The sequence below is a fragment of the Streptosporangium longisporum genome, assembly GCF_039534895.1.
Taxonomy (GTDB): domain Bacteria; phylum Actinomycetota; class Actinomycetes; order Streptosporangiales; family Streptosporangiaceae; genus Streptosporangium; species Streptosporangium longisporum.
The window spans coordinates 1-115,343 of the sequence record NZ_BAAAWD010000008.1; the positions used below are offsets into that span (position 1 = coordinate 1).

A 115,343-nucleotide genomic window follows, 5' to 3' on the forward strand; every position below is an offset into this window, starting at 1 on the left:
GAACGAGTGATGGACCAGGGTGCTCCCCGGCTCGTCCCCCTCGCGCAGCTCGTAGCGCCACGTCGAGCTGATCCGGCCGGTGTCGTCGAGAACGGCCCACGCGAAGACGTCCGGCCGTTCCGCCTCGACGACCACGCAGGTCACCATGCTCTCATGCCCGCCGGGAAACCGGTTGCGGCCGATGAACCGGGCCCCCGCGACCGGTCCCCGGGCGCCGTCGCACCAGCCGCCGCCGATGACCTCCGGGCTCCACTCCGCGGTCCTGTCCACCGCGGTGACCGTGTCCCACATCCGTTCGCGCGGTATGGGGACGGGCAGGGTGACCGCCACCTGCGTACCGGTGACCGTGTCCATGGGTGCTCTCCTCTCCTTGACGTCCTCGTCGTCCTCGTCACCTGCATGACGAACGGGAAGGGCGCTCCACTACGGGCCGCGCCGGGATTTCTCCGGACGACCGGCCGGGGACGTCAGGAGCGGTGCAGCCACTCCAGGAGATCCGGTGGGGCCAGCCGGGCCGCCCGCTCGTGGTAGCGGCGCAGCTCGTCGCCGGTGAGGGTCTCGCGGCCCGCCCCGGACGTACCGCGGCGGAAGAAGGCGGCGGTGTCCTTGAGGATGCCGACGGGATCGGGGGCGAGCTCGGCGGCACGGGACCGCATGCTGGCGAAGGTCGCGGCCCTCACCAGCGCCGGCCAGTCCTCCGGGGGCACCTCGATGCCCAGTGACCGGGCGAGCCCGCGCATCTGACCGTCCAGATCACCCAGCAGGTCGTCGTAGTGCACCAGGAGGACGTTCGGCCGCCGGAGACGACGTGCCCAGGCGTCCGACAGATGCCACATCACCCCCGGCAGGGAGTCCATCTCCTCCATGGGCGAGACGTCCTGCTCCACCCAGCTCAGCAGCCATTCGCGCAACGGCGGCCTCGGCCGTGGCGGCGCGGACGGCTCCGGCCCGTTCGTGAGCACGCGGATACGTTCGCGGTCGAGGTTGTCGCTCTGGTGGTAGAGGGACACGGCCATGTCGAGCGGATGGCGGGCCACGACGATGTAGGTGGCCCGCTCGTCGATCGGGATCCCGTCCAGCGGTGTGTGCGTCTTGATGAACCTGCGGTGCCGCTGAGCCTCCAGCCGCGCGTACACCTCGTCCCTCGGGACGACCAGGTGGTCCAGCCACGGTGACGTCTCCGACAGCGGTCGCGGTGGCTCAGGGGTCCGGAAGACCAGGAGCGCGCAGATCATCTGCATCCACGTCGTACCGCTCTTCGAACGCGTGCTGATCACGATGTCGCCCCGCCGGAACGGGAACCCGTCCCACCGGGCACTGTCCTCCTCGGAGGAGGTGTACCGCACGGGCTTCTCCACCACTCGCCTTCTCCTTCCGGGCATTCGGCTCACCGCGCACGGCTCACCACATACGGCCTTACCGCGCACGGTCTTACGGCGCACGGCTCGCGGTCTCACCGCGCACCGCCTTACCGCGTACGGCTCACGGACCGGGCGTCCGGGAGCGACGCGGATCTTCACAGGGATCGGGAGCGCCGACGATACCGCGACCCGCCCCGGGCGCGCCGCCCGGCAGATGAGCGCCGCGCACGACCGCTCGGCCCGTCCCGTCGGACACCCTCCGCGGCTCCCGGCGAAGGACACCGACGTCCGGTGGACGAGGACGGTGGACCGCGGTCGCGGGAGAAAACTGCTCGCCCCGTACGGCCGGATCACCTATTGTGCCTGCCGTGCAGATCACCACGCTGGATCCCCAGCCGCGCTCCTACGGCCAGGGCACCCTGGTCACCGGCGCCACCAGGCTGCTGTTCATCAGCGGCCAGGTCCCCGAGGACGACGACGGGCACGTCCCGGACGACTTCGACGACCAGTGCCGGCTGGCCTGGCGCAACGTCCTGTCCGTCCTGCGAGCGGCGGACATGACCGTACGTGATCTGGTGAAGGTCACCGTCTTCCTGTCCGACCGGCGCCACCGGGAGGCCAACGCCCGGATCCGCCACGAGGTGCTCGGCGGCCACGCCCCCGCCCTGACCGTGATCATCACCGGCATCTACGACGAGGCCTGGTCCCTGGAGATCGAAGCCGTCGCGGCGGCCTGAGGTCCTTTCGCCTGTCCCCCCGGCGGACGCGATCCCGGGTCGCGTCACAGGGGAAGCCAGGACGGCCACCAGGGCGGGTCGCAGTCACCCGTGATCCCTTCGGTGGCGACGTCGTGGACGATCGTCGCCACCGGCCCGGTGATGGAGACGAGGATCGCGAAAGCCGTCATGACCGCCTTCCACCATCCGTGGTCAGCGAACCGTACCCGGTGGGCGATCAGGACGATCGGGAACGAGGCGAGCAGCGAGACCCCCGTGACGACGGGGAACACGATGAGCCTGCCCGCCATCCAGGTGAGGTCGAAGAAGTCCTCTCCCGTACCGGACTCGTCGAGGCAGTACCCGTGGGCCCGGGAGACCAGAAGGGCGTCGACGAAGGTCCCCAGCACCGCACACGCCGGCGCGACGGCCACCGAGACCCCGCACCCCATGGCCCAGAGCGCATCGCTCTCCCCTGACGTGTTCCGCTCGGCCACGGCGCAATCAAAACAGACGCCTATGAGCGTTGAGCGCAGACGATGTGAGGATACGATGCAGATCCTCCCGACCGTCTCTCACCTCATGGGGTGCCCGCAGTGGAGGGTTCGTCGGCCAGGCGGATCGCCAGCTCGATGCGCCAGCGGGTCTTCATCCGCTCGGACCTGGGGTCGGTGAGATAGGCCTCGTACCGGCAGCCGAACCGGTCACCCGCCGGGTTCTCCACGCAGTCGAACGTCAGGCCCTGCTCCCGTACCCACTCGATCAGGGCGCGGTTCGCCCGGCGGCCGTGGTTGACGTAGGTCAGCGTCGCGTACCGGCCCGCCGACAGCAGACCGGGGGTGACCCGGCCGTCGCCCTCGACGGGCTTGTCGGTGACGACGCCGACCTCGACGTCCATCGAGCCGGCCATGTCGACCACGTGCAGGCGGAAGAAGGTAGGTCCGAAATCGACGCCCCGATCGTCGAGCCATTCGTACAGCTCCCCCATGAGCTCGTCCCGGACGGCGAACATGCCGCGGAACGGCGTGACCACCCGGATGCCGGCACAGTGCCGATCCGGCCTGACACTGACCGAGGGACCCTCGACGATCTCCACCCGTACCTCCACGCGCCTTCGACCGCTCCCCGATGCTCACGGGCGGCATCACTATGCCCCATCGGGCGGTGCCGAGTCGATGTTCCGGACGGTCCCGAACGGGCCTTCTCGCCTACCTCGGTGAGAGGGATCGCTCGCTTTCGACGTCACGGCCACTTCGGCCAGAGGTGAGCACGGAATTTCCCGCTCATCGCGCATTTCGCCCCTGGCTCCCGACAAGCGGGACATGCTGCGAATTCCGGATTCCACCCATGGTCCGAGAGCGAAAAAGGGATCGGTTCAGAATCGTCCCCATTCCCGCTCTCACCCCTACGACCCACCGTTTCCAGGACGGTCGCCGTTCGGCACCGGCGCTCCCCGCGGATTCCCGCGGCTCTCCCGCCTCGGTCCTCGACCGGGAGCGCTCGTCGTCGATCTCCGAAGGGGGAAACGCACGCTCCGTGGTCACCCGGAGAGGCCATGGCGGGCCTGAGGAGGCGTCCGGGGCCGGAAACGGGTGGAATCTCAGTCCTCTAGCCCTGCTTGGGGCGGACCGCCTCTTTGCGGAGCTCGGCATGCAGGGACCGCTCGCGCTCCAGCCACGCCGGGTTCTCCGCCTTCAGCGCCTCGATCTCGGCGGTGGTGAGCGGCTCGGTGATCCCGCCCCTGAGCAGGCCGGCGATGGAGATCCTGAGCTTCGCGGCGATGACCTGCTTGGTGTGCGGGCCGTTGCGGCGCAGATCGGCGAGCCAGGCGGGAGGTGACGACTGCAGCTCGTTCAGCTCGTCCCGGGAGATGACACTCGCCTGGAACTCGGCGGGAGTGGCCGAGAGGGGGACACCCAGCTTCTTGGCCGCGGTCGCGGGCTTCATCGTCTGGACGCTCTTCGGTTTGGGCGAGGTCATGGCGTCAAGAATAGTCAGCCGGAACGGGTTCCCCTGACATCGGTACCCTGAGGAAGTGACCGATGAAGAGACCGGCAGGACGTTCCGACTGGCCTACGTGCCCGGGGTGACACCCGCGAAATGGGTCGGCGTCTGGACCGAGCGGATGCCCGACGTGCCGGTCACCCTGATCGCGGTTCCCGCCGCCGAGGCGGTGGAACTCCTGCGGAACGGCGGCGCCGACGCCGGATTCGTCAGGCCGCCGGCCGACCGGGACGGGCTCAGCGTGATCCCCCTCTACGAGGAGACCACGGTCGTCATGGTGCCCAAGGACCACGCAGTGACCGCCGCCGACGAGGTGCTCGTCGCCGACCTCGTCGACGACGAGGTGTTCCATCCCCTGGACGACGTCATCGAATGGGCGGTCAGGCCCGGGCTGCCCGCGTTCACCCGCCCGGACACGACGGCGGAGGCGGTCGAGCTGGTGGCGACCGGCACCGGGCTTCTCCTGGTCCCGCTGTCGCTGGCACGCCTCCACCACCGCAGGGATCTCACCTACCGGCCGGTGCCGGACGCGCCGCAGTCCCGGGTCGCGCTGGCCTGGCCCACGGACGCGACCACCGACCTGGTGGAGGATTTCATCGGCATCGTCCGCGGCCGGACGGTGAACAGCTCGCGAGGCCGTGGTACCCCCGCCGCTCCTGCCCCCGCCGCCGTGAAGAAACCGGCACAGCGGCAGGCCCAGAAACCCGCACAGAAGGGCTCCGCCCGCCGGACCGTGCCGACCGACCGCAAGAAGAAGGGCAACCGCCCCCGGTGACCTGTGGACAGGTGCGTCCGGGCGATGCCGCATTCGTCCGGGAAGCGGCGCACGCGGAGGCGACCAGGCCATGGTCTTTCTCCCCCGAGCCCGAGCTCTGACCGGCTGATCTACTCCACAGGCCCGATGAAGCGCTCCGGCTCGGATCCGCCCAGTACCGTCTCGCTTGTGCGGTGATCCGAGCCTGGGGCGACCGAGGCCGACACGACCACTGACCCAGACGTGCGGTCCACGATCGTCCACCGTCGTCCGCCCCGTCCGAGGTCGTTGTTACCAAGGACTCACGCTCTCTGAGCGACACGATCGTCGCAGAGTGCACCGGCAGGTCACCCGAGCTGCGACGTCACGCGGCCGAACGCAGGGTTCCCAGACCGGCCCTTCCAGGTGATCCGGCCATGGACCGCCGAGCTCGGCCCCCTTTTCACGCGGCCCGGGAACATCGCGTCAGCTCCGGTGAGGGCGAAGTGGCGGTGTCGTCCGGTTCCCAGATCTCCGGTCACCGTGCGCGCCTTCGCGGGCGGCGTCCCACACCCGGCCCGGCTCCAGGATCATGTGAAAGTTTCAGGTGCTTTTATCATCGGTCTCCTGCGCCGATACACCACAGGGCACGTACACGCCGGAGGGGGTCGTCGAAACTTTTACAAGAATCTTGACACGTTTCAGAGATGTTTTCACACTGAGTCCCCGGAGCGGTTTCCACTGCCGGGTGGTGATGCGGGGGCACCCGATCACGACGCCCTCGCGGTGTGTGTTCCGGTGCCGGGACCAGGAGGCGACCGGCGGGGAGCGGAGCCCCGCGCCGAAGACCACTCGGCGACGGCCGTCACGTGCCGATCCTGATGAGGGACTCATCGAAGAGAAGGAACGCCACAGTGCGACGACGTGTGAGTGAGACTCCGGCGCCTCGTGCCGCCAGGAGGGTCCGACCGGAGCCCGGGCCGCGGGGCGGGTGGGTGAGGCGTGCGATGGCCGCGGCGGTCGTCGTCCTCGGGCTGCTCGCGGTGACCGTCGCGACCCGGCCGGCATCGGCCGCCGACAATCCCTATCAGCGAGGTCCCGACCCCACCTTGGCCAGTGTGGCCGCCAGCAGGGGCAGCTTCGCCACCGCGCAGATCAGCGTGCCGTCCGGGAACGGCCTCGGCGGCGGGGTGATCTACTATCCGACGGACACCGGCCAGGGGACGTTCGGCGCGGTCGCGATCGTGCCCGGCTACTCCGCCCTGTTCGCCGACGAGGAGGCCTGGATGGGCCCCTGGCTCGCGTCCTTCGGCTTCGTCGTCATCGGGATCGAGACCAACAGCCGCACCGACGGGGCCGACGCCCGGGCGACCCAGCTGCTCGCCGCCCTGGACTATCTCACTCAGCGGAGTCCGGTACGCGACCGCGTCGACCCCGGCCGGTTGTCGGTGGTCGGCCACTCCGCGGGTGGCGCCGGCGCCCTCACCGCGGCGCTCCGGCGGCCCTCACTGAAGGCCGCGGTCGGGCTCGCACCCGGCTCGCCCACAGGGAACCTGAGCCTGGCCGACAACCGGGTGCCCACGATGTTCATCTCCGGGCAGAGGGACACGGTGGTCACGCCGTCCTACCTCAACCGGTTGTACGGCACTCTCCCCGCCGCGGCACAGAGTGCCTGGGTGGAGATAACCGGCGTGGACCACCTGTTCGCGACGAGGGCGAACACGACCGAGATGCGGACGCTGATCCCGTGGCTGAAGATCTTCGTTGACGACGACACCCGGTACACCCGGTTCCTGTGTCCGCTGATGGACTCCACCGGCATCTCGATGTACCGCAACACGTGCCCGTACGTGCCGCCGGTCACCCCGTCGCCCTCGCCTTCGGTCACCCCCTCCCCCTCGCCTTCGGTCACCCCGTCACCCTCCCCGTCCGCGGGCGCCTGCACCGCGAGCTACCGCACCACGAACTCGTGGCCGGGCGGCTATCAGGGTGAGGTCACGGTGACGGCGGGCGGCTCGGCGCTCAGAGGATGGACCGTCAGATGGACACCGGGCAACGGCCAGACGGTCAGCCAGGTGTGGAACGGCACGCTGGCCGCCGACGGCCCCGCGGTGACGGTGACGAACGTCTCCTACAACGGCTCGATCCCGGCGTCCGGCACGGCCACCTTCGGCTTCCTGGCGGGCGGTACGCCGTCACCCCCCGTCCTCACCTGCGCCGGCCGCCCGTGACACCCGTTCGGCACGCCGTGGCCGTCACCGGGTGACGCCACCGCCCCTCTCCTCCCGGCGTCGCCGAGTCGTCCTCCCACGCCGGGAGGCCCGCCCGCGTCATGACGGTGCCGATCGTCGGCGTGGCGCGGGCCGCGCCGTCGCCAGACGCGCCGATCATCCCGGCGGGGTGTCGTGAACGGCTTCGCGCGGGCCGAGCAGGGTGGCGAGCTGGTCCCGGCACAGTCGGCGATACTCCGCGGAGCCAGGGGCGACGCCCAGAATGCTCTGCACCATCTGCGGCATGGCGACCGGGGCGAAGGCGGCCATGTGCGCGAGCAGCACGATGAACTCGGCACTGACCGAGTCGGTGAGCTCGCCCGCGCGCTGACGATCACGGATGCGGCGCACACCGTCTTCGATTCGCCGTCCCTGTGTGTGATCGGACTCCTCGGCACCTTGGCCGGGGTCGTCGCCGAGGGCCTGCCACACGACCAGGCGGGCCCAGTCCAGGTGATCGAGGGTCACGTCGAGATATGCCTGTAGCGACTCGGCGAAGGTGGCCTCCGGAGGCACCAGTGTCTCCTGACGGGTGGACCAGCGCCGTCTGAGTTCGTCGAGCAGGCCCTGCTTCCCGCCGAAGTAGTAGGCGATCAACTGCTGGTTCACACCGGCCCGGGCCGCGATGCCCGCGGTTCGGGCTCCGGAGTAGCCCTTGGCCCCGAACTCGACCATGGCCGCGTCGAGGATCTTCTGCCGTGTTCGCTCGGCCATCCGTTCACGCTCTCCTGGAACGCGGTGCCGGCGGGACGCGCGTGGCTGTTCGTCGGATCCTTCGTGCGCGGTCACCGTCCCAGTACAGCAGTTAATCGTTTGATTGACAAATATCAATCAAACGATTGATACTTCCTCGACCACCTGGATCACATGGAGGGACAGGACATGGCGAGGATCGTGGTGTTCGCCGAGTACGGCGAACCGGAGGTACTGCGGGTGATCGAAACGGACGACCCGTACCCCGGGGAAGGAGAGATCCGGGTCCGGGTGAAGGCGGCCGGTGTACAGCCGTTCGACGCCGGCTACCGACGTGGCGCTTTCGCCCGGTACAACCCCGCCGTGTTCCCGGCGCGCCTCGGGAACGAGGTGGCGGGTGTCGTCGACATGGTCGGGACCGGTGTCACCGAGTTCACGGCGGGCGAGCCGATCATCGCCTTCGTCGACGCCGTCGGCTACGCCGACACCGTCGTGGCACCGGCGGCCAACGCCGTGCGCAAGCCGTCCACCATGCCGTGGCCGGAGGCCGGAGTCCTGTCGGCCAGCGGGCAGACGGCCGACACCGCGCTCGACGCGCTGAACGTCACCGCCGGCGACCGCCTGCTGATACACGCGGCGGCCGGTGGCGTCGGCTCGTTCGCGACACAGCTCGCGGTCGCACGTGGGGCCACGGTGATCGGCACCGCGAGCCGGCACAATCACGCTTACCTGGAGGGCCTCGGCGCCATACCGGTGACATACGGACCTGGACTCGCCGATCGGGTCCGGCGGCTGGCGCCGGAGGGCATCACCGCGGCGCTGGACTGCATCGGCGGCGAGGCCAACGACATCTCCGTGCGACTGCTCGGCACGGCCGAGCGTGCCGTCACCCTGGCCGACTGGCAGGCCGAGCAACGCTGTGGAGTACGCAGGGTCGGGACCGACCGCTCAGCCGCCCGGCTCGCCGATCTTGTCGTTCGTTACGAGAAAGGCGACCTGACGGTGCCGATATGGAAGCGGTTCGGCCTGGAGGAAGCGTCCCTTGCGCATCGAGAGATCGAGACCGGTCATGCCCGCGGGAAAATCGTACTGGTGACGACGTGAGCGGAATCGACACCACCGTCTTCACCGAGGGTGAGATCGCCTACCTCTCCACCCAGCGACTCGGCCGCCTGGCCACGATCGCACCGGACGACGGCCCGCAGGTCAATCCGGTCTCCTGTTACTACAATCCGTTGACCAACACGATCGACATCGGCGGTCACAACATGGCCGCCAGCCGTAAGTACCGTAACGTGCGGGCGAGGCCACGGGCCGCCGTCGTCGTCGACGACATGCCGGGCGGCATGGACAGCATTCGATGCCTGGAAATCCGCGGCACCGCGGAGGCCATCGACACCCCTTCCGACAGCGCCGCCCGTACGTTCGGCGCGATCATCCGTATCCATCCGCGACGCGTCATCAGCTGGGGCATCGACCCGCCTCATCGAGCCCGCGGCGCCCGATCCATCCCGCGGGGGTGAGGTCAGGCGCATCGACGGGGCGGTCCGCGAACCCCACGTCGGACAGGTGGGGGCATCCCATCGACGCCCCCACGTGATCCATCCTGAAGAAGGCAGGCAACCACCGCGCGACGAAGCCCTGACGTCCGCCCGAAGGCATATGAGGTTCCGGCCTCTCGACCCAGCTCGGAACCTCACGGCGGGCACCACCGGGTTCGAACCGGCGACATCTCGCTTGCAAGGCGATCCAAACGGGGGCACGACCAGGGCCGATACCGGCCCTGACCTGGGCGTACGGTCCACGACCGTCCACCGTCGTCCGCCCCCGTCCGGTGTCGTTGTCACCTAGTTGGTTACCCAGAACTGGCGCTCTCCGTCGGCCTGCGCGGCTCCTCCGCCCAGACGTCCCGGCCGTTGCTCCATAGCGCGGAGGCGTGGCACCCGATCCGATTGAACAGCCTGTCGTCCTGGTGGCTGCTCAGGCGCATCGTCGGCGAGTTCCCTCGGCGCCCGTAATGCAAACGGACCAGTCGACCTTGTGAACGAGGCTCTCCGGTCCGGCCGAAGCCCCGCCCTGGCTATGAGCCAGGGGTTATATTCTGAAGATGGCATGGGAGATCGTCCTACTGGAACCCGTGGAGTCCTGGTTCCTCAAACTCTGTGAGAGCGATCCGGGCTCGGCGGCTCTCGTCGAGAAGGCGATCGATCGGCTCGCCGAGGTCGGCCCCGTCCTTGGACGCCCCTTGGTGGACACGTTGGAGGACGACGACCTGAACAACCTGAAGGAGCTCCGTCCAGGCTCGCGGGGGCGGTCAGAGATTAGAATCATCTTCATCTTCGATCCCGACAGAGAAGCGGTCTTCCTCGTGGCCGGAGACAAGGCAGGCAAGTGGTCGCGCTGGTACGACGAGGCGATCCCGCTGGCCAAGTCTCGCTACGCGGAGTACCGGGCGGAGAAGAAGGCCGAGCAGACCAAGGAGGACAGGCGATGAGCCCTGCGCGCCGCTGGCAGGAGGTCAAGGCTGAGGCCCACCGGCTCCATCCCGAGCTGGCCACTCCCGAGCGACAGGCTGCCGCTGAAGCCGAACTGGATGCGTACGTGGCGGGGTATCACCTGAAAGAGCTGCGCAAGTCGCTGGGAAAAACCCAGGCCGAGGTCGCCGCCGCGCTCGGCATCTCCCAGTCTCGGGTCTCCCAGATCGAGAACGGTGACCCCGATGCCATGGAACTGGAAACCCTTCGAGCCTACGCGGCCGCGCTGGGTGGACACGTCGAGGTGACGATCAGTGTCGGCCCACACTCCGTCAAGGTTGCCTGAGATCAGGCGAGCCCATCCGAGACAGCTTCCCAGCGGGAACATCTCGCGCGTGAAGGCGACATCTGTCCAACCGGCGATGCGATGCGCGTAGCGGGTAAAAAGAAAAGCCCTTGCCCTGTTTTAGCAGGTCAGGGGCTGTTGGTGGGCACTACTGTGTTCGAACCAGTGACATCTCGCTTGTAAGGCGATCCGAGCGGGGGCACGACCAGGGCCGATACCGGCTCTGACCTGGGCGTACGGTCCACGCCCGTCCACCGTTGTCCGCCCCCGTCCGGGGTCGTTGTCACCCAGTTGGTCACTCAGGTGCGGCACCTCGGATCAATCAGGCAGCAGCCTGAACGCCGATATGTGGCGAGGTCGGACGACCCTGAAGTGCCGATGATCCACCGTGGCGATCTCCTTCAGCCCGAGGCGTTCAGCGATGGCGATCACCGCCGAGTCGACGAGCCCCAGCGGCAGATCGAGGTAGGTCTCGACGAGTTGCGCCATGCGCGGCAAGTCCTCGTCCTCCAACTCAGCCACATGAAAGCCGTTACCGCCGAACGACTTGAGGAACGTCACCTCAGCCTGCGGACCCACACGAGAGTCAAGCAGATAGCCCACCTCGCCCATCACCGGCGACGGAACGAGCAACGGCCCTTCGGCCTGGCGGAGGAGTTTCAGACACGCCTGGTGATGTTGGTCCTTCACGTTACCTGCGGCGAGAAGAACACCCGTGTCACACAGGAGCACGTCAGCGGCCCCACTCCGAGCGGAGGATCTCTTCGTGCCGCTCAGCAAGATCGGAGGGGGCCTCGAACGACGCGAAGAACGGAAGATCGCGCTCACTCGACTCAGGCTCACCCAAGCGACCGCGGATGAGCTCCAGAGCCGGACGCAGTTCCGCCTCCGGCAGCTGATCTACCAGGTGATGCAGTTCCTCACGCATGACGCTCATACCCACAAGTGTAGGTCGCCACTTCCCGAGCATCAGGCTCATCCTCTCAAAGCATGATCAGAAGAGATGACCGGATCCGGCCATGCGTGACCCGAGCAGATGTCTCAGACGTCACATACGAACCGTAGAAAACCGGAGACATCGTGAGCTACCCACCCCAAGGCCGGCAACCATACGACCGATACCCCCAGCAACATGGTCACGGCCAGCCTCAGCAGCCACTACCAGGGTATGGCTATGCCCAACACCCTTACCAGCCTCAATACGGCCAGCCCGGACACGGCTTTCCGCCTCCAACTCCGCCGCCTCAGGGCAAGGGAGCGGTGTTCTGGCTTCTCGTAGCCGGGGCTCCGCTCCTGCTGTTGTTCGGATGTGTCGCCGTGGTCGGATCCGTCGCCAAGACTGATCCAGCCCCCGAACGTACGACCCTCGCCCAGCCATCCGCACAAAACCCGGTCAAGGCGCGCCCATCCGAGACGGACAACCCGTCACAGCCCACCTCGGAGACGACCACGCCAGCCGTGCAGCAGCCACTTGAGACCATCGAGGACGGCACATGGGTCGTCGGTGAGGACATCGCCGCCGGCAACTACAAGGTGACTGCGCCAGTGTCGAGCAGCTGTTACTGGGAGATCACAAAGTCTGGCACCAATGGGGACGACATCGTTGAGAACGATCTTCCCGGTGGAGGTCTACCTCGCGTCACCCTTTCTGAAGGGCAGGATTTCCAGTCGCTGCGCTGTGGAACCTGGAGCAAGCGCTGATTGGTGGATTCTTGAACGACTCGATCTGAAAGCAGTCTCATCAAGGGGAGGAAGCGGCTCCAGGCAGCGTTACTCACTGATCTGGCGAGCGATCACCATGTGACGAAGCACCATATCTTCTGAAAACACAAGAGGCTCTGACCTGTTAACGCAGGTCAGAGCCTTGAAGTGGGCACTACTGGGTTCGAACCAGTGACATCTCGCTTGTAAGGCGAGCGCTCTACCGCTGAGCTAAGCGCCCCGGGGATCCCGCCGGATAGACGGGACAACCTTACGCCACCGGAGGGGATTTCAGCACATCGACCGACCACGTATCGCCCGCGTCGGTGACACCGGCCGCGTACCAGCCGAGGAGGGCGGCGCCGAGCATGCCCGCGGACATCCCGAGGGCGGACCGGCGCAGGGGCGGGGCGTCCCGGAAGGCGAGACGGGCACCGAGCCGTTCGGCCAGGGGGACGGTCAGGAGCGGTCCCGCCTCGGCGAGGCCACCACCGAGGACGATGGCCGAGGGGTCCAGCAGCAGCGTGTAGGTGGCCAGGGCCAGTGAGAGGGCCTCGACCGCGTCGCCCCAGATCTCGGTGGCGAGCGGGTCCCCCGCCGCGGTCAGGGCTGCGACCCTCTCGGCGGTGACGGGGCCCTGGCCCGCGGGCGTGACGGCCTCGGAAAGGGACGATGCGGGCGTGACGGTCTCGGAAAGGGAAGAGCCGGGGGTGATGGCCTCGGAAAAGGGCGAGGTGCCCAGCCGGGCGGAGTAGCGGCGGGCCACGGCCGAGGCGGAGGCGTAGGTCTCCAGGCAGCCGATCTGGCCGCACGCGCACCGCTCCCCCGACGGCAGCACCGGGATGTGGCCGATCTCGCCGGCCCAGCCCGCGCTCCCGCCGTACGGCTCGCCGCGCAGGATCGTGGTGCCCGCGATGCCGGTGCCGATCGGCAGGAACAGGAAGTCCGACAGTTCCCGGCCGGCGCCCAGGACGCTCTCGGCCAGGCCGCCGGTGCGCACGTCGTGGCCGAGCCGCACGGGGACGTCCAGCGGGACGAGGTCGGTGGCGGGGACGTCGCGCCAGCCGATGTTGGCCGAGTAGACGGCCGTCTCGGCGTTGACCAGGCCGGGAACCGCGAGTCCCACCCCGGCGGGGGTGCCGTCGCCGGAGGCGGCGAGGTCGGAGATGAAGGAGCGGATCTCCGCGATGACGGCGTCCGGGCCCCGGTCGCGCGGGGTCGCCCGGCGTCCGGTACGGACGATCTCGCCGGAGCGGGTGACGAGGCCGCCCTTCATCGACGTCCCACCGACGTCCAGGGCAACGACGAAGGAGCTCATGCACCCATCCAGCGGGTCGAAGGGGCGGGATCGAGCCCGACCCTAGCGCACCCCCGATGAGCCGCCACGGACCGGATGTCCTTTTCCCTGCCTGCCGGGACCGTCACCCTGCGGGACCGTCGCTCGCAGGACAGGACGGTCCGGGGGACAAGGGAAGAGCCGCGACCGCTCAGGACGCGACGTCCCGGTCGTGGATCAGGAGGAGCGGCGACCGCTCAGAGCACCGCGCCATGGTCATGCCCCACATCCCGGCCGATCGTCCCGGCCCATCGACGAGAGACGCCGGCCGCTCAGTGGACGCGGCGCAGGACCCGGGCCAGGGCGGCCTCGACCTCGTCGGCCAGGCCAGGGGCGCAGGAGACGACCGGCCGTCCGCCGCCGCGGGCGAGCCGTACCGCGCCGCAGGAGCGGCACTCGACCTCGCCGAGGCGGCAGATCAGCGCGGCCGAGCCGCACGAGGAGCACGTGTCGAGATCGACGTCGTGGGTGCGCCGGCAGTCCGGGCAGACGAGCACCTGTGTCTCGTCGCGTACCCCGCGTGTCCACGGGCTGGCGCCGCGTACGGGGTCGGTCTGCCTGGCCCCGCAGGAGAAGCAGGGCATGATCGCCTCCGAGAGGTCGGACCGGCGGGCGCCTCGCGGGCGGCCACCGGATCACCGCTTAGGGAAGTTCGGCGAGCACCTTGAGGTACTCGGTGACGTCGCGAGCCTGCGGGATCGGGTTCACGACACGCCAGCGGACCACGCCCTCGCCGTCGATGACGAAGGTCCCGCGCTTCGCGAAGCCGTTCTCCTCGTCGAAGACACCGTATGCCCGGGCGGCCTGTCCATGTGGCCAGAAATCGGAGAGAAGCCGGAAGGTGTAGCCCTGCCGGTCCGCCCAGGCGCGCTGGGCGAAGATCGAGTCGACCGAGACGGTGGCCACCGTGACGTCACCGGGCAGGGCGGGCAGGAACTCGTCCCTGAGGGCGTCGAGCTCGCTGCCGCAGACGCCGCTGAACGCGAGGGGGTAGAAGATCAGCACGATCCTTCCACCCCGGTGGGCGGAGAGCCTGAACGGGGCGCCGTGCTGGTCGCGCAGTTCGAGGTCCGGAGCCTGGGCGCCCACCTCGATCACCATGGCGGGTCCTCTCTCGGACGTCGGCGGGATGACGGCACGCGTCATCATCCTGCCGTACGGCTCGCGCGAGCCGTACGGCAGGGCGGACCCTTAGCGGCGCGCCTTGGGCGTCGCCAGACGCGTCCCCGACCAATCGGGGGCGGCACTGATGCTGCTGGTCTGCGAGAGACCCGCAGTGGTGGCGTCTTCCCCGATGTCGCTCGGCTCCACGTGCCCGTCCCGGCCGGCCTTGGGAGTGAGCAGCCAGATCTGGCCTCCGTCGGTGAGGTTGGTCACCACGCTGCTCAGGGCGTCGAAAAGATCACCGTCACCGTCGCGCCACCAGAGCAGCACGACGTCGACGACGTCCTCGAAGTCTTCGTCGACCAGTTCGTTGCCGGTCAGCTCCTCGATGGAGTCGCGCAGATCGTCGTCGGCGTCCTCATCCCATCCGACCTCCTGCACCACCTGACCCGGCTTGAGGCCGAGCCGTTCGGCCAGGCCGCGTTCGCCTTGCGCCTGACCCGCGGTCGCGCTCACGTTTGTCCCTCCTGCTTGGATGGCCCCGCATTCACACGGTGCTCAGAGTGCTTCGGCACAGTCCACACGCTGTGACCCTCAGTCGTCAACGGTCGCCACGGCAACGACTGGGCTACGTATGAATCAGTCCGACAAAAATGACAAACGGACCTGGCGTTCCGGGTTGTCGACGTTGAGGTCCACCACCGCGATGGACTGCCAGGTTCCCAGCGCGAGCCGTCCCGACAGCACGGGGACGGTGGCGTACGGCGGAATGAGGGCCGGCATGACATGCGACCGTCCATGCCCCCTGGATCCGTGCGCATGCCTGTATCTGTCGTCGGCCGGGAGCAGGACCCCCAGGGCCGCGAGCAGATCGTCGTCGCTGCCGGAGCCCAGCTCCAGCACGGCGACGCCGGCGGTCGCGTGGGGCACGAAGACGTTCAGCAGCCCGTCGCCCCCACATGACCGGACGAAGCTCTCGCACTCGGAGGTGATGTCGTGCACCCGTTCCCGGGAACCCGTTACCACCTCGATCGTCTGAGATCTCACATACCGATCCTACGATCCATCCTGAGCTGCGGTGACGGCCGAGGCCCGCTCCGGCCGCGCCGGGCCCCTCGTCCGGTGCGTGCCCGCCCGGACGGATCGCCCCACACAGGGACGTACCACCCCGCTCTCGCCCCCTACCGACCCCGGAAAGCGGTCCGGGCGGGCATCGCGGGCGTAGGTCGTTCGTTACATATATAAGGAAGGAACGAGACGGTGGACCGGCCCCGGCGAAGGCCGCCGGAGGGTCCCGGGAGGCGGGAGGGCAGGTGACCCGCGCCACCGTACGGGCCGCCGGGGCCGTCCCGCCGGGCCCGGTGCGGGGAGATCGAGCGGGGCCGGACGGATTCCCGGGAGATGAACCTGTAAAAAAGGGGGAACCACCATGTAACCTTTGGTGGCAATTCGTCCTACCATCGGTGGTCTAGGCCACTTTCCTACCTCTGCCAGCAGTGATCTCCTGGTTACCGGGAAGTAGAGATGCACTTTCCGGGGTAAGCGACCAGGATGGAAGACGACCCACACCAGACAAAAGTCCATCCTCGGAAGGCGAGACCCAGTGGCTTCCGGACGCCAGCGTTTCTCGATCATCAGTGACGGCCTACCCAGCCAGCTTCCTGATGTCGATCCCAGTGAGACCCAGGAGTGGCTCGAGTCGCTCGACAACGTCATCAGGACGGAAGGCCGCACTCGCGCCCGTTACCTGATGCTCCGGCTGCTGGAACGGGCCCGTGAGCACCAGGTCGGCGTGCCCGGCCTGCGCAGCACCGACTACATCAACACCATCCCGCCGGAGCGCGAGCCCTGGTTCCCCGGGGACGAGTACGTCGAGCGCCGGATCCGCGCCTACACGCGCTGGAACGCGGCCGTCATGGTGACCCGGGCCAACGCCCGCACCAACGTGGGCGGCCACATCGCCACCTACGCCTCGGCGGCCTCGCTCTACGAGGTGGGCTTCAACCACTTCTTCCGCGGCAAGGACCACGGCGAGTCCGGGGACCAGGTCTTCTTCCAGGGTCACGCGGCGCCGGGCATCTACGCCCGCGCCTTCCTGGAGGGCCGACTCAACGAGGGTCAGCTCGACGCCTTCCGCCAGGAGCTCTCGCACGGGTTCAAGGGCCTGCCCTCCTACCCGCACCCGCGCCTGATGCCCGACTTCTGGGAGTTCCCCACGGTCTCCATGGGCCTCGGCCCGATCGGGGCGATCTACCAGGCCCGGTTCAACCGCTACCTGCTGAACCGGAAGATCAAGGACACCAGCCGCAGCCACGTCTGGTGCTACCTCGGCGACGGCGAGATGGACGAGCCCGAGTCGCTCGGCGCGATCGGCGTGGCCGCCCGCGAGGAGCTCGACAACCTCACCTTCGTGATCAACTGCAACCTGCAGCGCCTGGACGGGCCGGTGCGGGGCAACGGAAAGATCATCCAGGAGCTGGAGTCGTACTTCCGGGGCGCCGGCTGGAACGTCATCAAGGTCGTCTGGGGCCGCGACTGGGACCCGCTGCTCGCGGCCGACGTCGACGGCGTGCTGGTCAACAAGATGAACACGGTCCCCGACGGGCAGTTCCAGACCTACTCGGTCGAGGACGGCGCGTACATCCGGGAGAACTTCTTCGGCGACGACCCGCGCCTGCGCAAGATGGTCGAGCACCTGTCCGACGAGGAGATCCGCAAGCTCTCGCGCGGCGGCCACGACTACCGCAAGGTGTACGCGGCCTACAAGGCGGCCCGTGAGCACGTCGGCCAGCCGACGGTCATCCTCGCCCAGACCATCAAGGGCTGGACGCTGGGCAAGGACTTCGAGGCGCGCAACGCGACGCACCAGATGAAGAAGATGTCCAAGGCCGACCTGAAGGAGTTCCGCGACCGGCTCTACCTGCCGATCCCCGACTCCGCGCTCGAGGCCGACCTGCCGCCCTACTTCCACCCGGGCGAGAACGACCCCGAGATCCAGTACATGAAGGAGCGCCGCGCCGCGCTGGGCGGCTTCCTGCCCAAGCGGGTGGTACGCGCCAAGCCGGTCACGCTGCCCGGCGACGCCGCGTACGCGCAGCTGAAGAAGGGCTCGGGCAAGCAGAACGTCGCCACCACGATGGCGTTCGTCCGCCTGCTCAAGGACCTCATGCGGGACAAGGAGATCGGCCACCGGTTCGTGCCGATCATCCCGGACGAGGCGCGCACCTTCGGCCTCGACGCGATCTTCCCGACGGCGAAGATCTACTCGCCGCACGGGCAGACCTACGACGCGGTCGACCGTGAGCTGCTGCTGTCGTACAAGGAGTCGACCGAGGGTCAGATCCTGCACGAGGGCATCAGCGAGGCCGGGTCGATGGCCTCGGCGATCGCGGTGGGCTCGTCGTACGCCACGCACGGCGAGCAGATGATCCCGATCTACATCTTCTACTCGATGTTCGGCTGGCAGCGCACCGGCGACCAGATGTGGCAGATGGCCGACCAGATGGGCCGGGGCTTCCTGCTCGGCGCCACGGCCGGCCGTACCACCCTGAACGGGGAGGGCCTGCAGCACGAGGACGGCCACACCCCGCTGATCGCCTCGACGAACCCGGCGGCGGTCTCCTACGACCCCTCCTGGGGCTTCGAGGTGGCCCACATCGTCAAGGACGGCCTGCGGAGGATGTACGGCGAGGAGCCGGAGAACGTCTTCTACTACATGACCGTCTACAACGAGCCCTACCTGCAGCCCGCCGAGCCCCAGGGCCTGGACGTGCAGGGGCTGCTCAGGGGGCTCTACCGGTTCGCCGCGGCCCCGGCCGTGACCGGTTCGGCGCCCAGGGCCAACATCCTGGCCTCCGGTGTGGCCGGGCCGTGGGCCATGGAGGCCCAGCGGATGCTGGCCGAGGACTGGGGTGTGGCGGCCGAGGTGTGGTCGGCCACCTCCTGGACGGAGCTGCGCCGCGACGCGCTCGCCGCCGAGGAGCACAACCTGCTCAACCCCGACGCCGAGAAGCGGGTGCCGTACGTCACCCAGGCGCTCTCGGCGGCCCAGGGGCCGTTCGTGGGCGTCAGCGACTACATGCGGGCGGTCCAGGACCAGATCGCCCAGTGGGTGCCCGGTGACTGGAGCTCGCTCGGCACCGACGGGTTCGGCCTGTCCGACACCCGGTCGGCGCTGCGCCGCCACTTCCACGTGGACGCCGCGTCGATCACGCTGGCCGTGCTCACCCAGCTCGTCGGGCGCGGCGAGCTCGACCCGGAGGTGCTGGGCGACGCCATCGCCATGTACCACCTGAAGAACGGCGTGACCGAGGCCGGGGGCGCCGAGAGCAACGACACCCAGTCCATGGGAGTGTGATCCTGTCCGGGCGGGTTCCCTTTTCCAGGGGGCCCGCCCGGTTAGGGTGGAATCGCTTCCCCCGGCAGACGACTCCAGGGGAGCTGTTCCATGGCAAGAATCCTCAGGGCGGCCGTGACGATCGCCGTCCTGTCCACCGCGCTCGCCGCCTGCAGCGGTGAGGGGGGCGGGAACGGAGCGGCCCCGGCCGGTTCGGGACCGGCCGTCGGCCCGGCCTCGTCCAGCCCCTCGGCTCCCGCCACCCCCGTGCCCGCGGGCGCGATCACCTGGGGACCGTGCACCGACGTCAAGCGGCCCGGCGAGCAGATCCCGGCCAAGCCCGACCCCGCCCAGGAGTGCGGCAACCTCAGGGTCCCGCTCGACTACGCCGCCCCGGCCGGCGAGGCCATCGACATCGCGGTCATCCGGATCAAGGCCCAGGGGCCGGGGGCGCGGATCGGCTCGCTGGTCTTCAACTTCGGCGGCCCCGGCGCCTCGGGCGTCGACACCCTGGCCCAGGCCGCCAAGGCCTTCACCGACCTGAACAAGCGCTACGACCTGGTCAGCTTCGACCCGCGCGGGGTGGACCGCAGCTCCGGCGTCAGGTGCGGCGACAGGGCGGTGATGGACGAGTACACCTCGATGGACACGCTGCCCGCCACCGCCGCCGAGCGGGCCGAGATCCAGCGGGTCACCGGGAGGTTCACCGCGGCCTGCGGGCGGACCTCGGGCCGGGTGCTCCCGCACGTCGGGACCGTGAACGCCGCCGCCGACATGGACCGCCTCCGGGCGGCCCTGGGCGAGCGGGAACTGCACTACTTCGGCATCTCCTACGGGACGCAGCTCGGCGCGGTGTACGCGACCAGGTTCCCGCGCAACGTGGGCCGGTTCGTGCTGGACGCCCCGCTGGACCCGCGGGTGTCCATGGCCGAGCGCTCCAGGGTCCAGACGCAGGGGTTCCAGCACGCCTACGAGTCCTTCCTCAGGGACTGCGTGAAGCGGCCCGGCGAGTGCGAGATCGGCGCGGACGTGACCGTCGCCGGCAAGAACGTCACCGCGCTGATGGACGAGCTGAACGACAGGCCCCTCAAGGTCGGCGACCGGCAGCTGACGCAGGGGCTGGCGGGCGTCGGCATCGCCGCGGCGCTGTACTCGGAGATGACCTGGCCGCTGCTGGACCAGGCGCTGGGCGAGGCGATCAAGGGCGACGGGCGGATCCTGCTGGTGATGGCCGACAGCTACAACGGCCGCCTGCCGGACGGGAAGTACACCACCCTGATGAGCAGTTTCCCGGCGATCAGCTGCGTGGACACCGCCGAACGGCCGAGCCCGGATCAGCTGGCCGCGATCGAGGCCGAGACGATGAAGATCTCCCCGCTCTTCGGTGGCGCCGGCATGGGACTGATCTGCTCGATGTGGCCGGTCCCCGGCAGTGACGCGGCCAGGCGGGTCGACGCCTCGGGCTCGGCGCCGATCCTGGTGATCGGCGGCACCGGCGACCCCGCCACCCCGTACGAGTGGGCGCCCAAGCTCACGGCCGAGCTGCGCACCGGCGTGCTGGTGACCTACAAGGGCGAGGGGCACGGCGCCTACCTGTCGGGCGACTCGTGCGTCAAGAAGGTCACCGAGGACTACCTGATCGGCGGGAAGGTCCCGGCGAAGGGCGTCACCTGCGTCGGTTCGTGAGCCCCTGCCGTCCCCCCGCGGGGCGGCGCCACGGCCGGGACGTGCCTTCGCGCACGTCCCGGTCGCGGGGCCGCGGGGTCCCCCGGTGCCTAGCAGGTCTCCAGGCGGGGCCGCGCGGTCTCGAAGCGGAAGCCGACCCTGCCCAGGTGTTTCCTGAGCAGGCGCTCCATGCTCTCGTCCGCGTACATGGCGGTGATGACCTCGTTGATCCTGCGGCAGGCCACCGGGTCGCCGCGCCTCATCGCCACGCCGTACCGCTCGGTGGTGAGCCTGAGGCCGGCGATCTGGAGCCTGATGCCGTGCAGGCGGGTCCCGAAGCCGGCGATCAGCAGGTCGTCCCCGGTCATGGCGTCGGCGCTGCCGTCGGCCACCTGGGACGCGCACTGCACGGGGTCGTCGGCCCGGACGTCGACGAAGGCGACGCCCCGTTCGCGGATCAGCGATCCGGTGGTCTGGCCCCGCGTCAGGCAGATCCTCCTGCCCCGCAGCTCCCCCAGCTTGTCGATCTTCGAGCTGGCCCGGACCAGCACGTCGCGGTGGGCGACGTAGTACGGCCCGGCGAAGGCGACCCGGCCGGGGTCGGCGTTCTCGATGGAGAAGTTGGAGATCACGAGATCGACCCTGCCCTTCTCGATCGCGTCCTCCCTGGGCATCGAGCCCAGCCGCACCAGCCTCAGGCCGCCGTCCGGCACGCCCAGACCCGTGGCCACGCGTCCGGCCACGTCGATCTCGAAGCCCCGGGGCGGGTCACCCAGCGAGATCCCGGGCAGGCCGTCGCGGTAGCCCACCCGGAGCGTGCCGGTGGTCCTGATCCGGTCGAGCAGGCGCGAGGAAGGGGTGGCCCGTACCGGGGTCTGCTGCGGGGGCGTCTGCGCCAGGGTCCGGGTGGGCGTGGCCTCCGCGGTGAGCAGGCCGGAGCGGGCGGCCAGGAAGGCGCCCGCCACCCCGAGGACCGCGAGGCCCCCGGCGACGCCGGTGATCACGGTACGGCGCCGTCGTGTCCCCGCCGCACCCGCCGCGCCGGCCGTGCCCGCCCGTTCCCCGGGTCCCGTCAGGTCGACCGTGGCGTTCTGCGCCCCCTCGGCCAGTTCCTCCTGCGACGCCTCCCCCTCGCCGGGCGGATGGCCGAGCAGGCGACGCAGCAGGGCGTCGGAGGCGGGCCGCAGGCGCTGCTCCTTGCTCAGGCAGGCCGCGACGATCTCGCGCAGCCCTTCGGGCAGGCCGCTCAGGTCGGCCTCGTGGTTGATGACCCGGTTGAGGGTCGCCACGATCGTCTCGCTCCCGAAGGGGGCCTTGCCGGTGGCGGTGAAGGCGATGGTCGAACCCCAGGCGAACACGTCGGCGGGGAAGCCCACCCGCTCTCCGGCGATCTGCTCGGGCGCCATGTAGGCGGGGGTGCCGACCGCGCGGGTGGTGATCGTGCCGCTCTCGTCGATGATCTTCGCGATGCCGAAGTCGACGACCCTGGGACCGTCACCGGCGAGCAGGACGTTGTCGGGCTTGAAGTCGCGGTGCGCGATGCCGGCGTGGTGGATCGCGGCCAGCGCGGTGGCGGTGCCGACGGCCAGTCGTTCGAGCGCCTCCCCCGACAGCGGCCCGTCGCGCTCGACGACCTCGCGCAGCGAGGGGCCCTCGATCAGCTCGCTGGCGATGTAGGGGGTCTCGCCGTCGAGGTCGGCGTCGAGCACCCTGGCGGTGCAGAAGGGCGCCACCCTGCGGGCCGCCGCCAGCTCCCGGGCGAAACGGGACCGCGCGTGCTCCTGCCCGGTGAAGCGCACGTGCAGCAGCTTGACGGCGGCACGCTCACCGCCGTCGGACTCCCCCAGGTAGACGACCCCCTGGCCGCCCTCCCCCAGCCTGCCCTTGAGCGAGTACTCCCCCAGCCGCGGCGGATCCCCCGGCCGCAACGGTCTGATCTCCGGCACCGCGGACCCCTCGTTCAGCGCGCTTTGCCAGAACATTACACATCCGGCCGATCGTCCAGGAGCGGCGTCGGCGTGCGGGGGCGGGCGCCGGGGCCCGGGGGAAGCGGGGGATCAGCGCACGGCCGCCGTCGCGAGCCCGGCGGTGCGGGCGAGGTGGGCGGCGGAGCGGGAGACGAGGTCGAGGGCCCCGGGCAGGCCGGCGTACAGCAGGCGGCCGGCGCGCTTCACGACGCGGCCCGCGACGATCACGGTGTCCACGTCGCCGGGGCCCGCTGCGGTCACCACCGCGCCGATCGGGTCGTGGACCGGCGCGAGGCTCAGGGAGCCGGTCCGCAGGATCACCAGGTCGGCCTGCGAGCCCGGCCGCAGCGATCCGATCCGGTCCGCCATGCCGAGGGCCTCGGCGCCGCCGAGCGTGGCCATCCTCAGCATGTCGGCGGCCGACGGCGAGCCGCCGCGCAGGCGCTCGGCGGCGAACGCGGCCCGCATCACGGTGAACATGTCGCCCGGCGCGTCGGTCACCGTGTCGACGCCCAGCCCGACCGGGACACCGGCGTCGCGGAACCTGCCGGACTCCGGGTATCCGTGTCCCATCTGCGCCTCCACGACCGGGGTGACCGAGGCGGTGGCGCCGCTGCCGGCCAGGAGTCCCATCGCCTCGTCGGAGAAACCGTTGCCGTGCACGACCATGACGTCGGGCCCGAGCAGGGCCTCGGCGTGCAGCCGCTCGACCGCGCCGGTCCCGGTCGCGTGCAGGCTGATCGGCAGGCCCAGCTCGCGGGCCAGTTCCCAGTCGGCCCGCGCGGCGCCGACGGAGCCGTAGACGGGTCCCCACGCGGCCAGGGCGGGGGTGATCAGGTCCGTGCCGGCGGTGAGCGCGGCGACCCGGCGTACCTCGTCCTCGCGGCGCGCGCCGTCGGCGGGCGCGGGGTGCGCGTAGCCGAACACGGCGCGGATCCCGGCCTCGCGCAGGGCGTCGAGGGCGGCGTCGGTGTGGGCCGGGGTGAGCTGGACGTGCGACCAGTCGTACAGCGTGGTGACGCCCGCGTCGAGCGCCTCCAGGGCGCCCCACAGGTTCGCCGCGTGGACGTCCTCGGGGCGGAACGCGGGGGCGAGCCTGCCCAGCACGAGGTCGAGATAGCCGCCGAGCGTGACGTCGGCCGCGACCGAGCGCAGCGCGCTCTGCCACACGTGCCGGTGGGTGTCGACGAAACCGGGCAGCAGGATCCCGCCGGCCGCGTCGACGACCTCGGCGCCCCCGGTGACCTTCGCGGCGAGGTCGCGCCCGACCGCGGCGATCACCCCCTCCTCCACCAGTACGTCGGCCCCCTCCAGGACGCGCGGCCGCGGTTCGGTGTCGATCACGGTCGCGCCGGTGACGATCATTCGCACGACAATCTCTCCGTTCAGAAAGCAACTAGAAAAGCTTTTAGGAAAGCTATCAGCACGAGGAGGTACCCTCAACCCCATGGGCACACGGGAGGCGGCGCGGCGTGACCGCGTCGACGAGATGATGGACGGCTGGCGGGCGGAGCTGCCCGAGGCCGCCACCGTGCAGCTGGAGATCGTCAAGCGCGCCGGCCGGCTGAAGTCCCTGGTCGAGGAGGTCACCCAGGCCGTGCTCGGCGGGTACGGCCTGACGTACGCCGAGTTCGACGTGCTGGCCACGCTGCGCCGGGCCGGGGCCCCCTACCGGCTGAAGCCCAGCAGGCTCGCCTCGCGCTCCTCCCTCACCACCGGGGGGACGAGCAACATCCTGCAGCGGCTCACCGCGGCCGGGCTGGTCGAGCGCGAGCCCGACCCCGACGACGGCCGGAGCTCGTGGGTGCGGCTGACGCCCCAGGGCGTGCGGCGGGCCGAGGAGCTGGCCCTGGCCACCGGCGAGGCGCACGCCGACCTGCTGGCCGGGGTCCCGGACGAGACCGCGCGGGCCCTGGCCGACCTGCTGCGCGAGGTGCTCCTCGCCCTGGGGGACCGGCCCGGCCCCGCCCGCCGCGCCTGATCCGGCCGCCCGTCACGCGGCACGCGGCCGGGACCGCACGACGCGCGACCGCCCGTGTCCCGCGCCGTCACGGGGAGCGTCCGCACGATGCGCGACCGGCCGCGCCACACCGTCCGGAAGAGGTCCCGCACGATGCGCGAGGGCTGCGCCACGCCGTCACGGAGAAGGTCCCGCACGATGCGCGACCGCCGTGCCGCGCGCCGTCACGGGGGATACGTACCATCAAAGATGGATAGCGCTGTTGAACAGACAAAACCCCATCGGTAGCCTATGGCGACACATCTCATTGGAGCTCGATGTCCGGACCACCGAAACACCCCTTGGCGGCAGGAGGCAATCCTCCGCCCAGACCACCCGCCAAGTCCTCCAAGGGCATGGCCTCCAAGGTGATCACCCTGACCGGGATCGGCGTCGTCTCGCTGCTGCTGATCGGCTACTGCTCGGCGCAGGACGACTACGAGGAGGTCGGCGCCGAGTGCGTCGACATGAACAGCCGCCTGCCCGACGGCACGTACGCGGTCGTGGACGAGGACTACTGCGACGACAATCGCACCTACTACGGGTCGCGGGGCGCCTACGGCTGGTACTACGGCGGCATCAGGAGCGGCGTGCGCATCCGGCAGGGCACCACCGTCCGCCCGTCGGACGTCAGGATCACCTCCCCCAAGGGCACCGTCATCCAGCGCGGCGGCTTCGGCGGCCGTAGCTCGGGCGGGAGCTGAGTCCGCGCGGTGAGCGGCAGATGAGACGCGAGACCTCGCTCCCCCGCGACGGCTGGGAGAGCATCATCGAGAGCCAGGGCCTGGCCTACCATCGCTCGGCCCACCCCGAGGGCCTGGACCGTCCCTACTGGGACGAGTCCGTCCAGTACGTCTTCTCCATGGACGAGGTCCTGGACCTGGAGAACCAGGTCGAGGAACTGCACCGGATGTGCCTGCACGCCGTGGAGCACGTCGTCGCCAAGGGCCGTTACGCCGACTTCGCGCTCCCGGAGTGGGTGGGGCCGGAGATCGCGGCCTCCTGGGAGCGCAACGACCCGCACCTGTTCGGCCGGTTCGACCTGCGCTACGACGGGACCGGTCCGGCCAAGCTGCTGGAGTACAACGCCGACACCCCCACCAGCCTGCTGGAGAGCTCGGTCGTGCAGTGGTTCTGGCTGCGCGACCGCTACCCCGACGACGACCAGTGGAACTCCGTCCACGAGCGTCTCATCGCCCGGTGGCAGCAGATCGCGGCCGGCCTGCCCACCGGGCCGGCGCACTTCGCCTGGACCAACATGGACACCTCCGGCGAGGAGGCGATGACGCTGGCCTACCTTCAGGAGACCGCCGACCAGGCCGGGCTGGCCACCGTCGCGGTCGCCATGGAGGACATCGGCTGGGACGGTCTCAACCTGCGCTTCGTCGACATGGAGCGCAGGGTGATCCGCACCCTGTGCAAGCTGTACCCGTGGGAGTGGGCGATCGCTGACCCGTTCGGCATGCAGGCGGTGCGCCAGCAGGTCTCGATGACCTGGATCGAGCCGCTGTGGAAGATGCTGCTGTCGAACAAGGCGCTGCTCGCGGTGCTCTGGGAGCTGTACCCGGGGCACCCGAACCTGCTGCCCGCCTACCTCGACGGTCCCCGCGGCATGTCCTCGTACATCTCCAAGCCGTTGCTGGGCCGGGAGGGCGCGAACATGCGGATCGTCACCCCCGCCGAGCACCTGGAGACCCGGGGCGGCTACGGCGCCGAGGGTCACGTCCACCAGGAGTTCCAGGCACTTCCCGTCTTCGACGGGTGGCGCCCGGTACTCGGCGCCTGGGTCGTCCATGACGAGGCCGCGGGTCTCGGCATCCGCGAGACCTCGGGGTTCATCACCGACGACACGTCGTCATTCGTCCCGCACCGCATCGAGCTCTGAGTTCCGAAAAGAGATAACGACACATGAGTCCCACTGTCGCGCTGATCCTGACGTCTCCGTCCCCCGCCGGCGCCGAGACGCTCTCGCTCGCCGAGAACCTCGGGCGCGGCGCGCTCGCGATCGCCGCCTACGCCGTCCTGGGGGTGATCCTGCTGGTCATCGGCTTCTACGTGATCGACCTGGCCATCCCGGGCAAGCTCAGCCACCTGATCAAGGATGCCCGCAACCCCAACGCCACCCTGCTCACCAGCTCGGGACTGGCCGCGGTCGGCCTGATCGTCGCGGCCTCCATCTGGTCCTCCGGCGGGGCCCTGCACGAGGGCCTGCTCGCCACCGCGGTCTTCGGCCTGCTCGGCATCGCCATGCAGACGATCGGGATGATCGTCTTCGACAAGGTCGCGGGCATCTCCGTACGGCAGCTGGTCTCCGAGCCGGAACTGCAGCCCGGCGCCCGCCTGCTGGCGGTCACCCACCTGGCCATCGGGCTGATCACCGCCGTCGCGGTCGTCTGAGCCCGGCACCGCGAGCCCGGCCCGTGCCGTTCCCGCCGCACGCGGGGACGGCGGCCGGCCTGCGGGGACCGCGACGGCGCAGCGGCCTACAACGGGGAGGGCCGCGCGTTGTCCGGAACCACGGCCGACGCATCCCGCTCGACCTGGCACCCTTGGTGACGTGAGGGAGCGGAGCAGGCAGGCGGCGGAGCGGATGGCACGGCGGGCGGCGGGACACGGTGACGCCGCGGCCGCGGAGAGCGGCAGGGATCCCGAGTCCGACCGGGTCCGGCAGGACACCACGCGGCGGCTGGAGCGGGCCATGGGCACGCTCGGCACGGCCGCCATGTCCCGGATGGACGACCGGCTGATGTGGTTCCGCGCCCTGTCGGCCGAGGACCGCTCCTGGGTCGGGCTCGTCGCCCAGGCCGGGATCGCCGCGTTCGTGGAGTGGTTCCAGCACGCCGGCGAGGGCCGCCCCACCCCCAGCATCGAGTTCTTCGGCACCGCGCCCCGGGAGCTGAAGCGGTCCATCTCGCTGCAGCAGACCGTCGACATCGTGCGGATCGTGGTCGAGGTGGTCGAGGCGCAGTCCGGGGAGCTGGCCGCGCCCGGCGGGGAGGACCAGCTCCAGCAGGCGATGCTCCGCTACACCCGCGACGTCGCGTTCGCCGCCGCGCAGGTGTACGCCAGGGAGGCCGAGGCGCGGGGGGCCTGGGACGCCCGGCTGGAGGCCCTGATCGTGGACGCCCTGGTCAGGGGGGAGGTCGACGACGGCCTGCACTCCTGGGCCGCGGCGCTCGGCTGGACCTCCGCGCCCGTCGTGGTGCTGGCCGGCCAGACCCCCGGCGACGACCCGCAGGCGGTGATCGACGCGCTGCGCGAGCGGGGCCGCAGGTCGGGGCTGGACATGCTGGCCGGCGTGCAGGGCGACCGGCTGATCGTGATCGTCGGCGGGGCGGACAGCGTCGCCGCGGCGGCCAGGCACGTGGTGCCGCGCTTCGGCCCCGGCCCGATCGTGATCGGTCCCGAGGTGGCCGACCTGCACTCGGCCGCCAGGTCGGCGCGGGCCGCGATGGCCGGGCTGCGGGCCGCGGCCGGGTGGCCGGACGCGCCCCGGCCGGTGCACGCCGAGGACCTGCTGGCCGAGCGGGCCATCGACGGCGACGGCGACGCCAGGGCACAGCTGATCGAGAACGTCTACCTGCCGCTGATCGGCACGCCGCTGCTGGACACCCTGGCCACCTACCTGGAGCAGGGCACGTCCCTGGAGGCGACGGCCCGGCTGCTGTTCGTCCATCCGAACACGGTGCGCTACCGTCTGCGTAAGATCACTGAATTGACCGGGTACCAGCCGACCGAGGGACGCTCCGCCTTCACCCTCCAGGTCGGGCTCATCCTGGGACGGCTGTCCGAAACGACCGTGATCTAGTGGTGTTTAGTTAATCTCCGAGAAAGTCCCGTTGTAGATCCCCTACAAGAAAGTGGGGACAAACTTCGTCCGGATCCCCATCCGGGTAGTGGACTCCTACAGGGCAGGCTGGATTTCGTGCTCGTCATCGTCGCTCCGGGCCAAGGCGCCCAGACCCCAGGATTCCTCGGTCCATGGCTCGAACTCCCGGGGCTGGCCGACCGGCTGACCGCCTGGTCCGATCTGATCGGCCTTGACCTCGTCGCCTACGGGACCACCGCGGACGCGGACGAGATCCGTGACACCGCCGTCGCCCAGCCACTCCTCGTGGCCGCCGGGCTAGCCGTCGCCGAGGTCCTCGGCGCCTCGCCCGACATCGTCGCCGGGCACAGCGTGGGCGAGTTCACCGCCGCCGCGCTGGCCGGGGTGCTCACCCCCGAGCAGGCCCTCGTCCTGGTCCGCGAACGCGGCCGGGCCATGGCCAAGGCCGCGTCCGTCACCGAGACCGGCATGTCCGCCGTGCTGGGCGGGGTCGAGGAGGAGGTGCTCGCGGCCATCGCCGCGGCAGGCCTCACCGCCGCCAACGTCAACGGCGCCGGGCAGATCGTGGCCGGAGGCACGCTGGAGCAGCTGGCCGCGTTCAAGGCCGGGCCGCCCGCCCGGGCCCGGGTCATCCCGCTCGCGGTCGCCGGGGCCTTCCACACCGAGCACATGGCCTCCGCGGTCGACCGGCTGCGCGAGGCCGCCGCCGACCTGGACCCCGCCGACCCGGTCGTGACGCTGCTGTCCAACCGCGACGGCGAGGCGGTCCCCAGCGGCGCGGAGTTCCTGGCGCGCCTGGTCGCCCAGGTCGCCAGCCCGGTGCGCTGGGACGCCTGCATGGCCGGCATGGCGAACCGCGGCGTCACCACCATGATCGAACTCGTCCCCGGCGGCACGCTGACCGGACTGGCCAAGCGTGCTCTGCGCGGGGTGACGGCCGTCGCCCTGAAGACCCCCGACGATCTGGAGGCCGCGCGAGCCGCCCTGGGATCGAATGAGGAGCGGTGATCGACGCATGAAGATCTCCCAGAGCGTGCCGGGCGCGAGGATCCTGGCGTTCGGTCACTACCAGCCCTCCCAGGTGGTCACCAACGACGACCTGTCGGCCACCATGGCGACCGACGACGCCTGGATCCAGAGCCGGGTCGGCATCAAGGAGCGCCGGATCGCCCCGGACGGGGAGTCCGAGATCGACCTGGCCGTGCAGGCCGGAGGCAAGGCCCTGGCCAACAGCGGCCTGTCGGCGGACGACATCGACCTGGTGATCGTCGCCACCTGCACCCTGGAGACGCAGATCCCCAACGCCGCCGGCCGGGTCGCCACCCGGCTGGGCATCGACTCCCCCGGCGCGTTCGACGTCAACACCGCCTGCTCGGGCTTCTGCTACGCCCTCGCGGTCGCCAACGACGCGATCCGCGCGGGCTCGGCCACCCACGTGCTCGTGGTCGGCACCGAGAAGCTCTCGCAGTGGATCGACTGGACCGACCGGGCCACCGCGGTGATCTTCGCCGACGGCGCGGGCGCGGCGGTCGTCGGCCCCTCCGACACCCCGGGGATCGGCCCGGTGGTCTGGGGCAGCGCCGGCGACAAGTACGACGCGATCATCATCAAGGACCGGGACTCCTTCCTGCACCAGGAGGGCCAGACCGTGTTCCGCTGGGCGACCACCGCGCTGCACCCGGTGGCCAGGGAGATCTGCGACCGCGCCGGGGTCGACCCGGCCGACCTGGCCGCGTTCGTGCCGCACCAGGCCAACCTGCGCATCATCGAGACCATCGCCCGCAAGCTCGGCGCCGACAACGCCGTCATCGCCAAGGACATCGTGCTGGCCGGGAACACCTCGGCCGCCTCGATCCCGCTGGCCCTGTCCAGGATGATCGAGCGCGGCGAGGTCCCCTCGGGCGGCCTCGCCCTGCTGCTGGGCTTCGGCGCGGGCCTGACCTACGCGGGCCAGATCATCGAGATCCCCTAGAGCTTCCGCACGGCTCCGCCGTACGGGAAACCAGAAGACGACGAATCAAGGAGAACACCAGACATGGCTCTGACCGAGCAGGAGATCCTCGCCGGCATCGGCAAGATCGTCAACGAGATCACCGGGATCCCGGCCACCGAGGTCACCCCGGAGAAGAGCTTCGTCGACGACCTCGACATCGACTCGCTCTCCATGGTGGAGATCGCCGTCGCCGCCCAGGACGAGTTCGGCGTCGAGATCCCCGACGACCAGCTCAAGCACCTCAAGACCGTCAAGGACGTCATCAACTTCATCCAGAACTGAGACGTCCCGGCATTCCTCTCAGACCAGCGATACACAAGGAGCGCAGACCGTGAGTACAGACCAGGTACGTGTCGTCGTCACCGGGCTCGGCGCGACCACGCCCCTCGGTGGAGACGTCGCCTCGACCTGGTCGGCGCTCCTCGCCGGTCGGTCCGGGGTTCGCACCATCACCGAGGACTGGGTCGACTCCGTCCCGGTGAAGTTCGCCGCCTTCGCGGCCGTCGACCCGACCGAGGTGCTGCCCCGGCCCGAGTCGCGGCGGCTGGACCGGGCCGAGCAGTTCGCGCTGGTCGCGGCCCGCGAGGCCTGGGCACACGCCGCGATCGAGAAGGTCGACCCCGAGCGGCTCGGCGTCGTCGTGGGCAGCGGCATCGGGGGCATCACCACGATCCTCGCCGCCTACGACGTCTTCAAGGAGAAGGGCTGGCAGCGGCTCTCGCCGTACACCGTGCCCATGCTGATGCCGAACGGCGCGGCGGGCTGGATCGGCATCGAGGTCGGCGCCCGCGCCGGCGTCCACGCCACCGTCAGCGCCTGCGCCACCGGCGCCGAGTCGATCGGGTACGCCATCGAGATGATCCGCTCGGGCCGGGCCGACGTGGTCGTGGCGGGCGGCACCGAGGCGGCCATCCACCCGCTGAACATCGGCTCCTTCGCGGCCATGCGCGCCATGTCCACCCGCAACGACGAGCCCGAGCGCGCCTCCCGGCCGTGGGACAAGGGCCGTGACGGCTTCGTCCTGGGCGAGGGGGCGGGCATCGTCGTGCTGGAGTCCGAGGAGCACGCCCGCGCCCGCGGCGCCACGATCTACGGGGTCGCCGCCGGGGTCGGGTACTCGGCCGACGCCCACCACATCGCGCAGCCCGAGCCGAGCGGCGCCGGGGTCATGCTGGCCATGCGCCGTGCCCTGGAGAACTCCGGTCTCACCGGGGCCGACATCAAGCACGTGAACGCGCACGCCACCTCCACCCCCGCGGGCGACGTGGTGGAGACGATCGCGATCAAGGAGGTCATCGGGGACCACCCCCTGGTCAGTGGCACCAAGTCGATGACCGGGCACCTGCTCGGCGGCGCCGGCGGCATCGAGTCCGTCTTCACCGTCCTGGCGCTGCACGAGCGGCGCGCGCCTGGAACGATCAACCTGGACGACCTGGACGACGGCGTCGAGGTCGACATCGTGCGCGGCGAGCCGCGCGCTCTGCCCGGCGGCCAGATCGCCGCGATCAACAACTCCTTCGGGTTCGGCGGGCACGACGTCGCCGTGGCCTTCACCAGCGTCTGACGGGGAGCTCCGACCTCTCCTCCTCCGCGGCGCGAGCCGGGCGGTCCCGGCCCTTGCGGGCCGTCGCCCGGCTCCCGTCGCCCGGGACCCTCGCCGCGGTCACGACGGCGGGGGCGGGAAGGCGGCCCCGGCAACGGCCTATACGGCCTGCACGGGCCTCACGGTCTGCACAGGTCCCGCGGTCTGCGCGGGCCCCAGGGCTCGTACGGGCTTCACGGCCTGCACGGGTCCCGCGGTCTGCACGGGCCTCACCGTCTGCACGGGTCCCGCGGCTCGTACGGGCCGCACGGCCTGCACGGGCCTCGCGTGCCACCGGCCCGGCGCGGGGCCCTGCGGCCCGGCTGCGGCCGGCCGGAACCCCACCACCATCGTGCGGCGGCGCGCCGCGCTTCCCGCCCAGGACCGACGTCCGGGATCTCCATGCTGGAGGTAAGTGATGACCGTGCTCGACGACGGGGTGGTGAGCGAGGACGCCGAGCGGCGGCCCGCCGATCCCCGCGATCCCCAGGTGCGCCTGTCGGCCCTGCTCGACGAGGGGTCGGTGCGGCTGATCTCACCGGTCGACCGGAGCGGCATCCTGGCCGCGACGGGCCGGGTGGAGGGGGTGCCGGTCGTCGCGTTCGTCAGCGACCCCCGCGTCCAGGGCGGCGCGATGGGCAGCGAGGGGTGTGAGCACATCGAGCACGCCTACGACGTCGCGGTCCGCGAGCGGGTCCCGATCATCGGCGTGTGGCACTCCGGTGGCGCCCGCCTGGCCGAGGGCGTCGAGTCGCTGCACGCGGTCGGCCGCGTCTTCGCCGCGATGACCCGCGCCTCCGGGGTGGTCCCGCAGCTGTCGGTGGTCGTCGGCCCGGCCGCCGGTGGCGCCGCGTACGGGCCCGCGCTGACCGACATCGTGATCCTGGCCGACGAGGGCCGCATCTTCGTCACCGGCCCCGACGTGGTCCGCAGCGTCACCGGCGAGCAGATCGACATGGCCGCCCTGGGCGGGCCCGAGCCGCACGGCAGGCGCAGCGGCGTCGTGCACGTCGTCACCAAGACCGAGGCCGACGCCTACCTGCAGGCCCGGCGCCTGGCCGTGCTGCTGGGCCACCAGGGCCGGGTACGGGACGAGGTCGAGGAGGTCGACTTCTCGGGGCTGCTGCCGGAGAACGTGCGCCGCGCCTACGACGTGAAGCCGCTGGTGACGGGCCTGCTCGACGAGCCGGGTGTGGAACTGCACGCCCGTTGGGCGCCCAACGTCGTCACCACGCTGGGCCGGCTGGGAGGCCGGACGGTGGGCGTGGTGGCCAACAACCCGCTGCGGCTGGGCGGCTGCCTCGACTCCACCTCGGCGGAGAAGGCCGCACGGTTCGTCCGGATGTGCGATGCCTTCGGGGTGCCGCTGGTCGTCCTGGTGGACGTGCCCGGCTACCTGCCGGGAGTCGGGCAGGAGCACGACGGCGTGGTGCGGCGCGGCGCCAAGCTGCTGCACGCCTTCGCCGAGGCGTCGGTGCCCAGGATCACGCTGGTGACCCGGAAGGCCTACGGCGGCGCCTACATCGCGATGAACTCCCGGTCGCTGGGCGCGACCAGGGTGTTCGGCTGGCCGACGACCCAGATCGCGGTGATGGGCGCGGTCGCCGCCGTGCGCGTCCTCAAGCGCCGCGAGCTGGCCGCCGCCCCCGAACACGAGCGCGCCGACCTGGAGACCAGGCTCGCCGAGGAGCACGAGATCCAGGCCGGGGGCCTGAAGCGGGCGCTGGAGCTCGGGGTGATCGACGAGGTCATCACCCCCGACCGGACCCGCGGCGCCATCGCCAGGGTGCTGGCCCAGGCGACCCCCGCGCGGGGCGCCCACGGCAACATCCCCCTCTGAGCCGCCCGGACCAGAAGGACCCGGATCGACCGGGACGATTCACATGCTCGACGAGCCCTCGCCGGCCTGACCGGCGGGGGCTCGCCCGTTTCGCACCGAAGCCACAGGACGGTCCGCCCGGAGCCGGGGAGGCGGCCTGTCGGCGAACGCCCTTCCGCCAGGCGCGATGGGAGCGACAGGGGACGGTCAGACGGCGGCGTGCAGCCAGCGCACCGGGGCGCCCTCCCCGGCGTACCGGAAGGACTCCAGCTCGGCGTCCCACTGCTTGCCCAGCATGCGGTCCAGCTCCTCCTCCAGCACCACCCGGCCCTGGCGGGCCATCAACATGGCCGAGCGCAGCCGGTCCTCGGGGATCAGGATGTCCCCGGAGGCGCCGATCACCGCCGTGAAGGCTCCCAGCGAGGGGGTGTAGGCGTGCCGGGACCCGTCGGCACCCGGTGAGGCGTCCTCGGTGACCTCGAAACGTATGCGCTGCCAGCCCATCAGCGACGAGGTGATGGCCGCCGCGGTCCCCACACGGGCCTCCCACTCGGCCTGCGCGCGCACGTGACCGGGCGCGGCGGGCTGTGGAGTCCAGGTCAGGTCTACGGGTACGCCAAGAACGCCTGCGACCGCCCATTCGATATGCGGGCACAGCGCAGGCTGAGTCGAGTGGACGTACAGCACGCCACGAGCAGACACCGGACCTCCCGTTTCGGTACGAGGTGCGCCTTCCCCAACGGCCTCGTTCCAGGATGATCACAAGTGACTGAAGGAGAGACTACCGTCGGTCGCGACCTCGCACCAGAGGGGGGTCATACCGAGATGTTGCGGCGTGGGCACTTGACCGTGACTTTCCCGGGAATGAAGAGAACCCCGCCACTCGGCGATCGTTTCCGGAGGACCAGATGGATACCGGCATCGAACGGGTCGAACCCATCCCCGGTTCGCCCGCTCTGATCAGGAAGGGCCAGCTGCTGACCGACGCCTCGGGCCTGGAGGCCACCGCCCGCTGGGCCGAGGCCGTCACCGAGACCGGCGGGGTCTACCGGGTGCGGCTCTCCCGGGGCGTGGACGTCTGCGACCTGGTGGCGTCGGTACGGGCGCGAGGTGTGCGGGCCTCCCCCAACCACATCGTGACGGGCCAGCCCCTCTACTTCGGCGGACCGGCCTCACGCCCCTTTCCCCGCGCCGCCCTCCCGGCGCCCGGACCCGCCCCGGACGGGCCGGGGACGGGCTCCGTGACCGTGGCCCTGCCCGACACCGGCCTGACCGAGCACCCCTGGTGGGAACGGAGCCCGTGGTTCCTGGGACGCGGGCGGGAGACCGACGAGGTGACCGACGGTGACGGCGACGGCCTGCCGGACCCGCAGGCCGGGCACGGCACGTTCATCGCCGGGCTGATCCTGCGGTCGGCCCCGGGGGCGCGCCTGCGGCCGATCCGGATGCTGGACGGCCACGGCATCGGCGACGAGGCCGGGCTGCTGCACGTCCTGGGCCGGCTCAGGGCCGACCCGCCCGGCGTGCTCAACCTCTCCTTCGGTACGCACACCTTCGACGACGGCCCCTCCCCGCTGGTGGAGGCCGCACTGGAGGACCTGGCCGGCAGCCCGGCCGGCACGGTCACGGTGGCGTGCGCGGGCAACACCGCCTCCGACCGCCCCTTCTGGCCGGCCGCCTCACCCGGGGTGATCGCCGTCGCGGCGCTGGACGCGACCGGGCAGGCCAGGGCGCCGTTCTCCGGCCACGGCCCCTGGGTGGACGCCTGTACTCCGGGAGAGTGGCTGTCGAGCGCCTTCCTGGACCACCCGCCCTTCGACGGCTACGCCCGCTGGAGCGGGACCTCCTTCGCCACCGCCCTGGTGAGCGGGGCGATCGCCGCGGCGGCCGTGGAACGCTCCCCCCGGCAGGCCGCCGAGCACCTGCTGGAGGGCACGGCGTGCCGGCGGATTCCGGATTCCGGTGTGGTCGTGCCCATGCCCGGCTAAAGTCTCACCCGAAGTCATCACTCGAACACTATGCGTGTTCTACGTGACCCTGGAGACGCCGGTGAGGGACCAGCACGCGACCGACGACGTCCTGGCGGGCGGCCAGGAGGCCTGGGACGCCCTGGTCACCCGGTTCAGCGGTCCCCTCTGGTCGGCCGTGCGCGCCTACGACCTGGGCCCGGCCGACGCCGCCGACGCGGTCCAGGGCACCTGGCTGAGGTTGCTGGAGAGCCTGCACACCATCCGTGACCCGGACCGCCTCGGGTACTGGCTGCTGACCACGGCCAAGCGCGAGGCGTCCCTGCTGAGCCGCAGGCACCGGGCCGAACGGCCGGTGGCCGAGCATCCGGACGACGGGCTCCCGCTCACCGCGCCGGACGGCACCGCCCACGCCGACCCGGCGCTGGCCGTGCTCACCGCCGACGAGGGCCGCCGCCTGTGGCAGGCCGTCGACGAGATGCACGAGCCGTGCCGTTCGCTGTTCCGGCTGATGGCCTCGGCCCCCGACGCGGGCGTCCACCAGCTGGCCGGGCGCCTGGGCATGCCCGCCGGCAGCTACGGCCCCACCCGGGGCCGCTGCCTGAACCGTCTGCGCACCATGCTCACCGCCCGGGAGGCGACACCGTGACGCGGCATCCCACGCCGATCGACGACGAGTCCCTGATCGCCGCCCTGCGCCTGGCCTCGGGCAGCGATCCGGTGCCCGAGCGGGTGACGGCCGCGGCCCGCGCGACCTTCGGCCTGCGGCTGCCCGGCGCCGCGACGGCCCGCCCGGCCGTCACGCCCGCGCCGCGCGGGGTGCGGTCCGCCGAGCGTCCGCGGCTGCTGAGGTTCACCGCGGCCGGGCTCACCGTGGAGCTGGAGGTCGGCTCCCTGGACGGCCTGGTCGATCTGGCGGGCCAGATCTCCCCCTGCCCCGAACAGGGCGCTCTGGTGGAGATCCGCACACTGCACCTGACCGAGTCGCGTACGCCGTCCCCGGCGGGCCGGTTCGCGGTCACCGGCCTGCCGCCGGGCTGGTTCAGCGTGGTCTGCCACCTGCCCGGCCGCGCACCGGTGGTCACCAGCTGGACCCGGATCCGCCCGTAGGTGGGCCCCGACGAGACGCCCGCCGCGGCCGATCAGCGGACGGCCGTCGCAGGGCACATGGCCGGTCACCACAGGCCCGCGCCGGGGCGCAGGGCCGATCACGAGACCCGCGCCGCCGACCGCGTGGCCGACGGTGAGGCGCTCGCCGCGGCCGAGCGCGCGGTCGACCTCTCGGGCAGCGACCCGGCCGGCGCGCTCGCCCTCGCCCATGCCGTGCTCGCCTCGCTTCCGGACCTCTGCCCGGGTCGCCCGGGAACGGCCGGCCCGGACGAGCCGGGCAGGCCGGCCGGGCCGGACGGATCGGACGATCCGGACGGGCCCGGAACGCGGGTCGGGGGCTGCCCGCACTGCGAGGCCGAGGCGGTGGCGCACCGGGCGCTCGCCGTGGCCGCGCGCGAGCTGGGTGACCTGCCGTTCGCCGAGGAACGGCTGCGCCGGGCCGTACGGGTGGCCCTGGCGGCGGGCCTGACGCACCGGGCGGCCCAGGCCCGGCTCTCACTGGTCCACGTCCGCACCGAACTGGGCCACCCGGAGCAGGCGCTGGCCGTCGCCGCCGATGCCGAGCCCGGCCTGACCGGTGCCGAGCTGGGCAAGCTCGGGGTGCACCGCGCGGTGGCGCTGGCGCGGCTCGGCCGCTACCGGGAGGCCGTCGCCCACTGCGACCGGGCCGTGGCCGTCCTCGGCGACGACGTCAGGTTCCTGGCCGGCGCGATGCTCAACCGCGGGCTCGCCCGCGTGTTCCTCCGTGAGTTCGCCGCCGCCGAGGCCGACCTGAGCCGGTGCGCGGAACTGGCGCGGGACGCGGGCCTGGAGCACCTGCTCGCCCTCGCCGAGGGCAACCTGCCGTTCCTGGCCGCGCGGCGCGGCGACCTGCCGGCCGCGTTCACCGCCTACCGGCGCGCCGAGGCCCTGCTGCTCGGCTACCCGGAGCGGCTCGCGACGGTCCGCTGCGACCTGGCCGAGGCGCTGGTCGCCGCCCACCTGCCCGGCGAGGCGCGGGTGCTGCTGGAGGCGGCCGTCCCCGAGCTGGTCGCGGCCGGTGCCGGGGTGGCCCTGGCGGAGGCCCGGTTGCTGCTCGCCAGGGTGGAGCTGCGCACCGGCGATCCGCGCGGGGCCGCCGAGAGCGCCGGGGCCGCCGCCCGCGAGCTGTCCGCGCAGGGCCGGACGGTCCTGGTGCCGCTCGCCACCGAGATCGCACTGCGGGCCCGGCTCGCCCTGGGCCCGCCCTCGCCGGACCTGCCCGGGGAGATGCTCCGCTGCGCGGACGAGCTGGGCTCCGCGGGGCACGACGACGCCTCGGCGGCGCTCAGGCTCACCGCGGCGGAGGTCTCGCTGCGGCTGGGCGACCGGACGGCCGCCGAGGAGCGGCTGGCGCCACTGGCCCGCGCGGGCCACGGGGTGGTCGCCCACCAGGCGACGGCGCTGCGCCACGCCCTGGCGGGTGACCGGCGGGGGGCGTTCGCCGCGGTGCTGGCCGGTCTGGCCGAGGTGGGGGCGGACACCAGGGCACTGGAGGACCCGATGCTGCGCGCGCACGCGGTCAGGGCCGGTGAGCCGCTGGCCGCGTTCGGGCTTGAGCTGGCCCTGCGGACCGGCCACGCCCGCGCGGTCCTGGCCTGGGCCGAGCGGTGGCGGGCGGTCACCGGCGGCTCCGGCCGGCCGCTCGCACCGGGCCTGGCCGCGCTGCGGGCGGGGCTGGGACGGACGTCGCTGGTGGAGTTCGTCCGCCACCGGGGCGAGCTCGTCGCCGTCGCGGTCACCCGGGACCGGCTGGCGCTGCGCCGCCTCGGGCCGTTCGCGGCCGTCGCCGAGGCCACCGTCCGCCTCCGCTACGGGCTGCGCAGGACGCACCTGCGCGACGGCCGGGCCGTACTCTCCGGTACGGAGGGGGCCGACGCCGCCGAGCTGGAGCGCCTGCTGCTGCGGCCGCTGCGCGACCTGCTCGGCGACCGGCCGCTGGTGGTCGTCCCGACCGGGCCCCTGCACACCCTGCCCTGGCCGCTGCTGCCGTCGAACGCCGGCCGGCCGGTGACCGTGGCGGCCAGCGCCGCCGCCTGGCTCACCGCGCGCGGCGAGTCAGGCACGGGTGACGGGCGGAAAGAACACGGCGAGCGGGGCACGGGTGAAGGGCGGAAAGAATGCGGGGAGCCGGGCACGGAGAACGGGCGGGACGGGCCCGGGGAGGCGGGCGGAGGAGACGGGCGGCACGGGCGCGTCGTGGCGGTGGCCGGTCCCGGTCTGCGGTGCGCCGGGGCCGAGGCCGCCATGGTCGGCGACCGCCATCCGGGGACGGAACGGGTGGCGGCGCGCCGGGCGGACGTGCTGGCCGCGCTGGAGCGGGCGGACGTGGCGCACCTGGCCGCGCACGGGATGTTCTCCCCCCGCGGGCCGCTGCTGTCGAGCATCGACCTCGACGACGGCCCGCTGATGGCGTACGACCTGCTGCGGTTGCGCACCCCGCCCGCCCTGGTGGTGCTGTCGGCCTGCGACGCGGGGATGGCCCACGCGCCGGCCGACGGGGCGCCGCTGGGGCTGGCCGGCACGTTCCTGTCGCTGGGGTCGCGGTGCGTGGTCGCCAGCCTGGTGCCGGTCCGCGACACCGAGACGCTGACGCTGATGACGGCCTTCCACACCGCGCTGGCCGCCGGTGACCCGCCCGCGCGGGCGCTGGCCGTGGCGAGCGCGACGTCGGGCGTGGCGGGCTTCGTCTGCTTCGGGTACGGGGATCAGCCGGTGGCGACCGGCCGCGCCGGGTCGGTCACCCAGTCCGACCACGACCCCACGTAGAGCGCGGCCGGCACGCCGGCCACCTCCAGGGCCAGCACCTGGTGCGCCGCGGTCACGCCGGAGCCGCAGTAGGCGCCCACCTCCACGCCGGGCACGACGCCCAGGGTGTTGAACCGTTCCCGCAGGAAGGCGGGCCGGTGGAAACGACCCGAGGGCTCGACGTTCCCGGCGGTGGGGGCGCTGACCGCGTCCGGGATGTGCCCGGCGACCGGGTCGATCGGCTCGACCTCGCCGCGGTACCGTTCGGCGGCGCGGGCGTCCAGCAGGACCCCGTCCGCGGCGAGCCGGGCGGCCTGGCCGGCGTCGAGCACCGGCATGCCGCCGGGCCGGGCCTCGAAGTCGCCGGGCTCGGGGACGGGCTCCTCGGTGGAGAGCGGCGATCCCGCGGCGACCCAGGCGCGCAGGCCGCCGTCGAGGACGCGGACGTCGGGGTGGCCGAAGTGGCGCAGCGTCCACCAGGCGCGGGCCGCGGCGGTGGAGTCGGCCTCGTCGTAGACGACGACGGGACGGGAGCCGGACACGCCGAGCCGCCGCATCGCCTGCTGGAAGGAGGCGGCCGAGGGCAGCGGGTGGCGGCCCCCGGGCGTCCCGGTCTCCAGCACGGGCGGACCGGCGAGGTCGGTCTCCAGGTCGCAGAAGACCGCGCCGGGGACGTGCCCGGCGCGGTAGTCGTCGACGCCGGCGGCACCGGGCGCGCCGCCGAGCCTCCAGCGCACGTCCAGGACGGTCGCGCCGGACAGGCCGGCCAGCTCCGCGGCGGTGATCAGCGGGCTCATCGGGTGCTCACCTCCAGGAGGGGGACGTGCTGTTCGGCGGGGGTCAGCGAGCCGTGGCAGCCGACGAAGGCCGCCTCCTTCGGCTCGGTCGCCGTGGAGACGATGGCGCAGTCCGTGTACGGGACGGCCAGCACGTCACCGATCCTGGGCAGCCACTCGGGGCGGATCCTCGGGCCGAACCAGCCCGAGTCGACCGCCTCGGTCCGGGAGGCCACCCACGCCTTCCCGGCGAGGGTCTCACGCCAGGCGTCCAGGACCGCCGGGGACGCGCCGGGGGCGGTGTAGACGTGGCGGGCCCTGGCCTCACCGCCGAGCAGGGCGACGCCCTCGCGGAGCGCGGGCAGGGCGTCGACGTCGATCCGCTCGTCGATGTTGACCATGCCGTGGTCGGCGGTGACGTACATCGCCGAGCCGGGCGGGAGCGTCTCGGCGAGCCGCTCGGCCATCCGGTCCACCAGGGCGAGCTGGTCGAGCCATTCCGCGGAGCCCCAGCCGGTCAGGTGGCCGATGGAGTCGAGGTCGCCGTAGTAGACCGTGACGTGGGCGCGGGGCTCGGCCAGCGCGCGGCGTACCCCGGCGATCCGCTCGTCGACCTCGTCGGCCCCGGTGAAGCGGACCCCTCGGTAGACCGCCCGGTTCAGGCCGGTGGTCTCGAACTTGGCCGGGCCGACGTAGCCGACCGAGACGCCCGCCGCGGCGGCGCGCTGGTAGACCGTCGGGGCCGGCTGCCACTCGCCGGGATCGATCGGAGGGCCAGGGGCGGTCCAGCGCAGGCAGTTGAACAGGTGACCGGTTCCGGGAACGGCCAGCTGGCAGCCGAGCATGCCGTGCTCGCCCGGCGCCAGGCCGGTGCCGAGGCTGCTCAGGCTGGTCACGGTCGTGGCGGGAAAGCCCGCGGTGAGCGTCCTGCCCGCCCGCGACGACAGGAAAGGCGCGACCTGCGGGTGAGCGCGGAGCAGCTCGGCGCCCATGCCGTCCACCAGGAAGAGCAGGACCCGCTCGGCCGGGGCGAGCTCCAGCGGGTTGTCGTCGTCCATCCCGACCACGGCGAGCAGCGAGCGGGACAGGTCCGCGAGCGAGGCCGTCCCGTACGCCGGGATGAGCGGGTTCACGAGGCGGTACGGGCCGTGGCCTCCGACAGTGCCTTGGCGAACGCCAGCACGTGGGAGACGGCCTCTGGTCCGTCGGCCGCCTCGCTCACCCGCAGGGAGAGGTCGTCGGCCGTGATGGCGCCGGTGTATCCGTGATCGGCCTCGCAGTTGTCGTCGCCGCAGGTCGCCGGCTCCAGGTCGACGTGGGAGATGGCCCCCCAGCCGATGGTCAGCGTGACCTCGGTGGGCGGCACGCCCGGCACGTAGGAGGCGGGGTCGGGGACGACCCGGGTGACCGCGACCGACTGGATCCGGCTGAGGCGTACCGCTTCGGTGGTGGTGGAGGCGTGGGACGCCGACACCCCCTCCACGGGCGGGTGCTCGTCGGTGTGGCAGACGAGCAGCCGGGTGGGTGAGAGCACCAGCACGGTGACGTGCCTTCGCACCTCCATGGCCGGGTCGAAGGTGGCCTCGTGGTGCACGACGTAGGCGTCCACCTGCTCCTTGCCGAGCGCGGACTCGACCGCGTCGGTGACCAGGTCGGGATAGTAGCCACTGCGGTCGATGGCGTCGCGCAGGCCGGCGGACGGGAGTCGGGTTTCCCTCATGGGTCCATCCTGCCCTGTCCGGGGCGGCGCTTTCACCGGGAGCGGGTGACCTTCACCGGGTGGTGCAAATCGTGATCCGGCCCGGCGGGCCTCCCCGGGGCCGTGGAGATCCCCGTCCGAAGGGGGCCGGTGCCGCCGTGGCCCGTCCCTGCCGTGACTTTTCCATCCGGCCGGTTTGACGTGATCTTTTAACGGTTACCGGGAGCGGTGGCGGCCCCGCGTGCCGTCCCGGGCCCGACGACGGCCGGTCCGTCGCGTTCGCCCCGCTTCATCCGCGGAACGCCTGTCCCCCCGGTGGGAGAGATGCCTCTGGCCGCCCCCCGAGGTGACGGTGTCCCCCGAACCAGAGGACGAGAGATGACCGATGACCGTCCGGGTCCGCGCCACCGCTCCGGAAGCACGCCCGGGAGCATGTCCGGGAGTACGTCCGGGACGACACCGCGAGGCGGCCTCACGTGTCCCGTGCGCCTCTCGCGTCCCGGTGGCGCCACGGGTCCCGCCGGGTCCGCGCGTCCTGGCGGGGCGCCGTGGCTCACGGGGGCCCTGCGGCTGGCCGGGCTGGTGCTCGCCGCGACGGGCGTGGCGGGCGTGGTGGGTATGGCCGCAGGGGTGAGCCCGGCGATGGCGATGGGCACGACGGGAGCGACGGGCGTCGTGGCGGGGACGGCGGACGCGACGGACGTGACGGGCGCGGTCGGGGTGGCGGGCGCCGTGTCCCCCGTCTCCTGGGAGGGCCTCTCCGGGGACCTGGTCCTGACCACCGTTCACGACGGCCCGTTCGAGGCGGGCGGCACCGGGGTCTTCTCCGTCGACGTCACGGCGGGACGCCTCTCCCCGGGCATCACCCGCCCGACCGGGGTCACCTACCACTTCCCGGAGGGCCTGACCCCGGTGCGGGCGCGGGGCACGGGCTGGACCTGCCGCATCACGGACCGGCGCCTGGGCTGCGGCACGACCGGCCGGGCCGGTCCGGGGTTCCAGCTTCCCCGGATCACGGTCGAGGTGGCCGTGGCACCGGACGCCTCGGGCACGCTGACCGCCACCGGCAGGGCCGTCCAGAGCGGGCCGCCCCCGGGGACCGGCCTCACCCCCGCGTCCGGCGCCTTCTCCGGCACCTTGTCCGGCGGCGCGTTCGGCGGCCCGGCCGTCGCCGTGTCCGCAGGCCCGGCCGGCACCGTGTCCGGCACGGTGGCCTGCAGCGTCCAGGTCCTGCCCGCCGGGACGTCGTGACGCGGTCCCGGCGGACGGGTCAGCCCAGCCTGCGGGGACCGTCGTCGGGACGCGGGCCCCGGTGGCTGCGGAGCACGGCGCGGGCGCCCAGCACGATCACCTCGCCCTCCCCCACCAGCACCGGGTCCAGGGTCAGCCGCGCCACCTCCGGAAGGTCGTCCGCCAGCCGCCCGAGGCGGATCAGCAGCTCCTCCAGCGCCTCCACCGCGACGGGCGGGTAGCCGTACTCGCCGAGCAGCAGGGGCGCGGCGCGCGGCGACCGCACGAGGGCCGCCGCGTCCTCGCGGGTCAGCGGGGCCAGCCGGTACGCCTCGTCGTGGAGCAGCCGGGCGGTGACCTCGCCAAGCCCGAAGGAGACCACCGCGCCGAAGGCGGGGTCCTCCATCACACCGGCCACGGTCGGTACCGCCGGCTGGGGCGCCATCCGCTGCACCGCGAGCACCGACTCCGGTTCGAGCTGGCGCGTCAGGTCGGCGTAGGCGTCGCGCACCCCGTCGGGACCGGCCAGCCCCAGGCGTACGGTCCCGGCGCGTTTGGCCGCCTCGGGGCCGGCGGCCTTCAGCACGACCGGCCAGCCGAGCCTCTCGGCGGCGTCGACGGCCTCTTGCGGCGACCCCACCGTCTGTGACGGCCAGACCTCCACCCCGTAGCAGGCCAGCAGCTCCGAGGCGTCGATCTCGGCCGGGGCCTCACCCAGCGCGGCGTGCACGAGCTCCCGGGCCGCGACGGTGTCGACGCCCTCGGGCTCCTCGAACACCCCCGCCGGTTGCTCCAGCCAGCGCGCGTGCCGCACCGCGTGGGCGAGCGCGCGCACCGCCTCCTCCGGCGCCGCGTACGAAGGGATCGAGCCCCGCTCGGGGACGGCGCCGACCCGCAGCCCCTCCAGCATGCCGATCTTGCCCTCGAACGTGGCCAGCACCGGCTTTCCGCAGCCGCGCGAGACCCGCAGCAGCTCGGCCGCGACCTGCGCGGCGTTGCCGGGGATGGGCGGCATGTAGATCGCGACCACCGCGTCCACCTCGGGAAGCACCGAGGCCAGGGCCTCGCCGAACTCCGCGGCGCAGCCCCGCGCGCCCAGGTTGACCGGCGGCAGCGGTTCCAGGCCCATCCGGACGCAGGCGTCGGCCGCCAGCAGCGCCATCGCGTCGGAGTTGCTGACCAGGCCGACCCTGGGCCCGGTGGGCAGCGGCTGGTAGGCCAGCAGCTGCGCCACGTCGAACTGCTGGATCAGGTCGTCGACCCTGATCACGCCGGCCTGCTCGAACAGGGCACTGAGCGCGGTGTCGGGCAGGCCGAGGACGGGGGCCGCGTGGCCGGAGGGGACGCCCTGGGTGGTGCCGCCGCTCTTGACGACGACGATCGGCTTGCGGCGCGAGATGCGCCGTGCCAGGCGCGCGAACTTGCGGGGGTTTCCCAGCGACTCCAGGTAGAGCAGGATCACGTCGGTGTTCGGGTCCTCCTCCCAGTACTGCAGCAGGTCGTTGCCGGACACGTCGGCCCGGTTGCCCGCGGAGACGAACGAGGAGATGCCCATGCCCCGCTGCGCCACCCGCTGCAGCAGCGCGGTGCCCAGGGCACCCGACTGGCTGAAGAAACCGACCCGGCCCCGCCCGGGGACGGTGGCGGCCAGGGTGGCGTTCAGCCGTACGGCAGGATCGGTGTTGGCGATGCCCAGGCAGTTGGGGCCGACGACCCGCAGGCCGTAGGCGCGGGCGATGCGCACCAGCTCGTCCTGCCGGGCCCGTCCCTCCGGACCGGTCTCGCCGAACCCGGAGGAGACCACGATCAGCCCGCGCACGCCCTTCTCCGCGCACTCCTTGACCACGTCGATGACCCCGTCGGCGGGTACGGCGAGCACGGCGAGGTCCACCTCCCCGTCGATGGCCGTCACGCTCGGGTAGGCCCGTACCCCCGCCACGGCCCGTGCCTCGCGGTGCACGGGGTAGACCGGCCCGGTGAAGTCGGCGCCGAGCAGGTTGCGCAGCACGGTCTGGCCGACGCCGCCCGGCTCGCGCCCGGCTCCCACGACGGCAACCGAGCCCGGTGAGAGCAGCCGCTCGATCGAGCGGGACTCGGCGCGGTGCTCGCGGGAGGTGGTCACCTCCTGGGCGGTCTCGGTCGGGGTGAGGTCGAGGGTCATCCGGACCACGCCGTCGGCGAAGCGGCTCTGCGCGGTGTAGCCGGCCTGCTTGAGCACCCCCATCATCTTCTGGTTGGCGGGCAGCACGTCGGCGACGAAGCGGCCGATCCCGTGTTCCCTGGCGGTCGCGGCCAGGTGCTCCAGGAGCACCGAGGCGACCCCGCGGCCCTGGTGGGCGTCCTCGACGAGGAAGGCGACCTCGGCCTCGCCGGGTTCGATCCGGTCGTAGCGGATGACCGCCACCATCTCGGTGCCGATCGTGGCGATCAGCGCCACCCGGTCCACGTAGTCGACGTTGGTGAACCAGGTGATCTCCCGGTCCGACAACCGCGGCCGGGGGCCGAAGAAGCGGAAGTAGATCGACTCGTCGGACAGCCGGCCGTAGAAGGAACGCAACCGGTCGGCGTCGGCGGGCCGAATCGGGCGTACGTGGGCGGTGCCGCCGTCCGACAGGACGACGTCCGCCTCCCAGTGAGCGGGATACTGAGCAGCCTCCACAGTCCCGAGAGTAGACGTGCATCCCACGCATCGGACCGGCCGGGGGGATTCACGCAACGCTTGTGCATCGACTCTGGTCCGGTGTTCGGTCAAGGCCCCACACGCTGGCCGGAAGCTGTTAGGTTTTTGGCGGCCGGAGGCACGGCCAGCGGTACCGCTCAAGGCACGTATAGGGCATGTCGGCATCGAAGGCAGCAAGGTGGTGACATCATGACGCGGGTGGTCGTGGTGGGCGATCTCATGACCGACGCGGTCGCCCGGGCTCGCTACCCGCTGGCCAGGGCGAGTGACACACCGGCGATCGTCACCATGCACGGTGGCGGGTCGGGTGCCAACATCGCCTCCTGGCTCGCCGTCGAGGGCACCGAGGTCGCCTTCATCGGACGGCGCGGCGCCGACATCACGGGCCGCAACCGCGACATGGAGCTGATGGGGTACGGCGTCGACGCCCGTCTCGTGATGGATCCCGAGCGTCCCACCGGCACCTGCGTGGTGCTCGTCACCCACAAGGGCGAGCGCACCATGCTCTCCGACCCCGGCGCGAACGCGGCCCTGTCCCCCGAGGACCTGCCCCGCGACCTGTTCTCCCAGGGCGGTCACCTGCACCTGTCGGGCTACACCCTCATCAACGAGGGGTCGCGCGAGGCCGGTCTCGCGGCCCTGGAGCTGGCCCGCCGCGCGGGGATGTCCGTCTCGGTGGACTGCTCCTCGTCGGCGCCGCTGGAGCGCACCGGCGCCGAGCCGTTCCTGGAGTGGACGCAGAACGCCAAGCTGCTGTTCGCCAACGCCGACCAGGCCAAGGTCCTGACCGGCCGCGACGACCCGGCCGCCGCCGCCAAGGTGCTCACCGCGTGGTTCCCGCAGGTGGTCGTCAAGCTCAACGACGAGGGCGCCCTGTGGTTCGGCAACAACCGTCCCGACCCGGTCACGGCTCCGGCCGAGGCCGTCGAGCGCGTGGTCGACGGCACCGGCGCGGGCGACGCCTTCACCGCGGGCTTCCTGCCCGCCTGGCTCAGCGGCAAGCCCCCGGCCGAGGCGCTGGCCGACGGGTGCCACCTGGCCTCCCGGGCCATCTCGCACCTGGGCGCCCGTCCCCGCCTCTGAACCGGCTCCGAACGCCTCTGAACCGGCCCCGTCCGTCCCGTTCTGCCCGGCCGGCGCGGTCGCCGGGTCCCCGCGGCATGGGCGCCCCGTCCCGCGGGACGGGGGAGAGATGAGGCAGCCGGACGTCGCGAGGATCCCCAAGCCCTCCCTGCGGCCGGATCCATTCAATATCGTGGTCGGGTCACGTTCATCGCGACCCCTGGAGTGACGGCATGCCGGAGCCGCTCCCCCTGCGGCAGGGTGACCCCGAGCGGATCGGCGAGCATCGGCTGGCCGGCTTCCTCGGGGAGGGCGGCCAGGGCGTCGTCTACCTCGCGCTGACGCCCTCGGGAGAGCGCGTCGCCCTCAAGGTGCTGCACGCCAAGCTCGCCGACGACCCCGCGGCCCAGCGGCGCTTCCGGCGGGAGGCCGAGGCCACCCGCAGGGTCGCCCAGTTCTGCACCGCCCGCGTGCTGGAGGTCGACACCGTCGGCGCCCGGCCGTACATCCTGAGCGAGTACGTGGACGGCGAGTCGCTGCATCAGGCGGTGCTGCGGGACGGCCCGCGCGCGGAGCACGCGCTGCTCAGGCTGGCCGTCGCCACCGCCACCGCGCTGGTCGCGATCCACCGGGCCGGGATCGTGCACCGCGACCTCAAGCCGAGCAACGTCCTGCTGGGCCCCGACGGCCCGCGCGTCATCGACTTCGGCATCGCCAGGGCACTGGACGCCGGGCAGAGCGTGACCAGCGGCGTGATCGGCACACCGGCCTACATGGCACCCGAGCACTTCCACGGCCAGGACGTGGGCATGGCGGGCGACGTGTTCGCCTGGGCCGGGACCATGGTGTTCGCGGCGACCGGGCGGTCGCCGTTCGGCTCGGGCGACCTGCCGGTGGTGATGCACGCGATCCTGTCCGGCACCCCGGACCTGTCCGGTGTGCCGGAGTCGCTGCGTCCGCTGCTGCACGCCGCCTTCGCCAAGGACCCCCGGGAGCGCCCGACCTCCGGCGAGGTGCTGGACGCGCTGCTGAACCCGAGCGGCGCCCCCGTGCCCGGCCCAGTGCCCGGCTCGGTGCCCGGCTCGGTGCCCGCCCCGGTGTCCCGGCCCGGGGTCCGTGACGCCCCGCCGCCGTCGTCACCGTCCTCACCCGTGCCGTCGTCCCCGCCCTCGTCGTCCCCGTCGCCGTTCCCGTCATCCCCGTCGTCGCCGTCCTCCCCCGTGCCGTCGTCGCCGCCCTCGTCGTCCCCGTCGTTCCCTTCGTCGCCGGCGCCGTCATGGGCACCCGTGACCTCTCCCACCGGCGGGCTGAGGCGTCACCGTCGCGTCCTGACCGCGGGCGCGGCGGTCGTGACGGCGTGCGCGCTGGTCGTCGCGCTCTGGCCGAGGACCACCGGCGGCTCCGGCTCCGGGCCGCCTTCGGGGCAGGCCGTCGCGGGGGCCGCGCGGACCGGGCCCGACGCGGCCCTGACGTCCGTCGTCTCCCCCTCGGCGAAGCGGGGCGGGACCATCCGGATGGCGGCCTCGTTCACCCCCGACTCCCTGGACCCGGGCAACAGCTACTACGTCTCGCTGTGGAACGTCATGCGGCTCTACGGGCGGTCCCTGACGATGTACCGGCCCGCCCCCGGCCGCGTGGGCAGGGAGCCGGTGGGCGACCTGGCCGAGGGGCCGGGCGTCCCCGCCGACGACTCCCGGACGTGGACCTACCGGCTCCGCGAGGGCCTGAGGTACGAGGACGGGACACCGATCGTCTCGGCGGACGTCAAGCACGCGGTGCTCCGCACCCTGGACAGGGACGTCCTCGACGAGGGGCCGTACCACTTCAGGTCCCTGCTCGACCTGCCGGAGGGCTACCGCGGCCCCTACCGGTCGCCCGGCGCCGACACCTCCTCGGCGATCGAGACACCCGACGACCGGACGATCGTCTTCCACCTGCTCAGGCCGTACCCCACCTTCGACCACGTCGTCCAGAGCCCCCAGACCATGCCGGTCCCGCCCTCCAGGGACACCCGCGAGAAGTACGGGAGCCGGGTGCTCTCCTCGGGCCCGTACCGGTTCGGCACCCTTCGCGAGGGCAGGCGGCTCGTCCTGGTCCGCAACCCGCGCTGGTCGGCCGCGACCGATCCGCACCGCCGCGCGCTCCCCGACCGCTACGAGATCGACTTCGACCTGGACCAGGACACCATCGACAGCAGGCTCGTCTCCGAGGACGTGGACCTGGACCTCGCCGCCAGGGCCGAGGTGGGGCTGGCCGACCGGATCGCCACGCGGCCCGACCTGCGGGCACGCTCCGACGTGGCCACGGTGAACCAGCTCCGGTTCATCGCGCTCAACCCCGAGGTTCCCCCCTTCGACAACGTGTCGTGCCGCAGGGCGGTGTTCGCGGCGGCCGACCGGGTGTCGCTGCGCGACGCCTTCGGCACCGGGCTGCGCTCCGGCAGGATCGCCACCGGCCTGCTCGCCCCCGGCGTCTCCGGGTACCGGCCGCTGAACCTCTACCAGACCGGTGGCGGCGACCTGGAGAGCGCCCGGGCGCACCTGGCCGCGTGCGGCAGGCCCGGAGGCTTCACGGCCAGGATCACCTACCGGACGGACCGGGCGGGTGAGCCCGAGGCCGCCGACCGGCTCAGGCGGTCGCTGGAACGGGTCGGCATCCGGCTGACCCTGCGGGGATTCCCCGACGAGGACTACCTCGACGACCACGGCGGCAACCCGGCGGAGCTGAGGAGGGAGGCGATCGGCCTGGTGGTGAAGCGCTGGAACCCCGACTGGCCCGAGGGACGCGACTACCTGTCGTACATCGCGGACAGCCGCGAGATCGACGACGGGGGGTCGTTCAACGTGAGCGTGCGGCTGCCCGAGGTGGACCGCCTGCTGGACCGCGCCTACGTCGAGACCGACGCCGCCCGCCGCGAAGAGCTGTGGTCCCAGGTCGACCGGGCCGTGATGGAACAGGCCGTCGTCCTGCCCGTCCAGTGGGAGACGCACGTCCTGCTGCGCAGCGGCCGCCTGACCAACGTGCACGTCAGCGACATCTTCCAGGACTACGACTACCTGAACATGGGCGTCTCCTAGCCTCGGGGGCGGGACGCTAGCTGGTGACCGCCAGGGCCAGGGGCAGCACGGCCGGGGCCCCGGCGTGGCGGAGCATCGCGGCGCCCAGGGTCATCGTCCAGCCGGTGTCGACCAGGTCGTCGACGAGCAGGACGGGGCCGCCCGCCGAGGCGACGGCCGCGCCCAGCGCCGCGGGCATCGCCAGGGTGCCCCGGACCGCCTGGACGCGCTGGGCGCTGTTGAACTGCCGTCCGGGCGGGCCCGACCGGTAGCCGAGGTCTCCCAGGTAGGTCAGCCGTCCCACCTGCGCCAGCCGCTCGGCCAGGCTCCGCACGAGCAGCGGGCGGCTCGACGAGGGCACCGCGACCACGCCGACCGGGCGCGACTCCCACTGCCAGGAGGACAGCACCGTGACCACGGCCGCGAAGACGTCGTCGGGGACCGGCCCGTCCGGGACCCCCTCGGCGAGCAGGGCGCGCAGCCGGTTGCCCCAGCCGATGTCGGTGAGCCTGCCCAGCGCCCGGCCGGGTTCGGCGCCCAGCTCCGGCTTGATCCTGCCCTTGAGGTCGGTCAGGCCGGTCGGCCACTGCCTGCGGGCCTCGATCTCCACCCCGGGCCGCTGCAGCCGGTCGGCGGCGGCCCGTACGGCCTGCTCGTCGACCTCGGCGCTGCGGTGCGCGCCGGTGCAGTTGTCGCAGCGCCCGCACGGCGAGGCGGTGTCGTCGTCCAGGCGGCGGCGCAGGAACTCCTCGCGGCAGCCGGTGGTCTCGATGTACTCCAGCATGGCCCGCTGCTCGGCCTCACGCTCGGCCGCGACCCGGGCGTAACGCGGGGCGTCGTACCCCCAGGGTTCGCCGGTGGACTCCCAGCCGCCCTTGACCCGGCGGACCGCGCCGTCGACGTCGAGGACCTTCAGCATGGTCTCCAGGCGGCTCCGGCTGAGGTCCACCCGGTTCTCCAGGGCCGCGGTGGACATCACGCCGCCCTCCTCCAGCGCGGCCAGCACGGACCGGACGACCGGCTCGGGCGGGAAGGCCAGCGAGGCGAAGTAGGCCCAGATGTCGCGGTCCTCCGCGCCGGGCAGCAGAATCACCTCGGCCCGCTCGACCCCGCGGCCGGCGCGCCCGACCTGCTGGTAGTAGGCGACCGGGGACTGGGGGGCGCCGACGTGGACGACGAAGCCGAGGTCGGGCTTGTCGTAGCCCATGCCCAGGGCGGAGGTCGCGACCAGCGCCTTGATCTTGTTGTCGAGCAGCGCCTGCTCGGCGGCGAGCCGCTCGGCCTGCTCGGTCTGCCCGGAGTAGGCGATCACCTCGTGGCCCTGCTCGCGCAGGTAGGCGGCGATCTCCTGGGCGGCGGCCACGGTGAGCGTGTAGACGATGCCGGAGCCGGGCAGCTCGTGCAGGGTGCGGGCCAGCCAGGCCAGCCGCTGCTCGGCGCCGCGCAGGCGCACGACCCCCAGGTGCAGGCTGTCGCGCTCCAGCGCGCCGCGCAGCACGAGCGTCTCCTCGCCCATCTGCTCGGCGACGTCGCGGGTCACCCTGGCGTTGGCGGTGGCGGTGGTCGCCAGGATCGGCACGCCCTCGGTGAGCTCCTCGAACAGGGTGCGCAGCCGCCGGTAGTCGGGGCGGAAGTCGTGTCCCCAGTCGGAGATGCAGTGCGCCTCGTCGACCACGATCAGGCCCGCGCTCTCGGCCAGCTCGGGCAGCACATGGTCGCGGAAGTCGGGGTTGTTGAGCCGCTCGGGACTGACCAGCAGCACGTCCACCTCGCCCTCGGCGACCTGGGTGTAGACCTGCTCCCACTCCTCGGGGTTGGCCGAGTTGACCGTGACCGCGTTGATCCCGGCGCGTTCGGCGGCGGCGATCTGGTTGCGCATCAGGGCCAGCAGCGGCGACACGATCACGGTCGGGCCCTCGCCCAGCTCGCGCAGGAGCGCGGTCGCGATGAAGTAGACCGCCGACTTGCCCCAGCCGGTGCGCTGCACCACGAGGACCCGCCGACGATCCACGACCAGGGCCTTGATGGCCGCCCACTGGTCCTCGCGCAGCCGGGCGTGCTCCCCGGCGAGCGCCCGCAGCCGCTCCTCGGCCTCTTCGCGCAGCATCAGCTCTTCGCTCACCCGGTCATTGGTACCAGGTCCGACCGACTGTTTTCTCCTCGCGCCTGCGCGGCGGGGGTAGGGCGGGGCGGGCACGGGACCCGGCCGGTTCCGCGTCGTGGTTTGATGCATCCACCATGGACGTCACCACCCGCTACCTCGAGCAGACCTCGCCGTCGGACCTGCGGCCCGCGCGACCGCCGTCGATCGAGGTCGACGTGGTACGCGCCGAGTCGCCCTCCCCCGAGTTCGGCCGGTTCCTCTACACGGCCGTCGGCGGGGACTGGCACTGGACCGAGCGGCTGCCCTGGACCTGGGCGGAGTGGGCGCGCTGGCTGGAAGGCGTGGAGATCTGGGTGGCCCACCACCGCGGCTCCCCTGCGGGCTACGTCGAACTCGCCGCGCAGGACGACGCCACCGTCGAGATCAGCAGCTTCGGGCTGCTGCCGTGGGCGATCGGCAAGGGTCTCGGCGGGCACCTGCTGGCGGCCGGCACGGCCCGCGCCTGGGACCTGGCCGACCGGTGGCCGGGGCGGGAACCGACCCGCAGGGTGTGGCTGCACACCTGCTCGCTCGACGGCCCCGCGGCGCTCGCCAACTACCTCGCCCGCGGTTTCAGGCTCTACGACACGCGGGTGAACGTGCCCGGGGACGAGTACGAGGGCACCCCGCCGCCCGGCCCCTGGCCCGGGGCGGGGCCCCGCCCCGGCGTACCCGGGGACGCCGGGGTTCCCGGTGCTTTCGGTGCTTTCGGTGCTTCGGGCGTTCCCGGTGCCCCCAGCGTTGCCGGTGCTTCGGGTGGTCCCTGAGGTGCGCGGGAGCGGGCGGGACGAGGATGATCCGCGGCCTCGGAGCCCGCACCCACCCCCATGATCACGGTGATCCCCGAGGGATCCCGGGCCGCGCAAGACGGCGACGGCCCGCGCCACGGGCCGGACGGGGCCCGGAAGTGTCGGGCGGCGTGGGTATGGTATCGAGTCTCGGTACGATGTCCGGTCGCCCCCGTCGCCGGTCCTCCGCCGGACACTCCGGCCCGGTGTTCCCCGGGATCCGGCGCCAACGGTTCGCCCACGATGACAGAAGGAGGATGCGCCTCCCCCTCGGCCTGACCGCCGGGGCGCACGCGCAGGAAAACAGATGGCTCGACGGACGACCACACCCCCGACCGACGAGGGCTTCGAGGAGCGGATCGTCGACATCGACGTTTCCACCGAGATGCGCACCAGCTTCCTCGAATACGCATATTCGGTCATCTACCAGCGTGCGCTGCCCGATGCCAGGGACGGCCTCAAGCCGGTCCAGCGGCGCATCCTCTACTCCATGAGCGAGATGGGCCTGCGGCCCGACCGGGGGCACGTGAAGTCCTCGCGTGTCGTCGGCGACGTGATGGGCAAGCTCCACCCGCACGGCGACACCGCCATCTACGACGCGCTGGTCCGGATGGCCCAGCCGTTCTCGATGCGCCTGCCGCTCATCGACGGCCACGGCAACTTCGGCTCCCCGGACGACATGCCCGCCGCGATGCGCTACACCGAGGCCCGGCTGGCCTCGGCGGCCATGGCCATGGTGCAGTCGATCGACGAGGACACCGTCGACTTCAAGCCCAACTACGACGGCCAGGAGACCGAGCCCACGGTCATGCCGTCGGCCTTCCCCAACCTGCTGGTCAACGGGGCGACCGGCATCGCGGTCGGGATGGCCACCAACATGGCGCCGCACAACCTCGTCGAGGTGATCGCCGCCGCCCGGCACCTGATCAAGAAGCCGGAGGCGACGCTCGACGACCTGATGCGCTTCGTGCCCGGCCCCGACCTGCCCACCGGCGGCACGATCATCGGCCTGGACGGCGTCCGGGACGCGTACGCCAAGGGCCGGGGCACGTTCCGGATGCGCGCCAAGTGCTCCGTCGAGCAGGTCAGCGCCCGGCGCAAGGGCATCGTCGTCACCGAGCTGCCCTTCAACGTCGGCCCCGAGCGGGTGGTCACCAAGATCCGGGAGCTGGTCACCGCCAAGAAGCTCCAGGGCATCTCCGACCTCAAGGACCTCAGCGACCGCCACAAGGGCCTGAGCCTGGTCATCGAGATCAAGAACGGCTTCATCCCCGAGGCCGTGCTGGAGGAGCTCTACCGGCTCACGCCGATGGAGGAGACCTTCGGCATCAACAACGTCGCGCTGGTCGACGGCCAGCCGCGCACGCTGGGCCTGCGCGAGCTGCTGCAGGTCTACGTCGACCACCGCATCGACGTGGTCCGCCGCCGCTCGCTCTACCGCAGGCGCCGGCGTGAGGAGCGCCTGCACCTCGTCGAGGGCCTCATCGTGGCCCTGCTCAACATCGACGAGGTCATCCAGGTCATCCGCTCCTCCGACGACTCCGCCCAGGCCCGCGAGCGCCTGCGGGAGGTCTTCGATCTCTCCGAGATCCAGGCCAACTACATCCTGGACACCCCGCTGCGCCGGCTGACCCGCTACGACAAGCTGGAGCTGGACCGGGAGAGCCAGACGCTGCGCGACGAGATCGCCGAGCTGACCGCGATCCTGTCCTCCGACGACAGGCTGCGCAAGGTGGTCTCCGACGAGCTGGCCCAGGTCTCCAAGACCTACGGCACCCCCCGCCGCACGGTGCTGCTGGAGGCGTCGGGGATGGCCAGGAACGTCTCGGTCCCGCTGGAGGTGGCCGACGACCCGTGCCTGGTGCTGTTCTCCTCCACCGGCCTGCTGGCCCGCACGCACGACGCCTCCCCGCTGGCCGCCGACGGCGACCGCTCGGCCCACGACGTGCTGCTCTCCGCCGTGCGGAGCACGGTCAGGGGCGAGGTGGGGGTGGTCACCAACCAGGGGCGGATGATCCGGGTCCAGGTGGTCGACCTGCCCACCCTGCCCCGCTCGGACAACCCGCCCTCGCTGTCGGGCGGTCACCCGGTCGCGGAGTACGTCACCTTCAACCCCGGTGAGACGGTCGTCGGTCTCGGCTCGCTCGACCCCGACGGGCCCGGCCTGGCGCTGGGCACGGCCCAGGGCGTGGTGAAGAGGGTCGTGCCCGACTATCCGGCCAACCGCGACGACTTCGAGGTCATCGGCCTCAAGGAGGGTGACAGCGTGGTCGGGGCGGTGGAGCTGACCAGCGAGGAGGACGACCTGGTCTTCATCACCTCCGACGCCCAGCTGCTGCGTTATCCCGCCTCGGTCGTCCGGCCGCAGGGCCGCCCGGCGGGCGGCATGGCCGGAGTCCGGCTGGACGGCGGCGCCACGGTGATCTGGTTCGGAGCGGTCGACCCCACCCGCGAGTCACGGGTGGTGACGATCGCCGGTTCGTCGACCGCGCTGCCCGGCACCCAGGTCGGCGGCGCCAAGATCTCCGACTTCGCCGAGTACCCGGCCAAGGGCCGGGGCACCGGTGGCGTCCGCGTCCAGCGCTTCCTCAAGGGCGAGGACGTGCTGCTGCTGGCCTGGGCGGGCCCGGCCCCGGTCCGTGCCGCGTCCGCCGTCGGCAAGCCCGTGCCGCTTCCCGACGAGCTGGGCCGCCGCGACGGCTCCGGGCTCCGGCTCACCCACACCGTCTCCGCTCTGGGCGGCGCCCTGGGCGCCGGCGGGCCCCGGGAGTCCCGGGAATCCGGCGGGGCGCGCTCGGTCCCGCCCGCTCCGGCCCGGGAGTGACCCGATTCGCGGGTGCGGGCTGACCCGGCCCGGCGTCCCGCCCGCTCCGGCCGGGGAGTGACCCTCCGGCCCGGTGGAAGACCTCGTCGAAGGCGCCCTCCCGGCTCTTGCCGGGAGGGCGCCCTTCCGGTCTTGCCGACGGACGGGTCTCCGGGTCACGTCGGAAGGTCTCTCCGATCCGTACCCGGTCAGGATCCGTCGTCCGGGGCGGGCCTCCGGGCGGGCACGGGCCCTGGAAGGGCCCCGGGGGGCGGCACAGGACCGCCCTGGGCGGCCCTGAGATCCTCCAGGACGGTCAGTCCACGCAGAAGCAGAACGGATGCCCGGCGGGGTCGAGAAAGACCCGGAAATCCCCCTCCCCGCCCTCCTCCTCGGCCGGCTGGTACGAGTGCTTGACCGCGCCCAGCTCCAGGGCGACCTTCTCGGCCTCGTCGAGGTCCTCGACGGTCAGGTCCAGGTGGAACTGCTGCGGCCTCTCGTTGCCCGGCCAGTCGGGCGGCCGGTGGTCGGGGGCGAGCTGGAAGCAGAGCCGTCCGGGGCCGTCGCCGGTGGCCACCATCCAGTCGTCCCTGCTGCTGTCGACCTTCCAGCCCAGCAGGGCGCCGTAGAAGTCGGCCAGCCGCTTGGGGTCCGGGCAGTCCAGAACGATCGACCTGAATTGCGCGATGCTCACTCTTCCTCCTGATCTCGGCATCGACGGGTGTGTCCGATGGTGCCACCGGAGGGCCCCGGCCGATGTTCGCCCCCGGCCCCGGTCCGGCCCCGGTCCGGCCCCGGCGGGCACCGGGCGCTCCGGCACGTCACGGCCGTGACCTCGATCCGTGTTTCCCCGGCGCGCCACCTCAAACCCGGTGCCGCACCCCCGTGACCGGCGCCGTGTCTCCGTGCCCGATGCCACACCCTCATGACCGGCGCCGCGTCCCCGTGACCGGCACCGCGCTCTCATGACCGCTGAAGCGTCCCCCGTGACCGGCACCGCTCCATGACCGACAGCGCGTCCCCGTGACCGGTGCGGGCCCGGGGTCCGACGTCGGCCCGGGACACGGCGCCGCCCTCAGGTCAGCGCACCCTGGAGCGCGAACCGGATCGCCATCAGCAACTGCCACGGCTCGCCCGACTCCCAGAAGCGGACGACCTTGGCGACCCGGTCCGTCGGGCTGAAGTCACCGTCCCCCTCGGGGCCGAAGCACCCCGCCTCCACCAGAAGCCGTACGAACGGGTCGTCCTCATGCAGGGAACGGGTGTAGACGGCCGCGTCGAGCAGGGCCAGCGCCGAGCGTGCGTTGCGCCCCCCCGTCCCTGGCCTCGACCCGGTCCAGTTTGCGCCTGCCCTGGTCACGGAGATAGTCGGCCAGCGATTCGGTCCTGCTCATTGCCTCTCCACACCTGTCGGACGTCGAGTGACGACATCATCACCGAAAGCGACGGAGCATGGCGGGATCTTGGTCAAGTCCTCACTCGATACGGGCCCGGAAACAATCCTGAAACGGGCATGAAGCATCATTGATCTGCTGACTTCCACCGACCGAGGGATGCGTACGTGAGTGCCTTCGACGACCTGCTGGCCGCCAATGAGGAGTTCTCCGCCACGTTCACCGACTCCGAGCTGACCGGCAGGGCCGCGCGCGGCCTTGCCGTGGTCACCTGCATGGACTCTCGGATCGACCCGCTGGGCGTGTTCGGCCTCAAGCGCGGCGACGCCAAGATCCTTCGCAACGCCGGGGCCCGGGTGACCGACGACGTCCTGCGCACGCTCGTCCTGGCCGTCAACCTGCTCGCAGTGGAGCGGGTGCTGGTCATGCCGCACACCGACTGCGGCATGACCAAGGTCACCGACGAGGAGGTGCACGCGATCGCCGCCCGGCGCGGGGTCGACACCCGCAGCCTGGACTTCCACACCGTCCCCGACCAGGACGCCGCGCTGCGTCACGACCTCACCCGGATCAGGACCAGCCCGTTCCTCCCGCCGGGCATGCCGGTCGGCGGCGCGGTCTACGACGTGCGCACCGGGAAGCTGCTTCCGGTCGACATCTGAGCCGCAGGCCCCGGCGCCTCGTACCGGACCGCGGGACGAGACGCCGGGTCCTCACGGCAGTACCCCGTGCGGTGACATGAGCCGGGGCCACGGCCGTGACCGTCCGGACCCTGGACCGCCCGGCCGAGGACGTCGCGGCCCGCACCGTCGCGAGCGGCGCCACGGCCGTGGCGGGCCGGGTCACGGATCACCGCGCCCGAGAACCCGGGGACGCCGGGGTCTAGGCGTCGATGTGGTCGCGGTCGACCTCTGCGGCGCTGCTCACGATGAACTCCCGGCGCGGGGCCACGTCGCTGCCCATGAGGAGCGCGAAGATGCGCTCGGCCTCCTCGATGTCCTCGATGCGCACCCGGCGCAGGGTGCGGTGACGCGGCTCCATGGTCGTCTCGGCCAGCTGGTCGGCGTCCATCTCACCCAGGCCCTTGTACCGCTGGACCGGGTCCTTCCAGCGCTTGCCCCGCTTCTCCAGGCCGCGCAGCACCCGGTGCAGCTCGGCGTCGGAGTAGCAGTAGACGTACTTGTCCCCGCGGCCGGGGTTGACGACCTCGATCCGGTGCAGCGGCGGCACGGCCGCGAAGACCCGTCCGGCCTCGACCATCGGCCTCATGTAGCGGTGGAACAGGGTCAGCAGCAGGCAGCGGATGTGCGCGCCGTCGACGTCGGCGTCGGCCATCAGGATGACCTTGCCGTACCGGGCGGCCTCGATGTCGAAGGAGCGGCCGGATCCCGCGCCGATGACCTGGATGATCGCGGCACACTCGGCGTTCTTGAGCATGTCCGCGACGGAGGCCTTCTGCACGTTCAGGATCTTGCCCCGGATCGGCAGCAGTGCCTGGAACTCCGAGTCCCGGGCCGCCCGGGCGGTGCCCAGGGCCGAGTCGCCCTCCACGATGAACAGCTCGCTGCGGTCCACCTCGTCGCTGCGGCAGTCGACCAGCTTGGCCGGGAGCGCCGAGTTCTCCAGGGCGGTCTTGCGGCGCTGGTTGTCACGGTGCTCGCGGGCGGCGATGCGGGCCTTGGCCGCCGCGACGATCTTCTCCAGGACCGCGCGGAGCTGCGGCTTGGCGGTGCGCGAGGGGTTGGTGAGCAGTTCCTTGAGCTCGCGTGAGACGACGTGGGCCACGATCCGGGAGGCCGCCGAGGTGCCCAGGACCTCCTTGGTCTGGCCCTCGAACTGCGGCTCGGGCACCCGGACGGTCACCACCGCGGTGAGCCCCTCCATGATGTCCTCCCGGGTGACCGGGGCGTCGCCGTTCTTGAGCATCCGGGTCTCGCGCAGCTGCTCGTTCAGGGTGCGGACGAGCGCGCGCTCGAAACCGTTGACGTGGGTGCCGCCCTTGGGGGTGGCGATCACGTTGACGAAGGAACGGACGGTGTTGTCGTAGCCCTTGCCCCAGCGCACCGCCACGTCCACGGTCAGCTCGCGCTGGACCTCGGTCGGGGTCATGTGCCCCAGGTCGTCGAGGACCGGGACGGTCTCGTGGAAGTGACCGGTCCCCTGCAGGCGGAGCACGTCGCAGACGGCCTCGTCGCGGGCGAGGAACTCGGTGAACTCCGAGATCCCGCCGTCGAAGCGGAACTCGTCCTCGACGGGCTCCTCGGCGCGGCTGTCGCGCACGGACAGGGTCAGGCCCGGGACCAGGAACGCGGTCTGGCGGAGGCGGACGTGGATCTCGTCGAGGGAGACCTCGGCCTCGGGGAGGAAGATCTGGTGGTCCACCCAGAAGCGCACCCGGGTCCCGGTGACGTTCCTGGCGGCGGGCCCGCCGTCGCGGAGCCCGGACTTCTTCTTGAACTTCGCCTTGGGCCCGTCGCCGTCGAAGACGCCGGGGACGCCCCTGCGGAAGCTGATCTCGTGGATCCTGCCGCCCCGGTCGACCTCGACGTCCAGCCGCGAGGACAGGGCGTTGACGACGGAGGCGCCGACGCCGTGCAGCCCGCCCGAGGCGCCGTAGGAGCCGCCGCCGAACTTCCCGCCCGCGTGCAGTTTCGTGTAGACGAGCTCGACGCCCGCCAGGCCGCTCTTGGGCTCGACGTCCACCGGGATGCCACGGCCGTTGTCGCGGACCTCGATGGAGCCGTCGGCGTGCAGCTCGACCTCGATGCGGGTGCAGTGACCCGCCAGGGCCTCGTCGACCCCGTTGTCCACGATCTCCCAGAGACAGTGCATGAGGCCGCGGCTGTCGGTGGAACCGATGTACATGCCCGGACGCTTGCGGACGGCTTCGAGACCCTCCAGCACCGACAGGTGGCGGGCCGTATAACCCGTCTCCGCGCTAACTGCGGTCACGCCCCACTCCCCGTCTGTCGAACACGTGTGCGCAGCTTACCGTTCTTCGCACCGGAGCGGGTACAGGTCCGCCTCCCGGAGGGCGCCGCCGTCACATCCGGCGTGATCATCATCACTGTCGGTCACTTTCTGCTCTGGGCGTAGCAGGGGGTCGGTTGGGAACGTTCGTATCGGGTTAGATGTTCTCTCAAGTGACTGCGCCAGATCCTCCACCTCAGGGGATGACCTGAAAGGCGATACGTGACTGGAACCCTCGCCCCCGCCAAGCAGCTGACCGCTGCGGACCGCTGTGACCGGTGTGGCGCCCAGGCTTACATCCGCGCGACCCTGCCCGTAGGTGGGGAGCTGCTGTTCTGCGCCCACCACGGGCGTCAGCACGTGGCTGTGCTGAGAGACAAGGGCGCCAGCATCCAGGATGAGTCCGCGCGTCTCAGCGACACTCCGGCACCGGCAGGCAACGACGAACGATAATCCGACGGATGGGGTCATCATCGGACCCGGTAGTGATACCGGCCCGTCACCGTGAAGCCATGACGCTCGTACAGCGCCCTGGCAGCGGTGTTGGACTCCACCACGACTAAATATGCCCGCTGTGTGCCCTGCCCTCGCCGTCCTCGCGCGTGCGAGAGCAGGGCACTCAACACTCTCGTCCCATGTCCGCGGCGCCGCTCGTCCGGCAGCACGGCCATGGCGTAGATCCCGAACCACTCGCCCTGCCTGACGCCCCGCCCCACGGCCCCCGGGCCCAGCGAGGCGTACGTGGCGGGCACCCCGGTGAGGATGCGCGCGGCCGTCTCCAGGCCGTCGGCGCCGATCCTGCCGTCCACGCTCCACCAGGTGTCCAGCCAGGCCCGTGAGGGCTCCCCGGCGAGCTCGACCCCGCCCACGGACGAGCCGATCTTCCCCGCCGCCGCCCCGGCCCCCTCGGACACCCCGTTCCCCCCGGACACGCCCGCCTCCTCCGGCAGGTCGGCCGTCATGATCAGCGTCGGGTCCACCACCCGGTAGCCGCGTGCCCCGAGCAGCGCGTCCAGGCCCGGTGTGGCGCCGCCCCCGATCGAGAAGACGCTCGGCAGGCCACGATCGGCGTAGAACCCCTCGGCCCGCTCCACGGCGGCCTGGAGATCGTCCTGCCCGCCGAGCGGCAGCACGGAGTTCGCCCGCTTGGTCACCCCGCCCGAGGCGCGCAGCACCCAGCCGTCCGCGTCCACCCGGTGGATCGCCGGCCAGGCCTGGTCGACCAGCCGGTCGAAGCCCACATCGATCATGATGAAGGATCCTAACTCCCCGGCCGCCGCACTATGCTCGGCAACCGTGCTGATTCTGCTGCCTCCGTCCGAGGGAAAGGCCTCGCACGGCGACGGTCCGGCCCTCGAGCTGCCCCGGCTGAGCTTCCCCGCTCTCACCCCGGCCAGGGAGGACGTCCTGGAGGCGCTCGGCGCCCTGTGCGAGAGGGACTCGGCCGCGGAGGTGCTCGGGCTGTCTCCGGGCACGGCCGCTGAGATCGGCAGGAACCTGCACCTGCGGACCGCTCCCACGCTGGCCGCGGCCGACCTGTACACCGGGGTGCTCTACGACAACCTCGGCCTTGCCTCGCTCTCCCCCGAGGCGGCGGGCCGGGCGTCGGAGAGCCTGCTGATCTTCTCCGGCCTGTGGGGGGTGCTGCGGATCGGTGACCGCGTACCGCCGTACCGGCTCTCCATGGGGGTGCGGCTGCCCCCGCTCGGCGGGCTGGGCGCCTTCTGGCGCCCGCGGATCACCCCGCTGCTCGACGCCGAACCCGGCCTGGTGGTGGATCTGCGGTCCAGCACCTACGTGACGGCCTGGCGGCCCGGTGCCAGGGCGGTGGCGGTACGGGTGCTCCGCCACGGCAAGGTGGTCAGCCACATGGCCAAGGCCACCCGGGGCGTGATCGCCCGCTCGCTGCTGGAGGGGGACGTCGACCCGCAGAGCCCGCAGGAGCTCGCGAAGGTGCTGGACCACCTGGGGCACTCCGTCGCCCTGGGCGCGGCACCCGCGGGCGGACGGTCGTCGTGGACGCTCGACGTCATGGTGTGACCGTCCCCATGATGTGATCACCCCGGCCCCGGTGGACCCGATCCCTCGCACCGGACGATCTCCCCGGCCCCCGCCGCACCCGCGGGGCGGGAGCCAGGGTCGTTCCGGCGGGCCGTCACACCCCTGCCGACACGGGCAAGGCCCGCGCCTGACGGCACGGGCCTTGCTGTGAACGGGCGGATCCTCAGTCGAGGTAGTCGCGCAGGACCTGCGACCGGGACGGGTGGCGGAGCTTGGACATGGTCTTGGACTCGATCTGCCGGATGCGCTCGCGCGTCACCCCGTAGACCTTGCCGATCTCGTCCAGCGTCTTCGGCTGACCGTCGGTCAGGCCGAAGCGCATCGAGACCACGCCCGCCTCGCGCTCGGACAACGTGTCCAGAACGGAGTGGAGCTGCTCCTGCAGGAGCGTGAAGCTGACCGCGTCGGCCGGGACGATCGCCTCGGAGTCCTCGATGAGGTCACCGAACTCGCTGTCGCCCTCCTCACCCAGCGGGGTGTGCAGGGAGATCGGCTCGCGCCCGTACTTCTGGACCTCGACGACCTTCTCGGGGGTCATGTCGAGCTCGCGGGCCAGCTCCTCCGGGGTGGGCTCGCGCCCGAGGTCCTGGAGCATCTGCCGCTGGACGCGGGCCAGCTTGTTGATCACTTCGACCATGTGGACCGGGATGCGGATGGTCCGCGCCTGGTCCGCCATGGCCCGGGTGATCGCCTGCCGGATCCACCAGGTGGCGTACGTGGAGAACTTGTAGCCCTTGGTGTAGTCGAACTTCTCGACCGCGCGGATCAGGCCCAGGTTGCCCTCCTGGATCAGGTCCAGGAAGAGCATGCCGCGGCCGGTGTAGCGCTTGGCCAGCGACACCACCAGGCGGAGGTTGGCCTCCAGCAGGTGGTTCTTGGCCCGGCGGCCGTCCTCGGCGATCCACTCCAGCTCGGCCCGGACGTCCACCGGCAGCTTCTCGCCGTCGGTGCCGAGCTGCTCCTCGGCGAACAGGCCGGCCTCGATGCGCTTGGCGAGCTCGACCTCCTGCTCGGCGTTGAGCAGGGGGACCTTGCCGATCTGCTTGAGGTAGTCCTTGACCGGGTCGGCGGTGGCGCCGGCGGCCGCGACCTGGGGAACCGGGGCGTCGTCGTCGTCGTCGGTGAGGATGAGGACCTCGTCCTCGTTCACCTCGACGGCCGCGACCTTGGGCTCCTCCTCGACCTCGGCCTCGACCTCGGCTTCCACCTCGACCTCAGCCTCGGCTTCCACCTCGACCTCGACCTCGACCTCGGCCACGGCCTCCAGGTCGAAGTCCTCGATCTCGACGTCCTCGAGGTCGATGACCTCGTCGTCGTCACCGGCGGGCGGCTTGGGAGCGGCGGTCGCCGGGGTCGCCGGGGCGGCGGCCGCGGGAGCGGCCTTCCTCGGCGGCGGGGCGGGCACCGGCTTCTTGGCCGCGGGAGCGGCCTTCTTGGGCGGGGCGGGGACCGGCCTCTTGGCGGCGGGCACGGGCTCGGAGCCGCTGACGACCGCGGTGACGGTCTCCGGCTGCTCCTTGGCCGCCGCCGTGGCGGTCTTGGTCTTCTTGTTGACGGCCGGGGCGGCAGGGGCAGTGCGGCGCTTGGCGGGAGTGCGGGGCTTCTTGGGCCCCGCGGAATCCTCGGCGGTCAGCCGTACGGTGATGCCCTCTTTGCTGAGGCTTCGCAGGATTCCAGCGACCTGCGCCATCGGAATGTCCGCTTCCTCGACGGCCTTGCGGACATCCTCGGACTCGAGGAACCCCTGCGAGCGCCCCCCGCTCCATCAGCTGCTGAATGACGGGCTCGTTCAGCTCGGATGGCTTCGAGCGAGTCGAACTTGCAGGCGACACGAACACCTCTCGAAGGAAAGCGTGACGAGAATGGATCCAGATGTCCGGCCAGTGGTTTTTCAACCCTGGCCGTGGTTACCGAGGCCGCGCGAGCCGCGACGCACCTGTCCAGCATTGTGGCATGACACCGTGATCCATACGGCCGCCTCCTGGCGGTTGCCCTCCACCCTAGGCCGACCAAGAGAGTAGTGCGTACGGAAGCGAGGCACCGATACCCGAAAGCAACCGTTATGACTGTTTCATTCAGTCACTCTTCGTGGCTGGGGGAACGTGGATCGCGAGCACCGTGACGTCGTCATCCTGCTCATATCCAGACAGCATGCGGTCGACTAGGAAATCCAGCAACATGTGGGGGCTTCCCACGACTTCGGGTGGCGCTTCGGTCACAACAGAGCAAAGATCAGCGAGCCCGGCGTCCAGCCCGCGCTTGCGGTTCTCCACCAGGCCGTCCGAGTACAGGACGGCGGTGTGCCCCGGCGGGACGCAGAACCGGAACTGCCTGCGGCTGGTGGGCCAGCCCAGCGGCGTGCCCGGCTCGCCGTCACAGAGCAGCGGCACGCCCTGCGGGGAGACCAGCAGGGGCGGCGGGTGACCGGCGAGCGCCAGCGTGCCCTCCCCGGTGCCGGGCTCGACGACCATGTACGCCAGGGTCGTGACCTGCTCCTCCTCCTCGGTCGCCTCGAAGACCCGGTCCAGGCCGGTGAGGACCGCCGCGGGCGGCGGATTGGTCAGCGCCAGGGCCCGCATGGCGTTGCGGATCCGGCCCATCCCGGCGGCGGCCTTGACGCCCTTGCCCATGACGTCGCCGACCACGGCCGCGACCCGGCCGTCCTGGAGCACGAACGCGTCGTACCAGTCGCCGCCGACCTGCACGTGGCGGCTGCCCGAGCGGAACCGCTGGGCCAGGACCAGCCCGGGGATCACCGGCAGGCGGTCGGGCAGCAGGCTGCGCTGGAGGGTCTCTGCGGTGCGGTGCTCGCGCTCGAACAGCGTCGCCCGCTCCACGGCCAGGGCGCACTGCCCGGCGAGGGCCTCCAGGAAGACCCCGTCCTCCTGGGAGATCTTCTGCGGGCGGGTGAAGGAGAACCGCAGCGCGCCCAGCGCCCGGCCCGCCGCCAGCAGCGGCAGGCCCACCCAGGCCCGCTCGTCGCTGTGGGCGAGGAAGCCGGTGATGGCCTCGTCGTCGCCTCCCGCGTCGACCAGCTGGGAGCGCAGGCTCTCGGGCGACTCGGCGAAGACCGGCCGCCGGCTGTTGACCGCCATGGTCATCACGCTGGAGTGGGAGAGCGGGATCTCCTCGCCGGGCGCGCCGGGGACCTCGGGGATGCCCCCGCTGTTGACCAGCTTGAGCGCGGCCCGGTCCACGTCGAGCAGCGCCACCGCGGACCGGTCGGCCGCCAGCGCCGTGCGCCCGACGTCGATGATGACCTGGACCACCTGCTCGACGGTGAGCGCCTCGGCCAGTATGGCCGTGGCGCCCTGCAGGCGCGCGGTCCGCAGCGCGGCGGCGCCGAGCTGGTCGGTCAGGCGGCCCCGCATCTCCTCGGCCTCGCGCTGCGGCGTGACGTCGGTGTTGGCGCCCACCCACTCGACGACCCGGTTGTGGCGGATGATCGGGACGGCGCGCACCTCGAAGTAGCGGTAGCCGCTGGCCCGGGTGCGGACCCGGTAGCTCCACTCGAACATGCTCCGGCCGCGCAGGGCCTCGCGCCACGCCTCCTCGGTCTGCGGGCGGTCGTCGGGGTGGACGGCCTCCAGCCAGCCGTGGGTGAGGTACTCCTCCAGGCCCTGGCCGGTGATCGCCCGCCACTGCGGCGCGTCCTCCCGCACCGTCCCGTTGGGGGCGGTGATCCACACCAGCTGGGACTGGGCCTCGACCAGCGAGCGGTAGCGCTCCTCGCTGCGCCTGAGGTCCTCCTCGACCTGCCTGCTGCGGGTGATGTCGACGCCGACCAGGCAGATCGCCCGGAGCGCGCCGGAGCCGTCGTGGATCGGGGAGAAGGTCAGCGACCAGTGCCGGGGCTCGCCGTCGGCGCTGCGGACGCGGATCCGCTGGTCCTGCCCGACCTCGGCCTTGGCCACGATGGCCCGTACCGAGGCCTCGATCAGGGCGGTCAGGTCGGCCGAGAGCAGCTCGGCCGGGGCGCGGCCGACCAGCCGTTCGGCGGGCAGGCCGACCACGTCGGCGAAGACCTCGTCGACGCGCTCGAAGCGGCCGTCCGGGTCGAAGAACGCGAAGGCGAACGGCGACTGCGACAGCAGGCCCTGCAACAGGCCGGAGTCTGAGATGTCCACACCCGACTCCCGGGAACGGGGCACGGAGGTTTCGGCGCTCATGGTCGGCACCTCCGTCGCGTGCCAGGGTCTCCCACGAGGCACATCTCCAAACTTGCGAATTGGCGTAGCGCGGCTCCGGGGGACCGGATCCTGGAGTACATCATCGGCGATGGGCAGGTGCGGACGGAAGCCCCGCCCCGGATGCGGTCGGCACACCCCCTGAACGCCGCCCCCGGGACGACCGGAATCCCCGCACCCGTGCGCGGGGGCCTCCGCGCGGGCGCCGGCCGGCCGCCGCTGCGACGTCGAACGTTTGCGGCCAGGACCCTAGCAGGATCGGGCCGGACCGTCCCGGCAACTCCCCACCTCATCTCCGTCGGCCTCGCGGGCGAGTTCAGGCTACTGACTCGCCGTCAATCCGGCTCCCCCTTCGGGGAGACTCGTTTACTCCGCTGTTGCAGAATTCAGTCAAGACACGGGGCAAGCTTTCCATATCACGCCCGCGAGGGTTGACAGCGCCGAGATAAGTTGTGGAATGAGAACGCACGTCCCCGCCGACGCATCCGGGGGATGACCCCCGGAAACCGGGAGGAATGCGACAGCCATGCCCGTTCTCGCCGCCCGCTTCGCCGGGTCGCCCATGCCCGCTCACGAGCCGGTGACCTCTCACCTGGCCGCCGAGTTCCTGACCGTTCCCGCCGTGACCATCGGCAGGTGCGTGGCCGACGTCCGCGCCTGTGCCGAGCACCTGGGCATCGAGGCGACCCCCGAGGTCGTCGAGCGTGTCGCCCGTGAGCATCTGCTCGCCCTCGTCAACTCCGCGCCGCCGCCCCGCGGTCCCCGGTAGCATCGGGGGACCCGGCCGTCTTCTACGCACCGTTTGGACCGGGAATGCGAGAAGGTCAGGGCGTGAGCGAGCGAGGCGAGCGGGTCGGTCAGGGCGGCGGCGTCCGTCACCGGCCGACCTGGCCGACGGGGGAGGCTGAGACCGCTTGATCCGGCGACACCGTCGAGACCCTCGCGAGAGCCGGTCCCCCGAAGCGGTCTTCTCCGAGATGCTGCTCGCCGCCCGTGAACTGCTCGCGGTGCGCAGCCCGCTGGACGCCGAGCTCATGGTCTCCGACATGGTCGGGGCCTGGTGGGGCCGGCGGCTGAAGCGCGGGGACGCCGAGCAGGTGCTCGGCGAGGGGCTCGTTGACTACGCGGCCAAGGCGGGCTCGCCGGCCGCGCTCACCCTGCTGATCACGCTGGCCTATCTCGGCACGGCCCGCCAGGCCGCCAAGGCCGAGGGCGCCGCGCTGGCGCTCATGGAGCGCGACGTGGCCAGGCCGCGCTGGGCCGACCGGCTGGGCGTGGTCAAGCCCACCGGCTGCTTCGTCTCCCGCGACGCCTACGGTGACCAGGACACCGTGGTGTGCACCTTCGGCTACCGGGGGACCGACAGCGGCGAGGACCGGCACGCGCTGGTCATGATCGTCGACTACAACATGCGCGGCATGGCCCGCGACGCCTGGGTCTCCTCGCACGTCGACAAGCTGCTGGAGCAGGTGCGGGCCGAGTCCGAGGGCAACCCGATGCTCAGGTTCGAGGAGATCGAGCCGCAGCAGGCCAGGGCGCTGCTGGAGTCGGCGATGAAGGCCACCGCCGAGTACGGCCACCGCCGCGCCGCGGTGCCGGTCAGCGACAGCTACAGCGCCTACCACGCCTTCGCGCGGGCCCGGATCAAGGCGCTGCCGCCCGGCCGCAAGCGACCGGCCCCGCTGCACAGCGAGGCCCCCTACAGCCGCGACCGCCGGGCCATGCTGGCCGCGGAGTTCCTCTCCTCGGACGCGGCCGAGCACCTGTCCGACCCGTCGGCGGCCTCCCGGTGCGCCGACCACATCATCGACTACGGCTGCGACCAGGACTTCGGCCGCCCGCTGCGGGTGAGCCCGACCAAGTGCGAGACGTTCCTGCTCGACTGGCTGCCGCGCAAGGTGATGCTGAACGGCGCCGAGCAGGAGGCGGTGCCGCACGTGCTGGGAGCCTGGGCGCGGTTCGCCGCGGCCAGGACCGGCCTGCCCGACGAGGGGCTGCGGGCCACGCTCGACGCGGTCTGGGAGGCGACGGGCAAGTTCGCCGAGGCGTACCGCGACCCGACGACCTTCGGGCTCGACCGCGACCTGCTGGAGCGGCTGCTGCCCGACGGCGACCTGTCGGCGCTGGCCAGGAGGGTGTTCGCGTTCCCCTTCCTGCAGGGCACGCACGGCGAGATCAAGCTCGGCCTGCTCAACCCGGCCGACGAGGGCGACCGGCGGATCCTGCTGGGCATCGACCACGCCGGCGAGCTCAACCGGCACGACTACGACGAGCACCTGGCCTGGCACGAGGAGATCGCCGCCCGCCTGTGGGAGGGCGACCCGCCCCAGCTGTGGGAGGCCGCGCAGCGGCTGCTCGACCTGGGCCACGACCGGCACGACGTGCTGCACGTGCTGATCGAGATCGCCGAGCGCATCGGCGACGACCCAGAGGAGCTGGCCATCGCCCTCGACGACATCGCCGACATTCCCGACGAGCCCCCGGTGTAGGTGGACCATGGTCATCGATCTGAACGCCGACCTGGGCGAGGGTTTCGGCATCTGGCGGCTGGGCGACGATGCGGCCCTGCTGGAGGTGGTGACCAGCGCCAACGTGGCCTGCGGCTTCCACGCCGGTGACCCGCTGACCATCCGCCGCACGTGCGCGGCCGCGGTCGACCGGGGGGTGGTGATCGGCGCCCAGGTCTCCTACCGGGACCTGGCCGGGTTCGGCCGCCGCGAGATGGACGTCGACCCCGAGGAGCTCTGCGCCGAGGTGCTGTACCAGCTCGCGGCGGTCGACGGCATCGCCAGGGCGATGGGCGGCCGGGTCTCCTACGTCAAGCCGCACGGCGCCCTGTACAACCGGATCTGCCGCGACCCCGAGCAGGCCGAGGCGGTGGTGGCCGCGGTCGCCGACCACGACGCGAGCCTGCCCGTGCTGACCCTGCCCGGCTCGGCCGTCCACGAGATCGCCGCCCGCGAGGGCGTCACCACCGTCGTGGAGGCGTTCGCCGACCGCGCCTACACCGGGGCCGGCACGCTGGTCTCCCGCCGCTCCCCCGGCGCGGTGCTGCACGACCCCGGCACGGTCGCCCGCCGGGCGGTGCGGATGGCCACCGAGGGGGTGGTCGACGCGGTGGACGGCACGCGCGTCGCCGTGCAGGCGCGCTCGATCTGCGTGCACGGCGACACCCCCGGCGCCGTGCTGCTGGCCCGGGCCGTACGGGACGGCCTGGTGGACGCCGGGGTGACGCTGAGGTCCTTCGCGTGAGGGGCCCGTGGGAGGGGCCGTCGCGCAGGACACGCGGAAGGCGCGCCAGACCCGGGGGACGCGGCAGGCGCGGACGTGCGGGGACCCTCGTGAGCGGGCCCGGGGCGGGGGGCGTCCGGTGATCCGGCGGGCCGGGGAGCACGCGCTGCTGGTGGAGACCGGCTCGCTGGAGGTCTCCCACCGCCTCGACGCCCTGCTGCGCGCCGACCGGCCGGCCCGGGTGGCGGAGATCGTGCCGGGCCCGGCCACGGTCCTGGTCGTCGCCCCGGGGGCCGACCCCGCGCGGCTGCGCGACGAGCTCGCCCGCCTGCTGGAGGCGGCGGCCGGGGCGGACGCGGGCGACGCCGCCCGCCCGGCGGCCGTGACCCTCCCGGTGGTGTACGACGGCGCCGACCTCGACGAGGTGGCCGCGCTGAGCGGGCTCTCCCGGCGGGAGGTGGTCGAGCGGCACACCGGCCGGGAGCTGACCGTGGGCTGGCTGGGCTTCGCCCCGGGGTTCGCCTACCTCACCGGGCTGGACCCGGCGCTGCACATGTCCCGGCTGGACACCCCGCGCACGTCGGTGCCCGCCGGGTCGGTGGCGATCGCCGGCCCCTACTCGGCGGTCTACCCCTCGGCCTCCCCCGGCGGATGGCGGCTGCTGGGCCGCTCGGCCACGATCGTGTGGGACGTGGACGCCGATCCGCCCGCGCTGCTCACGCCGGGGACGCGGGTCCGCTTCCAGGCGGTTCACGGATCATGATCGAGGTGATCGCGCCGGGGCCGTACGCCACCGTGCAGGATCTGGGACGGCCCGGGTACGCCCATCTGGGGGTGCCGCGCTCGGGTGCCGCGGACGGGCCGGCCCTGCGGCTGGCCAACCGCCTGGTCGGCAACCCCGAGGACGCGGCCGGGATCGAGCTGACCTTCGGCGGGGCCCGGCTGCGCTTCGCCACCGGGGCCTGGGCCGCCGTGACCGGCGCCCCCTGCCCGCTGGAGGTCCTCTCCCCGCACGAGCCCGCGCTTGAACCCTCGAACGAGCCCTTACGCGAGCTCTCGCACGCCCCGCACGAGCCCCAGGCCGAGCCCCGGCACGAGCTTCTGCGCGAGTTCCAGCGCGAGCCCTCGCACCGGTCCGCGCGCGAACCGGGCAGGGTCGTGCCGCAGGGGATGTACGCGCCCTTCTGGGTCCCGGCGGGCGGGCGGCTGCGGGTGGGGCCGCCCGAGAGCGGCCTGCGCAGCTACGTCGCCGTCCGGGGCGGCATCGACGCACCCGTCACGATGGGGAGCCGCTCGACCGACTCCCTGTCCGGGCTCGGTCCCGGCCCCCTCCGCGCCGGGACCGTCCTGCCGCTGGGACCGGCCGCCGGCCTGGCGGCGATCACCGTGGACGCCGCACCCCCGCCTTTCTCGCCCCCGCCGGGCACGGGCGTCCTGCGGGTCCTGCCGGGTCCCCGGGACGACTGGTTCGCCCCCGGCGCGACGGCCGCCCTCTGCGCGGAGCCGTACGAGGTCAGCCAGGACAGCAACAGGGTCGGTGTGCGGATGCTCGGGGCCCGGCTGGAACGGGCCCGGCAGGGCGAGCTGCCCAGCGAGGGCATGGTGGCCGGGTCGGTGCAGGTACCGCCCAGCGGACAGCCGATCGTCTTCCTCGCCGACCACCCGCCCACCGGCGGTTACCCGGTCATAGCGGTCCTGACCTCGGCCGATCTCGCCGTGGCCGCCCAGCTCCGCCCCGGTGACCGGGTACGCTTCCGCCTCGTCTGACCGGCCCGGCCGGCCCGCGCGACACGGCCCGGAGGCGACCGGCGACGCGACCGTGCCGGGACGGCGACGGGGCGTCCTGATCGGGCCCCCCGGGATCACCGGGCCCCCGGAATCACCGGACCCCTGGAACCACAGGACCCCCGGGATCACCGGCCGCCCCGGGACCGGTTATCGTCACTATGACGATTGAGGAGATCGCATGTCACTCGCCGAGATACTGGCCCCCCTGATGCGGCCGGCGTTCACCCTGGGCACCACCCCGACCAGCTGGGCCGAGCTCCTGGGGTTCGCCACCGGCGTCCTCACGGTCTGGCTGGTCGTCCGCCAGAACATCTGGAACTGGCCGATCGGCGTCGCCAGCGTGACCCTGTTCGGCGCGGTGTTCCTGACCGTCGAACTCTACGCCGACGCGGCCCTGCAGGTCGTCTACGTCGTCCTCGGCCTGTACGGATGGTGGCAGTGGCGCTACGGCGGGGCCGGGCGGACCCCGCTCCCGGTCCGCCGCACCGGGCGCGGCGAATGGGCGGTGCTGGCCGGGTGCGGGATCGCGCTCACCGCGGCGCTCACCGCCGTCCTGTCCACGAGGACCGACTCGGACGTGCCGTTCTGGGACGCCCTGACCACCGCCCTGTCGCTGCTGGCCACCTACGGGCAGAGCCGCAAGCTGGTCGAGTCGTGGTGGCTGTGGATCGCCGCCGACGTGATCTACATCCCCCTCTACCTCTACAAGGGCCTGCACCTGACCGCCGCCCTGTACGTGATCTTCCTGGGGCTCTGCGTCGCCGGGCTGCTGGCCTGGCGCGCGGACCTGGCGGCCCGCCCCGCCCCCGCCCCCGCCGCGCCGCCGGACGAGCGGGTGGCGCGGCCGTGAGCGGCCCGGAGTTCGCCCACGGGCTGGTGATCGGCAAGTTCTACCCCCCGCACGCCGGCCACCACCACGTGATCGACACCGCCGCCGCGCGGTGCGCGTCGGTGAGCGTGGTGGTCGCCGCCTCGACCGAGGAGACCCTGCCGCTGGCGCTGCGCGCCGCCTGGCTGCGCGAGGCGCATCCGCAGGCCCACGTGACGATCGCCCCGGTGGTCGACGACGTCGAGATCGACTACGACGACCCGGAGATCTGGTCCGCGCACGTCGAGGTGTTCCGGCACGCCCTGGCCCTGGCGCACGGGCGGGTGCCGGAGATCGACGCGGTCTTCTCCTCCGAGGCGTACGGACCGGAGCTGGCCCGCCGGTTCGGCGGCGTGGCCGTCGACGTCGACGCCGGGCGGGAACGGTTCCCGGTCAGCGGGACGATGGTCAGGAACGACCCGGTCTCCTGCTGGGAGCATCTGTCGGCGCCCGTGCGCGCCCACCTGGCGCGGCGCGTGGTGGTCGTCGGCGCGGAGTCCAGCGGGACCACCACGCTGGCCAGGTCCCTGGCCGCCCACTACGCGGCCCGGGGCGGGCCGTGGGCCGCGACCCGCTGGGTGCCCGAGTACGGCAGGACGTACTCCGAGGAGAAGCTCGCGCGCGCCCGCCGCCGCGCCAAGGACGGCGGGCTGCCCGAACCGTGGCTGGACGACCTGCGCTGGGAGCCGGCCGAGTTCACCCTCATCGCCGAGCGCCAGCTCGCCTGGGAGGAGGCCGCGGCCCGGACGGGGTCGCCGCTGCTGGTCTGCGACACCGACGCCTTCACCACCGCCCTGTGGCACGAGCGCTACCTCGGCGTCCCCTCCCCCGAGGTGACCGCCGTGCACCGCCGCGCCCGGCACGACCTGTGGATCCTCACCTCGGTGCGGGACGTGCCCTTCGAGCAGGACGGCTGGCGCGACGGGGAGGCGATCCGGCACCGGATGGACGCCCGTTTCCGCGAGGAGCTGGCCGCGGCGGGGATGCCGCACCTGGTCGTCACCGGCCCGCCCGCCGCCCGGCTGGCCCGCGCCGTCGAGGCGGTGGACGCCCTGCTGGAACGGGGCCGGGACCCCGGACCGTGACCTCTCACCGGAGGTAGCCGATGTCCTGGTAGCGCAGGTTGTGGAACCCGCGGGCCCCGAAGTTGGCCAAGGTGTCCTTGACCGCGACGTTCTGCGGGCGCTGGTAGAGCGTCACCACGTTGACCGCCTGCCAGATGAGCCTGTCGGCGGCGTTGGTGTCGGCGACGGCCTCGGCGTCGTCCAGGTCCGCGGTCGCCCTGTTCATGGCGGCGTCGATACGCGGGGAACCGATGCGGCCGAGGTTGGCGTTCCACTGCCGGGTGCCGTCGGCGCGCCGGACGGCGTCGGCGTACTGGCCGTAGGCGCTGGAGACGGGGAAGGGCGTGCCCGCGTACGCGAACGCGGTGATGTCGTAGTTGCCGGGGATGACGTACCTGGTGAAGTAGTCGTCGGCGGGCACCGACTGCAGGGTGACCCCGACGCCGATCCGGGCGAGCATGTCCTGGACGAGCTCGGCCTCGGACTTGGTGAGCTGCAGGCCGGACGGCAGCACGAAGCGCAGGGTCAGCTCCCTGCCGTCCTTCCTGCGGGTCCGGCCCTCCAGCCGCCATCCCGCGGCGTCCAGCTCCCGCGCCGCCCCGGCGGGGTCGTAGCGGCCGACCACCCCGGCGTTGTCCCGGTAGCCCTCCTGGGTGTTCATGAAGAAGTGGTTGTTCAGCAGGACGATCGGCCAGTCGAGCCCCTGCAGGTCGGACTGGGCGATGGCCTGGCGGTCGATGCCCATGGCGACGGCCCGGCGGACCCTGACATCGGACAGGACGGCGCTCTCGCCGTTCATCGTGATGTGCCGGAAGTCCGGCCCGGCCGCCTGCCGGACGATCGCGCCCGGGGTGGCCTTGGCGCGGGCGTAGTCGGGGGCGGACGGCGCGATGTCGAAGGTGTCGAGCTCACCGTTGCTGAACGCGCCGACCAGGGCGTCGCCCTCCAGGGACCGGTAGATGATCCGGTCCAGTTTGGCGCGGTCCCCCCACCAGCGGTCGTCCCTGGCCAGGGTGACGGTCTTGGCGGTCGGGTCGAACGAGACGAACCTGAACGGGCCCGCCGTCACCGGGATCCGGTTCAGCCAGGCGCCGTTGAACGCTCCCGCGGTGGCGTTGGTGGTGCGGGGGTAGAGCGGGGTGAACAGCGACTGCCAGTCGCCGAAGGGCTTGGCGAAGGTCATCACGACCTGGTGGTCGTCCTCACCCCTGGTCACCTTCTCGATGTCCTGGTAGCCGGTGGTGCTCGCCACCCGGTACTCGCCGTCGCGGCCGCTCATCGCCTGCCACTGGGCCCGGTAGTCCTCCCAGGTGATGGGGGTGCCGTCGGACCATCGGGCGCGCGGGTCCAGGGTCAGCGTGACGACCTGCCGGGACCCGGCGGAGGTGACCCTCGCCCGGGTCAGGTAGTCGGTGTTCGGGGAGATCTGTCCCTTGGCGTCCGAGCGGAAGGGCGAGGGCATGAGGGCGTCCACGACCTTCTTGACCGTGGCCAGGTTGCCGTCGACGTGGTTGAGGTTCCAGTTGGACGGATACTCGTTCAGGCCCCAGCGGAGCACGCCGCCGTCGGCGACCCGCTCGCGGGCGGCCGGGTTGACGTCGTAGGCGCGGACCGCGGAGGCGGGCCGTCCCTGCGCCCCGGCCCCGTCCCGGTCGCCGCAGCCGGCCAGGATCGGCGGGAGCAGCAGGACCAGCACCAGGACCGCGCGGGACAGCGGCACCGGGAACGCGTCCGGCCGCCGGATCGATGTCACTGTGTTCCTCCCGGGACCTGTGGCTGGGCGGGCGGGCGGGACCGGGCGACCGGCCCTGTGGGCAGGTCACCGGACCTCTCGGCGAAGTGGCAGGCGACACCGTGGTCCTCCCCCAGGAACCGGATCGGCGGCTCCTCGCCCGCGCAGCGCTCCCGGCCGGCCTCGTCGAGGGTCCGGAACAGGGGGCAGCGGGTACGGAAGCGGCAGCCCGAGGGGGGATCGGCCGGGCCGGGAAGGTCGCCGTCGAGCAGGATCCTCCTCCTGGAACGTTCCAGAGACGGGTCCGGCAGCGGGATCGCCGACAGCAGGGCCCGCGTGTAGGGGTGCAGCGGCGTGTCGTAGACCCGCTCCACCCGACCGATCTCGACGATCGCACCCAGGTACATGACCGCGACCCGGTCCGCGATGTGCCGCACCACGGCCAGGTCGTGCGCCACGAACAGGTACGACAACCCCAGCCGGGCCCGCAGCTCCTCCAGCAGGTTGAGCACCCCGGCCTGGATCGAGACGTCCAGCGCCGAGACCGGCTCGTCCAGCACGACCAGCCGGGGCTCCAGCGCGAGGGCGCGGGCGATGCCCACCCGCTGGCGCTGCCCCCCGGACAGGTCCTGCGGGTACCGGGCGGCGTGGGAGGGCTCCAGGCCGACCAGGCCGAGCAGCTCGCGGATCCTCGGCCCCGGGTCGCGGCGCCCGTGCGCGCGCAGCGGTTCGGCGAGGATGTCGTACACGCTCATCCTGGGGTCGAGGGAGGCCATCGGGTCCTGGAAGACCACCTGCACGTCGCGCCGGACGGCCATCCGGTCGCGGGCGGTCATCCGGGAGGTGTCGTGGCCCAGCACCGTGATCCGGCCCCGCTGCGGGGCGGCCAGTTCCAGGATCTCCATCAGGGTGGTCGTCTTGCCGCAGCCGGACTCCCCGACCAGGCCGAGGGTCTCGCCCTCGCGGACGTCGAAGCCGACGCCGTCCACCGCGCGGACCGTGCCGACCCGGCGCCGCAGGAACGTCCCCTTCATCAGGGGGTGGTGCCTGACCAGGTCCTCGACGGCCAGGACCACCTCGCGCTCGCCGCGCGGGCGTCGCCGTTCCGCGGCGGGCCGCGCCGGGGCGCGCACACCGTACACCTGGGCCGGGGTCCGGCCGGTCTCCTCGATCTCGCCGGCGCGCAGGCAGGCGGCGAGGTGGTCCGGCGAGCCGACCGGCATCGGCTCGGGTTCGTCCTCGGCGCAGGCCGCCACGGCGATCGGGCAGCGCGGCTCGAACGGGCAGCCCGGGGGCAGCGCGGCCGGTGACGGGGGGCTTCCCGCGATGGGCACCAGCGGCCGCTCCCGGCCACCGTCCAGGCGCGGGATCGAACCGAGCAGGCCCATGGTGTACGGCATGCGGGGGCGGTGGTAGACCTCCTCGACGGAGCCGACCTCGACCGGGCGTCCGGCGTACATGACCAGGACCCGGTCGGCGAACCCGGCCACCACCCCCAGGTCGTGGGTGATGACGACGATCGCCGCGCCGGTCTCCCGCTGCGCCGTCCTGAGCACCTCGAGCACCTGCGCCTGGATGGTCACGTCGAGCGCGGTGGTGGGCTCGTCGCAGAGGATCACGTCGGGGTCGTTGGCGATCGCCATTGCGATCACCACGCGCTGGCGCATGCCGCCGGAGAACTCGTGCGGGAACGCCCTGGAGCGGCGCACGGCGTCGGGGATGCCGACCAGGTCCAGCAGCTCGACCGCGCGCCTGGCGGCCTGCGCGGCGCCGACCCGCCGGTGCACGCGGATCGCCTCGGCGATCTGGTCGCCGACCCGGTAGACCGGGGTGAGCGCGGAGAGCGGGTCCTGGAAGACCATCGAGACCGTCCGGCCCCGGAAGGCGGTGAGCGTCCGCTCCGGGGCGCCCAGGATCTCCCGGCCGTGCAGCCGCACCGAGCCGGTGACGCGGGCGTGCCGCGGGAGCAGGCCCATCACGGCCAGCGAGGTGACCGACTTGCCGGAGCCGGACTCGCCCACGACGCCCAGCACCTCGCCCGGGCGGACCGCGTACCCCATCCCCCGGACGGCGCGCACCGCGGACGGGCCGGTGCCGAAGGTGACGTGCAGGTCGCGCACCTCCAGCACGGGGTCGGGCAGGGCCTGCGGCGGGCCGTCGTGGCCGGGCAGCGGGCCGGGGCCGTGGTGGCCGACCGGCCCGGCCCACGGCCGCGCGCCCGCGGAGCCCGCGGGGTTCACCGGGTTCGCCGGGTTCGCGGGGCCGGACGGGGTCACGGAGCTCGCGGAGCCCACGGGGTTCGTCGGGTTCACCGGGTTCGCGGGGCCCGATGGGGTCACGGAGCGCTCGGTCGTCATCGCGCTCCCCCGTCCCGGTGCGAGGCCGGGTCCAGCGCGTCCCGCAGGGCGTCGCCGACCAGGTTCACCGCGAGCACCGTGAGGATCAGCAGGCCCGCGCAGAACCAGAACGTCCAGGGCGCGTAGACGGCCGTGCGGGCGCCGTCGGCGATGAGGCCGCCCAGCGAGACGTCGGGGGGCTGGATGCCGAAGCCGAAGTAGGACAGGGAGGTCTCGGTGAGGATCGCGGCGCTGACGTTCAGCGTGGCGTCGACGACCAGCAGCGAGGACATGTTGGGCAGGACGTGCCGGAAGATGATCCTCGTCGGCGGCACGCCCATGAACCTGGCCGCCTGGATGAACTCCCGTTCCCTGAGCGAGACGGTCATGTTCCGGACGATCTTCGAGGTGACCATCCACAGGAAGAGCGCGAGCACCAGCACGAACACCGGCCACTGGCCCCCGGCGAAGAGCGGGGACATGATCGCCAGGATCAGGAAGGCGGGCAGCACCAGCAGCAGGTCGGTGAGCCAGGTCAGCGAGCGGTCGGTCCAGCCGCCGAAGTACCCGGCGAAGGCGCCGACCACCGCGGCGAGCGCGGTGCCGACCACCGCGGCGAGCAGGCCGACGATCAGCGACCTCTGCATGCCGCGGAGCGTGACCGCGTACACGTCGGCGCCGGTCTGCAGGGTCCCCCACCAGTGATCGGCCGACGGCGGGGCGAGGAAGGCCGTGAAGTCCTTGTCGGTGTAGCCCCACCGGGTGAGGTACGGGCCGGCGAAGGCCAGCAGGAAGATCAGCGTGAGCAGCGCGCAGCCCGCCCGGCCCCGGCCCTTCGCCAGCAGGCGGCCCGCGACCCGGCGCGGCCTGGTCGCGGGCGCCCGGACGGTGTCACGGGCCCGCTGCTCGGCGAGCTCCTCGTCGGCGACGGTCATCCCGGCTCACCCCGCCCGGACACGCGGGTCGAGGACGGCGTGCAGCACGTCGGAGGCCAGCGCGGCCAGCAGCACGGCCAGCGCGGCGAGGCAGCTGATCGCGGCGACGGTGTTGACGTCGTTGGTGGAGATCGAGTCGACCAGCTGCTCCCCCATGCCGTGCCAGCCGAAGATCTTCTCGGTGAAGGTGGTGCCCACCAGCAGCGTCCCGAACGTGAAGGCGAAATAGGTGACCGCGGGGACGAGCGCGGTGCGCAGCGCGTGCCGGGTCAGCGCGGCGCGGCGGCTGAGCCCCTTGGCCATGGCCGTGCGGACGAAGTCGGCACCGAGCACGTCGAGCATCATGTTGCGCTGGTAGCGGCTGTAGATCGCGACCAGGCTCAGCGAGAGCGACAGGGTGGGCAGCACCAGGTGCTGCGCCCGGTCGAGCAGGGCGGCGGCCGGGCCGCCCTGCAGGCCGGGGGTCGCCTCGCCGCTGACCAGGAAGACCTGGGCGCCGACCGCCTCGTTGAACCGGACCGCGGCGATGATCAGGATGTTGGCGAGCACCACGGTGGGGATCGCCAGCACGCCGAAGGACAGGCCGGTCGAGAGCCGGTCGAAGGCGCCGTACTGCCTGACCGCGGCACAGGCGCCGATCGCCACGCCGGTGACGCTGCCGAGGACCAGCCCGATCGTGATCAGGCGCAGGGTGACGCCGACCCGGCGGCCGAGGTCCTCCCCGACCGAGCCGCCGGTGACGCTGCGGCCGAGGTCGCCGCGGACGACGCCGCCGCCCCAGGTCAGGTAGCGCTCCAGGAGCGGGACGCGGTCGTTCAGGTTGAGGTCGGACAGGCGCGCGTCGACGACCGCGGGCGGGATCGGGGGGTTGCGTCCCTCGTAGTTGGAGCGCGGGTCGAGCGCGGAGGCGGCCAGCATGTAGGCCAGGCTGGTGGCCACGACGATCAACGCCAGGTAGTTGAGCAGCCTGCGGGCCAGGAATCCCGCCATCTTTCCTCCTCCGTGGCCCGCCGCTGTCGGTCACCATCTTGCTACACTCGGCGACCGAGAGACTGCATAGCGTACCGAATCGGAGGCATCTCGGTGAACGATGACGCCGGTGGGGCCGATGTCACTTCCCGGCGAGCTCGTCCACGGCGGCGCGCAGGTCGGCGCTGGTGATGGTGGTGAGGTCGGCGGCGCTGGCGGTGGCGTCGCCCAGGGCGGCCAGGCGGACGTCCCTGCGCATCGCGGCGCGCTCGAAGAGCGAGCGGGCGAACCTGCCGTTGCCCAGGCCGTCGATCAGGCCCTCGTCGCAGACCCAGGTGAAGACCTCGGCCAGGTCGCGCCGGGCCGCGTCGTCGAACCTGTCGCCCGACTCGTCGGCGAGCAGCACCGCGATCTCGGTGAGCTCCCGCGGGGAGTAGGAGGGGAACAGCACCCTCTGGTTGAACCTGCTGGCCAGGCCGGGGTTGGAGGCCAGGAAGGCGCTCATCTCCCGCTCGTACCCGGCCAGGATGACCACCAGCCGGTCGCGGTCGTCCTCGGCCCGCTTGAGCAGCGTCTGCACGGCCTCGGTGCCGAAGGCGTCGCCGCCGCTGTAGCCGGAGTTGACCAGGCCGTAGGCCTCGTCGATGAAGAGCACCCCGCCCAGCGCACGGTCGATCAGCTCGTTCGTCTTGATCGCGGTGGAGCCCAGGTGCTGGCCGACCAGGTCGGCCCGCTGCGCCTCCACCACGTCGGGCTGGGGGAGCAGCCCCAGCGCGGCGAAGATCCGGCCCAGGATGCGGGCCACCGTGGTCTTGCCGGTGCCCGGCGGGCCCGCGAAGACGAAGTGCCGCATCTGCGGCGGGGTGGGCAGGCCCCGCTCCTCGCGCATCCTGGCCACCCTGAGCTGCGCGGTGATCGCGTGCACCTGCCGCTTGACGGGCTCCAGGCCCGCCATCCGGTCGAGGTCGGCCAGCGCCTCCTCCAGCGAAGGGGCCGCCTGGTAGCTCCGGTAGCGGGCGGTGAGCTCGTCGAAGGCCTTGACGACGTCGCCCTCGGCGGTGGTGACGAGGTCCTCGGTGGTCGGCGCGCCGCCCGCCCCCACCACCCGCACGTCCCTGGCCTGCGCGGCGGCCTCCACCAGGCTGCGGACGAACCGGGCGTTGCCCAGCTCGTCGACGATCGCCCGCCGGTGGACGTCCTCGAAGCGGGCGAGCAGGGCGGGCATCGCCTCCGGCGCCATCCGGTCGCCCCGGCGCCGCTGCAGCAGCTCGGTGATCCGCACCAGCTCGTCGGGGGCGTAGCTGGGGAAACGGACCCGGCTGGAGAACCTGCTGGCCAGGCCCGGGTTGGAGGCCAGGAAGGCGGTCATCTCCTTCTCGTACCCGGCCAGGATGACGATCAGACGGTCGCGGTCGTCCTCGGCCCGCTTGAGCAGCGTCTGCACGGCCTCGGCGCCGAACCTGTCGGGCTGGCCGTCGCCGGAGTTGATCAGGCTGTACGCCTCGTCGATGAAGAGCACCCCGCCCAGCGCCCGGTCGACCAGCTCGTTCGTCTTGATCGCGGTGGCGCCGAGGAACTCCCCCACCAGGTCGGCCCGCTGGGCCTCCACCACGTAGGGGGTCTCCAGCAGGCCGAAGGCGTAGAAGATCTTGGCGACGGTCCTGGCCACGCTGGTCTTGCCGGTGCCGGGCGGGCCGACGAAGACGAAGTGCCGCATCGGCGGCTCGGTGCCGTACCCCGCCTCCCTGCGCAGCCTGGCCGCCTCGATCGAGGCGGCGATGGAGCGGACCTGCTCCTTGACCGGGGCCAGGCCGATCATGGCGTCCAGCTCGCCGAGGGCCTCCTCGACCGAGATGGGCGGGGGTGCGTCCTGCCGGGCGGGCGGGGCGGGGACGGCGTGCCCGCCCTCGCGGACCCTGAGCCCGGCCTGCGGCTGCTCGGCCGTCGCCGTGGCCAGTGCCCGGCGCGCCTGGAGGAACCGGTGGACCAGCACCCCGGCCGCCGCGGCGTAGGCGGCCCAGATCGCGACGGCGGGCGCCAGGGCGGTGAGCAGCGTGCCGAACAGCAGCGCGACCAGACCGGCCGCGCCCAGGGCCATGGCCGTGGTCGCCCACGGCGGGACCCAGCGGATGAGGTGGGCGGCGCCGGCCACCAGGGGGGCGAGCACCGTCAGCGCCGTCAGGACCGGTGAGCCCCAGCCGTACCCTCCCTGGACGACGGTCAGGACGGCCAGCCAGACCAGGACCACCAGCAGGGTGGCGGCGGCGCGCGGGAAGCTCAGGGTGAGCGCGGCGAAGCCGAGCAGCGTCAGCGTGACGAAGAGCGTGCTCAGGACCGACCAGCCGGTGCCCAGCGCCAGCGCGACCGCCGCGACCAGCACGGCGACGTAGAGCAGCCTGCGCAGGGGGGGTGCGAGCCGGAAGTAGCCCGACCGCACCTGCTCGAACAGATCACGTGCGGCCGCGCGCCCCGCCGGCCGGGCCCTGCTGGATTCCCGCATCACGCCTCCCCGGTCCGCCCCCGGTTATACCGCACCGGGGGGACGTTTGCGCGTGCCTGAGCGTCGCGCCACGCCGCCGGGCGAGCACGATCAGATATCAGATGAGAGCGGATGAAAACGGCGTCCGAGGCGGCGTGTCCCGCCCGGCGCCGTCCCGGCCGTCCCACCCGCCCCCGGGCCGTTCCCGCGTCCCGCCCGTGGCGGGCGGTGACCGGGCCGCCTCCGCGCGTGACCGCCCGGTCACGGCCGGGGGTCGCGTTCCCGCCCGCGGTCCGCGATCACGGGCGGGAGGACGGCCGGGCCGGGGCGGGGACGGGACCCGGAAACGGGCAGGGAAATGTCACCGCCCGGCAAGCCGGCGGTGTGCGGGAACGACCCGGTGACGGCCGTGGCGGGGCCGTCCGGCCGGGGAGCGGTCCGGCCGCGAGCCGGGGCCCGCGGGGGCGGGTCAGTCGCGGGTGGAGCGTCCCTGGTGGCGTCCGGGGTAGTCGGCGATCGTCACCTCCTTGGGGGTGATCCTCAGCACGGCGGCCTCGGCGTCGCCGATCGCGATGCCGCGCACCTCCGCCCAGAAGCGGCGGTCGAGGGGGTCGGCGACGAAGACCGCCACCCTGGGGTCGCGCTCGGCGGCCTCCCAGGCGTCGGACGCCGCGATCAGGCGCAGTTCGCCCCCCGGCCCGATCGAGCTGACCGCGCCGACGGCCAGCGTGCGCGGGCCGTCGGGGCCGGTGTAGGCGAGCACCACCTCCCGGGCGTAGGTGAGGGCGGCGCGCACCTCCCCGGCGAGTTCCACCGGCGGTCCGGCGTCGCCGGGGAGCCGGGCGCCGCAGCCGTCGCACATGACCAGCGAGGCCCGTCCCGGCCCGGCCGCCCCCCGCCACCACGCCCGCGTCGCCCCGGCGGCGTACACCGCCACCGGCACGGCCAGCAGGACCAGGGCGGCCCGCCAGGCCCACGCGCCCGCCGGGACGGCTCCGAGCCACGGCGCCACGGCCGCCACCCCGAGCAGCGGGGCGGCCACGGCGGGCAGGACCAGGGCGGCCGCCAGCCCGCGGTCCGCGGCCGCCGCCCGGCCCAGGCGGGGCGCCAGGCCGGGCCGGGCGCGCAGCCGGCCGAGGGCGAACGGCACGGCGAGGGCGGCCAGGGCCAGGAGCCGCCCGCTCCCGGCTACGACGGTCACCACCACCGCGGCCGCCGCCGACACCGACCAGGCCCGGCCCGCCACCAGCCAGAGGGTGACGTCGAGGTCGCGCCGGGCCGTACGGTCGTCACCGGCCGCGGCGAACTCGGCCAGGGCCCTGACCGGCCGGCCGCGCCAGACCCCGGCCAGCACCCGCGGCACGAGCGGCACCGCGCCGGACAGCAGCACCAGCCCGGCCAGGACCGCCCAGAGGGTCCCCGGCGCGCCCGTCGGGAGCGGCCCTGCGGGTGACGGCGGCGGCACCCGTGCCGGCAGACCGGCGACGATCACGATGTAGGCGGCCAGCGCGGCCAGGGTGAGCAGGAGCGACACGCCGAGCCAGGGATCGCGGACGAGCATGCCGGGCACGTACGGCCAGAGCCTGACCCGGCGCGCCTGCCGCAGGGTGATCGCCAGGACGGCGAGCGGCACCAGGGCGCCGCCGATCCTCGCCGCGCCGGCCAGGCCGAGTCCGAACTCCACCGCGCAGACCGCGACGAGCGCGACCGCCAGCAGCAGCCGGGTCCGTCGCGACCACGTCTCCAGCGCGCGCCTGGCCCGTCCCGTCTCCCGCGGGTCCACCGGCCAGGCCGGGTCGTGGTGGGCACGCGGGCCCTGCCAGCGCAGCAGGGCCAGGCCGAGGTTGATCCGGGCGCCCACGTGGTCCGGCGCGAGGCCCAGCGCGACCCGGTAGGAGTCCTCGGCGTGGCGGTACCGGCCGCGCAGCAGCGCGAGATCACCGGCCAGGACGTGCGGGTCGGGCTCCTCGGGCGCGTAGCGGACGGCCCGCGAGGACTGTGCCCACGCCTCGCTCCAGCGTCCGGGCACCCGGCGCAGCGCCGAGCCCAGGCGCATCCGCGCGGCCCAGGAGCCCGGCGCGAGGCGTACGGCCTCCTCGGCCGCGGCCACGGCCTCGGCGTCCCGGCCGAGCCGCTCGAACGCCAGGCTGGCCAGGCGGTAGCCCCAGTCGGCGCCGGAGGCCGCGTCGGTCGTCCCCGCGCGGGGACCGGTGGCACGGGTCCCGGGGAGGATCCCCGCGTGGGTCCCGGTGCGGGGACCTCCAGAGGTTCCGGCGTGGGGACCCGCAGGGGTTCCGGCGTGGGGGCCCGCCGTTCCCGCGCCGGTCCACATGTCGACCCCCGGGACCGTCTCCCCGACGGTCCCCGTGCCGATCCCCGTGCCGATCCCGGTGCCGGTCCCGCCGGGGGGACCGAGATCCAGGGCCCTGCGGGCGGCCTCCAGGGCGGCCTCGGGCCGGTCCCGGGCCAGCCAGGAGACGGCCACCGCGCACCACTGCCGGGGGTCGTCGGCGTCCCGGGGCGGCGGGACCGGATCGGGGCCGACCGGCCCGCCGGGCCCGCTCACCACGACGGCTCACGGGCCTCGCGCTGATCCCCCACGCCCGCCATGGTCGGTGCCGGGGTCCCCGTTTGCCTAGACGACGGTATAGCCCTGTATCTCTCTAGAGAGGTCCGGACGGACCCCTGCAAGACGGACATATCTATAGATGCATCATCGAATGCCAACCCATGCAGTGCCGGACTTCGCCTAAGCTGCGACGCATGTTCGTCCAGGCTGACAAATCCTGAGCGGCCCATGACCAGCGTCGTGGCCCGCACCGGGCATGCCGACGGCGACCCGCGGGCATCCGGTGCCGGCCGGTGGTCGATCCTCGCCCTGCTCTGCTTCAGCCTGCTGCTGATCGCGGTGGACGCCACGGTGCTGCACATCGCGGTGCCCGCGCTGACCGCGGCCCTGGAGCCGAGCTCGGTGGAGCTGCTGTGGATCATCGACGTCTACTCGCTGGTAGTCGCGCCGCTGCTGCTGACCTTCGGCACGCTCGGTGACCGCCACGGGCGCAAGCGCCTGGTGCTGGCCGGCTACCTGGTCTTCGGCGTCGCCTCGGCGGCGGCCGCGTTCGCGCCGACCCCGTACGCGCTGATCTCCGCCCGTGCCCTGCTCGGCGTGGGCGGGGCGATGATCATGCCCGCCACCCTGTCCATCATCCGGCAGGTCTTCACCGACCGGCACGAGCGGGCGGTCGCGCTGGGGATCTGGAGCGCGGTGGCGGCGGCCGGGGCCGCGGTGGGCCCGCTCGTCGGCGGGCTGCTCGTCGAGCACTTCTGGTGGGGCGCCGTCTTCCTGATCAACGTCCCCATCCTGATGGTCCTGCTGCCCACCGCGGCCAGGCTCCTGCCGGGAGGCCGGACGCGCTCGAACCGCCCGTGGGACGCGCTCAGCGCGCTGCTGTCCGTGCTGGGGATCCTCGGCGTGGCCTTCGGCCTCAAGGAGGCCGGGGCCGGACATCCCGCGGGGGCGGTGGCGTTTCTGGCCGGGGCCTGGCTGCTGACCTGGTTCGTCCGCCGGCAGCGACGGCTGCCGTTCCCCCTGCTCGACCTGGACCTGTTCCGTCGGCGCGCGTTCTGCGCCGGGGTGGGCGGGGTGCTGCTCACGGTCTTCTCCCTGGTCGGGCTGGAGCTCATGCTGGCCCAGTACCTCCAGCTGGTCCTCGGTGACAGCCCGCTCCAGGCGGCGGTACGGCTGCTCCCGCTGATGATCGCCTCGATCGCGGGCGGGCTGACCGGGGCGCGCCTGCTGCGCTGGTTCGGCCTGCGCGCCACGATGAGCGGCGGGCTGGCGCTGACCGCGCTCTCCCTCACCCCCACCCTGGCCTGGGGCACCGAGGGGCATCCCGTCGCCCTGACGTTCTGCTTCGTCGGCATCGGCTTCGGCATCCAGGTCACCCTGCTGGCCGCCTCGGACACGATCATGTCGTCCACCCCGGAGGCGCTCGCCGGCAGCGCCGCCGCCACCGAGGAGACCGCCTACGAGCTGGGCGCCGGCCTCGGGGTCGCGGTGCTCGGCACGATCACCACGATCGTGTACGCCCCCTTGCTGGCCCAGGTCCCCGGGATCGGCCCCGGCGCGATGGACCAGGCCCGCCAGTCGCTGGCCTCGGCCGCGCACATCGCACGGGAGATCGGCGGTGCGAGCGGGGACGCCCTGCTCGCCGCGGCCCGCCTCGCGTTCGTCTCGGGCCTGCACTCGACGATCGTGGTGAGCGTCCTGCTGCTCGGCGTGACCGCGCTGGCGGTGGGGCTCCTGGTGCCCGGCCGGTCGCGGGAGGGACGGGACGACCCGTCGTGAGGGGTCACCGGGGCTCCGGCCCTTCCGGCGGGAGGGCCCCGGCGGGTCCCCGGATCCCCCGCGCGCCGCACCGCCGTGCGGCCCGGAGGCGGTCCCGGGGTTTGGAAGACCCCGGTTCGGTCATCTATCCGTCAGGTATGGGCAGGAACGGTGAATCTCACCAGAAAGAGGAGCCGTGCGACGAACCCTCCACGATCTCGCCTCGCTGGCCGCCAGGCTGGGCGTGGGCGGGATCTTCTTCGCCAACGGCTGGCACAAGCTCGAAGCGGGCCTGAACGCCACCGCCGCCCAGTTCGCCACCCTGGAGGCCCCCGGCCCCTACGTGTGGGCGGCCGTCACCATGCTGATGGAGCTGATCGGCGGGGCGTTGATGGTCGCCGGTCTGGCCGTGTCCGCCTGCGGCCTGCTGCTGTTCGCCGAGGCCCTCGCCGTGTTCGTCCTGGCCAGCGGCCAGGTCGGCCTGCCGCTCACCGGGGGTGACGCCAAGCTCATCGTCGCGCTCGGTGCCGCCTCCATCCTGCTCGCGGTCGGCGGCGCGGGCCGCCTGTCGGTCGACCACATGGTGGTGATCAAACGCCGCGAGGCCGAGGCCGCCGAGGACTTCGCCGCCGAGGCCGAGGCCGACGACGTCATCGCCTCGTTGCGCGAGCCTGAGCCGTCCGCCCGGCCGTCCACCCAGGCGGCACCGGGTGCGCCGGTCCCGGGGACCTCGGGAAACTCGGGGACCTCGGGGACCTCGGGGAAGAGGCCCGGCGACGGTCCCGGCCCCGCCTTCCCCGATCCGGCCTTCTCCGATCCGGGCTCCTCCCCCGCGGGCTCCGTCTCGTCCGGGAGCGGCGCCTCCCGGAGCACCGCCGCGAAGGCCGTCCCCGGAAGCGGCGCGGGGAGCGACGAGGGAGGGGCCGACACCGCGGAGTTCCCCGCGGCCCGCCCCCGTACGCGTACCCGCAAGCCTCCTCCGGGAGCCACCGGCGCCGCGGCCCCGGCCGCACCGGCTCCCCCGCCCGCCCCGGGGACGACCGGCGACACCCTGGTGGCCGGGAAGAAGGACAAGCCCGCCGAGGGCTGACCCGGCCCCTGGACCGGGCCGCGTCCTCATGACGGTGATGCTGCCTGTGACGGTGCCTCGACGACGGCGTTCGCCCGTCGGCCCGTCGTGAGATCTGCGAGGTCCGAGGGGTCCGAGGGATCCGAGGGTTCGCCAAGGCGAGGTGAGCGCAACCTGTCGTCACGGTAAGTAGTTGCTCGATCACTCTTCGTGCATGATGGGCCCTGTTCCGCAGCGGGACGGCGGCCGGGCCCCGGGCACCCTCCGGGCCCGGCCGCCGCACCCGGGCGGGATCGCAGAAGCGCAGAACCCTCGACCCCAAGGAGCGCAGTGAAGAGAACCCTCCTCGTGTCCGCCCTGACGGCCGGGATCGTCACGATCACCGCCGGTGCCGCCTACGCCTCGCAGTACATCGCCTACGAGGGCCCGGGTTTCACCGGCAGATCCGTCGTGATCGACGCCTGCGGACCGTCCAACATCCCCTACCACGGGTCCTACAAGTGGTACGGCGACGGCCAGTCCGGCCGCATGTACAACCAGCCCAACGCGCAGGGCCTGACGCACTTCCGGCTGCCCTCCGACGACAACGCGGAGCAGAGGACGCCCGTCGGCTGGCAGAGCATCTTCATCGAGTGCTGATCCCGGCCGGTCCGGGTGGTCCTGGACGGACCCCCGCGGGACCTTCCGGACGGCGCCCCAGGAGGAGACCACCGGGGAGAGGCCCGCCGGAGCGCTCCGTGACCCGCCCATGACGATCGATCCCCCCTGACAGGCGACCCCCTTCCCCCTTCCCCCCCTTGTGGCCGAGGCGTCCGCCGCACGACGCCTCGGCCCGTCGCCGACCGATATGGCGCACGTACCGTGACCAAGCGCTTCGATGTGACATAAATGGATTCACACGGAGATGTCGTACCTGCACAATGATCGGATGCGCCTCCCCGGCTGGTTCGCGGAGCGGGCCGCGCCCGCACCACAGGAGACCGAACTCCGTGTCTCCACGCTCGAACTCTTCTTCGACCTCGTCTTCGTCTTCACCGTCACCCAGCTCACCGGCCTCCTGGTGGACGGCCTGCAGGACGGCCGCCCCCTCGAGGGCGCGCTGCAGGTGCTGCTGGTCTTCGGTGTCATCTGGTGGATGTACGCCGGGTACGCCTGGCTGACCAACGCCGTCCCGCCCACCAGGCCCGCCCGCAGGGTGCTGATCCTGCTGGGCATGGCCGGGTTCATGATCGTGGCGCTGTCGATCCCCGCCGTGTTCGACGGGGACGGCCTGGCCTTCGCGATCGGGTACCTGCTGCTGGTCGTCGTGCACGCCGGGCTGTACCTGCAGGGCACCTCGGCCATCACCAGGGTCCTCCCGTTCAACCTCGGCGGCACCGCGCTGGTCGGCGTGGCCGCCCTGGTCCCCACCCCGTACACCTACCTGCTCTGGGCCGCCGCGGTGATCCTGCTGTGGGGCAGCCCGTACTACATCGGGCAGAAGGGCTTCAACCTCCGGGCCGGGCACATCGTCGAGCGCCACGGCCTGCTGGTGATCGTGGTGCTCGGCGAGTCGATCGTGGCCCTGGGCATCGGCGCCAAGGGGCTGCACATCGGCCTCGCCCTCGGCGTGACGGCGGTGCTCGGCCTCGCGCTGGCCGCCTGCCTGTGGTGGCTCTACTTCGGCGGCGACGACGAGACGCGCGCCGAGCACGCCCTGGAGGGCGCCGAGCCCGTGCGGCGCACCCGGTTGATCCTCGGCGCCTACTTCTACGCGCACATCCCGATGCTGCTGGGCATCGTCGCGGTCTCCGCGGGCGTCAAGAAGGCGATCGGCCATCCGACCGACCCGCTGAAGCTCAGCGCCGCCCTGGCCCTGGCGGTGGGCTTCGCCCTGTTCGTGGCGGGTGGCGCCTGGTTCCGGCGCGTCCTGGGCATGTCGGGCAACGGCCCGCGGGTCTGGGGCGCCCTCGTCGCGCTCGCCACGGTCGCGCCCGGCCTGTGGTCGGCCCTCGCGCAGCTCACCGCGCTCACGGCGCTGGCGATCGTCGTGATCGTCGTGGAGCGGCGTTCGAACGCCGCCGTCGCCCCGGTGCACTGACCTGTCCGCCGCCCGCGCCTTCTGCCCGTACCGGAGCCGCGGGCAGAGGGACGGGCGGCGGGCGCGGAGGGGTCCCGGTCCTCGTCCGGACCGGTGGCCCCTCCCGTCGTGAAGCGCGTCCCGAGGCTCAGACCTTCATGCCGGTCCGGTCCACGATGGCGTCCGCCCCCTCCATGCGGGCGCAGTGGGCGCAGCAGAACCAGCGCCGGTCGGCCTCGACGCCGTGCCCGACGATCCGGACCCCGCAGTGCTCGCAGATCGGCGCCATCTTCTGGATCGCGCACTCGAAGCTGTCGAAGACGTGCACCCTGCCCTGGGCGTGCACCTCGAAGCTCATGTCGTAGTCGTTGCCGCACGTCTCGCAGCTCGCCATGTCTCCCCCCGAAAACTCATGGCCGTTTCCCGTGGGGGTCCTACCCATCCGCCCGCCCGGTCAGACCGTCCGCCCGGCCACGATCGCCGCCGCGACCAGCGCCATCACCAGGACGGCCGAGACCGCGAGCAGCACGGGCAGCAGCCGGGCGAACCGGTCGCGCGCCACCAGCCGGACGCGACCGGCCTCGATCCATCCGCGCAGCCGGGGCCAGGCGTACGGCAGCGCCGGGGACAGCGCCCACGTCCCGCCCGGACGCCGCACGACCAGCCCGCCGAAGGCGTCGAGGACGGATTCGGCGGCCGGGGGGACCCTCACCTCGCGGGCGACCGGCTCCCCGCCGGCCGCGACGGCCACCAGCCTGAGGAACACCGCGGGCGCGCGCTCCCGGGCCTCCGGGCCGAGCGCGGCGTACGCGGCCTCGGCGAGGTCGCCCAGCGCGGGGTCGTCGCAGGCCGTACGGACCCTCGCCCCCGCCTCGGCACCCGCCCTGAGCAGCGCGACGATCTCCGGTTCCCGCGGGCCGGTCGCCGCGGGCGTCCCCGGCGCGTCCGGACCGGGGCACGTCCGGCCACCGGTGGGGGCGCCGGACGGACCCGGCACGGCGAGCAGGGACGGCAGGGCCTGCAGAGGGGGTGAAGCGGACAGGGAGGGCAGAGCGGGCAGGTCGGGCAGGGCCAGCAGGTCGAGCAGCAGGTCGCGGGCGGCCGGGCGGGCGGCGGCGTCCTTGGCCAGCGCGGCACGGGCGAGGGGACGCAGCGAGCGGGGCAGCGGGTCCAGGTCGGGGTCGAGGGAGAGGACGTGGTGCATCACGGCCCCGAGGCTGCCCGCCGCGAACGCGTCCTTTCCGGTGGCCGCGTACAGCACGACCGCGCCCCAGGCGAACACGTCGGCCGGGCGTCCCACCCGGCCGCCGGTGAACACCTCGGGCGCCAGGTACGACGGCGCGTACGACTTCAGCGCGGGGGAGGCCAGCGCCGATCCCAGGCCGGGGGCCACCCCGAAGCCGGTGACCCGGGGGCCGTCCCGTCCGACGATCACGTTGTCGGGGGTGAGGTCGCGATGGATCACTCCGGCGTCGTGCAGGGCCGTCAGGGCGGTGGCGACCGCGGTGGCCAGGCCGCGCAGGTCGTCACCGCCGAAGACCCGCCCGGCCCGGCGCAGGCTGGGCCCTGCCACGTACTCGCTGACCAGGTAGGGCCTGGGCCCGTCGAAGTCGGCGTCCAGCACGCTCGCCGTGCAGAAGGGGGCGACCCGGCGGGCCGCCTCGGCCTCGCGGCCGAGGCGGGCGCGCAGCTCCGGGTCGGCCGCCGGGCGGCCGTGCATGACGCTCACCGCGACGCGCCGCCCCCCGGCGTCGTAGCCCTCGTAGACCGTGCCCCGGGCGCCCGCCCCCAGCCGTCCGGCCAGGCGGTAGCCGCCGAGCCGCCATGGGTCGCCCGCGCCGAGTTCCCGCGCCACTCTCATGCGGGGTTCGATGCGGTACGGAGGGTAAAAGTTCTCCTCAGGCGGGGCAGACGTCGCGGTAGGGAAGATCCCCCAGGTAGGTGCGCCACTCCTCGCGCGACAGGGTGCGGCCCGCCCGCTCGCAGACGGCGCGGGCCACCGCGGCCGGGGCGACCGGATGCTCGGTCAGGGTGCCGTCCGAGTCGACGAGGACCAGGCCGTCCCCGCCGGAGCCGAACGCCAGGGAGCGGAGGTCGCCGGGCTGCACCGCGATCGGCGGGCCGAGACGACGCCCGGTCGCGACGTCCCACACCCCCACCGACCGCTCGCTCGCCGCCGCGGCGATGACGTCACCGCGGGGGGAGTACACCAGCCCCGTCCGCGCCGTCGTCCCCGCTCCCCGCTCGCCGCGGATCAGGGTGCCCACCCGCCGCCGTCCGCGGGTCTCGAACACCGACATCCGCATGGTCTGGTCGACCGTGGCGAAACGGGCGCCGTCCCCGGAGAAGGCCAGCGCCGTCGTCTGGATGCCGATGCTGGGCGAGCCGTAGGTCTGGCCGAACGGCTTGCCGGTCCTCGCGTTCAGCAGCCGGTGGTCACCGCCGGCGACCGCGAGCGTCCCGCCGTCCGGGCTGAACGCCAGCCGTTCGACGATCGTCTGGGGCCGCGACCAGCGGAGCCGCCCGCCGGGCACGTCCCAGACGTGGACCTCCCCGTCGGGTTCGACGTCCGTGTCGTGGTAGAGGGTGTAGGCGGCCACGGCGGTGCCGTCGGCGCTGATCGCCAGGGCCGACGCCGTACCGTCGCGGGTGACGCCGAAGGAGGCGATCCTCTTGAAGGTGGAGGTGTCCCAGACGGCCAGCTCGGAGTCGTCGACGCCGGTGACGGCCGTCAGCCGCCGGCCGTCGCCGCTGAAGGCCATCTCGAAGGCGCCACTGGCCCCTTCGAGCTCGATCGGCAGCGAGCCCTTCCGGGCGCGCGAGCGGACGTCCCGGATCACGATCTCGCCCGCCCCCTCGGCCCGGGAGGCGAGCAGCCGCCCGTCCGGGCTCAGCGCCGCCCAGTAGGTGCCGGCCCCCTTGAGCGTGACCGGATCGGTCAGCCCGGAGATGTCGAGGGCGGTCACCGCGTCCTCGGTGAAGTACCGCAGGGTGCGCCCGTCCGGGTCGAAGGCCAGGACGGGCAGGTAGGCGTCGATCCTCTGGGTGAGCAGCGGCTGGGCGTCCCGGATCCGCCAGACGCGCAGGGCCGTGTGGGTCGCCAGGGCCAGGAAGCGCCCGTCCGGGCTGAAGACGAGGTGGCTCTCGGCGACGTCCTCGTCGAACTCGAAGGAGCGATCCAGCTTCGCGCCGGTGGAGGCGTCGCGCAGCTCGGCCCGCCTTCCCCTCAGGACCGCGACGGTCGCGCCGTCCGGGCTGTAGGCCACGTTCGGCACGCACGCGCAGCGCCCGCCGAGCGGGATCCTGCGCAGGTCGCCCAGGGTGAACGCGGTCGCCGTGCTCTCCAGGCCGCCGGCGACGATCCGGGTCCCGTCGGCGGAGACGTCGAAGTTGACGCCCGCGACGGGCACGGACAGCTTCTCGCCGGTGGTGAGGTTCCAGACGGTGTTGGCCTCCCCCTCGGTGATCACGAGCCAGTCGTCGGAGCGTCCGAACCGCACGCCGAGGTCGCCGCCCATGCCGGGGGCGCCGACGGTGAGCCCGGCGCCGGTCGGCCTGCCGGTCCGTACGTTCCAGACCCTCAGCCTCGTGCCGTCGGCCACGGCCAGCAGCCTGCCGCCCGGGCTCAGCGCGACCTCCCGCAGGTCGTCGCCGATGCCGGTGACGCGGCCGACGCGCCGGCCGGTCCGCACGTCCCAGAAGCGTGCCTCGCCGTCGCTCGCGCTGACGAGCGTGCGGCCGTCGGCGCTCAGTTCCCTGAGGGTCTGTATCCCGGAGTCGGGGTCGCGGAAGGTGGCCGTCTCGCGCTGGACCAGGGAGCCGGCCAGGCTCGCCCTGGCCTCGGGCACCGGTGCCAGCCGCCAGGCGGCCACGCTGAGCAGCATGGCCCTGACCGGTTCGGCGACCCGCAGCGTGTCGGCCGTCGCCGCCAGCCGGGCGGCGGTGGCCTCGTCGCGCTGGGAGGCGATGACGGTGCTGCGGGCGTCGGCCACCCTGCTCTGCTGCACGGCCAGCGCCCCGGCGGCCAGCGCGACCACCAGCAGCACGGCCAGCGTGGCCGACAGCGCCCGGTTGCGGCGGGCGCGGCGCCGGGTCAGGGCGGCGCCCGCCTCCAGGAAGTCGCGCTCGATCGGGCTGAGCGTGATGTTGCGGCGGCCGGTGGCCGCCCAGTGCATGGCGTTCTCCAGGCTGCTGCCCTGGAACAGGTCCCCGTCCTTGCGGCCCTGGGTCTGCCAGCGGCGCGCGGCGGCGAGGATCCCGCGGTGCACGGCCAGGCCGTCCCGGTTGGCCTGGACCCACATGCGCAGCCGCGGCCAGGCCTGCGGCAGCGCGGGACGCGACAGCCACACCTCCCGCTCGTCGTGGGTGACCAGGTAGGCGAAGACCTTCAGCAGGCGGCGGACCGCGGCCGCCTCGGCCTCCTGCCTCCCGTCGAGGAGTTCGGACCACTGTGCCTGCCGTACCAGCAGGCGGCCGTCGTCGTCGACGGTGACCAGCCGCAGGAAGACCTCGGGGGCCAGCTCCCGCTCGGCCGGGCCGAGCCCGGCGTAGGCGTCCTCGGCGAGGGTGCCGAGCGCGGGGTCGGCGGAGGTGGCGCGGATCTGGGCGCCCGCGTCGCTGCCGGCGGCCAGCAGCCTGGGCGTGTCGACGGCCCCGTCCCCGCTGACCAGGGCGAGCAGCAGGTCCCTGGCGGTGGGCCTGGAGGCGGGGTCCTTGGCCAGCGAGGCGGCGACGAACGGCCGCAGGTGCTCGGGCAGGATGTCCAGCTGGGGCTGGACCGACAGCACGCGGTGCATGACCCCGCCCAGGCTCTCCGCCCGGAACGGGTCGGCGCCCGTCGCGGCGAAGACCATGATCCCGCCCCAGGCGAAGACGTCCACGGCGGTGGTCGCGCGCTGGCCCATGAAGATCTCGGGGGCCATGTAGGTCGGGGTGCCCGCCACCATGCCGGTCGCGGTCAGCGACATGTCGATCGTCCGGGCGATCCCGAAGTCGATCACGCGGGGGCCGTCCGGGCCCAGCAGGACGTTGTCGGGCTTGAGGTCGCGGTGGATCACCCCGGCCTCGTGCACGGCCGTCAGCGCGGTGGCGATCGCGGTCCCCAGGCGGTGCAGGTCGCCCCCGGTGAAGCGGCGCCCCTCGGCCACCGCCTTGCGCAGGCTGGGGCCCTCGACGTACTCGCTGACGATGTACGGCCGGGGCCCGTCCAGGTCGGCGTCCAGCACTCCCGCCGTGCAGAACGAGGAGACGCGGCGGGCCGCCGCGGCCTCGCGCCCGAACCGCTCGCGCAGTTCCGGGTCGGCGCCGGCGTCGCCGTGCAGGACCTTCACCGCCACCCGCCGCCCGTCGGCGTCGTAGGCCTCGTAGACGACGCCCTGTCCGCCCGCGCCCAGCCGGCCGGCCAGCCAGTAGTCACCCAGGCGTTGCGGATCACCGTCGATAAGTGTCGTGCTCAACTCACACTCCGTTCAACGGTGGTTTGGACGCCCGGCGGCGCCGAGAGGTTCGCGGGATGCTCTCGGGATGTTCGCCCACCCGGGACATGCCTGACCCTCCTTGCCTGAACGGTGCGGAAACCCTCCCGGTCACCCGGCCGCCACCGGGCCACCGGCAGGTCGGGGCCCGGACGGCGGCGCCGGGGACGTGCTCCAGGATGCCCGGTCCCGGCATGGCGGGGCGGGCCGTTCGGAGACTCGGGGACGCCCGGGACCGGCCGTGGTCACAGTATCCGGGCTCGCCCCGGCACGCCCGCACGCCGCGCGTGCGAGCCGGGAAACAGGTCGCCCACCACGGCGCCTCCCGATCGTCACCCTGCGTACGAGGCCGGACGCTCCGCGTGGCGAAAGCGGTTGATCCAATGAGTGGGGCGGGCTAGGTTTGCTCCGCACGGCCAGCGGGAAGGCCGCGCGAGCGACGTCGAACACGACGAAGCGGAACGAACCCGGGAAAGGAAGCAGATCATGCGACGCGTCAGGATCGCCCGGCGGCGAAGAACACGCCCGTCGGATCGCATCCCCGGCCTGGACCTGCGGTCTCCCTCGGGACGCCGGCTCCCCTACTGATCCGGTCTTTACGACGGTTTTATGGACAGGTCTGTAAAAACTTCTTATAACGGAACTATCACGCCAGGGGGCTCAATGAGGAGACTTGTGGTCGTGCCACCGTACGTCGCACGGCTCAAGATCAGAGATATCCGTTCCGCGTCGCGTCGCAGGGCGCCCGGTGACGCCAAGGTGATCGACCTCGGCGCCTACACCGGCCGCAACGTGCTGCTCTTCCCACGGACGAGCGGCCCCGCCCCCGCCGCCTGACCCCCCACGAAGAAGACCCGCCCGGGGCGGGTCTTTCTGCGTTTCCGGGGGTGCGTCCGCGTCGCTTCCGGGGGTGCGTCCGCGTCGCTTCCGGGGGTGCGTCCGCGTCCCGGACGGGCACCGGCGATGCTGGTGGCATGCGCGAGGACACGGGACGGCACACGCGGCGTACCGGGTCCGCCGGGTCCGCCAGGTCCGCCGGGAACACAGGGAACGCCGGGTCCGCCGGGAACGCAGGCGACGCGGGGCCCGTCGCGGGCGCCGAGGGTGCGAAGGGCGCCGGTGTCCTGTCGCTGCGGCTGCCGTTCCGCGCGCCTCTCCGCGTGGACGGCCTGTTCGGGCACCTCGCCGCGACCGCCGTACCCGGTGTGGAGGAGTGGCGGGACGGCGCCTACCGCCGTACCCTGCGGCTCCCGCACGGCCACGGCGTCGTCACGCTGCGGCCGATGACCGGGCACGTCGGCTGTGTGCTGAAGCTCACCGATCTCCGCGACGGGCCCGTCGCGATCGCCCGCTGCCGTGACCTGCTCGACCTGGACGCCGACCCCGCCGTCGTGGACGGGCTCCTGGCCGAGGATCCGGTGCTGGCCCCCCTGGTGGCCGGCGCCCCGGGCCGCAGGGTGCCCCGTACGGTCGACCCGGCGGAACTCGCGGTACGCGCGGTGCTCGGCCAGCAGGTCTCCACCGCCGCCGCCCGCACCCACGCCGCCCGGCTGGTCACCGCCCACGGTGTGCCGATCGCGGACGAGGACGGGGGCCTGACCCACCTGTTCCCCTCACCGCAGGAGCTGTCCTCGCTGGACCCCTCGGCGCTCGCCCTCCCCCGGGCACGCCGCGCCACCCTCATCGGGCTGATCTCCGCGCTGGCCTCCGGCGAGATCGACCTCGGCGTCGGCCGCGACCGGGTCCGCGCGCAGCTCTCCGCACTGCCGGGATTCGGGCCGTGGACCGTCGAGACCATCGCGATGCGCGCCCTCGGCGACCCGGACGCCTTCCTCCCCACCGACCTGGGGGTCCGCGCCGCCGCCCGCAGGGCGGGCCTTCCCGTCACCCCGGCCGCGCTCACCGGCCGCGCCGCCGCCTGGCGGCCCTGGCGTTCGTACGCCGTGCAGTATCTCTGGGGCAGCGGCGACCACGCCGTCAACCGGCTGCCCGCCCCCTGAACCTCCGCACCGGCTCCTCCGGGTCACCGCACCGGCCCTCCCGGGGCACCGCGCCGGCTCTCCCGAGTCACCACACCGGCTCTCCCCGGGGCACCGCACCGGCCGCGCGCTCTCGTCGCCGGTTCCCGCACGGCCCTTGTCTTTCCCGTCCGTTCCCTCCCGTACGGGCCGGGGGCCGCCCACGTGAACGGCGGGCCGGCCGGGGTGATCCCGGACGACCCGCCGTCGTCTCTCCGCCGGCGTCTCCTGCCCGGAGACCGCGGACGTCTACTTCGTGTCGGAGTCCGACGGTGTCTGCGACAGCGCGCTGGCCGCGGCGGACTTCTCCTGCTTGGTCGAGTCGGAGTCGTTCAACGTCTTGGCGGCGGCCGACGCCGCCTCGGAACCGGTCTCCCCCTGGCTCTGCGGAGCCTGCGACAGCGCGCTGGCCGCGGCGGACTTCTCCTCCTTGGTCGAGCCGGAGTCGTTCAACGTCGCGGCGGCGGCCGACGCCGCCTTGGAACCGGTCTGTCCAGAGTTGCTTGACACGTTCTCACCTTTCCTCGAAGCGCGTTCGTACCGCAGTGGCGGCGGTGGTGTCACGCGGGCTCCCGCACCGCGCGTGACCTCACCGCCCGTGTCGCGACGGGCACCCGGTCCCAGGGACCCGGCGTCCGCCGTTGCGACGGCCTCGGGCCGACTACCCCGGCCGGGCACCCGCAATCAAAAACCCGCAAGGCAAGGCACATCCGACATGTCCGGCGACTCATCCCCGTACCGGCGGACGAGAGAAAGGAGGGCCGGGTCCGGGCCCGCCCCGCCCCGCCCCCGTCAACGGTCACCGCGCGGGTCCGGCCCCGAACGAAAGGGCGTGACCTAGTGAGGCCTTCCGGCCATGCGGCCCAGCAGCTCGCGGGCCGTCGTCGGCCGGGCCTTGTCGGTGGCGGCGAGCAGTTCCGCCTCGGTCAGGACGAGACTGCTGACCTGAAGCAGCGCCTCGCCGTACCTGGCGAACAGGGCCACGGGCCTGTCGTCGACGACCCACAGAACGCGGCCGCCGGGCAACGGCCGGCAGATGTCGCCGAGGCCGGAAGCCGGGACGGCCTTCAGATACCCGGGGGCTCTCCGATACCGGGCGGCGCACGCCTGGCCGGGGGTGGCCGCCGTGGCACTGATGAGCACCCGCGCCTCCCCCTCCGCTCGCCGACGATCGATCTCGGGTGTGTGGAAGCGGTGGACGACGGTACGGGAGGTTCGCAGGCGATGGACGATCTCGACCGCCGGACCTCCCCGTGGATCGAGTCGCCAGGGACGCACCACGTGTCCAAGGACGGGGACGTCCAGAAGGACCAGCGGCACTCCCATCGTCTCCAGGTCCCAGACCCCGTGCCAGTGCCGTACGCGGTCCGAGACCTGGGCGGCACCGGCCGAAAAGACGATCATCGCTCCCGCGAGCAGGATCCGCAGCAGGGCGGCACGCGGCACGACCATCCAGGCCGCCGTGGCGTACCCCGCGACACCGGCCAGGAGAAAGATGATCCCGAAGAACGACTCGGGCAGGCCGTAGGCGTCCCTGTGGAAGGGGGCCAGCTTGAACAACGCCCAGGTCAGCACCCCGAAGGCCACGGATCCGCCGAGTGCGACCAGCCGCCAGCGGAGAACCCCGGCCGACCGCGCCAGGATCCCGCCGAGCAGAACCGGGACCACGATGATCGCGATGCCGTTGACGACGCCGCCCGGCCCTTTGGGAGACGCCGTCTCGTGAGGCCGGAAAGCACCGACGACGAAGCCGGCCGGCCCTCCGCGGCCCGTCACGTCGTCGGTCCAGAGCACGGCGGCCACCACACCGACGACGAGCCCGATCACGGCGCCCCTGGCCAGGAGGGCCCGGCCCGACGATTCGCTCATGGTCGCAACCATCGATCGTGCCCAGCGGTCTGCCAACCCCGCCAGACAGGCCGCCGGAGGCCGATGCACCCGTCACCGCATAACGACGGAAAAGCCCGTCGAGCCGGGACGGAGGAACTCCGCCACCTTCCCCGGGCCGGTGAACGGTCCGCCGTCCCGGAGACACCGAAAGGGGGGGCCGGATCCGGCTCCGGCCCCCCTTTTTTCGGCGTCAGGCGCTACGCGGGCGCCGCTCTCCCCTGCCCGGGATCAGCTGCAGCCGCTGGTGGAGCCGCAGCCCTCGCAGACGTAGCAGCTTCCGGCGGGACGCATCGTGGTGCCGCAGGTCATGCAGAGCGGCGCGTCGGCGGTGCGGCCCTCGTGGGACTCCAGCGAGCCGGTACGGCGCGAGGGCTGCGCGGGCACCGCCTCCACGCGGGCCTGCGGCTCCTCGATCGGGGTCTGCGGCTCCTCGATCGGGGCCGACGTGGCGAGCTCGGCGATGACCTCCTCGGTGCGGATCGGCGCCGGGTCCTCACCCCGCTGCTGGGCCGCGCGCTCGGAGGCGGAGAAGATCCCCAGGGCGGCGCGGTCGTCGTAGGGCAGGTGGTCAAGGGCCAGGCGGCGGAAGATGTAGTCCATCACCGAGGCCGCGATGCGGACGTCCGGGTCGTCGGTCATCCCGGCCGGGTCGAAGCGCATGTTGACGAACTTGCCCACGTACGTCTCCAGCGGCACCCCGTACTGCAGGCCGATGGAGATCGCCACCGAGAAGGCGTCCATGACACCGGCGAGGGTCGAGCCCTGCTTGGACATCTTCAGGAAGACCTCGCCGAGGCCGTCGTCGGGGTAGGAGGAGGCGGTCATGTACCCCTTGGCGCCGCCCACGGTGAAGCGGGTGGTGGTGCTGGGGCGCTGGTTCGGCATCCGGCGGCGGGTCGGGCGGCTGATCTCCACGACCTTGATCTCCGGCTGGGCCGTGGCGGCCGCCTTCTCCTCGGCCTTGCGGTCCTCGGTCTTGCGTCCCGAGGCGGACAGCGGCTGGCCGACCTTGCAGTTGTCACGGTAGACCGCCAGGGCCTTGAGGCCGAGCTTCCAGCCCTCCATGTAGACCTGCTCGATGTCCTCGATCGTCGCGGACTCGGGCAGGTTGACGGTCTTGGAGATGGCGCCGGACAGGAACGGCTGGGCCGCGGCCATCATCCGGACGTGGCCCATCGGGGCGATCGCGCGCTCGCCCATGGCGCAGTCGAACACCTCGTAGTGCTCGCGGCTCAGGCCGGGGGCGTCGACCACGTGGCCGTGCTCGGCGATGAACTCGACGATCGCCTCGACCTGCTCCTCCTGGTAGCCCAGCTGCCGGAGCGCGCGCGGGATCGTCTGGTTGACGATCTGCATGGAGCCGCCGCCGACGAGCTTCTTGAACTTGACCAGGGCCAGGTCGGGCTCGATGCCGGTGGTGTCGCAGTCCATCATCAGGCCGATGGTGCCGGTGGGGGCGAGCAGGGAGGCCTGCGCGTTGCGGTAGCCGTTCCGCTCACCGAGCCTGAGGCACTCGGCCCACTGCCGGGAGGCCTCGCGGTGGATGGCGCCGTCCATCCCGTCGAAGGTGCGCAGCGCCTCGTTGGCCTCGTTGTGCTTGCGCATGACCCGCTTGTGCGCGTCGGCGTTGCGGGCGTAGCCGTCGTACGGGCCCACGACCGCGGCCAGCTCGGCGCTGCGGCGGTAGGAGGCGCCGGTCATCAGCGAGGTGATGGCCCCGGCCACGGCCCGGCCGCCGTCGGAGTCGTAGGCGTGGCCGGTGGCCATGAGCAGCGCGCCGAGGTTGGCGTAGCCGATGCCGAGCTGGCGGTAGGCCCGGGTGGTCTGGTCGATCTTCTCGGTCGGGAAGTCGGCGAAGGTGATGGAGACGTCCATCGCGGTGATGATCAGCTCGGTGACCTTCACGAAGTTCTCGATGTCGAAGGTGTCGTCGTCCCTGAGGAACTTCAGCAGGTTGATGCTGGCCAGGTTGCACGAGGAGTTGTCCAGGTGCAGGTACTCCGAGCAGGGGTTGCTGGCGGTGATGCGGCCCGTCTCGGGGCTGGTGTGCCAGTCGTTGATCGTGTCGTCGTACTGGACGCCGGGGTCGGCGCACTCCCAGGCCGCCTTGGCCATCTTGCGGAACAGGTCCCGGGCCTCGACGGTCTCGATGACCTCGCCGGTGAGGCGGGCGCGCAGGCCGAACTTCTCGCCCTTCTCCACGGCGCGCATGAACTCGTCGGAGACGCGCACGGAGTTGTTGGCGTTCTGGTACTGGACGGAGACGATGTCCTTGCCGCCGAGGTCCATGTCGAACCCGGCGTCGCGCAGGGCACGGACCTTGTCCTCCTCGCGGGCCTTGGTCTCGACGAACTCCTCGATGTCGGGGTGGTCGACGTCCAGGACGACCATCTTGGCGGCCCGGCGGGTCGCGCCCCCGGACTTGATGGTGCCCGCGGAGGCGTCCGCGCCGCGCATGAAGGAGACCGGGCCGCTGGCGGTGCCGCCGCTGGAGAGCAGTTCCTTGGAGGAGCGGATCCGGGAGAGGTTGACGCCGGAGCCGGAACCCCCCTTGAAGATCACACCCTCTTCCTTGTACCAGTCGAGGATGGACTCCATCTGGTCGTCGACGGCCAGGATGAAGCAGGCGCTCACCTGCTGGGGCGAGGCGGTGCCGACGTTGAACCAGACCGGCGAGTTGAAGCTGAAGACCTGGTTGACCAGGGCGTGCTTGAGCTCGTGGTCGAAGATCTCGGCGTCCTCGTCGGTGGCGAAGTAGCCGTGCTCGACCGCCGTCCTGGTGTAGACGCCCACCACCCGGTCGACGAGCTGCTTGAGGCTCCACTCGCGCTGCGGGGTGCCGACCGCGCCACGGAAGTACTTGGTGGTCACGATGTTGGCCGCGTTGACCGACCAGGACCGGGGGAACTCCACGTCACGCTGCTCGAAGTTGACCGAGCCGTCGCGCCAGTTGGTCATGACGACGTCGCGGCGCTCCCAGGCCAGCTCGTCGTAGGGATGCACGCCCGGGGTGGTGAAGATCCGCTTCATCTTCAGACCCTTGCGCGGACGCTTGCCCCCGCGTGACACTGTGCCGCTGACGGTCTCCGTCATGACTTTCCCCCTCCTGGGGCTCCGCAGAGCCCGCGAATCGGACCACACCAACGCGCCGTCTCACCCCCGGCGCCCGGGGCCTGTCTCACTTCTGTTCTGCGGAGCGCCCCGCCCGGAGCTGCTCGATCTCGGCCTCGAAGTCCGCCAGGGTCTCGAATCCCCGGTAGACGGAGGCGAAGCGCAGGTACGCCACCTCGTCCAGCTCGCGCAGCGGGCCCAGGATGGCCAAGCCGACCTCGTGGGCCGCGATCTCGGCGCATCCGGTGGCCCGGATGCTCTCCTCGACCCGCTGGCCCAGCTGCGCCAGGGCGTCCTCGCCGACGGACCGTCCCTGACACGCCCGCCGTACCCCGGCGATCACCTTGTCCCTGAAGAACGGTTCGGTCACGCCGCTGCGCTTGCTCACCATGAGCAGGACGGTCTCCTGCGTGGTGAACCTCCGCCCGCACTCCGGGCAGGTGCGCCGGCGACGGATCGCGCCGCCGTCCTCGGTGGACCGGCTGTCGATGACCCGGGTGTCAGGATGACGACAGAACGGACAGTGCACGTGTGCCGCCTTCCTGACCTGCCGAAGCGGCCCACCCACCTCATCCGCCCCACGGCACGCGCGCGGATACGCTCGCGCACGCCTCTCGATCAGTCGAGAGGCGGTAATGGAACCACAATCTATGGTGAAGTGTTGAGGTGCAGCCACTAGATGTTGTGGTTCCAACCGTAGAAGTGCGCGACCATGAACGCAAGTTGAAAGGACCTTGCGGCGCGAAGTCGCTGATCAGCCGTTATTCCCCGGCGTGTCGCCGGTCCACCCGATGTGCCCGCACCCCCGGGGTCACCCGCTTCACCCACGCCCCGCCCGTACGCCACCCGCTCCGCCCGCCGTCCCGCTCCTGGGCCGACCGCTTCCCCGCGCCCTGCCGCACGTCACCCTCTTCTCCCACCGTCCCGCCGCTCCCCATGCCCCGCGCCACCCGCTCCGCTCGCGTCCCGGGCGCGCGGTGAGATCGCGCGCCCGGAGACGCCCCCTGACGGCGGCGGGCTCCTTACGGCAGCAGGCTCCTTATGGCAGCAGGCTCCGGAGAAGGTCGAGTCTGGTGCCGGACCGGAACGCCGGGCCGCGGGGCCCACCGGGGTCTGTGAGGCGGCCGACCGCCGGGACGGCCCCTCCACTACGCCGGCGCCTCCGCGATCCTCCCCGGCGTGTCGCCCTTCCAGGGCGTGTCGCCGACGTGCGCCGTGACCGGGGACGAACCCCGCCCTCCGGCCGGCTCGCCCGCCGAGATCGCGTCGATGCGCCCGCCGATCCAGAGCACTCCCAGGGTGAACAGCACCAGCGTCACCGCCGCCACGATCCTCCCACGCCGGGTGAGCCGGAGGGGCCGCCTGGCCGCCTCGGGCCGGGACGCGACCGGGCGGAGGGCACCGGCCCTGGACGCGCCGACCCTGGACGCGCCGGAGCGGGACGTGGCGGAGCCGGGCGCACCCGACCGGGGCGTGCCTGATCGGGGCTTTGCAGGGCGAGATCGGCCGGGCCGGGACGGGACGGCCTCGGGCGCGGCCGGTCCACCGGGGCGGGCGACAGCCGAGCGGGAGGCACCGGACCCGGGAACACCGGTCCGGGAGGCACCGGCCCGGGAGACGCCGGTCCGCGGGGTGCCGGTGCGGGCGGAGGAGCCGGACCGGGTGGCGCCGGACCTGGCGGCTCCGCGCCGGGTCTCGGCCCGCCCGGCCCGGCCGCGTCCGGACTCGCCGGAGCGCGCGGCCCCGCGGCCGGACCCGGGCGGTGCGGACCGGGAGCCGGGAGGGGTGGCTCCGGAACGGAACACCGCGGGAACCGTCTCCGCGGCACCCCCGGAAGCACCCGGGCCACCCTGACCACTCGGACCCCCCGGACCGCCCGGCGCTCCCCCGCGCCGTGCCGTCCGCGCGCGATCCGGCCCTCCGGCCGCTCCGGGGCCACGCCCGGACCCGCGCGCGGGGTCGGCCTCCCGTCCCGGCCCCGGCTCCCGGGCCGGGCCCGTCCGCCTCGCCGGGCCCGCCTCCCGTCCCGGCCCCGCCTGTCGTGCCGGATCCGCCTCTCGTCCCGGACCCTGCTCCCGTGCCGGTCCCGGCTCCGATCTCGGCGGCGGCACGAGGCGCAGACGCGGTGCGCCAGAGGCCCCTGAGGACCGGTATGCCCCCCGGGATCGGGACGCGGACGCGGATCGCGGTGTCGTCGTGGTCGGTTTCATGGTGGCCCCCATCCCCTCGACCTGGCCGAACACATGTCGAAGAAAGATCGGCGAATCGAACACGATGTCGATCGAACTCCCGTACGATGTTGTACACCACGGCGTGGCCGATATCGAGGACATTCGAACAATTGTTTGAATATGATCTTGGGCCGAGATATGGTCGCTGTGTGCGACGTGTTCAATACAGATCGGGAGGCGAGGAGTTCGTATGAGCCAGCACGACCAGAACGGTTCGGCCGTCAGCGACCTGGCGGTGCGAAGGCGTGACTCCCTTGGCCTCACCCCCAGGCAGCGGAAGATCCTTGAGGTGATCCGTGACTCGGTGCAGCAGCGCGGCTACCCGCCGTCCATGCGCGAGATCGGTGAGGCCGTGCAGCTCACCAGCACCTCCAGCGTGTCGCACCAGTTGACGGCATTGCAGCGCAAGGGCTATCTGCGCCGTGACCCGCACCGGCCCCGCGCCCTCGAGGTGCGCCTTCCCGGTGAGCCGGTGCTCTGGGTGGATCCCGACTCCGACCAGGACGAGACCCCGGTCAGCCGGCCGACCGCCGCCTACGTGCCGCTGGTCGGGCGCATCGCCGCCGGTGGCCCGATCCTCGCCGAGGAGAGCATCGAGGACGTCTTCGCGCTGCCCAAGCAGCTCGTCGGCGAGGGCACGCTCTTCCTCCTCCAGGTGACCGGTGACTCGATGATCGAGGCGGCCATCGCCAACGGCGACTGGGTGGTCGTGCGCCAGCAGCCCGTGGCCGACAACGGCGACGTGGTCGCGGCGATGATCGACGGTGAGGCCACCGTGAAGACCTTCAAGCGCAGGGACGGCCATGTCTGGCTGGTCCCGCACAACCCCAACTACGACCCCATCCCCGGTGACGAGGCCACCGTCCTGGGCAAGGTCGTGGCGGTCCTCCGCAAGCTCTGAGGCACACGAGCTCCGGGGCATCGGGACACGACGCGTCGCACGAAGCGGTACACGCCGATGGGCGGCACCCCCTCGAAGGGGGTGCCGCCCATCGGCGTTCTCACCGGTCCTCTGCGGACCCTCGGACTCCCGGGTCCGGCGGGTCCGGGTCCCTGAGCCAGGATCCGGATCCCTGAGCCAGGGTCAGGGTTCGGGTCCCTGAGCCAGGGTCAGGGTCCCCGAATCAGGGTCAGAACCAGGGCCGGAGGGCCGGACCCCTGGGTTCCCGGCCCCTCCCCGCTCCGATCCCCCGGCCACGACCCGGTCCTGACGCCCCGCGAGGGGCCGGGGTCACCGCTCAGGGGACGATGTTGACCAGCTTGGGCGCGCGGACGATGACCTTGCGCGGCTCGCCGGACAGGAATGCCCGGACCTTCTCCGACCCCAGGGCCAGCGCCTCCAGGTCGATCTCGGAGATCTCCGGTGAGACCTCCAGCCTGTCGCGCACCTTGCCCGCGACCTGGACGACACAGGTGACGGACTCCTGGACCAGCAGCGCCGGGTCCGCCACCGGCCAGCCCGCCAGGGCGACCGAACCGGTGTGGCCCAGCCGCTCCCAGCCCTCCTCGGCCGCGTACGGCGCGACCAGCGACAGCATGACCGCCAGCGCCTCCGCGGCCTCCCTGACCGCGGGGTCGGCGGCGCCGGGCCCGGAGTCGATGGCCTTGCGCGCCGCGCTGGTCAGCTCCATCATCCGGGCCACCGCGACGTTGAAGCGGTAGGACTCGACCAGCTTCGTGACCTCGTCCACGGTGTGGTGGACGATCCTGCGCAGGCTCACGTCTCCGGCGGTGACGTCGACGCCGGGGGCCGAGGCCGCGCCCGCCTCGGCCATGACGCGGAACGCGCGGGCCAGGAACTTCTGCGACGCCGCCGCGGAGACGTCGGCCCAGTCGATGTCGTCCTCGGGCGGTCCGGCGAACAGCACGGTCAGCCGTACCGCGTCGACGCCGTGGGCGTCGATCTGCTGCCCCAGGTCGACGCCGTTGCCCAGGGACTTGGACATCGCCTTGCCCTGGTTGATGACCTGCCCCTGGTTCAGCAGGCGGGTGAACGGCTCGACGAAGTCGACCATGCCCATGTCGTGCAGGACCTTGGTGAAGAACCTGGCGTACAGCAGGTGCAGCACGGCGTGCTCGACGCCGCCGATGTACTGGTCGATCGGGCCCCACCTGCGGACGCCCTCGATGTCGAACGGGCCGTCCTCGTAGGCCGGGTCGACGTAGCGCAGGAAGTACCACGAGGAGTCGACGAAGGTGTCCATCGTGTCGGTGTCGCGCCGCGCCGGGCCACCGCACTTCGGGCAGGAGACGTTGACCCAGTCCTCGGCCGAGGCCAGCGGGGAGACGCCCTTGGGTGCCAGGGCCTCGCCGCGCAGGTCGGGCAGGGTGACCGGCAGCTGGTCGTCGGGGACGGGGACCTCGCCGCACCCGTCGCAGTGGATGATCGGGATCGGGCAGCCCCAGAAACGCTGGCGGGACAGCAGCCAGTCGCGCAGCCGGAAGTTGACCGTCGCGCGGCCGGTGTCGCGCTCGCCCAGCACCTCGATGATCTTCCGGATCGCGTCGGCCTTGGCCAGGCCGTCCAGCGGGCCGGAGTTGACCATCGTCCCGTCGCCGGAGGTCGCGACACCGGTCTCGCCGGGGTCGGCCAGGCCGGTGTGCACGACCACCCGTACCGGCAGGTCGAAGGCGCGGGCGAAGTCCAGGTCGCGCTGGTCGTGGGCGGGAACGGCCATGATGGCGCCGTGGCCGTAGTCGGACAGCACGTAGTCGGCCGCCCAGACCGGCATGCGCTCGCCGCTGACCGGGTTGATCGCGTACCGGCCCAGGAAGACGCCGGTCTTCTCCTTCTCGGTGGACAGCCGGTCGATGTCCGACAGCTTCGACACCTCGGCCCGGTACGCCTCGAAGGCCTCGCGCCGGTCGTCGGCGACGATCTCCTCGGCCAGCGCCGCGTCCGGGGCGACCACGAAGAAGGTCGCGCCGTACAGCGTGTCGGGGCGGGTCGTGTAGACGGTGACCGGCTCGTCCCGGCCCTCGATCACGAAGTCGACGTCGGCGCCCTCGGAACGGCCGATCCAGTTGCGTTGCATGGTCAGCACGCGCTCGGGCCAGTTGCCCTCCAGCTGCGCCATGTCGTCCAGCAGCCGGTCGGCATAGTCAGTGATCTTGAAGTACCACTGGGTCAGCTCGCGGCGGACGACCTCGGCCCCGCAGCGCTCGCACCTGCCGTCCTTGACCTGCTCGTTGGCCAGCACGGTCTGGTCGTTGGGGCACCAGTTGACCAGGCCGCCCTTGCGGTAGGCCAGGCCGCGCTCGAAGAAGCGGGTGAACAGCCACTGCGTCCACCTGTAGTACGTCTCGTCGCTGGTGTGCAGGCGGCGCGACCAGTCGAAGGAGATCGCGTAGCGCCTGTAGGAGCCGGCCTGGGTCTCGATGTTGGCGTAGGTCCACTCCGCCGGGTGCGCGTTGTTCTTGATCGCGGCGTTCTCGGCGGGCAGTCCGAAGGAGTCCCATCCGACGGGGTGCAGCACGTTGTAACCGCGCTGGAACCAGTAGCGGGAGATGACGTCGCCGATGGCGAACACCTCGGCGTGGCCCATGTGCAGGTCGCCCGAGGGGTAGGAGAACATGTCGAGCATGTAGCGGCGCTCACGCGGGTCGGCGGGGTCCTCGGAGGCCCGGAAGGGGTCCAGCTCCTCCCACCGCCGCTGCCACTTGACCTGCAACGCCTGCGGGTCATAGTGCTGGTCGTCGCTCTGCATGTCGGCTCGCTCGTTCACGTCAATCTTCCCTTGGGGTGTGTCCGCGTGGATGGTCTGACCCGTCCGGCCCAATACAAAAACCCTCCGCTCACGCGGAGGGCAGCCGCATCGGCAGGGCGCTCAGAGACGGGAGAGCCGATGCGGCCCGATAAGCAGGGTCGCGGCACGCATAAGGCAAGACTATCGCAGCCCGCAAGGGATATTCGTGGCCCGTACAAAGCGGTCCCGATCGCGGCGAACGGCGGGTGGCGATCCGTGTTCACCGGCAGAATAGGGGTTTCCGCCCTATGAAGAGCCGTGCGGGACCTGACGGCCATGCGCCGGTTGTGACCTCGTATGTCTCTCGCGTTTACTCTTTCAACCGTGGCATATTCAGTAGAGCCGGGGGGCCCGGACCCGTTGGAGGTCGGCCTGCCCATGCAGGATCCGCCGACCGATCCCACCGGGCTCCAGTTCAGGGGGGCGTTCTCCGGTTTCCCTGCGAGCCCCCCCGTCTCGCATGAGACCATGCCCAATACGCCTAATTCGGGCACCCGCGCGGGAGGTAAGGAAAGCATGGCCTCGGAGCAGTCCAGCCAGTCCCACCTGCCTCCGGCATGGCCGGAAGCCGCCGAGCCTGCGCCCTCGTGGGCGCAGGACTCCCTCGGCACCGGGCCCCGGCTGCCTCGCCCGCAGGACGGCCCGCGGGGCGGCGACGGCTCATGGCAGACCTCTCCCGGGGGCGGTGCCCCGGACGTACCCGGCGGCCGGCCGCCGGGCCCCCAGGACGGTGGATGGGCGCAGAGCCCGGCGAGCCCGCAGGACGGTGGATGGACGGGGGCCGCCGCGCAGGACGAGGGGCGGCGGGCCACCGGCTCGCCCCGCGACAGCTGGGCGGACGCCTTCAGCCCGCAGAGCGACCGCCGGGCGCAGGCCTCCGACGCGCAGGCCTCCGCGCAGTCGTTCGGCGCGCAGTCCTTCGGCGCGCAGGGCGGCTGGGAGCAGGCATCCGGCTCCCCGGGTGGCCGTCCGCAGGACGCGGCGGGTCCGCAGGGCGGCCGGGGCCACGACGGCCCGCAGCCGCACCAGACCTCCCCGGGCAACGGCTGGCCGCAGCCGGCCCCCTCCCACGGCGACCCGTCGCAGGGATCGGGCTCCTGGACACCGGACCCGCTCGGACCGGGCTCCCCGACCCCGGGGACGCGACCGGAGGGCCAGGACCGTCACCCGTCCTCGCCGGGCACCGCGTGGCCGCCCTCCGCGCCCACGCAGGACGGCATCCCCGCCTACGGCACCACCGACCCGCGGGGCCAGACCTACCCCGGTCACTCCGCCACCGACACTCCGGGCTCTCCGGGTTCTCCGGGTTCTTCGGGCGGCGGCACATGGGCGCAGGCCACCGCTCCCCCCGGCGAGGGCTGGGCGAACACCTCCGGCCCGCGGCACGACGACCGGGACCAGGCGTCCGGCACGTGGGGCGGCCGGGCACAGGCCCCCGACGCGCAGGGCGGCTGGGGGGCCCCCGATTCGCCGGGCGGCCGTCCGCAGGACGCGGCGGGTCCGCAGGGCGGCCGGGGCCACGACGGCCCGCAGCCGCACCAGACCTCCCCGGGCAACGGCTGGCCGCAGCCGACCCCCTCCCACGGAGGCCCCTCCCACGGCGACCCGTCGCAGGGATCGGGCTCCTGGACACCGGACCCGCTCGGACCGGCCCCCCAGGCATCGGACCCGCTCGGAGTGGGGCTCCCCGGAGCCGGGCCGCGGACGAGCGGCGAGGACCGTCATCCGTCCTCGCCGGGTACCGCATGGCCGCCCGTCTCCCACACCGACCCGCGGGGCCAGACCTTCCCCGGCCAGTCCTCTCCGGGCTCTCCGGGCTTTCCGGGCTCTCCGGGCTCTCCGGGCTCTCCGGGCTCTCCGGGCTCTCCGGGTGACAACGCCTGGGCACAGGCCACCGCTCCCCACGCAGAGGGCTGGTCGAACGCCCCCGGCCCGCGGCACGACGACCCGTCCCGCGACCCCGGCGCCCAGCACGGCACCGGCCCGCAGCACGGCGGCCCACAGCAGGCCGGTCCGCACGGCGCCCCGCAGAACGGCGGCCCGCAGAACGGTGGCTGGGCGCAGACGCCGGACACCGGCAGGGACGCGGGCCTTCAGGGGCCCGGTACCACGGGCGAGCCGTGGCAGACCGGCGCGTCCCCGCGTGACGCCTCCGGCGGGGCCGGGCCCCGGCCGGCCGACAACACCGCCTGGCCGCCCGCGCCTCCGGTCGAGGGCGCATCCTGGCCGCCGGTCCCGCCGGTGAGCGGGGACGCCTGGCCGTCCGCCCCCTCCCGGCAGACCCCCTCCCGTGAGGCTCCTGACGCGGCCGATGCGCAGACCTCCACGTTCTCGGTGTCCTGGACCGATCCCCAGGCAGGGGCCATCCCCTCCCCGGCGCACGGTGCCACCCCGCAGGGAACGGCCCACCAGGGAACCGCCCAGCAGGGGGCCCCGCAGCACGGCGGCAACCAGCACGGCGTAGTCCAGCACGGCGCAGCCCAGCACGGTGCCGCTCCCGTCACCGGCGCGAACCACCCGCGGCCCGAGAACGGTGCCGGTCCGGGTACGGCCGCAGGGCCCGCGCGGCGCAGCTACGGCGTGCCGGACAACCCGGCCATGTGGGCCCAGGCCGCCGCGGCCGCGGCCGCCGCCCCGTCCGCCCCCGGTGAGACGGCCCCCGCCGCCCACCCGGGCAACGGACCCCACCAGCAGGGACAACCGGGCCGGCCGGGACAGCAGGGGCACCCGGGCCAGGCTGGTCAGCCCGGGCAGGCCGGGCAGCCGGGGCACCACCTCGGTCGCGACCCCTCCGACCCGAACAGGCCGTTCGTCACCGCCGGCCAGATCAGCGGTCCCAAGACGCCTCCGCCGGAGCGCCAGCAGCAGCTGTGGAACACGGTCTTCGGCGAGAACTACCAGGCGATCGAGGACGAGGAGAACGACGGGGGCCAGGGCAGGCCGATCTGGGTCTTCGCGCTGGCCGGTTCCGTGGCCATCGCCCTGATCGGCGCGGTGCTCTGGGCCTTCCTCGCTGGGCCGCTCTCCTCGTCCGAGGAGACCACCGCCGAGCCCAAGCCCTCGGCGTCCGCCTCGAAGAAGGCCAAGCCCGCCGCCGTAGGACGCCTGCCGCGCTTCACGGGCACGGCCTCGCCGGTCGAGGGCCGGCTCACCGACCAGCCCGCGGGCATCACCCTGGCCAGGCTCGGCGCTCCGTGGCGTCAGGACCAGCGGCCGAGCGTGCCGACCGCGTACGGCTTCACGACCCGCCAGTACCTCCCGGCGGGTACGGACTCCGCAGGCAAGACGCAGTTCGCGCAGATCATGTCGGGCCCGCTGTCGCAGCGCCTGAAGAGCAGGTACACCTCGGCGGACAACCTCGCACCGGTGATCAACGCGGTGGCGTCCAACGGTCGCAAGCGGTTCTTCCCCGAGGGCAACACCGCCCGTAAGACCGCCCAGCAGACCCTCACGGTGAACGGCATGCGCGGGCAGCTGTCGGCGTACGAGATCACCTCGGGTGACGCGAGGACGACGATGGTCGTGGCGGCGGTGAACACCGGCGCGGACCTGCCCGCGATCGTCTACATGTCGGTGCCGGACAGCAAGAAGGAACTGCTCCCCGACATCAACACCGTCTTCAAGTCGATCCGCGCCGCCGGGCAGTGATCCCGGCGACCCCGGCGACCCCGGCGGTCCAAGTGGTCCCGGCGATCCAGGCGGCCCGCCGCCCGTGAGGACCTGAGTCCACAAGACCCACGGGTGGGCCCGGGGTCCGGCCCGCCCCGGTCCGGGCCGGAGCGGGCCGGGCCCCGGGCCCGGGGAGTCAGAAGTCGCACTCCATGTGCTTGATGCCGTTGATGAAGCTGGAGCGGAGCCGGTCGGGCTCGCCGACCGAGCGGATCCCGGGCAGGCGGGTGAACAGCTCCCGGAACATCACGGTGATCTCCCGCCGGGCCAGGTGCGCGCCCAGGCAGAAGTGCGGGCCGGGCCCGCCGAAGCCGACGTGCGGGCCCTCGGTACGGCGGACGTCGAAGCGGTAGGGGTCGGTGAAGACGCTCTCGTCGCGGTTGGCGGCCCAGTAGTAGAGCACCACCTTGTCGCCCTCGCGGTAGAGGTGGCCGTTCATCTCGTGGTCGCGGGTGAGGCTGCGGCGCATCCAGGCCACCGGCGAGGCGAGGCGGACGATCTCCTCGACGGCGCCCGGCAGGCGCCCGTCGAGGTCCTCCAGCAGCAGGGCCCGCTGGTCGGGGTTCTCGGTGAACAGGTGCAGGCCGTGCGAGATGGCGTTGCGGGTGGTCTCGTTGCCCGCCACCACCAGCAGGATGAAGAACGACCCGAGCTCCTGCAGCGTGAGCTTCTCACCGTCGACGTTGGCGCTGGTCAGCGCGGTGGTGAGGTTGTCGCCGCCCTCCGCGGCCAGTGCGATGACCAGTTCGCGGAGCCGCTCACCGGCGCCCAGGAGGAGTTCGGCGGCGCGGCTGACGTCGGCGATGAACTCCGGGTCCCCGCCCGACAGGATGATGCTCGTGGCGTCGAAGACGGCCTGGTAGTGCTCGGGGCCGATGCCCATCATGTCGCAGATGATCTTCAGTGGGAGCTTGGCGGCCACCTCGGTCACGAAGTCGCAGCCGGGACCGGTGGCGATCAGCTCGTCCACGGTCCGCGCGGCGGTGGCCTCGACGTCGGCGTCGAACTGCTTGATCATCTTCGGGGTGAACGCCCGTGAGACGATCCGGCGGAGCCGGGCGTGCCGGGGATCGTCCATGTTGATCATCGAGCCGAAGTACTCGCTGAAGTCGGGGCCGAGGTCCTGGATGGACGTCGCCCCCCGGCCCGAGGAGAAGACGTCGGCGCGCCGGCTGGCCTCGACGATGTCGGCGTGCCGCACCAGCGCGTAGTAGCCGGGGCCGGGCGGGGCGAAGGGGATCTCGGGCTCGTCGAACATGATCGGGCCCGGCTGGGCGCGGAGCACCGCGAAGGCGGCCTCCCGGTCGGCCATCGGACGCTCCCAGAAGGAGATGTCCGACAGGTCGATGTCCGCGAGTGAAACCGTCACGCCAGCCTCCACTAGAACCACATTCTGTTCAATGGATCCTGCCACAGGATCCTCAGCTCAGCCAGTCCAGGACGAGGTCGTTGACCGCCCGGGGCCGTTCCAGGTGCAGGAAGTGTCCCGCCTCGGGTACGTGTTCCACCCGGGAGCCGGGCGGCAGGAAGGCCGCGGCCCGGGCCGTCAGGCCTGCGTCCAGGCAGCCGTCGCGCTCCCCGTGCAGGTAGAGGATCGGAACCCGTCCGCCGGTCGCGGCCTGCTCGGCGGCGTAGCGGCCGGTGGACGGCACGGTGCCGAGCATCGCCCGGTAGTAGCCGATCGCGGCGGCCAGGTTCGCCGGGTCGCCCAGGCTGCGCCGCACCAGGGCGACGTCCTCGGTGGCGTCGTAGCCCGGTGACCAGTCGCGCCACAGCCCCTCGATGAAGCCGGGACGGGACGCGGCGGCCTCGGCCGCCCAGGTCTGGAAGAGGAAGATGTAGAAGGATCGCTTGAGCTGCTCGTAGTCGAGGAAGGCCTCGGCCATCGACGCCATCGGGGGCACCGCCATCGCGACCGCCCTGCGCCAGCGTCCGGGGGCCAGGGCGGTGGCGCCGTAGACGGGGAAGGCGCCCCAGTCGTGGCCGATGAGCACGGCGTCGCCGTCACCGCCGAGCGCCTCGTGCAGCGCGCAGGCGTCGGCGACCAGCGCGCCGCCCTCGTAGGCGCCGTCGACGGGGATCGAGGTGGGCGCGTAGCCGCGCATGAACGGCGCGACGGCCCGGTGGCCGCGTCCGGCGAGCTCGGGCAGCAGGTGCCGCCAGGTGTGGGCGGTGTCGGGGAAGCCGTGCAGGCAGAGCGCGAGCGGCCCCTCCCCCGCCGTCAGGCAGGTGAACTCGACGTCGTTGGCGGTGACGGTGATGATCTCCATGGAACGCAACCTAGCATCCGCTTGGTAAGCGCCGCGTACCCGCCCGGGCGGAGGTCAGACGGCGTACGGCAGGTGCTTGACGCCGTTGATGAAGTTGGAGAGCAGCGGGTCGGGCTCGCCCGTCGCGCGGATCCCGGGAAGGCGGGTGAACAGCTCCCGGAACATCACCGTGATCTCCCGCCGGGCCAGGTGCGCGCCCAGGCAGTAGTGGGGACCGGGGCCGCCGAACCCCAGGTGCGGGTTGGGGCGGCGGGTGATGTCGAAGACGTCGGGGTCGGTGAAGACGGCCTCGTCGCGGTTGGCGGAATTGTAGAAGAGCAGGACCTTGTCGCCCCTGCGGTAGTGCTGCCCGCCCATCTCGTGGTCGCGGGTGAGGGTACGGCGGAACTGGATCACCGGGGTGGAGTGGCGGACGATCTCCTCGACCGCGCCGGGGATGTGCCCCTCGAAGTCGGCGGCGAGCAGCTCGCGCTGGCCGGGGTTCTGGGTGAACAGGTGCAGGCCGTGCGCGATGGCGTTGCGGGTGGTCTCGCTCCCGGCGACCACGAGCAGGATGAAGAACGAGCCGAGTTCCTGGGGGGTGAGGTGCTCGTCGCCGTTCACCAGCATGCCGACCAGGTCGTCGCGGGAGGTGCCCCGGCGCTCGCGGCCGAGCCTGATCGCCAGCCGGCTCAGCCCGCGCCCGGCGGCCAGCAGGGTGACCAGGCCCCGGGCCACGTTCCAGCGGTTCAGGGTGGGCTGGATCCCGGTGTACTCGGCGTCGGCGTTGCCCAGGATGACGTTGGTGGCGCGCAGCACGCGGGGGTGCAGCTCCGGCGGGACGCCCATCATGTCGCAGATGACCTGGACCGGCAGCCGGGCGGCGATCTGGGTGACGAAGTCGCCCGGTCCCTCGGCGATCGCCTCGTCCACGATCCGGGTCGCCGCCCGCTGGAGGTCCTCCTCCATCTTCGCCAGCACCCTGGGGGTGAAGGCCCGGGAGACGATGCGCCGGAGCCTGGCGTGCCGGGGGTCGTCCATGTTGATCATCGAGCCGAAGTAGACGGCCAGCCAGCGGGGCATGTCGACGATGCTGTTGGCGGTCGGCTCGCTGCTGAACACCGCGGCGTTCCTGCTCGCCTCCGAGACGTCCGCGTGCCGCACCAGCGCGTAGTAGCCGGGCCCGTGCCCGACGAAGGGGATCGTGTTCTCCCGGGTGAAGATCGGACGGTCGAGCGCGCGGAGCCGCCGGAAGACCTCGGTGCGCTCCCGCTGGGGCAGCGCCCAGAACGCGATCTCCGACAGGTCGAGGCCCGCCGCGTTCACGGTCATCGCCCCAGATTCCGGCAGGTGCCCCCTGACGTCAAGGGCGGGCCCCTCCGGGTCGCGTCACCGCCTGCCGGACGAACCCGGTCACCGGGGCTGTGGGATGGTGGTGACGTGACGTTGGAAGACCTCGTCCGGCTGCGCCGGGCCCG

The 115,343-nt window shown here is 72.6% G+C and carries 94 protein-coding genes and 1 tRNA gene (1 of these 95 running past the window's edge); 49 read left to right on the forward strand and 46 right to left on the reverse strand.

Annotated elements, in window-relative coordinates; all coding sequences use genetic code 11:
* Together ABD832_RS17480 and ABD832_RS17485 are read right to left on the reverse strand one after the other, a co-directional pair.
* On the reverse strand, positions 1–354 hold a 354-nt coding region (locus ABD832_RS17480), incomplete at its 3' end, for an SRPBCC family protein (RefSeq protein WP_344896031.1).
* Between the two features lie 113 nt (positions 355–467).
* Complete coding sequence (locus ABD832_RS17485) at positions 468–1,361, reverse strand: sulfotransferase domain-containing protein (protein ID WP_344896034.1); 894 nt, start codon at positions 1,359–1,361, stop codon at positions 468–470.
* Between the two features lie 368 nt (positions 1,362–1,729).
* Here ABD832_RS17485 and ABD832_RS17490 point away from each other — a divergent pair, with 368 nt between their 5' ends.
* Positions 1,730–2,098: a RidA family protein gene (locus tag ABD832_RS17490; RefSeq protein ID WP_344896039.1), complete on the forward strand. Its 369-nt coding sequence runs from the start codon at positions 1,730–1,732 to the stop codon at positions 2,096–2,098.
* 44 nt (positions 2,099–2,142) lie between these two features.
* Here ABD832_RS17490 and ABD832_RS17495 read toward each other — a convergent pair whose 3' ends face one another.
* The 3 genes from ABD832_RS17495 to ABD832_RS17505 form a co-directional block, all read right to left on the reverse strand.
* Positions 2,143–2,574: a hypothetical protein gene (locus tag ABD832_RS17495; RefSeq protein ID WP_344896042.1), complete on the reverse strand. Its 432-nt coding sequence runs from the start codon at positions 2,572–2,574 to the stop codon at positions 2,143–2,145.
* A gap of 83 nt (positions 2,575–2,657) precedes the next feature.
* The gene (locus ABD832_RS17500; protein WP_344896045.1) at positions 2,658–3,173 is read right to left on the reverse strand and encodes a GyrI-like domain-containing protein; all 516 of its coding nucleotides are present in this window, start codon (positions 3,171–3,173) and stop codon (positions 2,658–2,660) included.
* Between the two features lie 512 nt (positions 3,174–3,685).
* Positions 3,686–4,057 carry a DUF5997 family protein gene (locus ABD832_RS17505; protein ID WP_344896048.1) on the reverse strand — a complete coding sequence of 124 codons (372 nt, stop codon included), beginning with the start codon at positions 4,055–4,057 and terminating at the stop codon, positions 3,686–3,688.
* Between the two features lie 55 nt (positions 4,058–4,112).
* Here ABD832_RS17505 and ABD832_RS17510 point away from each other — a divergent pair, with 55 nt between their 5' ends.
* Together ABD832_RS17510 and ABD832_RS17515 are read left to right on the forward strand one after the other, a co-directional pair.
* Complete coding sequence (locus ABD832_RS17510) at positions 4,113–4,856, forward strand: LysR family substrate-binding domain-containing protein (protein WP_344896051.1); 744 nt, start codon at positions 4,113–4,115, stop codon at positions 4,854–4,856.
* 965 nt (positions 4,857–5,821) lie between these two features.
* Positions 5,822–7,045 carry a poly(ethylene terephthalate) hydrolase family protein gene (locus tag ABD832_RS17515; RefSeq protein ID WP_344896054.1) on the forward strand — a complete coding sequence of 408 codons (1,224 nt, stop codon included), beginning with the start codon at positions 5,822–5,824 and terminating at the stop codon, positions 7,043–7,045.
* A gap of 156 nt (positions 7,046–7,201) precedes the next feature.
* Here the strand turns inward: ABD832_RS17515 and ABD832_RS17520 are convergent, their stop codons facing one another.
* Positions 7,202–7,798 carry a TetR/AcrR family transcriptional regulator gene (locus ABD832_RS17520; RefSeq protein WP_344896056.1) on the reverse strand — a complete coding sequence of 199 codons (597 nt, stop codon included), beginning with the start codon at positions 7,796–7,798 and terminating at the stop codon, positions 7,202–7,204.
* Between the two features lie 180 nt (positions 7,799–7,978).
* Between ABD832_RS17520 and ABD832_RS17525 the strand changes: the two genes are divergently transcribed.
* The 4 genes from ABD832_RS17525 (at position 7,979) to ABD832_RS17540 (ending at position 10,597) form a co-directional block, all read left to right on the forward strand.
* Positions 7,979–8,881 carry an NADP-dependent oxidoreductase gene (locus ABD832_RS17525; protein WP_344896059.1) on the forward strand — a complete coding sequence of 301 codons (903 nt, stop codon included), beginning with the start codon at positions 7,979–7,981 and terminating at the stop codon, positions 8,879–8,881.
* Positions 8,878–9,300: a PPOX class F420-dependent oxidoreductase gene (locus tag ABD832_RS17530; protein ID WP_344896062.1), complete on the forward strand. Its 423-nt coding sequence runs from the start codon at positions 8,878–8,880 to the stop codon at positions 9,298–9,300. Before ABD832_RS17525 ends, ABD832_RS17530 begins: the two co-directional genes overlap by 4 nt.
* Before the next feature lie 584 nt (positions 9,301–9,884).
* Positions 9,885–10,271, forward strand: a complete 387-nt coding sequence (locus ABD832_RS17535) for a type II toxin-antitoxin system RelE/ParE family toxin (protein WP_344896065.1) — start codon at positions 9,885–9,887, stop codon at positions 10,269–10,271.
* Positions 10,268–10,597 (forward strand): helix-turn-helix domain-containing protein, encoded by a 330-nt coding sequence (locus ABD832_RS17540; RefSeq protein WP_262850068.1) that lies wholly within the window; start codon positions 10,268–10,270, stop codon positions 10,595–10,597. Before ABD832_RS17535 ends, ABD832_RS17540 begins: the two co-directional genes overlap by 4 nt.
* A gap of 318 nt (positions 10,598–10,915) precedes the next feature.
* On the opposite strand, the gene ABD832_RS17545 is transcribed toward ABD832_RS17540, so the two are convergent.
* The gene (locus tag ABD832_RS17545) at positions 10,916–11,329 is read right to left on the reverse strand and encodes a type II toxin-antitoxin system VapC family toxin (protein ID WP_344896073.1); all 414 of its coding nucleotides are present in this window, start codon (positions 11,327–11,329) and stop codon (positions 10,916–10,918) included.
* Position 11,330: 1 nt separating this feature from the next.
* Complete coding sequence (locus ABD832_RS17550) at positions 11,331–11,534, reverse strand: hypothetical protein (protein WP_344896076.1); 204 nt, start codon at positions 11,532–11,534, stop codon at positions 11,331–11,333.
* A 323-nt stretch (positions 11,535–11,857) separates the two neighbouring features.
* Between ABD832_RS17550 and ABD832_RS17555 the strand changes: the two genes are divergently transcribed.
* Entirely contained in the window at positions 11,858–12,298 is a 441-nt protein-coding gene (locus ABD832_RS17555; protein ID WP_344896079.1) for an Rv1352/Rv1906c domain-containing protein, read from the forward strand.
* Positions 12,299–12,467: 169 nt separating this feature from the next.
* Here ABD832_RS17555 and ABD832_RS17560 read toward each other — a convergent pair.
* The 6 genes from ABD832_RS17560 to ABD832_RS17585 form a co-directional block, all read right to left on the reverse strand.
* A tRNA-Val gene (locus ABD832_RS17560) sits at positions 12,468–12,539 on the reverse strand.
* Between the two features lie 30 nt (positions 12,540–12,569).
* Positions 12,570–13,616 carry an ROK family protein gene (locus ABD832_RS17565; RefSeq protein WP_344896082.1) on the reverse strand — a complete coding sequence of 349 codons (1,047 nt, stop codon included), beginning with the start codon at positions 13,614–13,616 and terminating at the stop codon, positions 12,570–12,572.
* 290 nt (positions 13,617–13,906) lie between these two features.
* Complete coding sequence (locus tag ABD832_RS17570; protein ID WP_344896085.1) at positions 13,907–14,218, reverse strand: hypothetical protein; 312 nt, start codon at positions 14,216–14,218, stop codon at positions 13,907–13,909.
* A 58-nt stretch (positions 14,219–14,276) separates the two neighbouring features.
* Positions 14,277–14,735 (reverse strand): peroxiredoxin, encoded by a 459-nt coding sequence (locus tag ABD832_RS17575; protein ID WP_344896088.1) that lies wholly within the window; start codon positions 14,733–14,735, stop codon positions 14,277–14,279.
* A gap of 90 nt (positions 14,736–14,825) precedes the next feature.
* Positions 14,826–15,254, reverse strand: coding sequence for a DUF3052 domain-containing protein (locus tag ABD832_RS17580; RefSeq protein WP_344896091.1), 429 nt, complete (start codon positions 15,252–15,254; stop codon positions 14,826–14,828).
* 123 nt (positions 15,255–15,377) lie between these two features.
* A complete protein-coding gene (locus ABD832_RS17585; RefSeq protein WP_344896094.1) occupies positions 15,378–15,785 on the reverse strand; it encodes a secondary thiamine-phosphate synthase enzyme YjbQ in 408 nt (135 codons plus the stop codon).
* A 556-nt stretch (positions 15,786–16,341) separates the two neighbouring features.
* Between ABD832_RS17585 and aceE the strand changes: the two genes are divergently transcribed.
* Together aceE and ABD832_RS17595 are read left to right on the forward strand one after the other, a co-directional pair.
* The gene (gene aceE / locus ABD832_RS17590) at positions 16,342–19,095 is read left to right on the forward strand and encodes a pyruvate dehydrogenase (acetyl-transferring), homodimeric type (protein ID WP_344896097.1); all 2,754 of its coding nucleotides are present in this window, start codon (positions 16,342–16,344) and stop codon (positions 19,093–19,095) included.
* A 90-nt stretch (positions 19,096–19,185) separates the two neighbouring features.
* Positions 19,186–20,760, forward strand: coding sequence for an alpha/beta hydrolase (locus ABD832_RS17595; protein WP_344896100.1), 1,575 nt, complete (start codon positions 19,186–19,188; stop codon positions 20,758–20,760).
* Positions 20,761–20,849: 89 nt separating this feature from the next.
* Here ABD832_RS17595 and ABD832_RS17600 read toward each other — a convergent pair whose 3' ends face one another.
* Together ABD832_RS17600 and ABD832_RS17605 are read right to left on the reverse strand one after the other, a co-directional pair.
* Complete coding sequence (locus ABD832_RS17600) at positions 20,850–22,721, reverse strand: serine/threonine-protein kinase (protein ID WP_344896103.1); 1,872 nt, start codon at positions 22,719–22,721, stop codon at positions 20,850–20,852.
* A 75-nt stretch (positions 22,722–22,796) separates the two neighbouring features.
* A complete protein-coding gene (locus tag ABD832_RS17605) occupies positions 22,797–24,071 on the reverse strand; it encodes an amidohydrolase family protein (protein WP_344896333.1) in 1,275 nt (424 codons plus the stop codon).
* Between the two features lie 82 nt (positions 24,072–24,153).
* Here ABD832_RS17605 and ABD832_RS17610 point away from each other — a divergent pair, with 82 nt between their 5' ends.
* The 10 genes from ABD832_RS17610 (at position 24,154) to ABD832_RS17655 (ending at position 33,949) form a co-directional block, all read left to right on the forward strand.
* Positions 24,154–24,687 carry a MarR family winged helix-turn-helix transcriptional regulator gene (locus ABD832_RS17610; RefSeq protein WP_344896106.1) on the forward strand — a complete coding sequence of 178 codons (534 nt, stop codon included), beginning with the start codon at positions 24,154–24,156 and terminating at the stop codon, positions 24,685–24,687.
* 374 nt (positions 24,688–25,061) lie between these two features.
* A complete protein-coding gene (locus ABD832_RS17615) occupies positions 25,062–25,409 on the forward strand; it encodes a hypothetical protein (RefSeq protein WP_344896109.1) in 348 nt (115 codons plus the stop codon).
* 20 nt (positions 25,410–25,429) lie between these two features.
* Positions 25,430–26,590: a glutathionylspermidine synthase family protein gene (locus ABD832_RS17620; RefSeq protein ID WP_344896112.1), complete on the forward strand. Its 1,161-nt coding sequence runs from the start codon at positions 25,430–25,432 to the stop codon at positions 26,588–26,590.
* Positions 26,591–26,613: 23 nt separating this feature from the next.
* A complete protein-coding gene (locus tag ABD832_RS17625) occupies positions 26,614–27,102 on the forward strand; it encodes a DUF350 domain-containing protein (RefSeq protein WP_344896115.1) in 489 nt (162 codons plus the stop codon).
* Between the two features lie 193 nt (positions 27,103–27,295).
* Entirely contained in the window at positions 27,296–28,513 is a 1,218-nt protein-coding gene (locus tag ABD832_RS17630; protein ID WP_399187168.1) for a PucR family transcriptional regulator, read from the forward strand.
* 117 nt (positions 28,514–28,630) lie between these two features.
* A complete protein-coding gene (locus ABD832_RS17635) occupies positions 28,631–29,542 on the forward strand; it encodes an ACP S-malonyltransferase (protein ID WP_344896118.1) in 912 nt (303 codons plus the stop codon).
* Positions 29,543–29,549: 7 nt separating this feature from the next.
* Complete coding sequence (locus ABD832_RS17640; RefSeq protein WP_344896121.1) at positions 29,550–30,506, forward strand: beta-ketoacyl-ACP synthase III; 957 nt, start codon at positions 29,550–29,552, stop codon at positions 30,504–30,506.
* Between the two features lie 63 nt (positions 30,507–30,569).
* On the forward strand, positions 30,570–30,809 hold the full coding sequence (locus tag ABD832_RS17645; protein ID WP_344896124.1) for an acyl carrier protein: 240 nt from the start codon (positions 30,570–30,572) through the stop codon (positions 30,807–30,809).
* A 49-nt stretch (positions 30,810–30,858) separates the two neighbouring features.
* On the forward strand, positions 30,859–32,091 hold the full coding sequence (gene fabF, locus ABD832_RS17650) for a beta-ketoacyl-ACP synthase II (protein ID WP_344896127.1): 1,233 nt from the start codon (positions 30,859–30,861) through the stop codon (positions 32,089–32,091).
* Positions 32,092–32,527: 436 nt separating this feature from the next.
* Entirely contained in the window at positions 32,528–33,949 is a 1,422-nt protein-coding gene (locus ABD832_RS17655; RefSeq protein ID WP_344896130.1) for an acyl-CoA carboxylase subunit beta, read from the forward strand.
* A gap of 186 nt (positions 33,950–34,135) precedes the next feature.
* Here ABD832_RS17655 and ABD832_RS17660 read toward each other — a convergent pair whose 3' ends face one another.
* Positions 34,136–34,630, reverse strand: a complete 495-nt coding sequence (locus ABD832_RS17660; RefSeq protein WP_344896133.1) for a DUF3145 domain-containing protein — start codon at positions 34,628–34,630, stop codon at positions 34,136–34,138.
* 206 nt (positions 34,631–34,836) lie between these two features.
* On the opposite strand from ABD832_RS17660, the gene ABD832_RS17665 reads away from it, so the two are divergent.
* From ABD832_RS17665 to ABD832_RS17680, 4 genes are read left to right on the forward strand one after another with little or no spacing between them, the layout of a single operon-like run.
* Positions 34,837–35,916, forward strand: a complete 1,080-nt coding sequence (locus ABD832_RS17665) for a S8 family peptidase (protein ID WP_344896136.1) — start codon at positions 34,837–34,839, stop codon at positions 35,914–35,916.
* Positions 35,917–35,950: 34 nt separating this feature from the next.
* The gene (locus tag ABD832_RS17670; protein ID WP_344896139.1) at positions 35,951–36,544 is read left to right on the forward strand and encodes an RNA polymerase sigma factor; all 594 of its coding nucleotides are present in this window, start codon (positions 35,951–35,953) and stop codon (positions 36,542–36,544) included.
* Complete coding sequence (locus ABD832_RS17675) at positions 36,541–37,005, forward strand: hypothetical protein (protein ID WP_344896142.1); 465 nt, start codon at positions 36,541–36,543, stop codon at positions 37,003–37,005. Before ABD832_RS17670 ends, ABD832_RS17675 begins: the two co-directional genes overlap by 4 nt.
* Entirely contained in the window at positions 37,006–39,792 is a 2,787-nt protein-coding gene (locus ABD832_RS17680; protein WP_344896145.1) for a CHAT domain-containing protein, read from the forward strand.
* Here the strand turns inward: ABD832_RS17680 and ABD832_RS17685 are convergent.
* The 3 genes from ABD832_RS17685 to ABD832_RS17695 are packed head-to-tail and all read right to left on the reverse strand — an operon-like array spanning position 39,732 to position 42,267.
* Positions 39,732–40,568: a sulfurtransferase gene (locus ABD832_RS17685; protein ID WP_344896148.1), complete on the reverse strand. Its 837-nt coding sequence runs from the start codon at positions 40,566–40,568 to the stop codon at positions 39,732–39,734. The genes ABD832_RS17680 and ABD832_RS17685 overlap by 61 nt on opposite strands.
* Positions 40,565–41,680: an alkaline phosphatase family protein gene (locus ABD832_RS17690; RefSeq protein WP_344896151.1), complete on the reverse strand. Its 1,116-nt coding sequence runs from the start codon at positions 41,678–41,680 to the stop codon at positions 40,565–40,567. Before ABD832_RS17690 ends, ABD832_RS17685 begins: the two co-directional genes overlap by 4 nt.
* Positions 41,677–42,267, reverse strand: coding sequence for a DUF5998 family protein (locus ABD832_RS17695; protein ID WP_344896154.1), 591 nt, complete (start codon positions 42,265–42,267; stop codon positions 41,677–41,679). Before ABD832_RS17695 ends, ABD832_RS17690 begins: the two co-directional genes overlap by 4 nt.
* A 462-nt stretch (positions 42,268–42,729) precedes the next feature.
* On the opposite strand from ABD832_RS17695, the gene ABD832_RS17700 reads away from it, so the two are divergent.
* Positions 42,730–43,497, forward strand: a complete 768-nt coding sequence (locus ABD832_RS17700; RefSeq protein ID WP_344896157.1) for a hypothetical protein — start codon at positions 42,730–42,732, stop codon at positions 43,495–43,497.
* 19 nt (positions 43,498–43,516) lie between these two features.
* Here the strand turns inward: ABD832_RS17700 and ABD832_RS17705 are convergent, their stop codons facing one another.
* Entirely contained in the window at positions 43,517–46,135 is a 2,619-nt protein-coding gene (locus ABD832_RS17705; RefSeq protein ID WP_344896160.1) for a bifunctional acetate--CoA ligase family protein/GNAT family N-acetyltransferase, read from the reverse strand.
* Between the two features lie 210 nt (positions 46,136–46,345).
* Here ABD832_RS17705 and ABD832_RS17710 point away from each other — a divergent pair, with 210 nt between their 5' ends.
* On the forward strand, positions 46,346–47,239 hold the full coding sequence (locus ABD832_RS17710) for a carbohydrate kinase family protein (RefSeq protein WP_344896162.1): 894 nt from the start codon (positions 46,346–46,348) through the stop codon (positions 47,237–47,239).
* A gap of 212 nt (positions 47,240–47,451) precedes the next feature.
* Positions 47,452–50,295, forward strand: coding sequence for an ABC transporter substrate-binding protein (locus ABD832_RS17715; RefSeq protein ID WP_344896165.1), 2,844 nt, complete (start codon positions 47,452–47,454; stop codon positions 50,293–50,295).
* A gap of 16 nt (positions 50,296–50,311) precedes the next feature.
* On the opposite strand, the gene ABD832_RS17720 is transcribed toward ABD832_RS17715, so the two are convergent.
* Positions 50,312–52,381, reverse strand: coding sequence for a RecQ family ATP-dependent DNA helicase (locus tag ABD832_RS17720; protein WP_344896337.1), 2,070 nt, complete (start codon positions 52,379–52,381; stop codon positions 50,312–50,314).
* A gap of 131 nt (positions 52,382–52,512) precedes the next feature.
* Between ABD832_RS17720 and ABD832_RS17725 the strand changes: the two genes are divergently transcribed.
* Positions 52,513–53,184, forward strand: coding sequence for a GNAT family N-acetyltransferase (locus ABD832_RS17725; RefSeq protein ID WP_344896168.1), 672 nt, complete (start codon positions 52,513–52,515; stop codon positions 53,182–53,184).
* Positions 53,185–53,512: 328 nt separating this feature from the next.
* Positions 53,513–56,029, forward strand: coding sequence for a DNA gyrase/topoisomerase IV subunit A (locus ABD832_RS17730; protein ID WP_344896171.1), 2,517 nt, complete (start codon positions 53,513–53,515; stop codon positions 56,027–56,029).
* 295 nt (positions 56,030–56,324) lie between these two features.
* Here the strand turns inward: ABD832_RS17730 and ABD832_RS17735 are convergent, their stop codons facing one another.
* Both ABD832_RS17735 and ABD832_RS17740 read right to left on the reverse strand, forming a co-directional pair.
* The gene (locus ABD832_RS17735) at positions 56,325–56,702 is read right to left on the reverse strand and encodes a VOC family protein (RefSeq protein ID WP_344896174.1); all 378 of its coding nucleotides are present in this window, start codon (positions 56,700–56,702) and stop codon (positions 56,325–56,327) included.
* 381 nt (positions 56,703–57,083) lie between these two features.
* The gene (locus ABD832_RS17740; protein WP_344896177.1) at positions 57,084–57,368 is read right to left on the reverse strand and encodes a hypothetical protein; all 285 of its coding nucleotides are present in this window, start codon (positions 57,366–57,368) and stop codon (positions 57,084–57,086) included.
* 201 nt (positions 57,369–57,569) lie between these two features.
* Between ABD832_RS17740 and ABD832_RS17745 the strand changes: the two genes are divergently transcribed.
* Both ABD832_RS17745 and ABD832_RS17750 read left to right on the forward strand, forming a co-directional pair.
* The gene (locus ABD832_RS17745; RefSeq protein ID WP_344896180.1) at positions 57,570–58,064 is read left to right on the forward strand and encodes a beta-class carbonic anhydrase; all 495 of its coding nucleotides are present in this window, start codon (positions 57,570–57,572) and stop codon (positions 58,062–58,064) included.
* A 95-nt stretch (positions 58,065–58,159) separates the two neighbouring features.
* Positions 58,160–58,288, forward strand: coding sequence for a hypothetical protein (locus ABD832_RS17750; RefSeq protein WP_344896183.1), 129 nt, complete (start codon positions 58,160–58,162; stop codon positions 58,286–58,288).
* On the opposite strand, the gene ABD832_RS17755 is transcribed toward ABD832_RS17750, so the two are convergent.
* Positions 58,285–60,354 carry a DNA gyrase/topoisomerase IV subunit B gene (locus tag ABD832_RS17755; RefSeq protein WP_344896186.1) on the reverse strand — a complete coding sequence of 690 codons (2,070 nt, stop codon included), beginning with the start codon at positions 60,352–60,354 and terminating at the stop codon, positions 58,285–58,287. The genes ABD832_RS17750 and ABD832_RS17755 overlap by 4 nt on opposite strands.
* 240 nt (positions 60,355–60,594) lie before the next feature.
* On the opposite strand from ABD832_RS17755, the gene ABD832_RS17760 reads away from it, so the two are divergent.
* Positions 60,595–60,825 (forward strand): DUF7455 domain-containing protein, encoded by a 231-nt coding sequence (locus ABD832_RS17760; RefSeq protein WP_344896189.1) that lies wholly within the window; start codon positions 60,595–60,597, stop codon positions 60,823–60,825.
* Between the two features lie 17 nt (positions 60,826–60,842).
* Here ABD832_RS17760 and ABD832_RS17765 read toward each other — a convergent pair whose 3' ends face one another.
* Positions 60,843–61,622, reverse strand: coding sequence for a GNAT family N-acetyltransferase (locus tag ABD832_RS17765; protein ID WP_344896192.1), 780 nt, complete (start codon positions 61,620–61,622; stop codon positions 60,843–60,845).
* 46 nt (positions 61,623–61,668) lie between these two features.
* On the opposite strand from ABD832_RS17765, the gene ABD832_RS17770 reads away from it, so the two are divergent.
* On the forward strand, positions 61,669–62,412 hold the full coding sequence (locus tag ABD832_RS17770) for a YaaA family protein (RefSeq protein ID WP_344896195.1): 744 nt from the start codon (positions 61,669–61,671) through the stop codon (positions 62,410–62,412).
* A 184-nt stretch (positions 62,413–62,596) separates the two neighbouring features.
* Here the strand turns inward: ABD832_RS17770 and ABD832_RS17775 are convergent, their stop codons facing one another.
* On the reverse strand, positions 62,597–64,129 hold the full coding sequence (locus tag ABD832_RS17775) for an RNA polymerase sigma factor (protein WP_344896340.1): 1,533 nt from the start codon (positions 64,127–64,129) through the stop codon (positions 62,597–62,599).
* A gap of 379 nt (positions 64,130–64,508) precedes the next feature.
* Positions 64,509–66,602 carry a SpoIIE family protein phosphatase gene (locus tag ABD832_RS17780; RefSeq protein ID WP_344896198.1) on the reverse strand — a complete coding sequence of 698 codons (2,094 nt, stop codon included), beginning with the start codon at positions 66,600–66,602 and terminating at the stop codon, positions 64,509–64,511.
* Between the two features lie 544 nt (positions 66,603–67,146).
* Between ABD832_RS17780 and ABD832_RS17785 the strand changes: the two genes are divergently transcribed.
* The 7 genes from ABD832_RS17785 (at position 67,147) to ABD832_RS17815 (ending at position 73,592) form a co-directional block, all read left to right on the forward strand.
* Entirely contained in the window at positions 67,147–67,389 is a 243-nt protein-coding gene (locus ABD832_RS17785) for a hypothetical protein (RefSeq protein ID WP_344896201.1), read from the forward strand.
* Positions 67,390–67,597: 208 nt separating this feature from the next.
* Complete coding sequence (locus ABD832_RS17790) at positions 67,598–69,109, forward strand: hypothetical protein (RefSeq protein ID WP_344896343.1); 1,512 nt, start codon at positions 67,598–67,600, stop codon at positions 69,107–69,109.
* Between the two features lie 7 nt (positions 69,110–69,116).
* Positions 69,117–69,872 carry a LamB/YcsF family protein gene (locus ABD832_RS17795; protein ID WP_344896204.1) on the forward strand — a complete coding sequence of 252 codons (756 nt, stop codon included), beginning with the start codon at positions 69,117–69,119 and terminating at the stop codon, positions 69,870–69,872.
* 118 nt (positions 69,873–69,990) lie between these two features.
* On the forward strand, positions 69,991–70,614 hold the full coding sequence (locus tag ABD832_RS17800; RefSeq protein ID WP_344896207.1) for a 5-oxoprolinase subunit B family protein: 624 nt from the start codon (positions 69,991–69,993) through the stop codon (positions 70,612–70,614).
* Entirely contained in the window at positions 70,611–71,618 is a 1,008-nt protein-coding gene (locus ABD832_RS17805) for a 5-oxoprolinase subunit C family protein (protein ID WP_344896210.1), read from the forward strand. Before ABD832_RS17800 ends, ABD832_RS17805 begins: the two co-directional genes overlap by 4 nt.
* A 199-nt stretch (positions 71,619–71,817) precedes the next feature.
* Positions 71,818–72,489 carry a nicotinamide riboside transporter PnuC gene (pnuC, locus tag ABD832_RS17810; RefSeq protein ID WP_344896213.1) on the forward strand — a complete coding sequence of 224 codons (672 nt, stop codon included), beginning with the start codon at positions 71,818–71,820 and terminating at the stop codon, positions 72,487–72,489.
* A complete protein-coding gene (locus ABD832_RS17815) occupies positions 72,486–73,592 on the forward strand; it encodes an AAA family ATPase (RefSeq protein WP_344896216.1) in 1,107 nt (368 codons plus the stop codon). The genes pnuC and ABD832_RS17815 overlap by 4 nt, the downstream gene beginning before the upstream one ends.
* A 4-nt stretch (positions 73,593–73,596) precedes the next feature.
* Here ABD832_RS17815 and ABD832_RS17820 read toward each other — a convergent pair whose 3' ends face one another.
* The 6 genes from ABD832_RS17820 to ABD832_RS17845 all read right to left on the reverse strand — a co-directional run bounded on the left by ABD832_RS17820 (position 73,597) and on the right by ABD832_RS17845 (position 84,591).
* Entirely contained in the window at positions 73,597–75,324 is a 1,728-nt protein-coding gene (locus ABD832_RS17820) for an ABC transporter family substrate-binding protein (RefSeq protein ID WP_344896219.1), read from the reverse strand.
* Complete coding sequence (locus tag ABD832_RS17825; RefSeq protein ID WP_344896222.1) at positions 75,321–77,660, reverse strand: dipeptide ABC transporter ATP-binding protein; 2,340 nt, start codon at positions 77,658–77,660, stop codon at positions 75,321–75,323. The genes ABD832_RS17820 and ABD832_RS17825 overlap by 4 nt, the downstream gene beginning before the upstream one ends.
* Positions 77,657–78,574 (reverse strand): ABC transporter permease, encoded by a 918-nt coding sequence (locus ABD832_RS17830; protein WP_344896225.1) that lies wholly within the window; start codon positions 78,572–78,574, stop codon positions 77,657–77,659. The genes ABD832_RS17825 and ABD832_RS17830 overlap by 4 nt, the downstream gene beginning before the upstream one ends.
* Positions 78,575–78,580: 6 nt before the next feature.
* Complete coding sequence (locus ABD832_RS17835) at positions 78,581–79,564, reverse strand: ABC transporter permease (protein ID WP_344896228.1); 984 nt, start codon at positions 79,562–79,564, stop codon at positions 78,581–78,583.
* A gap of 121 nt (positions 79,565–79,685) precedes the next feature.
* A complete protein-coding gene (locus ABD832_RS17840) occupies positions 79,686–82,043 on the reverse strand; it encodes an AAA family ATPase (RefSeq protein WP_344896231.1) in 2,358 nt (785 codons plus the stop codon).
* A 448-nt stretch (positions 82,044–82,491) separates the two neighbouring features.
* A complete protein-coding gene (locus ABD832_RS17845; RefSeq protein ID WP_344896234.1) occupies positions 82,492–84,591 on the reverse strand; it encodes a hypothetical protein in 2,100 nt (699 codons plus the stop codon).
* Between the two features lie 228 nt (positions 84,592–84,819).
* On the opposite strand from ABD832_RS17845, the gene ABD832_RS17850 reads away from it, so the two are divergent.
* The 4 genes from ABD832_RS17850 to ABD832_RS17865 all read left to right on the forward strand — a co-directional run bounded on the left by ABD832_RS17850 (position 84,820) and on the right by ABD832_RS17865 (position 89,498).
* Positions 84,820–86,370 (forward strand): MFS transporter, encoded by a 1,551-nt coding sequence (locus ABD832_RS17850; RefSeq protein WP_344896237.1) that lies wholly within the window; start codon positions 84,820–84,822, stop codon positions 86,368–86,370.
* A gap of 175 nt (positions 86,371–86,545) precedes the next feature.
* Positions 86,546–87,439 (forward strand): DoxX family protein, encoded by an 894-nt coding sequence (locus ABD832_RS17855; protein ID WP_344896239.1) that lies wholly within the window; start codon positions 86,546–86,548, stop codon positions 87,437–87,439.
* A gap of 309 nt (positions 87,440–87,748) precedes the next feature.
* Positions 87,749–88,057: a MiAMP1 family antimicrobial peptide gene (locus tag ABD832_RS17860; protein WP_344896242.1), complete on the forward strand. Its 309-nt coding sequence runs from the start codon at positions 87,749–87,751 to the stop codon at positions 88,055–88,057.
* A 289-nt stretch (positions 88,058–88,346) separates the two neighbouring features.
* A complete protein-coding gene (locus ABD832_RS17865) occupies positions 88,347–89,498 on the forward strand; it encodes a low temperature requirement protein A (protein ID WP_344896245.1) in 1,152 nt (383 codons plus the stop codon).
* A 127-nt stretch (positions 89,499–89,625) separates the two neighbouring features.
* Here ABD832_RS17865 and ABD832_RS17870 read toward each other — a convergent pair whose 3' ends face one another.
* From ABD832_RS17870 to ABD832_RS17880, 3 genes are read right to left on the reverse strand one after another with little or no spacing between them, the layout of a single operon-like run.
* Positions 89,626–89,871 (reverse strand): hypothetical protein, encoded by a 246-nt coding sequence (locus tag ABD832_RS17870; RefSeq protein WP_344896248.1) that lies wholly within the window; start codon positions 89,869–89,871, stop codon positions 89,626–89,628.
* Between the two features lie 60 nt (positions 89,872–89,931).
* Complete coding sequence (locus ABD832_RS17875) at positions 89,932–91,338, reverse strand: protein kinase domain-containing protein (RefSeq protein WP_344896250.1); 1,407 nt, start codon at positions 91,336–91,338, stop codon at positions 89,932–89,934.
* Positions 91,339–91,375: 37 nt separating this feature from the next.
* Complete coding sequence (locus tag ABD832_RS17880; protein ID WP_344896252.1) at positions 91,376–94,933, reverse strand: WD40 repeat domain-containing serine/threonine protein kinase; 3,558 nt, start codon at positions 94,931–94,933, stop codon at positions 91,376–91,378.
* Between the two features lie 681 nt (positions 94,934–95,614).
* On the opposite strand from ABD832_RS17880, the gene ABD832_RS17885 reads away from it, so the two are divergent.
* Complete coding sequence (locus ABD832_RS17885; protein ID WP_344896255.1) at positions 95,615–95,788, forward strand: hypothetical protein; 174 nt, start codon at positions 95,615–95,617, stop codon at positions 95,786–95,788.
* A 137-nt stretch (positions 95,789–95,925) separates the two neighbouring features.
* The gene (locus ABD832_RS17890; protein WP_344896257.1) at positions 95,926–96,951 is read left to right on the forward strand and encodes a DNA-3-methyladenine glycosylase family protein; all 1,026 of its coding nucleotides are present in this window, start codon (positions 95,926–95,928) and stop codon (positions 96,949–96,951) included.
* 267 nt (positions 96,952–97,218) lie between these two features.
* On the opposite strand, the gene ABD832_RS17895 is transcribed toward ABD832_RS17890, so the two are convergent.
* From ABD832_RS17895 to ABD832_RS17915, 5 genes are all read right to left on the reverse strand, one after another.
* Positions 97,219–97,479, reverse strand: a complete 261-nt coding sequence (locus tag ABD832_RS17895) for a hypothetical protein (protein ID WP_344896259.1) — start codon at positions 97,477–97,479, stop codon at positions 97,219–97,221.
* A gap of 327 nt (positions 97,480–97,806) precedes the next feature.
* Positions 97,807–98,838 carry a hypothetical protein gene (locus tag ABD832_RS17900; protein WP_344896262.1) on the reverse strand — a complete coding sequence of 344 codons (1,032 nt, stop codon included), beginning with the start codon at positions 98,836–98,838 and terminating at the stop codon, positions 97,807–97,809.
* Positions 98,839–99,087: 249 nt separating this feature from the next.
* Positions 99,088–101,952: a vitamin B12-dependent ribonucleotide reductase gene (locus ABD832_RS17905; protein ID WP_344896265.1), complete on the reverse strand. Its 2,865-nt coding sequence runs from the start codon at positions 101,950–101,952 to the stop codon at positions 99,088–99,090.
* An 85-nt stretch (positions 101,953–102,037) separates the two neighbouring features.
* The gene (gene nrdR, locus ABD832_RS17910) at positions 102,038–102,499 is read right to left on the reverse strand and encodes a transcriptional regulator NrdR (protein ID WP_344896268.1); all 462 of its coding nucleotides are present in this window, start codon (positions 102,497–102,499) and stop codon (positions 102,038–102,040) included.
* A 619-nt stretch (positions 102,500–103,118) separates the two neighbouring features.
* Positions 103,119–103,298, reverse strand: a complete 180-nt coding sequence (locus tag ABD832_RS17915) for a hypothetical protein (protein WP_344896271.1) — start codon at positions 103,296–103,298, stop codon at positions 103,119–103,121.
* 1,093 nt (positions 103,299–104,391) lie between these two features.
* Between ABD832_RS17915 and lexA the strand changes: the two genes are divergently transcribed.
* Positions 104,392–105,102 carry a transcriptional repressor LexA gene (lexA, locus tag ABD832_RS17920; protein WP_344896274.1) on the forward strand — a complete coding sequence of 237 codons (711 nt, stop codon included), beginning with the start codon at positions 104,392–104,394 and terminating at the stop codon, positions 105,100–105,102.
* 337 nt (positions 105,103–105,439) lie between these two features.
* Here the strand turns inward: lexA and leuS are convergent, their stop codons facing one another.
* Positions 105,440–107,908, reverse strand: a complete 2,469-nt coding sequence (leuS, locus tag ABD832_RS17925) for a leucine--tRNA ligase (RefSeq protein WP_344896345.1) — start codon at positions 107,906–107,908, stop codon at positions 105,440–105,442.
* Between the two features lie 555 nt (positions 107,909–108,463).
* On the opposite strand from leuS, the gene ABD832_RS17930 reads away from it, so the two are divergent.
* Entirely contained in the window at positions 108,464–111,595 is a 3,132-nt protein-coding gene (locus ABD832_RS17930; RefSeq protein ID WP_344896277.1) for a chromosomal replication initiator protein DnaA, read from the forward strand.
* A 157-nt stretch (positions 111,596–111,752) separates the two neighbouring features.
* Here ABD832_RS17930 and ABD832_RS17935 read toward each other — a convergent pair whose 3' ends face one another.
* The 3 genes from ABD832_RS17935 to ABD832_RS17945 are packed head-to-tail and all read right to left on the reverse strand — an operon-like array spanning position 111,753 to position 115,197.
* Positions 111,753–112,985, reverse strand: a complete 1,233-nt coding sequence (locus tag ABD832_RS17935) for a cytochrome P450 (RefSeq protein WP_344896279.1) — start codon at positions 112,983–112,985, stop codon at positions 111,753–111,755.
* Between the two features lie 52 nt (positions 112,986–113,037).
* Positions 113,038–113,886 (reverse strand): alpha/beta fold hydrolase, encoded by an 849-nt coding sequence (locus ABD832_RS17940; RefSeq protein ID WP_344896282.1) that lies wholly within the window; start codon positions 113,884–113,886, stop codon positions 113,038–113,040.
* Between the two features lie 54 nt (positions 113,887–113,940).
* Positions 113,941–115,197, reverse strand: a complete 1,257-nt coding sequence (locus tag ABD832_RS17945) for a cytochrome P450 (protein WP_344896285.1) — start codon at positions 115,195–115,197, stop codon at positions 113,941–113,943.
* A 108-nt stretch (positions 115,198–115,305) separates the two neighbouring features.
* Here ABD832_RS17945 and ABD832_RS17950 point away from each other — a divergent pair, with 108 nt between their 5' ends.
* Positions 115,306–115,343, forward strand: partial view of a helix-turn-helix transcriptional regulator gene (locus ABD832_RS17950; protein ID WP_344896287.1) — the 5' end (the start) only. 382 nt of this gene lie beyond the right edge of the window; only the first 38 of its 420 coding nucleotides appear in the window; it begins with the start codon at positions 115,306–115,308; its stop codon lies beyond the right edge, outside the window.

Coding starts and splice junctions, on each gene's coding strand:
- ABD832_RS17505 (WP_344896048.1), bottom strand. CDS start 4,057: ATGACCTCGCCCAAACCGAAGAGCGTCCAGACGATGAAGCCCGCGACC.
- ABD832_RS17515 (WP_344896054.1), top strand. CDS start 5,822: ATGGCCGCGGCGGTCGTCGTCCTCGGGCTGCTCGCGGTGACCGTCGCG.
- ABD832_RS17520 (WP_344896056.1), bottom strand. CDS start 7,798: ATGGCCGAGCGAACACGGCAGAAGATCCTCGACGCGGCCATGGTCGAG.
- ABD832_RS17535 (WP_344896065.1), top strand. CDS start 9,885: ATGGCATGGGAGATCGTCCTACTGGAACCCGTGGAGTCCTGGTTCCTC.
- ABD832_RS17540 (WP_262850068.1), top strand. CDS start 10,268: ATGAGCCCTGCGCGCCGCTGGCAGGAGGTCAAGGCTGAGGCCCACCGG.
- ABD832_RS17550 (WP_344896076.1), bottom strand. CDS start 11,534: ATGAGCGTCATGCGTGAGGAACTGCATCACCTGGTAGATCAGCTGCCG.
- ABD832_RS17565 (WP_344896082.1), bottom strand. CDS start 13,616: ATGAGCTCCTTCGTCGTTGCCCTGGACGTCGGTGGGACGTCGATGAAG.
- ABD832_RS17570 (WP_344896085.1), bottom strand. CDS start 14,218: ATGCCCTGCTTCTCCTGCGGGGCCAGGCAGACCGACCCCGTACGCGGC.
- ABD832_RS17575 (WP_344896088.1), bottom strand. CDS start 14,735: ATGGTGATCGAGGTGGGCGCCCAGGCTCCGGACCTCGAACTGCGCGAC.
- ABD832_RS17595 (WP_344896100.1), top strand. CDS start 19,186: ATGGCAAGAATCCTCAGGGCGGCCGTGACGATCGCCGTCCTGTCCACC.
- ABD832_RS17600 (WP_344896103.1), bottom strand. CDS start 22,721: ATGTTCTGGCAAAGCGCGCTGAACGAGGGGTCCGCGGTGCCGGAGATC.
- ABD832_RS17605 (WP_344896333.1), bottom strand. CDS start 24,071: ATGATCGTCACCGGCGCGACCGTGATCGACACCGAACCGCGGCCGCGC.
- ABD832_RS17610 (WP_344896106.1), top strand. CDS start 24,154: ATGGGCACACGGGAGGCGGCGCGGCGTGACCGCGTCGACGAGATGATG.
- ABD832_RS17615 (WP_344896109.1), top strand. CDS start 25,062: ATGGCCTCCAAGGTGATCACCCTGACCGGGATCGGCGTCGTCTCGCTG.
- ABD832_RS17620 (WP_344896112.1), top strand. CDS start 25,430: ATGAGACGCGAGACCTCGCTCCCCCGCGACGGCTGGGAGAGCATCATC.
- ABD832_RS17625 (WP_344896115.1), top strand. CDS start 26,614: ATGAGTCCCACTGTCGCGCTGATCCTGACGTCTCCGTCCCCCGCCGGC.
- ABD832_RS17630 (WP_399187168.1), top strand. CDS start 27,296: ATGGCACGGCGGGCGGCGGGACACGGTGACGCCGCGGCCGCGGAGAGC.
- ABD832_RS17640 (WP_344896121.1), top strand. CDS start 29,550: ATGAAGATCTCCCAGAGCGTGCCGGGCGCGAGGATCCTGGCGTTCGGT.
- ABD832_RS17645 (WP_344896124.1), top strand. CDS start 30,570: ATGGCTCTGACCGAGCAGGAGATCCTCGCCGGCATCGGCAAGATCGTC.
- ABD832_RS17655 (WP_344896130.1), top strand. CDS start 32,528: ATGACCGTGCTCGACGACGGGGTGGTGAGCGAGGACGCCGAGCGGCGG.
- ABD832_RS17665 (WP_344896136.1), top strand. CDS start 34,837: ATGGATACCGGCATCGAACGGGTCGAACCCATCCCCGGTTCGCCCGCT.
- ABD832_RS17685 (WP_344896148.1), bottom strand. CDS start 40,568: ATGAGCCCGCTGATCACCGCCGCGGAGCTGGCCGGCCTGTCCGGCGCG.
- ABD832_RS17695 (WP_344896154.1), bottom strand. CDS start 42,267: ATGAGGGAAACCCGACTCCCGTCCGCCGGCCTGCGCGACGCCATCGAC.
- ABD832_RS17710 (WP_344896162.1), top strand. CDS start 46,346: ATGACGCGGGTGGTCGTGGTGGGCGATCTCATGACCGACGCGGTCGCC.
- ABD832_RS17715 (WP_344896165.1), top strand. CDS start 47,452: ATGCCGGAGCCGCTCCCCCTGCGGCAGGGTGACCCCGAGCGGATCGGC.
- ABD832_RS17720 (WP_344896337.1), bottom strand. CDS start 52,381: ATGCTGCGCGAAGAGGCCGAGGAGCGGCTGCGGGCGCTCGCCGGGGAG.
- ABD832_RS17725 (WP_344896168.1), top strand. CDS start 52,513: ATGGACGTCACCACCCGCTACCTCGAGCAGACCTCGCCGTCGGACCTG.
- ABD832_RS17730 (WP_344896171.1), top strand. CDS start 53,513: ATGGCTCGACGGACGACCACACCCCCGACCGACGAGGGCTTCGAGGAG.
- ABD832_RS17765 (WP_344896192.1), bottom strand. CDS start 61,622: ATGATCGATGTGGGCTTCGACCGGCTGGTCGACCAGGCCTGGCCGGCG.
- ABD832_RS17780 (WP_344896198.1), bottom strand. CDS start 66,602: ATGAGCGCCGAAACCTCCGTGCCCCGTTCCCGGGAGTCGGGTGTGGAC.
- ABD832_RS17785 (WP_344896201.1), top strand. CDS start 67,147: ATGCCCGTTCTCGCCGCCCGCTTCGCCGGGTCGCCCATGCCCGCTCAC.
- ABD832_RS17790 (WP_344896343.1), top strand. CDS start 67,598: ATGCTGCTCGCCGCCCGTGAACTGCTCGCGGTGCGCAGCCCGCTGGAC.
- ABD832_RS17795 (WP_344896204.1), top strand. CDS start 69,117: ATGGTCATCGATCTGAACGCCGACCTGGGCGAGGGTTTCGGCATCTGG.
- ABD832_RS17805 (WP_344896210.1), top strand. CDS start 70,611: ATGATCGAGGTGATCGCGCCGGGGCCGTACGCCACCGTGCAGGATCTG.
- pnuC (WP_344896213.1), top strand. CDS start 71,818: ATGTCACTCGCCGAGATACTGGCCCCCCTGATGCGGCCGGCGTTCACC.
- ABD832_RS17825 (WP_344896222.1), bottom strand. CDS start 77,660: ATGACGACCGAGCGCTCCGTGACCCCATCGGGCCCCGCGAACCCGGTG.
- ABD832_RS17830 (WP_344896225.1), bottom strand. CDS start 78,574: ATGACCGTCGCCGACGAGGAGCTCGCCGAGCAGCGGGCCCGTGACACC.
- ABD832_RS17835 (WP_344896228.1), bottom strand. CDS start 79,564: ATGGCGGGATTCCTGGCCCGCAGGCTGCTCAACTACCTGGCGTTGATC.
- ABD832_RS17840 (WP_344896231.1), bottom strand. CDS start 82,043: ATGCGGGAATCCAGCAGGGCCCGGCCGGCGGGGCGCGCGGCCGCACGT.
- ABD832_RS17850 (WP_344896237.1), top strand. CDS start 84,820: ATGACCAGCGTCGTGGCCCGCACCGGGCATGCCGACGGCGACCCGCGG.
- ABD832_RS17865 (WP_344896245.1), top strand. CDS start 88,347: ATGCGCCTCCCCGGCTGGTTCGCGGAGCGGGCCGCGCCCGCACCACAG.
- ABD832_RS17870 (WP_344896248.1), bottom strand. CDS start 89,871: ATGGCGAGCTGCGAGACGTGCGGCAACGACTACGACATGAGCTTCGAG.
- ABD832_RS17875 (WP_344896250.1), bottom strand. CDS start 91,338: ATGAGAGTGGCGCGGGAACTCGGCGCGGGCGACCCATGGCGGCTCGGC.
- ABD832_RS17885 (WP_344896255.1), top strand. CDS start 95,615: ATGAGGAGACTTGTGGTCGTGCCACCGTACGTCGCACGGCTCAAGATC.
- ABD832_RS17890 (WP_344896257.1), top strand. CDS start 95,926: ATGCGCGAGGACACGGGACGGCACACGCGGCGTACCGGGTCCGCCGGG.
- ABD832_RS17900 (WP_344896262.1), bottom strand. CDS start 98,838: ATGAGCGAATCGTCGGGCCGGGCCCTCCTGGCCAGGGGCGCCGTGATC.
- ABD832_RS17905 (WP_344896265.1), bottom strand. CDS start 101,952: ATGACGGAGACCGTCAGCGGCACAGTGTCACGCGGGGGCAAGCGTCCG.
- lexA (WP_344896274.1), top strand. CDS start 104,392: ATGAGCCAGCACGACCAGAACGGTTCGGCCGTCAGCGACCTGGCGGTG.
- leuS (WP_344896345.1), bottom strand. CDS start 107,908: ATGCAGAGCGACGACCAGCACTATGACCCGCAGGCGTTGCAGGTCAAG.
- ABD832_RS17930 (WP_344896277.1), top strand. CDS start 108,464: ATGGCCTCGGAGCAGTCCAGCCAGTCCCACCTGCCTCCGGCATGGCCG.
- ABD832_RS17940 (WP_344896282.1), bottom strand. CDS start 113,886: ATGGAGATCATCACCGTCACCGCCAACGACGTCGAGTTCACCTGCCTG.
- ABD832_RS17945 (WP_344896285.1), bottom strand. CDS start 115,197: ATGACCGTGAACGCGGCGGGCCTCGACCTGTCGGAGATCGCGTTCTGG.